Below are 115,343 nucleotides of genomic sequence, written 5' to 3'. Positions count from 1 at the left end.
TGGTTTTAAAATTAAAAAAGGTAAAATTAGAGGAGAAGAAAGTCATGGAATGATTTGTGCCGAAGACGAATTAGGTTTAGGTAAAGGCCATGATGGAATTTTAGTTTTAGATAAAAAATTAAAAGTTGGAACTCCGGCAGCAGAAGTTTTTAAAATAGAAACAGATTATATTTTCGAAATTGGGTTAACACCTAATAGATCTGATGCTATGAGCCATTTTGGTGTAGCAAGAGATTTACGTGCAGGATTAATTCAAAAAGATATTAAATTAGAATTGATATCGCCTTCTGTAAGTAATTTTCATGTAGATGAAAGAACTTTGCGTTTAGATGTAGAAGTAGAAAATAAAGAATTAGTTCCTCGCTATTGCGGTATTACCATTACAGATGTAGAGGTTAAAGATTCGCCAGAATGGATACAAAATAGATTAAAAGCTATTGGTATTACGCCTAAAAATAATATTGTAGATATTACAAATTATGTATTGCACGAACTTGGGCAACCTTTACATGCATTTGATGCTCAGAAAATAAAAGGAAATAAAATTTTGGTAAAAACCTTAGAGCAAGGTACAAAGTTTACCACTTTAGATGAGGTAGAAAGAGAATTATCATCAGAAGATATTATGATTTGTGATGCAGACTCTAACCCACTATGTATAGCAGGTGTTTTTGGTGGTTTAAAATCTGGTGTTACAAATAATACTACCTCAATATTTTTAGAAAGTGCTTACTTTAATCCTGTCAGCGTTCGTAAAACGGCTAAAAGACATGGTTTAAATACAGATGCATCTTTCCGTTTTGAACGTGGTATCGATATTAATACTACAGAGTATGCTTTAAAAAGAGCCGCTTTGTTAATCGAAGAATATGCAGGGGGTAAATTAGCGTCAGATATTTCTGATTTTTATCCTTTAAAAATTCAAGATTTTCAGGTGTTTTTGTCTTATGAACATGTATATAGATTAATAGGGCAGGAGATTCCTAAAGAAACCATAAAAAATATTTTAGCTTCTTTAGAAATTAAAATAAACAGTGAAACTAATGGAGGTTTAGGATTAACAATTCCTTCGTATAGAACAGACGTGCAACGTGAAGCAGATATTATTGAAGAAATCTTAAGAGTTTATGGATACAATAATATTGAGTTTTCTCACAAATTAAATACATCAATTTCTTTTGATTCTAATAAAGAAACGAAGATAGAAAATGTTATTGCAAATCAATTGAGTGCATTAGGTTTTAATGAAACCATGGCCAATTCTTTAACAAAACCAGAATATGTGGAGTTGTCAGAGAATATTAATGAAGAAGCTAATGTAGCGATGTTAAATCCGTTAAGTAATGATTTAAAAGTATTACGTCAGTCTTTATTATTTAGTGGTTTAGAATCGGTAGCTTATAATATCAATAGAAAAAATAATTCTTTACAGTTTTATGAATTTGGTAAAACATATCATAAATACGGAGAAAAATATGAAGAGAACAAGCACTTAACGCTTTTTGTTACCGGAAACAGAACAAAAGAAAGTTGGAGTGTTGCTAACAAAACTTCTGATTTCTTTTATGTAAAAGGAATTATAACATCTGTATTAAGTAGATTAGGTATTGATAAATTAAAGTCTTCACCAACCAAACAAGATATTTTTTCTGAAGGAATTTCTTTAGGATTAGGAAAAATAAAATTGGTAGAATTTGGAGTGGTTAAAGGCGCTGTTTTAAAAGAATTTGGAATTAAACAAGAGGTTTTATTTGCTGATTTTAATTGGGATGCTATTTTAACTTTAGTAGGAAATAAGAAAATTAAAGTAATTGAAAACCCTAAGTTTCCGGCAGTAAAACGTGATTTAGCTTTGTTATTAGATACTAAAGTAGCGTTTAATGAGGTTTATAATTTGGCTTTTCAATCTGAAAGAAAGCTATTAAAAGAGGTAGATTTATTTGATGTTTATGAAGGTGATAAATTACCTGAAGGCAAAAAATCGTATGCAGTGAGTTTCTTACTACAAGATGAAACAAAAACGTTAGCAGACAAACAAATTGATAAAATAATGCAAAAACTACAGCAATCTTTCGAAAAGAATTTAGATGCTGTTTTAAGATAATTATAAGGTATTCTTTAAATATAGTGTAATAAAAAAACCATCTCATTTTGAGATGGTTTTTTTTATTAATTAATTCAAATTTATGCATAAAAACAGTATATCAAGTTGTTTTTAGGGTACCTTTTAAAGTACCCTGCAAAAATAAAACATTAAATACAGATATGATAATTTAAAAGTCTTTTTACGGTTATTTTATAAAAAAAACGACTCTCTATTGAGAATCGTTAAATTTACTGAGTTATAATGCTAATATATTAAACTTTTAGCAAAAGTGTTATTAAGTTATAAGTGTTATACCGCGTGTTTATGTGCTTTATAAGAAGAACGAACTAAGGCTCCACTTTCTACGTACATAAAGCCCATTTCTAAGCCTAAAGTTTCGTATTTTTTAAATTGCTCTGGAGTAATAAATTCTAGAACAGGTAAATGATTTTTAGTAGGTTGTAAATATTGACCAATAGTAAGAATATCGCAGTTTACTGCACGTAAATCTTTCATGGTTTGTATTACTTCTTCTTCTTTTTCTCCTAAACCAAGCATTAAACCTGTTTTAGTACGCATGCCTTTTTCTTTTAAGTATTTTAAAACACCTAAACTTCTATCGTACTTCGCCTGAATTCTAACTTCTCTCGTTAACCTTCTTACAGTTTCCATATTATGAGAAACTACTTCTGGATGCACTTCTATAACTCTATCTATTTGTTTAGTGTTTCCTTGAAAATCTGGAATTAAAGTTTCTAAAGTAGTCTTAGGATTTGCTCTACGAATAGCATCTACGGTTTCTGCCCATATAATAGATCCACCATCTTTTAAATCGTCTCTATCAACAGAAGTTATAACAGCATGTTTAATGCTCATTAATTTTATAGAACGAGCTACTTTTTCTGGTTCATCCCATTCTACGGTTTCTGGTCTTCCGGTTTTTACACCGCAAAAACCACAAGAACGTGTACAGATATTACCTAAAATCATAAATGTAGCAGTTCCTTCTCCCCAACATTCTCCCATGTTTGGGCAGCTTCCACTAGTACAAATGGTATTCAGTTTATATTTATCTACCAAAGACCTTAATTCGGTGTATTTTTTACCCACAGGTAATTTTACACGAAGCCATTTGGGTTTTTTTTGTTTTTCTGGAAGTATTACAGATTCTATTGCCATTTTATTTCTAAATTGAAAAACAAATTTACGAAGAAAAGTTTGAAATACTGCTTAAAAACCAAATACTAAATCCGATTAAGAAGACAATGCCGGCAATACTTAAGATTCTTAAATAAATACCTGGTTGATGTTCTTTAGGAGTGTGTTTACCTGTAATTAATTTGTAGTTTAAAATGGCGTAAAAAGGCGCTGTTAAAAAAGATAAAATAGTGGCTATTTTTATAAGTAGCCCCATATCATCCATAAAATATTTTAAGATTAAAAAAGTGCCTAAAAACAAGGTAATGATCCAAAACCAATATCCAAATTTAAACGTCTTATTAAATAATAGTTTTGTAGTTCTATTCATTGCCCTAGGAGAAGCATCCATGGTTGTAATTGTAGTGCTAAACATTGTTGTAAAAGCAGCAATAGCAATAAGTAGATAAGAAAAATTACCTAAATTTTTTGTGTATAGATAAATTAATTGAGAAGCAAAGACACCTCCTTTATTAGAAAATGTTTCTCCGGATTTATACATTACCAAAGCACCTAAAAGCACAAAGCAAATACCTAAAAATAAAGTGGCTATATAACCAACATTAAAATCAAAAACAGCTGCTGTTCTTTTTGTTTTTATAACGTTTGTTTTGTCTTTTTCTACAGACCAAATAGAATGCCAAATAGAAACATCTAAAGGTGCAGGCATCCATCCTAGAAAAGCAATTAAAAAAGTAAGTTCTACGGCTCCAGATGGAATAATCTGAGTAACATCAAAAGTATCTTTAGTATTAAACAAAGCAATACTTACTGCCAAAATGGTGCTAAGAGTTAAAATAATGATGATAAACTTCATTAAATTATCTAACAATCTATATTTACCAACTACTAAGAATATCAAACTGATAAACATAATGAGTGTAGACCACAAAACTAAATCATTGGTAATGCCAAAAAGTTGTGATGCTAAACCGGCAGTAACGATTGTTACCGCTGCTTGTATGGTAAACATAGTTGCAAAATTAAGAATGTAGTATGTTATTAAAACACCTTTTCCTAATTTTTTGTAGCCTTCTAATAAGGTTTCTCCTGTTGCAGCCGCATAACGTGGACCAAATTGAAAAAAAGGATATTTAAAGATATGCACTAGCAACAATGCCCATAGTAAACCAAAGCCAAATTCTGCCCCAGCTCTGGTAGACTGTACTAAATGAGAAACACCTATAGCAGCGCCTGCAAATAATAATCCTGGTCCTAAAGAGTGTAAGAAGGATTTTTTCATAGCTTAAGATTTTTTAATGATCTCCGCTAATAATTTTTTTGCTCTTAATAATTTTACTTTTACGTTATTCATAGGTTCGTTAATTTGTTCTGAAATTTCTTTGTAAGATAATTCTTGAAAATAACGTAACTGAATTACTTCTTGATATTTAGGTTTTAATTGTTTGATATCTCTTAACAATTTTGCTAAATTTTGTTCGGTAATAATTTTGTCTTCTGGGGTAGGGCTTTCATCAACCACTAAATAAGCTTTTTCTTCTTGCTCTTTAGAAGTATCTGCAGCGATAGAAATATTTTTTTTCCGTAATAAATCGATATGAACATTTTTAGAAATGGCAATAAGCCAAGTTTTAAAAACATATTTTTCGTCAAACGTATTAATTTTATCAAAAGCTTTAGAAAAGGTTTGAATAGTAATATCTTCTGCTTCGTTTTCGCTTTGCGTACGTTTTAATTGATAATTATAAACTGCAGACCAAAAAGTATCTAATAAATACCTAAAAGCAGATTGATTTCCGCTTTTGGCTTTAGATATGTTTATTTCTAGTTTAGAATCGTTTATTTCCAATGATTTGGTTTTGACGACAAATTAGTGATAAATATCGAAAATTGGAAAATTAGTAAGCCTATTTCTAAAAAAGGTAAAAAATAAGTAATGGTTGGTTCGTTCAATTTTTTTGAAGAAAATCCTATCACAATAAATTGAACCAGATAATAGGTTAAAAAGATGGGTAATATAATTTTCCAAGAATACAAGAAAAATAGAATGATTGCTAAAAGATAAAAGAAAACCTTTGTTACAAAAAAGAAACCTAAAAAGAATTTGTGTTTTGTTTTATAATGTTTAGACGTAGAAATGTGTCTTCTTTTTTGTTGAAACCATTCTGCAAAGCTTTTTGGGGCTAGTGATTCTGTAAAACTTTTTTTAGAGATAGAAAACGTGGTGTTTTCTTTAGTGGCAGCATCTTGAATAAATAAATCATCATCTCCAGATTTAATATGTATGTGATTTATAAAACCTTTTACATTAAAAAACTCAGACCTATGATAGGCTAAATTTCTACCAACCCCCATATAAGGAGCACCTAATTTTGCATAACTAAAATACTGAATGGCAGTTAATAGGGTTTCGAATCTTACAAAAAGGTTTACCAAAGATTTTTCCTTTTTATATTTACCATATCCTAAAATAATGGTTTTTTCTTTAGTGAAATTTCTAACCATTTCAGAAATCCAGTATTTAGATACTGGTTTGCAATCTGCATCTGTAAATAGTAAATGATCATTTTTTGCACCTTTAATACCTAGAGTAAGTGCGTATTTTTTATTTCCCCAAAAAGCTTCAATGTTTTCAACACTAATAATTTTAATATTATCGTGTTTCTCTTTAAAAGATGCCATTACTTCAGCAGTTTCATCAGAAGAAGCGTCATCAATTAAAATAACTTCGAAATTGGTATATGCTTGGTTTAAAATTGAAGGTAAAAATTTTTTTAGATTTTCAGCTTCATTTTTTGCGCAAACAATAACGGAAATAGGAATATCAACGTCTTTTTTTTTATCTTTTTTTGTATCAAATAAAAATGAAGAAAAAAGAAAATAATAGACAAGTTGAATTCCTGTAAATACTACAAATAAGTAGAAAAGTACAGATAAAATCATTCAGAAAAAAAGGAATTAATTATGTTGTGGTTCGGCACAAGAATCAAACTGATCAGGAGCTTTTCCGCAAAAGCCACAAGGTTCTCCGGTTTTGTTTAACACTGGGTTTTGACTTGCACAAGTACCTGCAAATTTACCATCTTTTTTTGCCCAAATTTTAATAGCAATTCCAGCAACACCAACTGCTAATAAACCTATAGTAATAAATATTAATTTCATAATAAATAATTGTATTACAAAGATACATATTCTTATTTTTCTTTTTTAAAAATCTACTCTAAATATTTTGTAGAGTGACTTTTTAAAGAAAATAGGGTCATAATTTTGAAACAAATTTCAAAAAAATCAAAAAAAATAAAATGGAAACAACAACAGAAGCTTTAAAAAATTTTTACAATTCAATTTCTTCAGGTTTAGCAGATTGGGGACTTCAATTAATTGGTGCTATCGCAGCCTTAATTATAGGGTTATGGATTATTAGGATGATTATGAAAGGAATCTCTAAAGCGTTTGAAAAAACAAAATTAGACGAAACTTTACAACCTTTTCTATTAACAACTATTGGGTTTATTTTAAAATTATTATTAATTATTTCTATTGCAGGAATTGTAGGTTTACCGATGGCTTCTTTTGCAGCTTTATTAGCAGGTGTTGGTTTAGCAATTGGTGCGGCTTTTAATGGTTCTTTAGGGCATATTGCTTCTGGTATTATGTTACTTATTTTTAAACCATTTAAGGTGGGGGATTTAATTAAAACAAACGGAGCATTTGGTTTTGTAAAAGAAATTTCTGTTTTTGTTACAGTTATAGAAACGTTTCAAAATGAAACAGAAATTATTCCAAACTCTGCAATTACATCAAATAAAATTACCAATTTAACTAAAATAGGTAATTTACGTATAGACATGCCGTTTGCTATTAGATATGGTTCGGATATTGAAAAAGCTAAAAAAATTGTTTTAGATGTACTTAAAAAAGATAAAAATGTTTTACAAGAAGGGGCAAATGCACCAAGAGTTGCTGTAAATAATTTAGGCGTTAATAGTGTAGAATTGTTAGCGTTACCTTATGCAAATTGTGAGAATTATTGGGATGTTTATTGGGATACTAGACAAGAAATTGTACAGGCTCTTGGTAATGCAAATTACGAAGCACCTTTACCACAACGTGTGGTTACCATGACAAAATAAATTTTATAGACATAATATTTAGAAAAGACTGTTTTAAGAAGCAGTCTTTTTTTGTATGTTTACTTTTTGATAAATTACCCCTTTTGAACGAAAAATATTTTATCGCAGAATTACAAGCCGGAAAACAAGCCGCATTTGGTCAACTTTTAGATGATTATCAGCAGAAAGTTTTTGGTACCTGTATTTCCTTTATTCCTAATAAAGAAGATGCAGAAGATGTTGCGCAAGAAGTTTTTTTAGAAGTGTTTAAGTCGATAAATAAATTTAAAGGAGATTCTAAATTATCTACTTGGATTTATAAAATAGCAACCAATAAGTGTTTAGAATTCATCAGAAAAAAGAACACTAAAAAAAGGTTTGCGTTTATGCAAACAATTTTAGGTAATGAAATACCTTTAGATAAAACCAGTTATTTTACAGAAGTTAATCATCCAGGAATTTTATTAGAGAATCAAGAGAAGTCTGCCATTATTTTTAAGGCTATAAATACCTTGCCAGAAGCACAAAGAGTTGTTTTTACCTTGGCAAAGATTGATGATAAAAGCTATCAAGAAATTGTAGAAATTACAGGTAAAAGCTTGTCGTCAGTAGAGTCTTTAATGTTTCGAGCAAAGAAAGGATTACAAGAAAAATTAGAAAATTTTTATAAATCAGATAATTAGTGCAAGTTTTTATAATTTCTAGCATCTAAATAAATAGTATTGTTTTAAGAACACAAAAAAATGAAAACTAAAAAAGACATAAACCAGCAAGTTGATGATACTTTTAAATCATTAGAAGCTATAAAAAAGGTAGAGGTAAATCACTTTTTTAAGCATAAGGTTTTGCAAAAAATACAAGCTGAAAAGGAAGTGAAACAACCTGTTTTTTCTTGGTTTACACCACAATTACAATTGGCAACTTTAAGTGTAGTTTTGTTATTGAATATTGGTACTATTTTTTATGCTTTTAACAACTCGTCACAAAGTACTAGTTCTACCTCAGATATTAAAACATTTGCACAAGAATACTCTTTACAATCAGATAGTAGTTCTATTTTAAATTAAAAATCATGAAATCAAAATTACTTCCAATTCTTCTTATTTTATTATTACTATTAAATGGAGTATTAATTTTTATGGTGGTAAAAAAGCCCCATGAAAATCAAAGAAATAATCCGACAAGAAATTTTTTAACAAAGCAATTGGGTTTTACCGAAACTCAAAAAGCGGCATTTAGAACTTTAGATACAGCGCATAGACAGGTAATGAGAGGTCTAGAAGATCAACTTAAAGATCAAAAAGATTTTTTATTTGATGGCTTTAATAAAGAAAACTTTACAATTGATTCTTTAACCACAAAAATTGGACTTTTACAAGCTAAAAAAGATGCAGAAGTTTTTTCATTTTTTAAACAGGTAAGAGAAATTTGTACAGCAGATCAAGTGCAAAAGTTTGATGAGATAATTAAAGAAGCTATAAGAGGCGGAGATAGAATGCCGCCAAATGATGGTAGGATGCCTCCTCCTCATAATAACGATAGAATGCCACCACCAAGGTAAGATTATAGAAACTTGTACAAGTATTTAATATAAGATTAGAAAAATTAGTTTAAAAAAAAGATCCAAAGCAATAACGTTTTGGATCTTTTTTTATATAAGTACAATGTTCTAATAATTTTCATGAAACTCCTTAAGTAGTTCTTTTACAATTTTAGGGTTCTTAGCAGCAATATTTACTGTTTCATTTGCATCATTTTTATGATCATAAAGTTCTATAAAAAGTGGTTTGTCATTTGGTTTTCTTCTGTCTTTCCAGATGATAATTCTGTAATCATCTGTTCTCATGGCATATCCCATTACAAACTTTTCGTATGTATTTCTATTCCATTTATCTCCCATTTGAGCTTTAATCTTAGCTTCAATTTTCTGAATTAAAGGCTGAAAAAAAGTGGTTCTAAATGGAGGTGTAAACGGTCTTGCAGCCCATTCTCTTAAAGCAGGTGTAGGAAATACACTAAATGCTGGTTTTTGAGATTTAGTACTAGGTTTTTTTAAGATTGGTACTAAACTCTTACCTTCGGCATTACTTGGTGTTGTTAAACCAGCCAAATCACATAATGTAGGGTATAAATCTATCAATTCTACTAATGCATCGGCTTTTTGCCCTTTGGTTTTATCGGTAACACCGGGTGCAGAAATAATAAAAGGTACTCTAGTTGCTATTTCATAGTTGGTTGCTTTACCCCAATAGCCCATTTCTCCAAGATTAAATCCGTGGTCAGACCAAAAAACAATAATGGTGTTTTCATACTCACCAGAATCTTTTAAAGCCTGAATCATTTTACCAACTTGAGCATCAACATAACTAATACAAGCATAATAACCATGACGTAGTTTTTTTTGTAAAGGAATGCTAAAAGCTCCTGTTTTTGGCATATCTGCACTAACACGTACTTCTAATGATTCCGATAATCCCATAGCAGCACCATCTTTTGGAGGGTTTACTTGTGTAGCAATTGGTATATTTGCTTCATCATACAAATCCCAATATTTTTTTGGAGCAATCCAATCTAAGTGTGGTTTTTTAAATCCTAAAGCTAAAAACCAAGGTTTATCATCTTTTTTTACTAAGTCTTTTAGGGTTGCAATTGCAGAAAGTGTGTTATGACCATCATCATAAGTTTCATCGGGAACATCTGCACTTTCTGTAACCGGACCTTTCGCCAACCAATTTTCACGAATTAGTTTTTCTCCATACTTAGCGTCTAAGGCTGCTTTGTTTTTTAAATAGACTAATTGACTTTTTGGAAGCGCATAACCACCAGAGGTTTCTGGTACATTTTTATCTACTTTTACTTTAATAGGTTTTCTACTCCAAGACATTTCATCATCTGTGTATTGACCATGAAACACTTTTCCTAAATATACTGTTTCGTAACCGTTTTCTTTAAAATGTTGTGGTAGCGTAACAATACCAGGTCTGTTGTCTCTAAAGTCTTGAAACAAATCGATTACATTAATGGTTTCTGGACGAGAACCTGTTAACACACTTGCTCTAGAAGGACCACAAATGGCTTGTTGTACATAGGCCTTGTTAAATTGAATACCATTGCTTGCTAGCTTATCTATATTAGGTGATATTACAACGTTAGAACCATAAGTTCCTAATGTTGCTTTTAAGTCGTCAACAGCAATAAATAAGACATTTGGTTTTTTCTTGTTTTGGGTAAATCCCTTATGTGAAACGAAGAATGATAATAAAAAAATACTTAATAAAAGTTTAGTTTTCATGTTGAAAATGTTTGAACAATTCGTTGAATAAATCAGTGTATAAATTTTCAAAAAAAAGGAATGAAATACTTCTTTAAAATTACCTTAATGTATAGGTATTTTACCTTATATATTTTGATAAAAGTAATCTTTAAAGAAGAAAAAGAGATTTAAGTTACTATTTATATCTTAAAAATATTCTTTTTAAATAACTTTTAATGATGTTTTAAGTAGGTAGTGTGTTTGTTTTTAGTGTTTTAGTTGTTTTTCTCTTTACTTGTTATGGATGTGTTATGTTAAAGTAAAGTTAACGTGCACAAGTTTTTAAAAGTGCTTGCATCTAAAGGTATATAAACTTAATACATAGATTTAAAATGAAAAATTCAACAAATAAATTTTTAGCAGTACTTATAGTTTCTTTTGGTTTGTCAGCATCAAGTTTTGCACAAGCAGGTAATTCTGATGAAAAACCAAAAGGTCCGCCAACATTTAAACAACTTTTAAAAGAGTTTGATGCTAATGAAGATGGTAAAATTTCTCAAAAAGAAGTAAAAGGGCCTTTGGCAAAAGATTTTAAAAAAATTGATACCAATGAAGATGGTTTTATCTCAGAAAAAGAACTGAAAGATGCCCCAAAACCAGAAAGAAGAGAAAGACCAAGAAATTAAGAGTAATAAAATAGAATCAAAAAAATCAATCAAACAATTAATTATGAAAAATTATAAAATTCAATTATTCTCATTTGTGATTACACTTTTTATTTTTTCGTGTACAAGTGATGATGTTTCTGATGTTGTATTAGACGACACAGATGATAACGAAGAAGTTGCTGTAGTAATAGATGATACAGATTTTGAAGCAATAGATTGGACCGAAGCTACACATAGTAAAGATGTAGCCCCAAATATTAGCGAAGTTTTTGAAGACAACACAGTAAAAAGGTTAGACTTTGTAATTACTGAAGAGCGTTGGCAAACCATGTTAGATGATATGGAAAACCTTTACGGCACATTTGGAGAAAGTTCTGCCGGTGGACCTGGAGGAGCTGGTGGTCCTGGTGGAGCAGGAGGACCTGGTGTTGTTACAACTGATATAGATGAAGACCCTATTTTTGTACCAGGAGAAGTGTTTTATGAAGGGAAAGAATGGTATCGTGTTGGTTTGCGTTTTAAAGGAAATTCTAGCTTAAAAAGTAGTTGGGAAGCAGGGATTTTAAAATTATCATTTAAATTAGATTTTGATGAGTTTGAAGATGATTATCCTCAAATAAAGAATCAACGTTTTTACGGAATTAAGAAATTAAGCCTTAAAAATAATTATGATGATAGCTCTATGTTAAGAGAAAAGGTAGCCACAGATGTGTTTAGAAATGCTGGTTTAGCAGCATCTCACACCGCATTTTACACCTTATATGTAGATCATGGAGATGGACCACAGTATTTTGGATTGTATACTTTAGTTGAAGAAGTAGATGGAAGTGTTTTAGATACACAATTTTCTGATGATGACGGAAACTTATACAAACCAGATGGAGATGCAGCAAGTTTTGCAAGCGGAACTTTTGATGAAGATGAATATGTGAAAAAGAATAATGAAGATGAGGCAGATTTTTCTGATGTACAAAACCTTTTAACAATTATAAACGATGGTACAAGAACTTCAGATCCTGAAGCTTGGAGAACCAGTTTAGATGCTATTTTTGATACAGACATCTTTTTAAAATATTTAGCAGTAAACACAGTGGTTCAAAACTGGGATACATATGGTAGAATGACACATAACTATTTCTTATACAATGATCCGGCTACGAGTAAATTAACTTGGATTCCTTGGGATAATAATGAAGCTTTACAAACTGGTAAAATGGGAGGTTCTTTACCTTTAAATTTCTCAGGCTTAACAGCGTCTCAATGGCCTTTAATTGGTTACATGTATCAAGATGAAGTGTATAAAGAAAAGTATGATGCGTATGTAGAAGAGGTTATAAATGGTGCGTTTAATGAAAGTACAATTCAGGCTTTATATACAAGTTATGCTGCTTTGGTAGAAGAATATGCAACATCAGAAGTTAGCGGGTATACTTTTTTAAATAGTAGTTCAGATTTTCAATCGGCAGTTAGCCAGTTAAAATCACATGCAACTTCTAGAAAATCGGCGGTATCAGCTTATTTAAATTAAAGAAAATAGTATTTGAATTTGGTTAGTTATTAAAAGCTTCATAAGAAATTGTGAAGCTTTTTTTGTTAAAATAAGTTAAAGAACACAAGTTATATTATTAGAAGACATCTAAAGATTTATAAAACAATTAAAAAGATGAAAAAATATTTCATACCCATATTAGCCAGTATTTTATTTATAGGCTGTAAAAGTCAAGCAACCAAGCATACGCATAATGGAGAAACAGAAAGTCACACACACACATACGTGCAGACTATTTTGACTCTTATAGTTTGATCAGTAAAATTTTTGGAACAAAGACTATTGTTACTGTATTAGACAATGAGCGAAAAATGGTTACAAATGCATTACCAGATCATAAAACAGGGGCTTTTCCAAGAAAAGGAAATCCCAATACAATTTCTGCACAGAATAAAACATACACCTTTCCTGTAAACCCAAAGTATACGGGGAAAGCAACTTGGGTTAGAGAACCAGGAGTTGCGTTAAACGGAGTAAAGTTTGAACCAGGAACCGCAGAAGTTGTTGTTTGTGAAACAGGTGAAAACTATAGAGTAGAAGCTTTTCAGGATGTCATAGATCTCGGGCTCGATTTTAATCATGCGCACGTACAGCCAACAGGAGAGTATCATTATCACGGAACTCCAACTTCTGTAATAGAAGAATTTGATACCGGAAAAGATTTGGTACACGTAGGCTTTGCACACGATGGTTTTCCTATTTATTACTCTAAAAGTAATGCCTATAAACCGAGTTATAAATTATTAGATGGAACGCGTGAGGGAGAAGATTGTGTTTATGAAAATCCGAAAGAAACCATAAAAATAGCTTTAAATGATGATCATGATGGAACGTACGGTTCAGATTTTGAATATGTAGCAAATTCGGGTGATTTAGATGAATGTAACGGAATTACAATAGATGGAAAATATATGTATTTGGTTACAAATGAGTTTCCGTATGTAAGCAGGTGTTTAATGGGAGAGGTTAAAGAAACTGAAAGAAGAGGTCCGCATAGAGAGGGAAATGAAGGAAGAAAAGAAGGTGGACGTAAAGGTTTTGATGAACTATTAAAAATGATGGATTCTAATAAAGATGGAAAGTTATCAGAAAAAGAAGTTAAGGGACCATTAAAAGAACATTTTGCTAAGGTTGATAGTAACAAAGACGGATACATTTCTAAAGAAGAATTAGAGAAAGGTGCAAAACCAAATAGAAAATAAAACGCAAGTTTATTATAGAACTTGCATCTAAATATTAAATAACCCAAAACCACTAAAAAAATGAAAAACCAATTTATCAAAACCACATCACTTATTGTATTTCTTTTTTCTGCCTTTGCAGCTTGTACTTCAGATTCAGAAGGAGATACAGATACAGATATAGATGTTAGCGATACAGATACGGTAATTACAGAATTACATGCAGCTTATGCTGAATTTAATACAGAAGCTACAGATATTTATTTATCTAATAGCGGTACAACTGTTACTATAGAAACTACGGGTTTACCAAACCATGAAACTGTTTATTGGGGAGAAGGAAATGAATTATATAGAGAAGAATCTAGTGTAGCTACTACGCCATCTATTATGTCTAGTAATAACAATGCGGTTACCATTACGGTAGATGCTACTCCAAATTTAACGGGTAGTACCGTTAGTACACAACTAAACACCATAGGTATTGCAGTTAGTGGAGCTTCTATATTTAACGATCAAGAAGGAAACGGAGCTTTAGATCAAGCAGCAGCAAGTTTAGATTGGACAGGAGCACATATTGGTCCTGGAGTTTATCATTATCATTTAGAACCTAAAGCATTTTCTAATGATGATAAGAACTTAGTTGGTATTTTATTAGATGGAGTTTTCTTATATGGTAGAAAATGTAACGCTACCGGTACGTATCCAACAGATTTAGATACTTCTGGAGGTCATACATCAACAACGCAACATTCTGATGGAATAGAGGAATATCATTATCATATTATAAACGAATTATATGCTACTACAGGTTCTTATATTGCTTTTGAAGGTCCTTATCAAGGTTACTAAAATGAAGTTTTTAAAATTATTATTTCCCTTTTTTTTAATTTGTGTTATTGGTTGTAATTCTTCAACCAATAATACAAAAAAGGATGCTGTTGTAAAAAAAGTAGAAATCAACAGTGAGATTGTTATTCATAAAGATAGCTTAGTTTTAAATGGTAATGAAGGGAATTGGTATTATAAAAATGCACTTTTTAACGGATTTGCAGTAAAGTACCACGCCAATGATACTTTAAAAGAAAAAACCGGTTTTTACAATGGTAAAAAAGAAGGTGTTTACAAAGTTTGGTTTAAAAGTGGTGTTTTAAAAATGGCTTCGCATTATCAACAAAACGTACTTGTAGGGAGTTATAAAGCTTGGTGGCAAAACGGAACTTTAGCTTTTGATGCAAACTACAAAAAGGGTAAGCTAGAAGGTGTAGAGCGCCAATGGTATCCAAACGGAACAATGTCTAAAGAAAGGCATTTATTAAAAGGAAATGAAAATGGTTTGCAAAAAGCTTGGTTACAAAATGGTAAGATTTATGTAAACTATGAAGCTAAAAATGGAAGAACCTTTGGTATGAAGCGTGCAAATTTATGTTATCAATTAAAAAATGAAAAAGTTGAAGAAAAGAAAGATATATAGTTTTTTTATAGTAAGTTTATTTCTTTTTTTAAGTTGTAAAAAAACAGATCATAAAGAAATTTCTAGTAAAACTGACGTTTTACCTTATTATAATGAAGCTTCTTTTACACCTAAATGGATAGCTGCTAAAAGTGATCAATTAAAAACTTTTCATACCATTCCAGATTTTAGTTTAACAGATCAGAATGGAAAAAATATTACTCAGAAAACCTTTGAGAATAAAATATATGTGGCCGATTTTTTCTTTACGACGTGTCCTGGTATTTGCCCGAAAATGACTAGTAATATGTCTTTAGTGCAAGATGCTTTTAAAGATGATAACAACGTTTTATTGCTTTCACATTCTGTAACGCCTAGCATAGATTCTGTAGCGAAGTTAAAAAAATATGCTATAGATAAAGAAATTGGTAAGAACTGGCATTTGGTTACAGGTGATAAAAAAGAAATTTACGATTTAGGCAGAAAATGGTATTTTGTAGAAGAAGATTTAGGGAAACCAAAAAGCATTGATGATTTTTTACACACCGAAAACTTTATTCTTATCGATAAAAATAAACGTATTAGAGGTATTTACAACGGTTTAAGTAAGAACTCTGTGAAACAATTAATAGCAGATATTAAAACATTAAAATTAGAAATATAGTATTTGGGGGAATATTATATTTCTAACTCTAACCTCATCCTTAATTTGATGAGGTTTTTTATGCAATAATATTCACTTCAATTTCTAAAGGAATTCCAAATTTTTTAAAGATGGTTTCTTTTATTTTTTCAGCAAGCTGATAAATTTTGTTCCCAGTGGCATTACCATAGTTAACTAAAACCAACGCTTGTTTTTCATGAACGCCATAGTTACCAAAACGTTTTCCTTTGAAACCTGCTTGTTCTATTAACCAACCTGCAGGAACTTTCACTTCAGTATCCGATATTTTATAACTTGGTATGTTGGTATGTTCTTTTTGTAGTTCTAAAAATTGAGAAGTTGCTATTACTGGGTTTTTAAAAAAACTACCACTATTTCCTATTTCTTTAGGGTCTGGAAGTTTCGATTTTCTAATAGCAATTACAGCATCAGAAATATCTTTTAAAGTTGGTTTTTTTATGTTTTTAGAAGTTAATTCTGTTTCTATAGCTCCGTAAGAAAAATTTAGGTTATGGTTGTTTTTTGTCAACTTAAAACTAACAGAAGTAATAATATATTTCCCTTTTTCTTCATTTTTAAAAATAGAATTTCTATAACCAAAATTACAGACTTCATTAGAAAACTGAACTAGTTTACCCGTTTCAATTTCTAATGCTTCTACTTTTGTAATGGTATCTTTTACCTCTACGCCATATGCACCAATATTCTGAATAGGACAGGTACCTACATTACCTGGAATTAATGATAAGTTTTCTATACCACCATAGTTTTCAGAAACACACCATAACACAAATTCGTGCCAATTTTCACCAGCATTTACTGTAATATATGCAGCATTATCATCTTCATTATCAATAGAAATACCTTTAATATCAATATGAACCACTAACTTTTCAATATCCTTTGTAAGTAACATATTACTTCCTCCGGAAATTAAAAAGAGGTCTTTTTCAAATTTTAAAAGTTGTTGTAATTGATAGACAGAATCAACAGTAATAAAACGTTTTGCGTTTACAGAAATACCAAACGTATTGTATTTTTTTAAGGATATGTTTTCTTGAATCTTCATTTATTTTTCAAAATTTTGAGTTGAGGTCTTTTTAGATACCTCCCGTAATTTTCCAATTCCGTTTTATGGTCTAAAAAATTAAATGTAATCTTCCTTAATTTTAGCCAAATACTGTTCACTTATTTTTTTTGTGTTTTTATAAAACATTCTTAAAACAATCAATGAAATAATGATTGAGTAAATTATAAATAATTTTATACTTGCATATAATAACAAAAATAAGAGCGATGGAACGATTCCTATTAATAAAGAAAGGAGAACAAATTTAACAAAATTACTAAACAGTTTTATTGTTATTCCATCATTATTTTCTGTTACGATTAACTTAGAATTAATTAAGATATTTTCTTTATGACGTTGAATTGTAAATGGAACTTTTAAAACAACTTTATTTAAAAGTTAAATAATATCCGATTCAGATGTATGATTATTCGAATGCTGCACAAATATATCTCGTGTAATATTGTCAATTTGTATTTCAGCCATTTTTACTTTCAAAGGATCAGATTTTATAGAGTTAAAGTCAATTAGTTTTTTGGGTGGTTTTCAATTTTATATAATAACAGTTCTTCCTCTTCATCTGGTAATTGGGTTGTTCCAACAAGTTTGAGTCCCAGTTTTTCTAACAATTTTTGAGAAGAAGTATTTTCCTTTGATGTGATGGCACCAATAGATGTAATTTTGAAATCATTAAAAGCGGCATTTTTTAATCTATTTGCTGCTTCAAAAGCAAATCCTTTTTTTTCATATTCCGGAAGGAAAGCAAAACCAATATCAATTCCTTCTAATCCTTCCCTGTCGTATAATCCACAAGATCCTATTTTTTGATGGTCTTGTTTTCTTACCAAAGTGTAATTAGAATAACCAAGTCTTTCTAGTTGCGGAACCATTTTTTCTTTGATATATTCTTTAGCGTCTTCAACCGTTTTTATGTTTCTGTCGCCAATATATGTAAGCCATTTTGGTGTGTTTAAAAGGGCTAAAATAAATTCAGCATCACTGTCAGAAGTTGGCTGTATAATCAGTCTTTCAGTTTCAAAGGATTTATATTTCATTTTTTTAATGGGTTATAATATTGTGGAGGTATGGAGAGTTGGTAAAAGAGTAAATAGCTTTACCTTAAACAACAGTTAATGTTTTTTTAGATATCGTGTTTTCCTCGGTTTTACTTTTTTCGTTTTATCTTCTTCTTATTTTCAAACCTAAATTCATACAATCCTTTTAACTCATTAGAAATTTTTTCTTTCCAGATCATTAATTTTTCTTGATTAAGACCACTCTCTGTTTCTTTAATTAGGTTCATCCTAGCTTCAGAAAATTCGGCCATTATTTCATTACTAATCTTTTTTAGTATGTCAAAACCTTTGGTTATTTTCCATTTCTTTAAAAATAATTGCTGTCTAAATTTTCGTGCGTGAATTTCGGCAAGATCAAATTGAGTTTGTTGAAATTTTATTTGTTGATCAATACTCTTTACTCTTGAGGTATCAATCCAAGAAGCATTTCCTGAAAATAAATTTTCAACGTTTTTATTTAGATTTTTTTTCAAAAAATCAAATCCTTTTGCGGAATATGAAATTACAAATTGACTGTAAATATTTTGATTATTATTGTCACTAGTTTTTATTTTAAAATCGTTTGATGTAAGTTTTTTTTCAGCACTCCATCTTTTTTCTCCATTTTGTAATTCTTGGCTAAAACTATAACTTAAACAAGTTATGCTTACTATAATTATTAAAAATATTTTTTTCATTTCTAATTTTTAACGTGTTGTTACTAATTTTTATAGCTGCTTTTTAGATAATGCAATCAAAACTTTAATTGCTTTTTCTGCGTCTTTTTTATCTACAAAAATATGATCGTGATAATAACCTGCAATTACATTACAGCTAATATCATTTTTTGCTAATTCTGTTGAAAATATTGCAGTTAAACCAACAGCATCAAGAGACGAGTGAATGGTAAGTGTAATCCAAGAAGCAACATAATGGTACTTAAGGTTTAGTTTGTCTGCTTTATTTTTTTCAATTACAATAGAGGTTCCTTCCTCTTCTTTGAATTCGCAAACAGAATCATTTCTGTCAATTAGATGAATATCTTTTATTGTAGAAAACACATACTCTCCGTCATTTAACTTCGGAGTCATTCCTTTTATTAATTCAGTTAAATTTGTTTCTCCAGACATTTAATTCAGTTTTTTTAATTGATTTTTATCAGTAATAAGTTTTATACTTTTTGAACGAATGCTACTCGTATTTAAGAAACATGATATGATTTGGATTTGATTTTGTTTCTGATAGTTTAAAACTATATTCTCCTGCAATTTTAAAGCCTATTTTTGTGTAAAATTTAATAGCGGTTTGGTTTTCTGTCCATACAGCTAACCAGATACCTTTTTGGTTGTTTTTTTTAGACAATTCAATGTTAAAATCTAATAGTTTAGCACCTAATTTTTGTCCGTAAAACTCTTTTAGAAGGTATAAACGATCTAGTTTTGTTACGTTTATTGTGTTAATATTCTTATTAGAACTGCTCAATTCAATTTTAGAATACCCAGCAACTTTATCATTTAAATAAATAAGATGATATTGAACTTTAGTGTTTTCAAACTCTTTAGATATACTTCCTTTATTGTAAGTCTTAGAAATAAAATTATGAATATCTTCAGTAGATGCACTATGTCCGTGAGATTCTAAAAAAGCTTTTTTTCCAATTTCTGCAATTAATTCTGCATACTCAATACCTACTTTTACTATTTTAATCATTCATTTAAAATTTCTCAGTTTTTTTATGTTCAATTTGCTTATTTAGCTTTGTTAACTAATATACAAAAAGCACTCACAGACAGAAAATCCATGAGTGCTTTTTTACTATAATATAGCTAGGTAATTATTGTTATAACTAGTCTTTATAAACTTTTAAAGCTTCACCTAAAATTTCTACAGATCTAATTAAATCGCTTTTGTTTAAAACATAGGCCATTCTAATTTGGTTTTTACCTTCACCTTCCGTAGAATAAAATCCACTAGCAGGGGCTACCATAACAGTTTCGTTATTTAAATTAAAATCTTCTAATAACCACTTTGCAAAATGATCAGCATCATTTACAGGCAATTGGGCAACACAGTAAAAAGCGCCTTTTGGATTTGCCACTTTTACACCATCAATTTTACTTAACTCAGCAATTAGTGTATTTCTTCTTTCTACATACTCTTCTTTTACATCATCAAAATATTGTTGAGGTGTATCTAAAGCAGCTTCACTAGCAATTAAAGCGTACGTTGGTGGACTTAAACGTGCTTGTGCAAATTTAATAGCCGTTTTTATAAAGTCTTTATTTTTAGAAACAATGCAACCAATTCTTGCACCACACATACTGTAACGTTTAGAAACAGAATCTATAATAATAGCATTTTCATCTAAACCCTCTAAAGACAAAACAGAGGTATGTGTTAAACCATCATAAGTAAATTCTCTATACACTTCATCAGCAATTAAATATAAATCGTGTTTTAAAACAATTTCTTTTAATTTCTGAATTTCTTTTTTAGAGTATAAATATCCGGTAGGATTACCAGGGTTACAAATTAAAATTGCTTTTGTTTTCTTTGTAATTAATTTTTCGAATTCTTCAATTTTTGGTAAGGCAAAATTGTTTTCAATTTTAGAAATTACGGGAACAACTGTAACGCCTGAGGCGGTAGAAAAACCGTTGTAATTTGCATAAAAAGGCTCAGGGATAATAATTTCATCACCTGGGTCTGTAATACTACCAATAGAAAAAATTAAGGCTTCAGATCCTCCTGTTGTAATTACAATATTGTCTGCAGTAACATTTACATTGTGTTTTTTATAGTAAGAAACAAGTTTGTTTCTATATTCTTCAGAACCTTCAGAACGCGCATACGCTAATGTTGTAATTGTATTATTTTTTACAGCATCTAAAGCTACTTGTGGTGTTTTTATATCTGGTTGACCTATATTTAAATGAAATACTTTAACACCTCTTTTTTTAGCATCTTCGGCATATGGTACCAATTTTCTAATTGGTGATTCTGGCATTTTTAATCCTTTCTTAGATATTGCAGGCATAGTTATGTTTTAAATATTTGTTTATGCGAATTTCCGAAATATATTTTATTTAAAAGAGTATATTAAAGAAACTTTAACATGTGATGTTTTAGAAATGGTATCGTTTAATATCTTATATTGTATTTGTAAAATAAATAAACTTGATAAAAACCTGCTTTCTTATTATTGTATCATTATTTTTTTCATTTGAGGCGATTTCTCAAACGGGGTTTTATTTTAATGGAGTAAAACATACAGAGCAAATTCGTTTTAAATTGATTAATAATTTAATTGTAATTCCTATAGAGATTAATGGTAAGGAACTGTCTTTTATTTTAGATACAGGTGTTAATAAAACGATTCTATTTAGTTTAACCGATAAAGATAGTATTGGTTTGTTAAATACTTCAAATGTTCAGTTACGTGGTTTAGGTAGTGGTGATGCCGTAGATGCTTTAATTTCTAAAGAAAATACGTTTAAAATTAGGGGGTTAGAAAGTAATAGTGAGACTATTTATGTTGTTTTAAAAGATTTTTTTGATTTATCAAGCAAAATGGGAACAACCATACATGGTATTATTGGATATAATTTATTGAGAAACGTAATTGTAAAAATTAATTATAAAACTAAAAAAATTCATTTTTACAATCCTAAAACATTTAGTTACAAAAAGTGTAAAAAATGTGAAACCATTCCGTTTCAGTTTTATAGAAAGAAACCTTATGTGAATGCTAAAGTTAGCTTAGATACCGTTGGTAATACATATACAGATGTAAAACTATTGGTAGATTCTGGAGGAAGTGATGCGGTATGGCTTTTCGAAAATTCTAAAAAAATGATTAGAACACCTAAATTATTTTTTAAAGATATTTTAGGCGAAGGATTAAGTGGATCTATTTTTGGAAATAGAAGTAGAGCCTCTAAATTTAAATTAGGTAGGTTTGTAATTAAAAATCCAACGGTTTCTTTTTTAGATTCAGTATCTACCCACAATGCTAGAAAATTTAAAGCAAGAAACGGCAGTATTGGAGGCGGTATTTTAAGTAGGTTTAAAGTTTGGATTGATTATCCGAATAAAAAAATTACTTTAAAAAAGAATGGTTCCTTTTCTTCAGATTTTAATTATAATATGAGTGGGCTAGATATTGGTTATAATGGCAAACAATTAGTAAAAGAAGAAACCGTAGAAAAGTTTACAGATATTTTTAATAACGAATTGTCAGATAAAAATACGGTGTCTTTTGGTACTAAATATTCTTTTAAATTTAAACCTGTTTTTATTATTAGGCATGTTGTAAAAAACTCAGCCGCAGAAAAAGCAGGTTTATTAAAAGATGATATTATACTAAATATCAACGGAAAACATGCCCATCAATTAGATATTGAACACATTATTCACAAATTTCGAGAAAAAGATAAAAAGAAAATTAGAATTACAGTTATGCGAAATGGGACAAAAATGAAATTCGAATTTCGTTTAGAAAAAAAAGTTTAATGATCTGTTACTACACTTTTTTCTTTCTCGAAAGAAATTTCTTTATTTACAAAACCTTTAATTTTTATTGGCTTTCTAGGGTTTTTAGCATTAGAAAAAACAGTAATTGTTTTAGAAAAACCACCAACTCTATTGGTATCATAAGAAACCTTAATTTCGCCTTTTTCTCCTGGCATAATTGGGTGTTCTGGTTTTTTAGGAACCGTACAACCACAAGAAGACTGAATGTTTTTTATAATTAATGGTTGGTCTCCAATATTTGTAAAAACAAATACCCTTTCTCCATTAGAATTTTTATCAATTTTACCATAGTTAATTGTTTCTTCTTCAAATTTAAATTCTTGCGCGTTTATAGAAAAAGAAATAAAGAAGATTACTAATAATGTACCAAAGGTTTTCATAATAAATATTTTATACTGTAAAATTAAGACTAATAATTTGTTTTAAAAAATCAACTACTAATTTTCTCTAGAAAATAGATAATTGTACTTTTGCTAACTATATTACAAAAACAATACCAAAGTATGACAATTCCATCTAAATATGATGCAAGCCAAGTAGAAGATAAATGGTACGACTACTGGATGAAAAACAACTATTTTCATTCTACGCCAGATGAAAGAGAGCCTTACACAATTGTAATTCCGCCGCCAAACGTAACAGGAGTATTACACATGGGGCATATGCTAAACAATACCATACAAGATGTATTGATAAGACGTGCACGTTTGTTAGGTAAAAATGCATGTTGGGTTCCCGGTACAGATCATGCATCTATTGCTACAGAAGCAAAAGTGGTTGCCAAATTAAAAGAACAAGGTATAAGCAAAAGCGATTTAACGCGTGAAGAGTTTTTACAACATGCCTTTGATTGGAAAGATGAATACGGAGGAATTATCTTAGAACAATTAAAAAAACTAGGAGCTTCTTGCGATTGGGAAAGAACTGCTTTTACTATGGATCCGGAAATGTCTGAATCTGTAATTAAAGTTTTTGTTGATTTATACAACAAAGGTTTAATTTACAGAGGTTACAGAATGGTAAACTGGGATCCGGAAGCAAAAACGACACTTTCTGATGAAGAAGTAATTCACGAAGAAAGACAAGGAAACTTGTATTATTTAGAATATAAAATTGAAGGATCTGATGATACTTTAACAATTGCTACTACAAGACCAGAAACTATTTTTGGTGATACTGCAATTTGTATCAATCCAAATGATGAGCGTTTTACGCATTTAAAAGGGAAAAAAGCAATTGTACCTTTATCTAATAGAGTAGTGCCTATTATAGAAGATGAATATGTAGATTTAGAGTTTGGTACAGGTTGTTTAAAAGTAACACCTGCACACGATGAAAATGATAAAAATTTAGGTGATAAACACAATTTAGAGGTTATCGATATTTTTAATGACGATGCTACTTTAAATTCTTTCGGATTACATTATCAAGGAAAAGATCGTTTTGTTGTTCGTAAGGAGGTTGCTAAAGAGTTAGAAGAAAAAGGAATTTTAGTAAAAACAGAAGTTCACGTTCATAAAGTGGGGACTTCAGAAAGAACAAAAGCGGTTATAGAACCTAGATTGTCTGATCAATGGTTTTTAAAGATGAAAGATCTTGCGCAACCTGCAATTGATGCAGTTTTGGGAGAAGATGCAGAAATCAATTTATATCCAAAGAAATTTGAAAACACCTACCGTCATTGGATGGAAAATGTGCGCGATTGGAATATTTCTCGCCAACTTTGGTGGGGACAACAAATTCCTGCTTTTTTCTACGGAGACGGAAAAGAAGATTTTGTAGTTGCAGAGAATATTGAAGCTGCTCTTGAGCTTGCGAAAGAGAAAACTAAAAACTCAACACTAACAACTAACGACTTAAAACAAGATGAAGATGCACTAGATACTTGGTTTTCTTCTTGGTTATGGCCAATGTCTGTGTTCGACGGAATTAGAAATCCAGAGAACGAAGAAATTAAATATTATTACCCAACAAACGATTTAGTTACCGGACCAGATATTTTATTCTTTTGGGTAGCAAGAATGATTGTTGCAGGTTATGAATATAAAGACGAAAAACCTTTTAACAATGTGTATTTAACTGGTTTGGTTAGAGATAAACAAAGACGTAAAATGTCTAAATCTTTAGGGAACTCGCCAGATGCTTTAAAGTTAATTAGTGATTATGGAGCAGACGGAGTAAGAGTAGGGCTTTTATTAAGTTCTGCAGCCGGAAACGATTTAATGTTTGATGAAGATTTATGTCAGCAAGGAAAAGGATTTGCTAATAAAATTTGGAATGCTTTCCGTTTGATAAAAGGTTGGGAAGTAGATACAAGTTTATCGCAACCAGAAACCTCTAAAATAGGTTTGCAATGGTATGAGGCAAAGTTTCAAAAAACGTTAGCAGAAATAGAAGATCATTTTTCTAAATATCGTTTAAGTGATGCTTTAATGGCAATTTATAAATTAATTAATGATGATTTTTCATCTTGGTTATTAGAAATTGTAAAGCCTGCATACCAACAACCAATAGATAAAAAGACATTTGATGATATTATAGAAGTTTTAGAAAATAACTTAAAAGTATTGCATCCATTTATGCCATTTTTATCAGAAGATATTTGGCAATACATTGCAGATAGAAAACCAGAAGAAGCCTTAATTATTGCAAAATATCCAGTAATTAAAGATTTTGACGCAAAGATTATTGAAGATTTCGAATTTGCAACCGGAGTTGTATCAGGAATTAGAACCATCAGAAAAGATAAAAACATTTCTTTTAAAGATACGGTAGAATTGTTTGTAATTGATAATGATAAAAGCACTAAAGAATTTGATGCTGTTATTCAGAAATTAACAAATACTGCTGTTATAAACTACGTTTCAGAAAAAGTAGAAGGTGCATCCTTTAGAGTAAAATCTAATGAGTACTTTGTACCTATTTCTATAGAAAATATAGATGTTGAGGCTGAAATTAAAAAACTAGAAGCAGAATTAAAAAGAGCAGAAGGTTTCTTATTCGGAATTACAAAGAAGTTATCTAATGAGCGTTTTGTATCTAATGCTCCAGAAAAAGTATTAGAATTAGAACGTAAAAAAGAGTCTGATACAATTGCAAAAATAGAAACAATAAAAAGTAGTTTAAGTTCACTAAAATAAATAGAATCTATATTTATTGTATAATATATTGAAAGAAAACCCCATAATTGAATGCTATAATGGGGTTTTTAACATTTTTAGTTAAAAAGAACTAAAACTAATATAAATTTATAATAATTAACCTTTTTTAGGGTTTAGAGTATAACTATTAAATAAAACGTAAAAGAATGAGAAAATTAATTATTCCAGTTGTTGCCATCTCTTTATTGGCAACATCATGTGTTTCTAAAAAAAAGTATGTTGCTTTAGAAAATCAGTATGTAGATACTAAAGGAGCGCTTCAAAAAACAACTTTAGAAAAAGAAGCTTTAGAAGGTAAGTTTGCAAAAATAGAAAGTAGAGTTGCTCGTTATAACGAAAAAATTAATTCTTTAAAAAGTGATAACTCAAGCTTACAAGATGCCAATGATGTAAAGTTAGATATGGTTGGTAAAACGGCCGTTATTTCTAATAATACTAGAGAAAGAATGAGAGCTACTTTATCTAAAGTAGATCCTGCGTTACTTTCTAAGGCAGAAACTTTAAAAGATTCTTTAAACTTGGCAATATCTTATAATTTAAAAAATAAGATGAATACTTCAGATTTAAATAATTCTAATGACATTAATATAGATATTGATCAAACAGTGGTTATGATTTCTGTTTCTGATAAATTGTTATTTAATACGGCTAGTTATAAAGTTAAAAGAGGTGCTTATAGTTTAATTGAAAAATTAGCAAACGTTATTAAGTCAGAACCTAGTATGGATGTTATGATTGAAGGTCATACAGATTCTAGAACAATTAACAATGCTACGGTGCAAGACAATTGGGATTTAAGTGTAAAAAGAGCAACGTCTATTGTACGTCTTTTAGAAAGTAAATATAAAATTGAAGGAAGCAGATTAATTGCTGCCGGTAGAGGATCTACTGTGCCTTTAGTAGAAAATACTACAAACGCTAATAGAGCAAAAAATAGAAGAACAAGAATTGTAATTCTACCAAATTTAGATAAATTCTTTGCTTTAATTGCTGATGATCAACTTTCAGATAATTAACATTATCTTTTTAATATTCTAAAAAAGCTCCTTTAAACAGGAGCTTTTTTTATGTCCTTTTTTTTGATTTTTACATTGATAAATAAAGATGGTTTTTAATCTTTAAGGAGCTTTTAAAAAAGAAGATTCGGCTTTGATAATAGTGCAATAATTATGATAAAATTTTGTGGATAAAGGATTTAGTTTTTTCTTTTATTTGTAATAAAAATAATAAAATCGTACTATTGATATAAATAAAAGAAATATGAAAAATTTATTTATCTTGTTAGTTGCTTTAATATCAGTTTCTTGTGTTTCTAAAAAAAAGTATGCAGATTTAGAAACAAAGTATGTAGATGCTAAAGGTAATTTGCAAAAGTTAGAACTGAAATTTGAAAAAATTGATCAAAGAGTGCAAGCGTATAATGATAAAATTAATTCTCTAAAAAGTGATAATGTTACTTTAGAAAAAGAAAATGCGCTAAAGTTTAAAGTGGTTAACGGTGTGCCTGTTATTTCTAAAAAGGGAAGAACGTTAATGAATAAAACTTTAACCAAAATTGATCCTAAGAAGTTAAAAAAAGCAAAGACTTTTAAAGATACTTTAAACCTAGTAGTTGCTTATAATATTTTTAAAAAGACTTTTGTTTCTAACGAACTTCAAAATTCTGATGATATAAATATAGACATTGACCAAACTGTTGTGATGATTTCTGTTTCTGATAAATTGTTATTTAATACAGGAAGCTATAAAGTTAAACAAGGTGCATTAATGCTAATAACAAAACTAGCAGACATTATAGAATCTGAGCCAAGTATAGATGTAATGATAGAAGGGCACACAGATTCACAAACTATTAATAATGTAAGTGTGCAGGATAATTGGGATTTAAGTGTAAAAAGAGCGACTTCTATTGTGAGACTCTTACAAGATAAATTTAAGATAGATGGAAGTAGATTAATTGCAGCTGGTAGAGGAGATACAATGCCTTTGTTTTCTAATACAACTGAAGAAAATAGAGCAAAAAACAGAAGAACAAGAATTATTATTATGCCTAATCTAAATAAGTTTTTTGCTTTATTAGCAGAGGAAGGTGGTTTAGAATAACAATAATTAGTCTCTAAAAAACACCCTTTTATACAATATATAAAAGGGTGTTTTTTTTGTATAGAAAAATAAAATATATTTATTGTAAAATAGTATTAATCTGCACTAATTCCTCTTCTGAAAAAATGGTGTTTTCGGTTGCTTTTACACTATCTAAAATTTGAGAGGTTTTACTAGCTCCAATTAATACGGACGTAATTCTATCATCTTTTAAAATCCAAGAAATTGCCATTTGTGCTAAATTTTGATTTCTACTTTTAGCCATTTCATTTAAAGCTTTTATTTTAGGCAGCATTTCAATTACTTTATCCGTTTTTAAATAACGACCATCTTTTACAGCTCTTGAGTCTTTAGGCAATCCATCAATATATTTGTCGGTTAACATTCCTTGTGCTAAAGGAGAAAAACAAATAGCGCCAACTCCAGAATTCCCTAATAAATCTATCAATCCATCTTCTATCCAACGATCAAACAAAGAATATCTTGGTTGATGAATTAAACACGGAGTACCTAAGTCTTTTAATATTTTAAATGCTTCTTTTGCTCTTTCTGGTCTGTAGTTAGATAGACCAACATACAGAGCCTTTCCTTGTCTTACCATTAAATCTAAAGCCCCCATGGTTTCTTCTAAAGGAGTATCGTTATCTGGTCTGTGGTGGTAAAAAATATCAACATATTCTAAGTCCATTCTTTTTAAACTTTGGTCTAAACTAGAAATTAAATATTTCTTAGAACCAAAATTCCCATAAGGACCTTCCCACATATCATACCCCGCTTTCGATGAAATAATTAATTCATCTCTGTATTTTTTAAAATCCTTTTTTAAAATTTTACCAAATGTTTTTTCAGCAGAACCATAAGGCGGTCCGTAGTTGTTTGCCAAATCAAAATGTGTAATTCCGTTATCGAAGGCACATTTTAATAAATTTCGAGCATTCTCAAAATCATCATTTTTACCAAAATTATGCCATAAACCTAAAGAAAGTTCAGGTAAAAGCAAACCGCTATTCCCTGTTCTTCTGTAGGTCATTTTATTATATCTTTCTGAATCTGCTTTGTATTTTGCCATTATGCTAATGCTTCTTTTAAAATAGTTATTGGGTGTTTTGCAACACGTTTTGTACCATCAAAAATTTGATGTCTACAACTTGTACCTGCCGCAACAATTTGCGTTTCTTGTGGGGTGTTTCTAATTTTTGGAAACAAAGTATCTTCACCAACTTGCATAGAAACTTTATAATGTTCTTTTTCATACCCAAAAGAACCTGCCATTCCGCAACAACCGGAATTGATAATTGTTACCGAATAGTTTTTAGGGATATTTAAAATTTGAAAACTAGCATGCGTGCCAGACAATGCTTTTTGATGACAATGTCCGTGTATTTTTAAAGTCTTAGCGTCATTTGTAAATAGAGATGTATCAATATTCCCTTTTTCTAACTCTTTGGCTAAAAACTCTTCGAACGTAAAACTGTTTTTCGCAATTTTTTCTGCGGATGCTTTATCATCAGCTAAACGAATATATTCGTCTCTAAATCCTAAAATTGCAGAAGGTTCTACACCTAATAACGGAGTTTCGTCTGTTATAATATCTTTAAAAATAGCCACATTGTTATTACAAATTTGTTTCGCTTCTTTTAAAAATCCTTTAGAAATATGACTTCTTCCGCTTTCATCATGTGCAACGGTTTTTACTTCGTAGCCTAATTTTTCTAATAAAATAACGGCATCTTGTCCAATTTCTGCATCGTAAAAATTCGTGAATTCATCATTAAATAAATAAACCGCTTTTTTAGATGTTTTAGGATGATGCTTCTTTAACCAACTAGCCAACGTTTGATTGGCTAATTTAGGCACTGAACGCTCTACTGCTACACCTAAAACTTTTTTAGCAAGTGTAGAATTGGTAAAAAAGTTAGTAATAGCAGGAAAAGCACTTCCTAATTTATTGTATTTAGCATTGTTTGCAAATAATTTATTTCTAAAAGAATATCCGTTTGCTTCTTGATATTGATATAAAAATTCTGCTTTCATCGTAGCAATATCAACATTACTTGGGCATTCTGACGCACATGCTTTACAGCTTAAACAAAGGTCAAAAACTTGTTTTAACTCTTTGTGATTAAATTTATTTGCTTGGTCTGAGTTGGTTAAAAACTCACGCAAGGTATTTGCTCTTGCTCTTGTAGTATCTTTTTCGTCTTTTGTAGCTCTGTAACTTGGGCACATGGTACCGCCAGCTTCTACAGGTTTTCTACAATCTCCAGAACCATTACATTTTTCTGCTAATTTTAAAATTCCTTCACTATCAGAATAATCTTGAATGGTTTTTATTGTAGGTTCATCTCTACCAATTTCATAACGTAGGCTTTCATCCATCGCAAAAGCATCTGTAATTTTACCTTGGTTAAAAACGTTGTTAGGATCAAATGCTTTTTTTAATCGTCTTAATAATTGATAATTTTTATCACCAATCATTAAAGGAATAAACTCTGCACGCACAATTCCGTCTCCATGTTCACCAGAAAAAGAACCTTTATATTTTTTTACTAACTGGGCAGTTTCTGTGGTAATTTTTCTAAATAAAACTACATCTTCCTTTTTCTTTAAATTTAAAATCGGACGTAAATGCAATTCACCAGCACCAGCATGCGCATAATACACCGCATTTTGTTGGTATTTTGTCATAATTTGGGTAAACTCTTTAATATAATTTGGCAAATCTTCTAAAGCAACTGCTGTATCTTCTATACAAGCAACCGCTTTTTTATCGCCAACAATATTAGCCAAAGCACCTAAACCAGCTTTACGTAAATAATGCACCTTAGCAATATCTGCTCCGTATACTTTTGGATGATGATAGCCAAAGTTATTTTTTTCTAAATCTGCAATTAATTTATCTGCTAAAATTTCTGTTTCTTCAATAGTGTTTGCAGAAACTTCTAACATTAAAACAGCTTCTGGATCACCTTGTAAAAAGAAACGATTTTTAGCTAATTCTCTATTGTTTTTAGAACAATCTAAAATGGTTTTATCCATCAACTCACAATTATATAAATTGTGATTCATAGCAATTATAGTAGCATTTAAACTTTCATTTATGGTCTTAAAATGCGTACACACCATAATACTTTGTGTAGGAGGCAGGTTGTCTAATTGCAACGTAATTGATGTTGAAAAAGCCAAAGTACCTTCACTACCCGTTAATAATTTTGCAACATTTACTGTTGGTGATGTTCCGCCAAATAAATCTGAAACTAATAATTCATCAACCGCATAACCGGTACATCTTCTATGAATGGTTGTTTTTGGAAACTCATTTTTTATTTCTTGTTGATTTTCTGTGTTAGAAAGTTCATCAAAAAGATGTTTATAGATTTGCCCTTCTTGGGTGTTTTCTTTTGTTTTTTTGATAAAATCAGCAGAGGTAATCTCTTTAAAAACGGCAGTGCTTCCATCACTTAAAATAGCATTTACTTCTACTACTTTATCACGAGTTGCACCGTATTTTATAGAGGTACTTCCAGAAGAGTTGTTACCAACCATTCCGCCCATCATACATCGGTTAGATGTAGAGGTGTTTGGCCCAAAAAACAAACCAAAAGGTTTTAAATACACGTTTAAAGAATCTCTTACAACACCAGGTTGTAACGTAATTGTTTTTGCTTTTTCATCAAAAGAAATAATTTTGGTAAAATGTTTAGAAACATCCACTACAAGTCCATCACCCACACATTGTCCTGCTAAGGAAGTACCGGCAGTTCTTGGTATTAGTGTAATCTTATTTTTTGTAGCAAAATCAATTAAGGTTTTAATATCTTTTTCATCTTTAGGGTATGCAACCGCTAAAGGAATTTTACGATATACAGAAGCGTCTGTAGCGTATAAAGTTTTGTGTAAATTATCGAAAAGGACATCACCAGAAAGTGAATTATGAAGTTGTTCTAAAACAGCGTTTTGAATCATTTTGTTGTGTAAATAAGTATTCTGTACACAAATATCTGAATAAAAAACTCATTATTTCTATCTGAAAAAACTTCTTTTATTATTTTTATTGATTCCATAAAAAATGATTTGAAATACTGATAATTTGAGAGATTTAAAAAGTATAAGTATTAATCTGTGCTATTTCTGTAATTGGCATGTATACTAGGTTTTAAAAAGTATCTTTGTCAAATATAATTTTGTAGCCAATTAAATATAGATGGTTACTAAATTTTTTTAATTCTATTCTTAAAACACGGTTTTGCAAATACCATTTGTCTGCAATTCTATTTAATACATAATAAAACGGATGAGTGCCAAATTAAAAATAAACAAACCAACACCAATTCGCCCAGGTGAAGAGCTATTAAAATTTGATAGCCATACAGATGTAAGAGAAACCTTGTATGCGATGAGAGATGGTAAATCGGTTTTAATTACTGAATTTTATAGCAACGGAATGTTACTTTTAAAAGAGTTACAGAAACATTTAAAAATTCGATTGCCTAATAAAACCTTAAAAGAACAACATGCTTTTAGAGCAGAGTATCATAGACTTTCTAATTTAATTTTATTAAAAATCACCAATCAAGAAGTAGCGGTAGATAAGGCTCCTAAAATTGGTTGGTTGCATACATTGTATACTGGTAAAAATGATTTTTTATTAACGTTTCCAGAAGTACAAAGACTAAATAGTGCGTGGCAAAAATATAACAAAGGTGTTAAAGTACCTGTTTTAAGAAACAAAGTACATCCTTATTACGGTGTATATTTTCCTACTCGTTTCGATCATTTAACCTTGTTTGATAATTGGTTAAAACGTTACGAAGGACCTAAGAAATCTGCCATAGATGTTGGTATTGGTAGTGGAGTATTGTCTTTTCAGATGGTACAACATGGTTTTCAGAAAGTTTTTGGTACAGATACAAACCCGAATGCTATTTTAGGTTTAAAAGAATTTATGGGAGACACTAAGTTGTCTCGTAAAATTGAATTAAATTACGGAAACCTATTTGCAACCATAGAAAAAGAAACCGAATTAATTGTTTTTAATCCGCCATGGTTGCCAGCAATTTCTAATGAAGAAAATATAGACGAAGCTGTTTATTATAACAAAAACTTGTTTCCTAAATTTTTTGCTGATGCAAGTAATAAATTGGCTGAAGGAGGAAAGTTAGTTGTTTTATTTTCGAATGCAGCAGAAATTAAAAATCTTACAAAAGAGAATCCGATAGAAAAAGAATTGGCAAAAGGAATTCGTTTTAAACTAGAAAAGTGTTTAAAGAAAACGATTAAACCTCCGGTTGATAAATCTAAAAGAAATAAAAAAGTAACCGCTTTAGAGGAAGTGCAACTTTGGGTCCTGACTAAGGTTTAGAATATTATTTGTTATTTCGACTTTAGGAGAAATCACACAAGGATGATCACATTAAATGTGTCAGCTTTGTGTGATTTTTCTTTTTGATTGAAAAGATAAAACTACATGTTGGTTTTTTATTTTTAATACTTTTGAGCAAGACATTTTACGATTACCCTCATTAGAAGTTGTACCACTTTGAGTATTGATAAAAGCCTAAAGTATTACTTGTCATTTCGACGTTAGGAGAAATCTCATAACAGTGATAACAGCAAGTTGATCAGCCTTATGTGATTTATTTCTTTGTTCTAAAAGACAAACCTCATGTAAATATTACAAAACAACTTTTTTTCTCGAAAAAGTAAGTAAACCTAAAATAGGCCCAATTGCTAATAGCAGATAAATAAGGTTAGAATCCGAAGTTTCTGTATAGCTGCTTATCAATTGAATACTAACAATAGTAATTGAAAAACCAATACAGTTTACTATGGTTAGTGCTGTTCCTTTGTTTTTTGCCTCTACATTTTGAGCCACTAGCGTAGAGAATAATGGCGAATCTGCAATAACAACCATTCCCCAAAAAAGTAAAAATCCTACAAATAGATTTTCATTTGTTAGCTGAAACATCAACGGAGCAACAAGACAACAAGCACAAGAGAAAAACAAAGCCAAGTAAGCAATGTTTTTAGGTCCATATTTTTCAGATAAATAACCTGCTATTACACAAGATAAACTGCCTATTGCAATAATAAAAAACGATAATAAAGGAATATTAAAATGCGTATCAGCATGTAAATTGGCATAGACTTTTAAGAGAATAGGTACAAAGGTCCAAAAGGTATATAACTCCCACATGTGACCGAAATAACCAAAAGCAGCTTTTCTAAAATTTATATTTTTAAATATTGAAAAACAAATGGTAATATCTAGTTTTTTTCCAGCAGTTCTATAGGGACCATTAGGTACAAAAAGCAACATTAGTAATCCGCCAAAAGCGGCTAAAGTAGAGATAGAAATTATAATTGTTTTCCAAGAATAGTCGTGCATTAAATCTTTTAATAAATGAGGTAAAGCAGTACCTAAAACCAAGGCAACCACTAAAAATCCTAAAGATTTACCCAATCCTTTTTGATAATAATCTGTGGCAATTTTCATCCCAACGGGGTAAATTCCTGCCAAGAAAAAACCTGTTAAAAAACGCATACCTATTAAAGTAAGAAAAGTTTGATTTTCAAAAATAAGTCTCAAATTGAAAAAAGCTCCTAAAATAGCACAGAAAAAAAACACTTTAGATGGCGAAAAACGGTCTGCGACGGTAAATAAGGCAAATACCAAAGTACCCATAATAAAGCCAAATTGTACTGCAGAAGTTAAATAGCCTAATGCAATATCACTTAAATTAAAACTTGTAACTATATCAGTCATTACTCCGTTGCTTGCAAACCATAAAGAGGTGCAACAAAACTGAGAAATAATGATTATTGGAAGAATGTATTTTGATTTGCTCATAGAAGAAAACGAAAGTACCAAAAAGGAGACAATATTCAATAAAAAATATTTTGCCAGTTCATTAGAATCTCTATCTTTGATTCTGATGAAAAAAGTAAAAATCATAGAATGTCCTCGTGACGCAATGCAAGGAATAAAATCTCATTTTATTTCTACAGAGAAAAAAGCATTGTATATAAACTCCTTATTAAAAGTGGGTTTTGATACTATTGATTTTGGCAGTTTTGTTTCACCAAAAGCAATTCCGCAAATGCGAGATACTGCAGCTGTTTTATCAAAATTAGATTTGTCTAGAACGCAAAGTAAATTGTTAGCCATTATAGCCAATATTAGAGGCGCAAATGATGCTTCTCAGTTTGAAGAAATTGATTATTTAGGATATCCTTTTTCAATATCAGAAAACTTTCAAATGCGTAATACACACAAAACGATACAAGAATCTCTAGAAACATTAGATGCAATTTTAAATATTGCCGATATAACCAATAAAGAAGTAGTTGCGTATTTATCGATGGGGTTTGGAAACCCATATGGAGATCCTTGGAATGTGGAAATAGTAGGTGAGTGGACAGAGAAACTTTCTAAAATGGGCGTAAAAACATTGTCGCTTTCAGATACTGTAGGTAGTTCTACCCCAGAAGTTATAGATTATTTATTTAAAAATTTAATTTCAGCATACCCAACTATAGAATTTGGAGCCCATTTACATACCAATCCAGATAAATGGCATGAAAAAGTAGATGCAGCATACAAAGCTGGTTGTTTGCGTTTTGATGGGGCAATTAAAGGTTACGGAGGTTGCCCAATGGCAAAAGACGAATTAACGGGTAATATGCCAACAGAAAAATTATTGAGTTATTTTACTGCTCAAAAAGCAGATACCAATATAAAACCAATGAGTTTTGAAAGTGCTTACAATAAGGCCTTAGAGACATTTATTTAGAAGTACTAGATTTTATCTTAAAATAACAAAGTTAAAATAAAGTCTCAATGTTTTGTCAAATTGTAAAATGTTACCTTGAGCGCAGTTGAAAGGTTATTTTTACTAAATTATAATTGAATTAAAATGAAATTCACAAAATTAATTCTATACTTTTTATCAATCTTATTTTTAGCATCTTGTTCTAAAGATGATCAGAAAATAGACTTTACATTTTTACAGTTAAATGATGTGTATGAGATTGCACCGATACAAGGAGGAGAGTATGGCGGAATGGCAAGAGTAGAAACCGTACACAAAGAATTACTGCAAGAAAACCCAAATACGATGCTTTTTATGGCGGGAGATTTTTTAAATCCGTCTTTATTAGGAACCATAAAAGTAGCAGGAGAAAGAGTACGAGGAAGACAAATGGTAGAAGTAATGAATGCTATGAATTTCGATTTGGTAGCGTTTGGTAATCATGAGTTTGATGTTTCTCAACAAGACCTTCAGAAAAGATTAAATGAAAGTAATTTTCCTTGGATTTCTGCCAACGTAAAACAAAAAACAAAAGAAGCAGCAATTCCTTTTTACAAAGAAGTAAATGGTCATAAAGAACATGTAGGAGAGACATTTATCAAAGAATTTTCTGATGCTGATGGAACAAAAATAAAAGTAGGTTTTATAAGTGTTTGTATTCCGTCTAACCCAAAAGAGTTTGTAGAATATGGTAATATGTTTGTAAAAGCAAGAAGTTCTTATGCGGCAATAAAAGATGCTGTAGACGTTGTTTTTGGTTTAACCCATGTTAAAATAAATAATGATAAAAGAATAGCAGAGTTAATACCAGATTTGCCGTTAATAATGGGCGGTCATGAGCATACCAATTCTTATGATACTATTGGAAACGTACGTATTGCTAAAGCAGATGCCAATGCAAAAACAGTATATGTACATAGAGTTTCTTATGATAAGAAAACAAAGCAAACGACTGTAAAATCAGAATTAAAAGAAATTAATGCAACGATAAAATCAGATGAAAAAGTAGCTAAGATCGTTAGCAAATGGCAAACTATTTTAACATCAAAAATTAAAGAAGTTATTACAAACCCTGCAGAAGTTATTTTTGAAGCAAAAATACCTTTAGACGGTAGAGATACGCCAATTAGAAGTACACAAACAAATTTAGGGCAACTTATTACCAAGGCAATGTCTTTTGGTTTTAATGATGAGGTAGATTGTGCGTTGGTTAATGGCGGTTCTATAAGAATAGATGATCAATTAAGCGGTCATATTACTGCGGTTGATATTTTTAGAGTGTTACCGTACGGAGGTGCAATTTTAAAAGTGAAAATTAAAGGTCGTTTATTAAAAAGAGTGTTAGATTATGGAGTTCTAGCTGCAGGAACTGGCGCTTATTTACAACGCTATAATGCCGAAAAAGTAGGAGAGAATTGGATGATTAAAAACCAAGAGTTAGACATTAATAAAACCTATACGGTTGCCTTTTCTGACTATTTATTAAAAGGGTTTGATATTCCTTTTTTATCCGAAGAAAACAAAGAAGTGTTATCTATTTATTCACCTAAATCAGAGGAACTAAATTTTGATATTAGAAAAGCTGTTATTTCTTATTTAAAAACCATCTAGTTTCTTATTGATGAGTTAATTGTTGTTTTATTTTAATTAAATCTAAATAATGTTTGTCAATGTAAAAATCAATTTTATATTTGCGGAAAATTATTTGTAATTAATCTAAATAAAATGAAAGTATTTTTAACTTTTGCTATTGCTGTAGCTACCACTTTTAGTTTTTCGGCACAAAACACACAAAAAGATTCAATTAATAATCCTAATAATCAGGTAAATACAGCACAACGTATTTTAAATGGTAATATTAACACAAAAGGTGTTACTGTAGGAGGTTATGGAGAATTGACTTACAATAGAAAAGAGAATAATAATGCAGAATTAGACGTACAACGTTTGGTTTTATTATTTGGTTATAAATTTGATGATAGAACACAATTTATTACAGAGGTAGAGTTCGAACACGTTAATGAAGTGTATGTAGAGCAAGCCTTTTTACAATACTCAGTTAGTGATAATGTAAACCTAAGAGCAGGTTTAATGTTAGTGCCAATGGGAATTATTAATGAATATCATGAACCAACAACTTTTAATGGTGTAGAAAGACCAAGTATAGATGGTGCTATAATACCAACCACTTGGAGAGAATTAGGTTTAGGAGTTTCTGGTAGATATAACGAAGCTTCACTGCGTTACCAAGCCTATATTTTTAATGGCTTTTCTTCTACAACTTCTGATGGAAATGGAAACATTACTGGCGGAAAAATTGGTGGAAGCAATGGTTTAAGAGGAGGAAGACAAAAAGGTGCAAAATCTACCATGAACAATGTTAATTTCTCAGGAAAATTGGATTATTATGGCTTACCTGGTTTACGTTTAGGATTGTCTGGTTATTTTGGTAGAACTCAATCTCCTGCAGATGTAGAAGATATTGATGGAGCAGATGTAGGTCTTGCTATGATTGGTTTAGATGCACGTTATGCATACCAACGTTTTACTGCAAGAGGTCAGTTTATTCATGGAAGTTTATCTGATACAGAAGCATATAATACTGCTACAGGTGCTAATTTAGGAAGTGCATTGCAAGGATATTATTTAGAAGCGGCTTATAATTTATTACCACAAAATAAAAGACAACAATTATTTGGTTTTGTTAGATATGAAGATTTTAATACGCATGCCTCAGTAGCAGGTAATTTGGTAAAAGACCTAAGTTATGATAGACAAGAATGGACGCTAGGGTTAAGCTATAAAATTGCTCCTGGTGCAGTTGTTAAAGGAGACTATCAATTTAAAAATAATGCAGTAGCGGGTAGTGCTTCTGTAAACCAATTAAACTTTGGAATAGGGGTTTGGTTCTAATAAATATTTTTTATTAAATGTAGTTAAGTCAGTTTAAATTTTTAATTTGAATTGGCTTTTCTTTTTATTTAGATTAATTCTAATTATTTTTGCAGCATGATTTTAAAAAGATTTTTTTCGATATCAATAATTAGTGTAAGCTTTCTATTGGTTTCTTTTACTTTACCTAACAACCTTTTAAAAAAAGTGAATAAGGAAGTAAAGAGCGTTTTTGAAATAACTAATTTTGAATTGAAGTTGATAAAAATTGATGATTCGATTAATGCACTATTACCAAAAAAAATAGGAGGTGATCATCTTTTTAAAATAGAAAGCGACTCGCAGTTAGTGGGTTATGCGTTTGTAGATACTGCAGCAAGTAAAACAGACCAATTTGATTATCTTATTTTATTAGACAAAAATCTGATTATTGCCAAAACCAAAGTGTTGGTGTATAGAGAAGATTATGGAGGAGAAATAGGAAGTAAACGTTGGTTAAAACAATTTATAGGGAAAACTTTTTCAGATAAATTACAATACGAAAAAGATATTATTCCAATTTCAGGGGCCACAATTTCTGCACTTTCTATGACCAAAGCAGTAAATTTATTTTTATTAGATTTGGATATTTTACATGATAATAAAATATTATAATGGTTTTAAAAGGACTTATTTACCAATTTCCAAAAGAAATAAAGTTACTTATAGTTGCTTTTATTTGCACTTTAAGTATTGGCTTTTATAGCGGAATTTCGTTTGTAAAGTCTACTACAAATGCCAATCCTACTGGTATTGAGCAACGTTATTTAGGAAACGAAGAGGATGAGAATGCTACTAAAATGTTATTTAAGAAATCGGAAGGTGAAATTATGACAACAGTTCATAGTCATATTTTATCACTGTCTGTAATCTTCTTTATGGTTTCATTCCTTTTAGCTACAACAGATATTCCTCAAAAATTGAAACTATTTTTAATGATAGAACCTTTCTTTTCTCTCGTTCTTACATTTGGTGGAATATACTTATTGTGGAAAGATTTACACTTTATGAAGTATGTAATTATGGTATCTGGTTTTTTTATGACAGCAACTTATACAGCTTCAATCTTTATTATTTTAAAACAAGCTTTAAAGAAAACTAATTAAGTTTTAATGCTACTCAGATAAAATATCATTTTATTTATTTCAACAAATTCTTAGTAAGTCATTTATTATTTGTGATAATTAAAGATAAACTTTAATCATAAATAATAGTCTTTTTATTCATAATACAATTTTATTCTTCTTAAGAGTCCTCTTATTCAGTGATGCTTATTAAAGTTCCACTTTATCTAGGAATATTACTTACTCAAACCAGTTCTGATCTTATAAACTCCATTTCTTTAATTTGATTATTATGATTACTTTTAAAAATTATTTAAAACGTTCATAATGCAAAATACAGAAGAAGAACAAATTATTAATCTAGACAACCCCATTAAGAGAACTCTTGTTGGAATTCAATTTTTATTTGTTGCCTTTGGAGCAACTGTATTAGTACCACTTTTAATAGATATTGACCCTTCTGTTGCCTTATTTACAGCAGGTGTTGGAACACTAATTTTTCATTTAATTACAAAAGGAAAAGTCCCAGTATTTTTAGGAAGTAGTTTTGCTTTTATTGCTCCTATAATAGCTGCTACTAAATTATATGGTTATGCAGGAACTTTAGGAGGTTTAATAGCTGTTGGTTTTGTATACGGAATTGTCTCGGGAATAATCAAACTTTGGGGCCTACGAGTTATTGAAAAAATATTTCCTTCCATTGTTGTTGGACCGGTAATTATGATTATTGGATTATCATTAGCTCCTGTTGGAGTTAATATGGCTAAAACAAACTGGCTTATTGCACTTTCCGTTTTAATTACAGCTATTGTTATTGTTGTCTATTCAAAAGGACTTGTAAAATTAATTCCTATTTTTATTGGAATTGTTGTTGGGTACCTTATTTCTATAATTTCTGGATTGGTCGATTTTACATCCGTTAATGAAGCAGCTTGGTTTGTACTACCAAAATTTACAAGACCCGAATTTAATTGGGCAGCCATTATTTATATGATTCCTGTTGCTGTAGCTCCAATTATTGAACATATTGGAGATATGTATGCTATTGGTGGAGTAGCAAACAAAAAATTTGTAAAAGACCCTGGATTACATAGAACATTATTAGGTGATGGTGTTGCTACCGCTTTTGCAGGTTTTTTAGGAGGACCTCCAAACACCACTTATTCCGAAGTTACTGGAGCTGTTGCTTTAACTAAAATTGTAGATCCTAGGGTGTTACGAATTGCAGCTGTAACAGCAATCATTTTTTCATTAGTAGGAAAGATAAGCGCAATATTAAAAACAATACCACAAGCTGTTTTAGGAGGGATTATGCTACTTTTATTTGGTATGATTGCCAGTATTGGAATTAAAACATTGGTAGATGCCAAAACAGATTTTGGGAAAACTAGAAATCAAGTGATTGTTTCTATTATTTTAACCATTGGTATTGGAGGAGCTGAAATTTCTTATGGTAATTTTTCATTAGCAGGAATTGGATTAGCATCAATTGTTGGCGTATTGTTAAACTTAATTTTACCAAACAAATCAACACCAATAAAAGGAAGTCACGAAGAATAAATACAATTTAATTTATATAAAAAAAGCCTTTTTGAATTTTCAAAAAGGCTTTTTTTATATAAAATGTTTAGAATTACATCATAAACTTAATTATAAATAAAACTGAAATTATATACATTATAGGTTTTATTTCTTTAGCTCTTCCTGTAAATAATTTTAACAGTACAAAAGATAACATACCAAATACAATTCCTTCTGCAATACTATACGTTAAAGGCATCATAATAATAGTGAAAAATGCAGGAATCGCTTCCGTAAAATCGTCCAAATCAATTTTTGTAATTGGAGTTATCATCATTAAACCAACAATTATTAAAGCTGGAGCCGTTGCAGCAGCAGGAATAATCATAAACACCGGAGCAAAAAATAATGAAAGCGCAAACATAATTGCAACCGTTAAAGCTGTCATACCTGTTTTTCCACCTTCAGCAACACCTGCAGCACTTTCAACATACGTTGTTACGGTAGAAGTTCCTAAAATTGCACCTAAAAATGTACCTATAGAATCAGCAAATAACGCTTGCTTTACTCTTGGTACTCTACCTTGTTCATCTAACATTCCAGATTTTGATGATACACCTACTAAGGTTCCAACGGTATCAAACATATCAACAAATAAGAATGTAAATAATACAATTAACATATCTATTGTAAATACTTGAGAAAAATCAAACTTAAAAAAGATAGGTTCTATTGATGGAGGTAAGCTAACGAATGTAAAAGCTTCTGGAATAACAGTAACTCCAACAAATAAACCGATAATTGTAGAAGATAAAATTCCGATTAAAATTGCTCCTTTAACTTTTTTGACTAATAAAACACCAATAATTAGAACACCTGCTAATCCAACCCAAACTGTTGGGTTTTTCATATTACCTAAAGTAACTAATGTTGCAGAATTATCAACAACTACACCAGTTCCTTTTAAACCAATAAAAGCAATAAATAAACCAATCCCTACAGATACTGCGTGTTTTAAATTTAATGGAATGGAATTTACTATAAGTTCACGAATATTAAACGCTGTTAATAATAAGAATACAATTCCTTCTAAGAATACTGCTGTTAAAGCAAATTCCCAAGTATATCCCATTCCCAAAACTACAGTGAATGCAAAAAATGCGTTCAGCCCCATTCCTGGTGCCAATGCAAAAGGCAATTTAGCCACTAAAGCCATTACTAATGTTGCAATTATAGCAGACAATGCAGTTGCGGTAAAAACAGCATCTTTATCCATTCCTGCTGCACTTAAAATACTTGGATTTACAGCTAAAATATACACCATTGTCATAAACGTAGTGATACCCGCAATAATCTCGGTTCTTAAGGTTGATTTATTTTCGGTAATTTTAAAATATTTATCAAACATTCTTTTTATGTTTTGTAATTAAAGATTCCATTTAATGGCTAAAGTAGGTCTACTTTTAAATGCAGTAGCACCTGCAAAATTATTAGATAGTTCAAGTTCACCACCTACAGAAAAAGATTTATTTAAATGATACCATAATTGGGGTTCCGATAAGAATATAGTTTTCTCACTTAATCCATTTTCAGACCATAGATCTGCAAAACCAGAAAAAGTTAATTTGTTAGCAATAATATTCCAATACCAAGTTCCTGTTGCTTGGAAGTTTCCTTTGCTAGTACCTTTAAAAGCTTTGTAGCCAGCGTAGGTTGAAAATCCCCAAACAGCATTTGATTTACCATAATTAGCTCCAAAAATCCAAGCGTTATTTATAGTATATCCTTCTATATTTTTATCCTTATCAAAATCAGCATTAAATAACCCACCATTGTATTCGATGTGTAAACCAACTGGCATTTTTTTAGTTTTTAAAACACGTGCAATTTCAAAATATGCTTGACTAATTCCATTATCGGCATTAAAGTCAAAATCTGTAAAAGTGTAAGTATTTCCGTAGTTATCAGGCTTAAACATTTCAAAAGTTAAAGTAACATATTCGCGATCTAAATCATAATGACTTTGAAAATTTTGAGCACTGAAAGTGACAACCGTAAAAAAAGCAAAAATGAGGATAAATTTTTTCATTATAAGAAGTTAAAATTAAGCCCAAACTTACCCTAAAATGTAGAAAATATCCTGTTATAAGGATTTCAATTATGAACATTATATTTTTTATAAAAAGTTAATATTTATCACTTATAAATTAGGTGTTGAAAAGGCTTGTTACGAACTTAAAAAGTTAAATAAAACAAAATGTTAATAAGTTTTTAATTTTTTTCTTTTAAATAACAATCAAAATAATCCAAAAGTATGTTTTTTTATGAAGATGTTTTTAAATATTAGATTAATTATTAAATATTTGAACTTTAATCTTTTAGGTTGCCTTTATTTAATAAAAGACTTGTTTTATAAGATGATTAAAACTCTTTGTAGTTAATTTTATATGATTATTATTAGAGTGATAAATGCAATTATTATTGATTTTTTCTATTATAGTATAAGTAAATTCGTTTCAATGTTATTGAGGTACAATTGTTGTTAATTTTTATTTTAGATTTGTGATAGTTATCTACGATAAAAACTAATTAAATTTTATGAAGTTTAGTTAGAATAAAAATGTAGTTTTCTGATTTTTAATGAAATGAATATGTTTTTGAATGTAAATAAATTGTTATTAAAACATAACAAGGGATATATATAGTTAATAGTTCATATATTATTTGTAAATTTGCACGCAATTATATCTTAATTGCAACATGACAGCACACGACAACAAAATTTTAGGAGAAGGATTAACATACGACGACGTTCTTTTAGTCCCAGCCTTTTCCGAAGTACTTCCAAGAGAAGTAAGTATTCAAACAAAATTTACTAGAAACATTACAATCAACGTTCCAATTGCATCTGCTGCTATGGATACCGTTACAGAATCTGCTTTGGCAATTGCTATTGCAAGAGAAGGTGGTATTGGTGTTTTACATAAAAATATGACTATTGAGCAACAAGCTAAAGAAGTTAGAAAAGTAAAACGTGCAGAAAGCGGAATGATTTTAGATCCAGTAACTTTGCCTTTAACGGCTGTTGTTTCTGAAGCGAAAGCAAATATGAAAGAACATGGTATTGGCGGAATTCCTATTATAGATAACGATGGTATTTTAAAAGGTATTGTTACCAATAGAGATTTACGTTTTGAGCATAATGGACAAAGACCAATTGTAGAGGTAATGACTAGCGAGAATCTAGTAACTGCTTCTGTAGGAACTTCTTTAGAAGATGCAGAAAAAATTCTTCAGAATTATAAAATAGAAAAACTTTTAATTGTTGATGAAGATTACAAATTAAAAGGATTAATAACGTTTAGAGATATTACCAAAGTAACTCAAAAGCCAATTGCAAACAAAGATTCTTTTGGTAGATTAAGAGTTGCAGCTGCATTAGGTGTTACTGGAGATGCTGTGGATAGAGCAGAAGCGTTAGTAAATGCAGGTGTAGATGCTGTAATTATAGATACTGCTCATGGTCATACAAAAGGTGTGGTAATGGTTTTAAAAGAAGTTAAAGCAAAGTTTCCAAACTTAGATGTAGTTGTTGGTAATATAGCAACTGGTGAAGCTGCTAAATATTTAGTAGAAGCAGGTGCAGATGCTGTAAAAGTTGGTATTGGTCCAGGTTCTATTTGTACAACAAGAATTGTTGCCGGAGTTGGTTTTCCTCAATTTTCTGCAGTTTTAGAAGTTGCCGCAGCTATTAAAGGTAGTGGAGTGCCTGTTATTGCAGACGGTGGAATTCGTTATACAGGAGATATTCCTAAAGCAATTGCTGCTGGAGCAGATTCTGTAATGTTAGGTTCTTTATTGGCCGGAACAAAAGAATCTCCAGGTGAAACAATTATTTACGAAGGAAGAAAATTTAAATCTTATAGAGGTATGGGATCTGTAGAAGCTATGAAACAGGGTTCTAAAGATAGATACTTTCAAGATATAGAAGATGATATTAAAAAATTAGTTCCAGAAGGTATTGTAGGTCGTGTTCCTTATAAAGGAGAATTAGCAGAAAGTATTCACCAATTTATTGGAGGTTTACGTGCAGGTATGGGATATTGTGGTGCTAAAGATGTAGAAACCTTAAAAGAAACAGGACGATTTGTAAGAATTACCGCAAGCGGAATTAACGAAAGTCATCCTCATGATGTTGTAATTACTAAAGAATCACCTAACTATAGTAGAAGGTAATTAGTATTATAATCTATTTAAACATCCGATAGGAATGCAAAATCAAAATTTTATTGAATTTAAGAAAAAAAGGGACTTAGGATCTATCATCTCAGATACTTTTAAATTTTTGAGTACAGAATGGAAATCTTTTTTTGGAACCATTCTTAAAGCAGCAATTATTCCGATATTGATAGCTGTAGGGGCAGTAATTTATTATGTAATGTCTTCTACAGCTGTCTTTGGAGAGATGGCACAAACAACCGATTTTGATAGTGCATTTGATTTAAATTTTGCAGAACTAATCATTCCGATATTTATTTTTATAGGTACTTATTTGGTTGCTTATGCCTTGGTTACGGTAAATGCTTTGTCTTATATAAAATCTTATATAGACAATAAAGGAGTTGTAAATTTAGAGCAAGTAAACACTTTAGCTAAAGATAAATTTGGAGCCTACGTAGGTTTATTTTTTTTAAATGGAATCATTTTATTTGTTGGGGCTTTATTTTGTTTTTTTCCAGCAATATATTTAGGGGTTGTTTTATCGGTATCTATCTGTTTTCTTATTTTTCAGAATAAAAGCGTTACAGAATCTATAACCGACTCTTTTAACTTTATAAAAGGACATTGGTGGGAAACTTTTGGAGTATTAATTGTTGTTCAATTAATAATTGGGCTTATTGGTTTTTTAGCAGACTTGCCAGCCACTTTTTATCAATTGATAAATATGGGGTTTGGTCTTAAAAATGAAGATGCTGTAGAGGTATTAAATATTTTTAAAGATCCTATTTATATTGCGTTAATGGTTTTTTCATACTTCATAAAATTTATTTTGTACACCGTAACAACTGTTGCAACGGTATTTATTTATTATGATATTAAAGAACAAGGAAATCCATCAACAACTATGATTAATCAGATTGGTGTAGAGTAACAGAAATCATTTTTATAATGTTGTTAGTACACTATAAAAATTGAAATATATTTTAATAAAAAAACCGAGTAAATTAATTTTACTCGGTTTTTTTAATTTTATAAATTTTGATAATTGCTATTTTAAGTCAATTTTAGAATTGCTTTCTTCTAATAAATGGATATAATCGTTTATTTCAAAAACGTTGCTGCTAAAGCGAGATGTTCTGTGTCTTCCTTCATTTTGTCTAGTAATACTTCTAGCAAAACGTCTAACTTCGTCTTTGGTTGTTAATACAATTCCGGGTACAGGAGTACTTTTACCCTCGTCATCTTTTGCAACCATTGTAAAATAAGAAGAGTTACAATGTTTTGTTTTTCCGGTTCTAATGTTTTCAGAATCTACACGCAACCCAACAACCATAGAAGTTCTACCTGTAAAATTAATAGAAGCTTTCATGGTTACCAACTCTCCAACTTCTATAGGGTTTAAAAAATCTACTTTATTAACAGAAGCAGTTACACAGTAATTTCCAGAATGTTTAGAAGCACAGGCAAATGCAATTTGATCCATCAAATTTAAAATATAACCTCCATGAATTTTACCACTAAAATTAGAGTTAGAGGGTTTCATTAACTCCATTATTTTTACTTGTGATTCTTCTATAAATTTAAACTTTTTAGTCATATACTTAATTTAATTGGTAAAATAATACTATTAATTTAGATGCGAAATTATAATTTTATTTACGCTATTAAATAAAAAACAGTACTTTTTGCTTATTATTAAAGATTTGATATTAAAAATTGTTTTTTATTAGGTATTATTTATTTTTTTTAGCTTAAAATTATGACTATCAAGTAAAATATAAATGAAGTATTATTAATTATTTTTAAATTGATAAAACCTGAGGCAAATTATTAGAATTGGTTTTTTGTATGCCTATTTTAAAGTAAATTTGTAGTACTTTAAAAAAAGAAAAAATGAATTATATTCTATTTGATGGCGATGTTAGAAACGCGCTATTACCATTTACATACACAAGACCCGTTGCAGATATTAGAATAGGAATTTTAACCATTAGAGAAAAATGGGAAAAACACTTAGGCTTAACTACAACCACTGTTACAGAGGAATATTTAGAAGAAAAATATCCGATGGTAGAAATGGAAGAAAATATTTTGATAAACGCTTCTTTTTGTCCGACGGAGAGTTTGGTTGATAAAATCAAAGATTTATCAAAAAATGAAGCTATTTTTAAAGGAGAAGATGTTATTGCTTTTTACACATCAGATTCTCAAGAAGAAGTAAATTTTGATGAATACACACAAATAGAATTTGAAGAAGATCTTTTACAAGTAAAAAACACTTGGGATATTTTTTCTTTAAACGCAGAAGCGATTCAACAAGATTTCGATTTAATTACAGAAGGAAGAGAATCGGAACCAATACCAGAAGGAACAAGATGTATTAATGCCGAAAATATTTTTATAGAAGAAGGCGCAGAAATTACTTTTGCAACCTTAAATGCTTCTGAAGGACCTATTTACATAGGTAAAGATGCGGTAATTTTAGAAAACAGTGCTGTAAAAGGTCCTTTTGCAATGGGAGAACATGCAGTACTAAAAATGGGAGCAAAAATATATGGAGGAACCACTTTAGGTCCTTATTGTAAAGTAGGAGGAGAAGTAGGTAATTCTGTTTTATTTGGCTATTCTAGTAAAGGACATGATGGATATTTAGGGAATTCTGTTTTAGGAGAATGGTGTAATTTAGGTGCAGATACCAACAATTCTAATTTAAAAAATAATTACGCAGAAGTAAAATTATGGGACTATCAAACTGGTCGTTTTGCTAAAACGGGTTTACAGTTTTGTGGTTTAATGATGGGAGATCATTCTAAATGCGGAATAAACACCATGTTTAATACAGGAACTGTAGTTGGTGTTAGTGCTAATATTTTTGGAAGCGGTTTTCCAAGAAACTTTGTACCTTCTTTTAGTTGGGGAGGCGCATCTGGATTTACAGAATACAAAACTAATAAAGTTTTTGAAGTTGCTGAGGTTGTTATGAAACGTAGAGATATTGTTTTTGATGAAATGGATCAAAAGATACTAGAACACGTTTTTGAAGAAACCAAACAATATAGAAATTATTAAAAAATTATAGTTTTCAGTTTACAGTTGCAGTAGGCAATTAGTTTATATTAAAAACTGCTACCAATTTCGCTGTGATAGTAACTTATAACGGCTAGTATGAGTGTAATGTTCGTGCTGTAGCAAGTGAGTTTTAAAATAAAAATGTATGGTTATCCTCACGAGCGAGACGCTCGCGATAGCGAGGAGAGTGTTACGATCGTACCGTAGCAAGTGGGGTTTAAAATGAAAACAGTATGGGTATGGTTGTCTTCACGATCGAGACGCTCGCGATAGCGAGGAGAGTGTCACGATCGTACCGTAGCAAGTGGGGTTTAAAATAAAAACAGTATGGTATGGTTGTCTTCACGAGCGGGACGCTCTCGATATCTAGTGAAGATACTAAATATTATAACGTTTATTAATAGTTTATTAGAGGTCAGTAGTTAGCTACATATAATTTGTTTGTGGCTAACTTTTTCTTTTTTGACCATTTTAGTTATAAGATTATTGAATATTGTTGCTTTGCTTTGTGAACGGTTAATTCTAAAACAAAATTCATTAAAATATCTATTTATATTAGAATTACTTACCCAAGAATACGTTGTTCTTATCCATGATTTTACTTGATGAATCATAGTGTGAAGAGCTTTAAAATTCATACCATTATTACTTTCAATCTGTGTAATATCATAAACTTTTGCAATTGGTCTGTAACCTCTCCATTTATCGGTTATCACTTTAGCATCTCTGCTAATATGATTCACAAAAATATATTGAAGCGAACTTGCTGAAAAATCTTCGATTCTCATAGCATACATTCTTTTTACTTTTCCATCATCAGTTAACTCAACAGCAGTAATGGCCTTCTTTTTCTTTACGTTATAACTTCTGCCAACTTTCTCTTTTTCGCGTCCGCCAAGTACAAATTCATCAACATGAACAGTACCTGTCATGGGATTATTCCCACTGCTTTCCATAGCTTCTCTAATTTTAAGCATAAATAAACGAGCTGTCTTTTCAGTAACACTAAAACGAACTGAAACATAGCTTGCTGAAAGACTTTTAGTGCTTGTACTCATTTCAAAAACAATAAAAAATGCCTTTCTAATACCAAATTTTACTTTGTGAAAAAGTGTGTTTGATGTTGCTGATTCTTGATGAGAACAAATATTACAAGTACGTGAGAAATCTTTTCTTATCTGAGCTTTTTTATGGCTACATTTTACACATTGAAAACCATCTTTCCATTTAATATCTGCTAGATATTTCTTACAATCTAGGTCAGTCTTAAAACGGTCAGCAAACTCTAGAAGGTTTTGTCCCTTAAAAATATTCATTTAATTACTATATTTATTGACTTCTAAGATATGAATTTAAATACTGACCTCTATAGTTTATAATTGCATAGGAAAGTTCGCTGATAGCTTAGTACTGTTAACTGATACTGAATACTGCCAACTAAAATACTGCCAACTAATTAATACGCATCCACATCTGTTATAAAACGGATGGGTCTAAAATCTTTAACAGCTTCAAAAGTATCTTTTATCTTTTTTAGCTGTTTTTTTGTACTTGCTAAACTCTGTTTTGGCGGAATTTTAATAACAATATTTTTAATATATTGATTTCTAATTCTAGAAACAGCCGGAGCAGTTGGGCCTAAAACATGTTCTCCAAAAGAACTATATAAGGCTTTAAACAACCAATTTACACCAGTATCAACTTTATTATAATCTTTATGTTTTAACGTAATTTTTATCAACCTGTAGTAAGGAGGATATTTAAATTGCCAACGTTCTTGCAATTGTTCTTTATACATTTCTGCATAATTGGTTGTAGAAACTTGTTGCAATATTTGATGAAACGGATTGTAGGTTTGTATGGCTACATTTCCTTGTTTTTTACTTCTACCAGCTCTACCAGAAACTTGTACCATCATATCGTAGGCACGTTCATGCGCTCTAAAATCTGGAAAGTTTAGCATAGAATCTGCATTTAAAATCCCCACTAAAGTAACATTGTCAAAATCTAACCCTTTAGAAAGCATTTGCGTACCCACTAAAACATCTATTTCTCGGGCTTCAAAAGCACCAATTATTTTTTGATACCCATATTTACCACGAGTGGTATCTAAATCCATTCTTCCTATTTTATGATCAGGAAAAAGTTGGGTTAATTCTAATTCAATTTGTTCTGTACCAAAACCTTTATTATCTAAAGTATTACTTCCGCAAGCTCCACAACTATTAGGCATTGCACGTTGGTAATTACAATAATGACAACGTAATTCGTTTCTAAATTTATGATAGGTTAAACTCACATCACAATTTGGGCACTGAGGAGAAACACCACAAGTTTTACACTCTACAACAGGCGAAAATCCACGTCTGTTTTGAAACAAAATTACTTGCTCTTTTAAATCTAAAGCCTCTTGAATCAATTTTAGCAAACGATCAGAAAAATGACCTTTCATTTCTTTTTTTCGTTGCTTCTCTTTAACGTTAATCAATTCAATTTTTGGTAATTGCACATTTCCGTGTCGTCTATTTAAGGCAACAAATCCGTATTTTTTTTGTTGCGCATTAAAGTAGCTTTCTAAAGATGGAGTAGCAGAACCCAATAATATTTTAGCTGCGTGAATTTTAGCTAAAACAATAGCAGCATCTCTAGCATTGTATCTTGGTGATGGTTCAAACTGTTTGTAAGACGTTTCGTGCTCTTCATCAACAACAATTAAACCTAGGTTAGAAAAAGGTAAAAAGATAGATGAACGTGCACCTAAAATAATGCGTGCTTTAGGTTTGTTCTCTAAAACATTGTTCCAAACTTCTACACGTTCATTCATAGAGTATTTAGAATGAAAAACAGAAATTTGTTCTCCAAAATAAAACTGTAAACGCGTTATTATTTGTGTGGTTAATGCAATTTCTGGCAACAAGAATAAAACTTGTTTTCCTTGGTCTAAAATTTCTTGAATTAACTTTGTATAAACCTCTGTTTTACCAGAACTTGTAATTCCGTGTAAAAGCGTTACGTCTTTTTCTGTAAAGGTTTCTTTAATTTCAGAAAGTGCTTTTTCTTGAAATTCATTTAGCTTTTTTAAATCGTTTGTATCTCCTTTAAACTGAATTCTATCTGTTTGAATATGGTAAAACTCAAAGATATTTTTGTCAACTAAAGATTTTATAATACTAGATGATACGTTTGCTTTTTCTTCTAATTCTTTTACTTTTATAGGTTTTTTAGAAGCTGATAATTGAAAAAAGCCTAAAACAGCTTCTCGTTGTTTTTTTGCTCTAGATAATTCTTCTAATAGGTTTCCTAATGAATCATCCGAAGAATAATTAGAATGTAAACGAACATATTTTACCAACTTAGGTTTGTACTGTTCGTAAATTTCTTCTTTAATGGTAATCGCCGTTTTTTTTATCAACGAATTAACAATAGGCATTACTTTTTTCTTTCCTAAAATGGCTGCAACCTGATGAATGGTTAATTGAGATTGATGTTGCAAAGCCTCAAAAATTAAAAATTCATCATCTGCTAAAATATCCTCTTCTGTAAAAGCTTCATTTTTATTGATAATAGTTTCGCTTTCTAATAAAAAAGCAGAAGGTAGCGCAGCCCTATATACATCACCTAAAGAACACATATAATAGTTTGCAATCCATTGCCAATGTTGTAATTGCAATTCATTAACCAACGGAACTTCATCTAAAATCTGATGAATTTCTTTAGCTTCATATAACGTTGGTTTGGTTTGATGAATGTTTAAAACCAATGCAGAATACATCTTCGATTTTCCAAAAGAAACAGCAACACGCATTCCTTTTTGTAAAAAATTAGCCTCGTCTTCAGTAATAGAATACGTAAATGTTTTCTGGATAGGAATGGGCAATATGACGTCTATAAAATGTAGCAAATAACTTATTTTTAGGTGTTTGTCATTTTTTAATTAAAAGAAGTCTATACATTTTAATGTAAGACTTCAATATTTCTTTTTATACTTAAGTAACAATGACTTTAAGAATCAAAATTACATAAAAATTGGTACATTTTTTTGATAAATAGTGAAAGTTCTATTTTATAATTGTTAGACTGATAAATCTTTATTTATGATGAACATCTAGTTTTTTTCTGTGTTTTAAAAAGATAACTTTGTACTTCCTTTTGGCTTTATTTATTTTTTTACTGAGATTTATCATTAAAACGATTTTAATTAAGGTTTAATTTTGATACGAGTTTCAAAAAGAATGAACTAAATTTAATCTCTAATACAGTTACAATTGTAAAAGATTAAGAAGGTTACTAATGAAAAAACATGAAAAATTATCTGTTTTAGCTTCTACTGCCATTTGTGGTAATGATATAAGCTCATCTGTTTTATATGTATCTGCTTTGGCCATCGCTTTTGCGGGGCAATATGCTTGGGTAACATTATTAATTGTATCTCTGGTTCTTTTTCTTTTTAGGAAAATTTATGGAGAAGTGGTTGGAGCCTTGCCTTTAAATGGTGGTGCCTACAATGCCTTATTAAATACAACAAGTAAGTCTATGGCTTCTTTTGCCGCAACATTAACCTTGTTGTCTTATATGGCTACAGCAGTTATTTCTGCCAATGAAGCCATACATTATTTGCACCATTTAATTCCTGGTATTCCAGTAATTATAGCTACTATTTTATTACTAACTTTTTTTGGTGTTTTAACCATAGGTGGTGTTTCTGAATCTGCTAAAGTAGCAATCGGAATTTTTCTTTTTCATTTGGCTTCTTTTGCGTTATTAAGTATTTTTATTATTTACTTTCTGTTGCATAGTGGGATAGGTATATTTATAGAAAATTGGCATCTACCAACTACGGGTGGAAGTATTATAAATGCTATTTTTTTAGGGTTTGCAGCCTCTATGTTGGGTGTTTCTGGTTTTGAAAGTTCAGCCAATTTTGTAGAAGATCAACAAAAAGGTGTTTTTCCAAAGACCTTAAAAAATATGTGGATTGTAGTTAGTGTAATCAATCCTTTAGCAGCCCTTTTTGCTTTGGCGTTATTTGCAATGCCTTTGTTACAAAGTGATGCTTATCAAAATACATTATTAATTGAAATGGCTTCTCATGTTGGTGGCAACTGGTTGGCTATTTTAATAGCTATTGATGCATTTTTAGTATTAAGTGGAGCTGTATTAACAAGTTTTGTGGGGGTATCTGGTTTGCTAGAACGTATGGCATTAGATAGAATTTTACCACAATATTTTTTAAAGAAAAATAAAAAAGGAAGCTCTTATCGTATTACGATTGTTTTTTTACTTTTAACAATATCGGTATTATTAATTACCAACGGAAACGTAAAATTGTTAGCAGGTGTGTACACCATTTCTTTTCTTTCTGTAATGGCACTTTTTGGAATTGGTAATATTTTATTAAAAGTAAAAAGAGCAAGTTTACCGCGTCCAGAAAAAGCAAGTTGGTTTGCCATACTAGTAGCTATTAGTGCTGTTGTTTTTGCCCTTATAGGTAATGTAAGTATGAAACCCAAAGAAGGTTTGCCTAGTAATGTATCTGTTTTTCTAGAGTATTTTATACCTTCTATTATTTTTATCAGCATAATGTTAAATAGAACTTTGTTGCTAAAAGTGCTACTAAAAATAATACATTCTGTATTCGATCCTTTTAGAAAAGCAGTGCTAAATACAGATAAAAAGTTACTTTCAATTATAGATAAAATCAATTCTCAAGAGTTTGTGTTCTTTACGAAAGGAGATAATCTTGCAAACCTAAATCAGGTAATGATGTATATTTCTAAAAATGAGCATACCAAAAAATTAAAATTGGTGTTTGTGTCTAATGCAGATAATAAATTACCAAAAACTCTTAAGAAAGAAGTTGATTTTTTGGATAGAGAATATCCAGAAATTGCTATTGATTTTATTATTGAAGAAGGTCAATTTACTCCGGAATTAATTAAAAATTTATCAGAAAGATGGAATATCCCTATTAATTTTATGTTTATAGGTTCTCCTGGAGATCGTTTTCCTTATAAAATAGAAGAGTTGGGTGGTGTTCGTTTAATCATATAATAAAACAATTTTATATCAACCTATAGAAACGAGCATACTTAAAAAAATAATACACGTTTTTTCTTTTTAAAGAGATAAAAAAACAAAATAAAACAATTTAAAATTGAATAGAATACTAATTATGAAGACTACTTTTGCCTAATGAATGTTGCTTTTAAAAAAATATATAATACTGCATTTTGGGCAAGTGTTTTAGGGATGTTTGCTTTTATATTCCATTTTGGTTTTGAGCAATCTATTTTGGTACAAGAACTTATAGATGGGTTTTACTTTATTGTAATTGCTTTGGGGTTAATCTCTACTTTTATGAGGTATTTTGAAAGGCCACATCTTTTAAAAAGAAATGTAATTGTCTTTGATGTACTTTCTGTAATGTATCTATTAGGTATTTTTTATATGTACCTCTTTGTTGGAGAAGCTTTTCAGACAGATTTGGTTTTAGACAACCCGTTATGGCTTGTTTTTGCTGTTATTTTATCTTTTATTAGAGAGTTTTCTGAACTGAAATTAAACCTAAATAGAATTTATTTTAATCCTGCTCAGTTATTTATTTTAAGTTTTTTAACCATTATTTTTTTAGGCTCATTATTATTGATGATGCCAAAAGCAACGTATAATGGTTTGTCTTTTATTGATGCATTATTTACATCCGCAAGTGCGGTTTGTGTTACAGGGTTAGCGGTAGTAGATACAGGTTCTTATTTTACTGTTTTTGGGCAATCTATCCTTTTAATTCTAATTCAAATTGGTGGTTTGGGAATTTTAACTTTTGCGAGTTATTTTAGTTATTTTTTTAAAGGTGGTAGCACGTATGAAAACCAATTAACGCTAAGTGAAATGACTAATGCACAAAGAATAGGAAGTGTTTTTAATACCTTAAAAAATATTATTGTAATTACCGCAACGGTAGAGTTAAGTGCAGCCATACTTATTTATATTTCCTTAGATGATGCCTTAGTTACTAGCTTTGTAGACAAAGCCTTTTTTTCTGTTTTTCATGCTATTTCTGCTTTTTGTAATGCCGGTTTTTCTACATTAAGCAATAGTATTTACGAGGTTGGTTTTCGTTTTAATTACTCTTTGCAATTGGTTATTATTGCTACCTTCTTTTTAGGAAGTTTAGGTTTTCCTATTGTAGTAAATCTTGTTAAATATTTAAAGCATGTAATTCTTAATTTTTTCCGATTTCAAGCGTACAGAAAAGCATATAAACCTTGGGTTTTAAAAATTAACAGTCGTATTAATTTAGTTACTACTTTATCACTTACAGGTGTTGCTTTTATACTTTTTTTTATAATAGAATATCATAATACTTTAGAAGAGCATTCGTTTTTTGGTAAAATGGTCAATGCTTTATTTATTGCAACAACACCTAGAACAGCCGGTTTTAATTCGGTAGACATGACTGCTTTGGCATCGCCAACATTAATGATTACCTTTTTATTAATGTGGATTGGAGCTTCGCCTGCATCCACCGGAGGTGGTATAAAAACCAGTACTTTTGCCATTGCTATTTTAAATATACTCAGTTTAGCAAAAGGTAAAAACAGAATAGAAGTATACCGAAGAGAAATTGCAGATATTTCTGTAAAAAGAGCATTTGCTACCATAGCACTTTCATTAATTGTAATAGGTTCTGGTATTATGCTAATTACTATTTTTAACCCAGAATTAGGGCTTTTAAACATTGCTTTCGAAAGTTTTTCTGCCTATAGTACTGTTGGGTTAAGTTTAGGTATAACCGCAAATCTTGGTACGGCTAGTAAATTAGTGGTAATTGCTATTATGTTTATAGGGAGGGTAAGTATGCTTTCTATAATGGTAGCCGTTTTTAGAAAAATTAAACATAAAAATTATCGCTACCCAAGCGAAGAAATAACCATAAACTAATATTATGAAATATATTATTGTAGGACTCGGAAATTTTGGAGCTCCATTGGCAGAAAAACTAACTACACAAGGAAATGAAGTGATTGGGATAGATAGCAATATGGCAAAAGTAGAATTGTATAAAGAAAGAATTTCTCATACTATTTGTATGGATGCTACGGATGAATCTACTGTTTCCGGATTGCCATTAAGCGATACCGATGTGGTTATTATCGCCTTTGGGCAAGACCAAGGAGCTAATGTTATGACAACGGCATTGTTTAAAAATTTTCAAGTAAAACGATTAATTAGTAGAGCTATTAATCCGTTGCACGAAAAAGTTTTAAATGCCATTGGTATCGAAGAAATTGTACATCCAGAAGAAGAATCTGCAGAGCGTTGGGCTAAAAAATTATGTTTAACAAATGTGGTAGATTCTTTTGAGTTGAGTGCAGATTTTAGCATTATTGAGGTAAATATTCCCGAAAGATATATTGGCAGTACAATTAAAGAAATTCAGCTTCGTAGAAAATACAATATCTTAGCATTAACTACCATTAAAAAAAGAAAAGTAAAATCTATTGTTGGTAGGTCTAGAAACGAAGAAGAAGTACAAGGTGTGATATCGCCAGATACTGTTTTAAACGAAAATGATATTTTAGTAATTTATGGGGCTAATAGAGATTTAAGAAACTTTACCAACCATTAATTCCCCCTTAAATAAGTAGCAATTATTTTTTAAATTTAAAAAAATGAACACCACTATTATCTATATAAAAAATATGGTTTGTCCGCGTTGTATAGATGTGGTAAAAGAAATTTGTGCAGATTTACAGATTGGTATTCACAACCTTCAGTTGGGGAAGTTAGAAAGTAATACTGTAATAGATGATGCTTTAAAATTAGCCTTGGGAGCGCGTTTAAAAGAAAGAGGTTTTGAGTTGTTAGAGGATAAAAATCAAAAAATAATAACGCAGATTAAAGCGTTAATAATTGCACAAGTACATCACTCAAAAGAACCTTTACATATCAATTTTTCAGATTATATTTCTGATGAATTACAGCATGATTATGCTTCTCTTAGTAGGCTTTTTTCTTCTGTAGAAGGGATTACTATAGAACGTTTTATTTTAAAACAGAAAATAGAGCATGTAAAAGAACTTCTTTTTTACAAAGAATATTCGCTTTCAGAAATTGCTATTCAGATGAATTATAGTAGCGTAGCACACCTTTCTGCTCAATTTAAAAAAGAAACGGGTATGTCTCCTTCTCAGTTTAAAAAGATGAAAAATCCCAAGCATCAATCGTTAGATTCACTTTAAGTAAAAAATCATTAAATCAGAATTATACAAATGATACTCATAATTCTATAACAAATTTGGTGTACAGTAGCTGTACTTTTGTAGTACAATAAAAGTGATAGCATGAAAGAACAATATAAAGTAGCAGGTATGACGTGTGCCTCGTGTGCCATTAGCATAGAGACGTATTTAAAGCCGCAAAAAGGAATTCTTGAGGTTGCTGTAAATTACCCAAATCAATCGGTGACCATCTCATATGACGAGAATATTATTCCGTTGGAAACTATTGGGAATAAAGTTAAAGAAATAGGTTTTAAATTGATTTTAGGCACAAAAGAAGATACTAAAAAAGAGTTTGAAGCTTTAGAAGAAAAAAGATTAGCAACCCTTAAAAAGAAGTTGATTTTCGCTGCAATCTTTTCGGTGCCTATTTTTATCATGTCTATGTTTTTAATGGGTAAAATACCGTATGAAAATTGGATTATGATGGTGCTTGCATTGCCTGTTTTATTTTATAGTGGAGCAGAGTTTTACACCATTGCGTGGAAAAGGTTAAAGAGTTTTTCTACAAATATGGATACATTGGTGGCATTAAGTACCGGAATTGCCTTTTTATTTAGTGTGTTTAATACCGTAAATCCGCAGTATTTTTTAAGCAAAGGTTTGGTGCCTCATGTGTATTTCGAATCGGCAGTAATTATTATTACTTTAATTTTATTAGGACGTTTTTTTGAAGAAAAAGCAAAAAGTAAAACCTCTTCTGCCATTAAGAAATTAATGGGTTTAAAACCTAAAAAAGTAACCGCTATTAGAAATGGCGAAGAAAAAGTAATCTCTTATGATGAAATTTTAAAAGGAGAAATGATCATTTTAAAACCTGGAGATAAAATTCCTGTAGACGGAAAAGTAAAAAAAGGAACTTCTTTTATAGATGAAAGCATGATTTCTGGAGAACCGATTCCGGTAGAAAAAATGAAGGGAAGCAAAGTTTTTGCAGGTACTATCAATCAGAAAGGATCTTTAAGAATTATTGCTACTAAAATTGGCGATGAAACTTTACTATCTCAAATTATTAAATTGGTAGAAGAAGCACAATCTAGCAAGCCTGCTATTCAGAAATTGGCAGATAAAATTGCAGGTATATTTGTGCCTATAGTAATTGGTTTAGCAATAGTAACTTCCGTTTTATGGTATTTCTTAGGGCCAGATCCTTCCATAACGTATGCATTATTAACACCAATTACCGTTTTAATTATTGCTTGTCCGTGTGCCTTAGGTTTGGCAACTCCCACCGCTTTAATGGTGGGGATTGGTAAAGGAGCACAACAAGGAATTTTAATAAAAGACGCGCAAGCATTAGAAACTGCTTATAAAATTGATACTTTAATCTTAGATAAAACAGGAACCATCACCGAAGGAAAACCAAAAGTAACCGATTTAATTTGGGATAAAAACACAGTTTCTACCGAGTTAGAGAAAGTAGTGTTTGCTATAGAATCAGAATCAGAACATCCTATAGCAGAGGCAATTGTAGCACATTTAAAATCGATAGATACAGAAAGTGTTTCCATCGATTCTTTTACAAGTATTACTGGTTTAGGAGCAGAAGCAACCTTTAAAAATGAACTATATAGAATAGGGAATGAAAGTTTAATGGTTCAAAAGGAAATTACAATTCCTGCCGAATTGAGTGTAAAAGCAAATGGCTTAAAAACAGAAGCAAAAACAGTGGTGTATGTAGCGCATAAAAACACCGTAGTTGCTATAATTGCAGTGGCCGATAAAGTAAAAGAAACAACGCTTGCTGCCATTGAGAAACTACAACAAATGGGCATAGAAATACACATGTTAACTGGAGATAATGAGCAAACTGCAAAAGCAATTGCCAACAAAGTTGGGATAAAAAACTATCAAGCAAATGTAATGCCTGCAGATAAAGGTGCTTTTGTGAAAGAACTACAAGCACAAGGCAAAGTGGTTGCGATGGCAGGAGATGGCATCAATGACTCGCATGCTTTGGCACAAGCAGATGTTGGTATTGCTATGGGAAGCGGAACAGATATTGCGATGGAAAGTGCAGGAATCACGTTAATGCATTCCGATTTAAAACAGATTTCTAAAGCCATTCAATTGTCTAAAGCAACGATGAAAACCATCAAACAGAATTTATTCTGGGCATTTATTTACAACCTTATTGCCATTCCTATTGCGGCAGGAGCATTGTATCCCATCAACGGCTTTTTATTAAACCCAATGATTGCTGGGGCAGCAATGTCTATGAGTTCTATATCTGTACTCTCTAACAGTTTAAGATTAAAAAATAAAAACATTAATTAAAAATAAAAAAAGATGACAACCGTAAAATACAAAACAAATATCCATTGTGGAAGTTGCATTAAATCTGTAACGCCTGTATTAAATAATTTAGACAATATAGATTTATGGAAAGTAGATTTAGAGCACGATGATAAAATTTTAGAAGTAACCTTAGATGATGAAGATAAAAACAGCGTAGTAGAAGCTGTAAAAAGTGCAGGTTTCGAAATTGAAGAAATTCAATAACAAAACCAATGGCGCATTTGTATTTTTTGTAAATCTAAAATCTAAGTTCGAGTGATTTTGAGGTACGAAAAATTATATCGAGAACAATTTTATAACTTAAAATAGGTATTCTCGATACAAATTTTACGCATTGCAATTGTAAAATTCACTCGAATTGACAGCCTTTTGTCAAAATAAACAACACTCTAGATGTTAAAGAAGAATACGAATAAGTGCTATTTTATGCAAATACATTGTAAAGGCTCAAAACACAATTACCTTGTTTTTGAGCTTTTATTTTTATAAGGAAATTTGATACTGAATCCTTTAATAAAATTTACCTTTATACTTTAAATGACCATAAATGAACAAAAAAATAGGATTAAAAGAAGCAATATCTATTGGAGTAGGCGGAATGGTAGGTGGTGGAATTTTTGCAGTTCTTGGTCTTGCGGTATCACTCGCAAAAGGCGGAACACCTATTGCTTTTTTATTGGCAGGAATTTTGGCTTTAATAACTTCTTACAGTTACGTAAAACTCTCAATATCCTACCCAAATAGGGGAGGAACGGTAAAGTTTATCAACCAAGGGTTTGGTAAAATGGTGTTTAGTGGTGCAATTAGTAACCTTTTATGGGTAAGTTATATTATAATGCTTTCTCTTTATGCTTCTGCATTTGGTTCTTATGCACCTAATTTATTAGAAATTACACATCATAAAACCATCGATTTTCATATTTATGCGAGTGGCATCATTGTTTTGGCAACCGTAATTAATTATTATAGTGTTGCTGTGGTGGGTAAAATAGAAGCTTATGCTGTTGTTATTAAACTGATCATTTTAATTGCCTTTATTTTTATTGGAGGTTACGGGTTAATAGGGAATCCAGAACTGACGCAATTGGCAGTGACTAATTGGGAAGCTCCTATTAAATTATTTGCAGGCGGAATGGTTATTTTTGTGGCTTATGAAGGCTTTGAGTTAATAGCAAATGCAGCGCCTGATATTATCAATCCAGAAAAAAATATTTCTAGAGCTTATTACATCTCGGTTATTTTTGTCATTATTTTGTACATTATTATTGCCATTGTTACGGTGGGGTCACTTCCTTTTTCAAAAATTGCTACGGCAGAAGATTATGTTTTGGCAGAAGCCGCAAAACCGATGTTAGGACAAATTGGTTTTTCTATAATTACGGTGGCTGCTTTAATCTCAACCTTTTCAGCAATCAATGCTTCTTTATTAGGTGCTGGTCGTGTAAATTATGAAATTGCAGAAGATGATGAACTCGATCATCATTTTTTAGCAAAATTATGGAACCAACCTATTGGGTTATTGGTAACCGCCATTGCGACTTTAATTCTTGTAAATATTCTCGATTTAGAAAGCATCTCTACAGCAGGTAGTGTTGGGTTTTTACTTATTTTTGGTATTGTAAATTTTGTTGGTTATAAATTGTCTAAAAACACAGGAAGCAATAAAGTAATTCCGTTAATGGGTTTTATTTTATGCATGGTTGCTACCGTTATTTTAATACACCAACAGTACGAAACAAACCTATTGGGAGTACTCATTTCTATTTCAATTATTGGGTTTTGCTTTATCGCAGAATGGATTTATAAAAACACAGAAAAAAAATAAATGGATAATCTTTTAACCTATTCAATTACCGTATTTACTGGTTTTTTAGCCATTATGAATCCGGTTTCTAATTTACCAATTTTTTTAACTTTATTAGACGGAGCAAGTAAAGAAACTAAGCAAAGAATAAATAAACGAGCAGTTATAATTGCTTTTATTATTGTTACTGTTTTTGTTATTTTAGGAAAATTTATTTTCGAGCTATTTGGTATAACAATTCCTGCTTTTAAAATAACAGGTGGTATTTTAATTTTCTTTGTTGGGTTTGATATGTTACAATCTAAAAAGTCGAATATAAAGCATTTAAAAAGTGTAGATATTGACGAAAACATCGCGGTTTCGCCATTAGCAATTCCTATTTTAGCAGGACCAGGAACCATTGTAACTGCCATGAACTTTGTGTCTGATGCTAGTTATATTCACATTAGTTTGGTGATACTAATTTTTGGGATAATGTGCTTGTTAACCTATATTACTTTTGGTTTAAGCGATTATATTGTTCGGAAAATAGGGAATAATGTTATTTCTGTAATTGGTAAAATAATGGGATTAATCATTGCTATTATTGGTACAAGTATGATTATTGAAGGAATAAAAATTTCTTTTAATTTGGTTTAGAATAAGGGTGAAATAAAAAACACTTCTTCGTAAAAACGATATAAAAACCTTCAATCTCTGTAATAGTTGCAGTTAAATTGGAGGTTTTTTTTGTGTTTGTTGTTTTTGTAAAACGATAGATTTACTTTAATAAAGTGTTATTTAAATGTTGATAAACAGTTGTTTAATAATTGATTTTTTATGGTTAAAAAACTAACAGTTAATTAACTGTTGATGTAGTTTCTTTAAATGGAGGATATGTAATTGATAAAGGTGTGTCTCATTAAAAAAGTGAACTTTCAATCAACTTAATGATGTTTTTGGCTTATATTTGTAATAGGTTTACATATAAAGATTAAAAAATGTTAATAAATTTTTCAGTTGAAAATTTTCGTTCAATAAAAAATAAGGTCACTTTATCATTTGAGGCTTCAAATTCAAATGATTTGGAGGATTACTTTGTTATAAATGCAGGGAAAGATTTAAGATTATTAAAATTAGGTCTTATATATGGAGCAAATGCTTCTGGAAAGACAACTTTATTAAATAGTTTAGATTTTTTACAAGAATTAATACTTGAACCTGCTGATAAAAAAAATGAAATTATTGAATTCAGTCCTTTCTTATTTGATAAAGAATCAAAGAATAAAAATACTATTTTTAATATTGAATTTTTTCAAAACAATGTAAAATATATATATAATCTTGAGTTAAATAAGAAATCTGTTATAGCTGAAGAACTTTACTTTCATAAGCCAAATAAAGCATTGGTTTTTCGTAGAACTACGGAAGTATCTAAACAGTTATCGAAAATTGAATTTGGGAGTAAGATTAAAATTAATAAATCTCATAAGTCTACACTAGAGGCTAATACTTTATGGAATAATACTGTTTTAGGTGGTTATATTAAAACAAATTTTGAATCTAAGGAGCTTCAAGAAACTATTGATTGGTTTGATAATAAACTAAAACCATTAATTTCTTCGAAAACAAGTTTATTAAATTTTATTTCAAGTAGAATTGAAAGTGATAAGATTAATAAAAATGACATTGTTGAGTTTCTTAAAAAAGCAGATTTTAATATATCAGATTTAATAATCAAAAGTGAAGAAACAGAAATAGATGCAGATATTTTGGAGTTTCTTAATAAAAAAACTTTGATGCCTGATGATAAATTGAATAAAATAAAAGAAACCGGAAAGATTGAGAAAAAAGAAATATTTTTTCAACATTCACTAAATAATGACAATTTTTTGTTACCTTATAATGATGAATCTGAAGGTACTCAGAGATACTATCAATTTAGTGGGTTATTAAGTTTAATGATGAAGAATGAGCTTATAGTGCCTATTGATGAAATAGAATCTTCATTACATCCCGATCTATTAAAACATTTTCTTTTGTCATTTTTAGTAAATTCTAAAACATCTCAATTAATAGCAACAACTCATCACCGAGAACTTTTAATTGAAAAAGATATACTCCGTAGTGATGCTATTTGGTTTGCAGAGAAAAATGATAACGGATGTACTGAATTATATTCTTTAGATGATTTTGATTCATCAGTTGTTAGAAAAGATACTGGCTCTATATTTAATGCCTATAAAACAGGTAAATTAGGAGCAGTACCAAGTTTAAGTGATTATTATATTGAATTAGAAAATGGCTAGAACTAAAAACTTACGAAATCATCACAGAAAAGGTAAAAAAACGTATTCTATAATAGTAGACGGTAAAACCGAAGTTTGGTATTTGCAAATGCTAAAGAAGAATGAAGACATCCCTAGAATTGATATAAAACCAGAATTGCCTAAAAAGAAAAAATTTTCTGAACAGTTTGCAAGCGTAATTGAAAACTCAAAGATATATGATGAAGTAATTTGGCTTATTGATTTTGATACAATTTTAAAAGAATCAAAAGAAGCTAAAAAAGGTTCGAAAACAGCTTTACAAGAGTTTAATGAATACAAAATTAAAATAAACAAAAGCTTCCATAATGTACAGTTATTTATAAATGCACCTTGTTTAGAATTGTGGTTGTTATTACATTTTGAATCAATCGGTAAGTTTTTTTCAAATTGTAATGATGCTGAAAAAAGACTAAAACAATTACATATTAAAGACTACGAAAAGAGCGAAAAATTCTACAAAAAGAGAAATAATGATATTTACAAATTATTATTTGACAAGAAAAAAAATGCTATTTCAAATGCGAAAAAACTTGGGGATTTTAATATAGATAATCCTAATAAAAGTATTTCTGAAATGTATAAGCTCTTCGAAAAATTTGGGATATAAAACATTGTTATTCAGTTGTTTTTTTTTAAATGACCTAAATATATCTTCTCAACACCCCCAACAAACAAGTCTAGCCCTGATTGAAGTAAATGTTTGAGCTCTTTTTATTCTTTTTCAGAATAAAAAAGCGAGTGCGGAAAGCAGGAAATAGCTTCTAATAAAAATTAATAAAGAGCGTAGGTAACCTCTTCTTCAGTAGCTACTACTGGAAATAGTTTTTCCGCTTCGGCCAAATCTAAAATAGTATCTACTTCGTACCAAGGTTTTTCATCGAAAGAAACAGCTTCGAATGCTAGTGTTTTTTCGGCTACTAAGCTTGTAAAAACGGTTTCGTAATAGGCGTTTACGTTTCCGGATTCAATATATTGATTCAGTTTTTTTGTAACTTCTTGCCAAGATTCTAAAGAGAAACTATAAATATTTACGGTTTTATAGCGCGTTTCTGTATACGGTTCTGTGGTGCCTGGTTGAAACTGCATTACCTCGTTTTGGTCATTTAAAGTTACGGTAGTTCCGTTTAACCAAGGTTGCATTTTTGCTACGGCAATTCTATTTGGATACTTCATGTGGGTTAATAGATCGGTGTCTAAAACCAAGTCGCTCTCTAGAAGTACAAAAGGTTCTTTAATGCTGTTACGAGCCATCCAAAGTGAGTAAATATTGTTGGTGGTTTTGTATAGCGGACTGTGTATGTACTCGATACTTAAACCGTCTGTTTGGTTGCCTAAAAAGTCTACAATACATTCTTGTTTATAACCAGTTACAATAACAAGATGCGTAAAACCCTGGTCTTTTAAATTGGTTACAAGACGCGCTAACATAGATTCTTCGCTAACTAAGGTTAGGCATTTTGGAGCATCTTTTGTGATTGGAAAAAGACGACTTCCGGTTCCGGCAGCTAACAATAATGCTGTTGTAATACGTGGGGTATTTGTATTGTTTTTAGAGGTAAGAGTCATGTACTATTTAGTATCAAAAAAAAACATAAAAGCACTTTGTAGCGCTTTTATGTGAGTTATGTTTAGTGTTTTGTGTTTTTGTTTGTGTATAATGTAGTAAATAGGTGTAAATTTTACGAATATAATTTTTTAGAGGCCTAAATAATTATTAAAATTGTTTTTTTTGCAAATTTACTATGCTAAAACGGAACTAGCTATTTATATGTAATGTTTTACTACAGAAAGTAAAAACGTTGGTAAAAGGGCATAAAAAGGCCTCTAATTACCAATTAAAAATCAGCATATTAGAGGCTTTTTAAGTTTAGTTTAATTTTTTAGCATTCTTTACTTTTTGCTTTGTAAGTGCTATTTCTATAACTTCTTTCATTTCTGTAACATAATGGAACGTCATGCCTTTTAAGTAGCTTTCTTTGATTTCTAAAATGTCTTTTTCGTTTTCTTTACACAGAATAATTTCTTTAATATTTGCTCTTTTAGCCGCTAATATTTTTTCTTTAATTCCGCCAACAGGTAACACTTTTCCACGTAAGGTAATTTCACCAGTCATGGCTAATTTGTTTTTAATTTTACGTTGCGTAAAAGAAGAAACTAAAGAAGTTAACATGGTAATACCTGCACTTGGTCCGTCTTTTGGCGTTGCGCCTTCTGGTACGTGAATGTGTACATTGTATTTTTCTAAAACCTCTTGTTTAATTCCAAATTCTTCTGCATTTGATTTGATGTATTGTAGGGCAATGGTTGCAGATTCTTTCATTACCGTACCTAAATTACCTGTAATAGAAAGCGTTCCTTTTCCTTTAGATAAAATAGATTCTATAAATAAAATGTCTCCACCAACGCTGGTCCAAGCTAAACCGGTAACAACACCAGCAACATCATTGTTTTCGAATTTATCTCTAAATCTTGGTGTTCCTAAAATATCTTCTATTTTTTCTGATGAAAGAGCTACGTCATATTCTTCTTCTAAAGCAATAGATTTAGCTGCAAAACGTACCACTTTGGCAATTTTCTTTTCTAAACCACGTACACCAGATTCTCTTGTATAACCTTCTACAATTTGCTCTAATTGTTTTTTACCTAACTTTAAATCTTTGGTAGTTAAACCGTGTTCTTTTAATTGTTTTGGTAATAAATGTCTTTTGGCAATTTCTATTTTTTCTTCTATCGTATAACCGGTAACATTTATAATTTCCATTCTATCGCGCAATGCCCAAGGAATTTGACCTAAGTTATTGGCGGTTGCAATAAAAAGTACTTTAGATAAATCGTACCCAACTTCTAAGTAGTTGTCGTAAAAAGCTTCGTTTTGCTCCGGATCTAAAACTTCTAACATGGCAGAAGAAGGATCTCCTTGATGGCTATTGCTTAGCTTGTCTATTTCATCTAAAACAAAAACTGGGTTAGAGGTTCCTGCCTTTTTTAAATTCTGAATTAAACGCCCTGGCATGGCACCAATATAAGTTTTTCTATGTCCTCTAATTTCTGCTTCATCACGCAAACCACCTAAAGACATACGTACGTATTTACGTCCTAATGCTTCTGCAACAGATTTCCCTAAAGAAGTTTTACCAACTCCTGGAGGTCCGTATAAACAGATAATTGGCGATTTCATATCTCCTCTTAACTTTAAAACCGCTAAGTGTTCTATAATTCTTTCTTTTACTTTTTCTAAACCAAAGTGATCTCTATCTAAAACCTTTGTAGCTAGTTTTAAATCGAATTTATCTTCAGAGTAAATTCCCCAAGGTAACTCTAGCAACAATTCTAAGTAGCTTCTCTGAACACCATATTCAGCCGCTTGCGGATTCATTCTTTTTAATCGATTGATCTCTTTCTCGAAAGTAGCAGCAACTTCTTTATTCCATTTCTTAGTTTTTGCTTGCTTGCGCATTTCTTCTAACTCCTCGTCATTAGAAACGCCACCAAGTTCATCTTGTATGGTTTTTAATTGCTGATGTAAATAATATTCACGTTGTTGTTGGTCTAAATCTTCGCGAGTTTTAGACTGAATATCGTTACGTAATTTTAATTTCTGAAGCTCTTTGTTTAAGTTTTTTAAGGCTAACAAAGCACGTTCTTTTAGATTGTCTTTTTCTAAAATAACTTGTTTTTGCGCTACAGATAAATCCATGTTCGATGAAATAAAATTCACCAAAAACGAATCTGATTTTATGTTTTTAATCGCAAAAGAAGCTTCGCTAGGTAACATTGGGTTTTCCTTTATTACTTCTAAAGCTTGTTCTTTAATAGATTCTATAATGGCTTCAAATTCTTTTTCATCATCTACACTTCTGTCTTCAATAGCTTCTTTTACAGTGGCTTTTAAATACGGTTTGTCCTGAACGATGGTATCAATTTCGAAACGTTTTTTACCTTGTATAATAACGGTTGTGTTACCATCAGGCATTTTTAAAACACGTAAAATCTGTGCTACAACACCCGTTGTATGAATGTCTGCTAAACCTGGTTCTTCTACTTCTTCGTTTTTTTGAGCAACAACTCCAATTACTTTATCGCCTTTGTTGGCATCTTTTATCAACTGTATAGAAGCGTCTCTACCTGCTGTAATAGGTATTACAACTCCTGGAAACAATACAGTGTTTCTTAAAGGTAAAATAGCTAAAACTTCCGGAACGCTTTCTTTGTTAATAATCTCCTCGTCTTCTGGAGTCATTAACGGAATTAATTCTGAATCTTCATTTAACATGCTATGTAGCGACAAATTGTCTAAATGCATTATTTTTGGTTTGCTCATCTGTTATATCTCTGTCATACTGACATTGATTTTTAAAAACTGTAAAATCAATGTCAATTCGTTATTTTTAGTTTATTGATAATCAGTAAATTAATTATCTATTTTCTGAATCTCTAATATATAAAAACAATTGTTGTGCCAAGGTTTAAATTTAGTTTGATTCAGTTTTATTCATTGTATATATTTAAATATTCCCGTTTCGGGAACTTTTTGTATATTTGCTTAAAGAAAAAACATGTGAGAGTTATTGCAAAACGAACTTTAAGGTATTTTTGGTTAAAACATTCCGATTCGGAACAGCAACTAACAGCTTGGTACCGAGAAATGGAAAGAGCTAACTGGGAATCTTTCAATGAATTAAAAAAGGAATATCCAAGTGCTAGTATTTTAACGGATAACCGAGTAGTGTTTAATATAAAAGGAAATAATTATAGGTTAATTGTGAAGTTTAATTTAGAATACCAAATATGTTGGATTCGATTTCTAGGTACACACGCAGCATATGATAAAGTTAACGCAAACGAAATTTAAGATGAATATTAAACCAATAAAAAATGAAGTAGATTACCAAAATTCTTTAGATAGGTTAGAGGTGATTTTTGATGCTAAAAAAGACACAAAAACTGGTGATGAATTAGAGATTCTATCAATTTTAATTGATAAATATGAAAATGAGGTGTTCCCTATTGGCTTTCCAGATCCTATTGAGGCTATTAAATTTAGAATGGAGCAAATGGGGTTAAAGCAAAAAGATTTGGCTGAAGTTATTGGGTTTAAAAGTCGTGTAAGTGAAATTTTAAACAAAAAAAGAAAACTGACTTTAGAAATGATTAGAAACTTAAATCTAAAATTACATATTCCTACAGAGGTTTTGGTGCAAGATTATTAATTTAAAGCAAACTATAGAGCGTAGTTATAATAATCCCTTTATTATCCTTTAAAACATAAGATAATAATTGTTTCTCATCTTTCACTTTTAAATTAAAAGGTGCTGCTAATAAGTCTATTCCGCTTTGCTTTTTAATTCGAATTCCTTGTCCGGACATTATATCTTTATTGGGTGTAAAGTTTCCTGAAGGCAAATGCTCTGTGAGGATAATGTATTTATAATTGTCTAATTTATTTACAATACTTTGTACTTCTTTATTAGATAAATGTTGCAATACTTGTCTTAAAATAACACAATCTGCAGCGGGTAAATTATCTACAGCAATATCTAAACAACGGAATTCTAAATTTGCTGCTTTAAAGGTTTTCGTATTGTGCTCTATTAAATTTGAAACAATATCTACAGCAATATAATTTTTGGTAAAAGGAACCAATTGCTTGCCAATGTTAAAATCTCCACAACCTAAATCGCAAACCGTAATTGGTGTTTTAAATGTTTTTAAAAAGGCACGAACAACATCAATATAAGGTGTTATTATTTCTGGTTGATGAGAGCCCGAACCAGAATAAAATTCGGTGTTATTGCTTCCCCAAAGATTTAGTTCATACACCTGTTCCATGGCTTTTTTTGTAGGCCAAGGCTTCTTTATTTTTTTATCCATAGAAATTAAAAAGCAGATTTGTTCAGTTTCAAAAGTACTATTAAAACAAATAATTATCTATTGTTAGTATCAATATAAGTACTTCCCCTTTTTTTTTCATCATTTTTGCAATAGAAAATAACACAGATGTCTGCCATACAAATTAAAAATATCCTTTATAAAGGATGGAAAGAAACAATAGCCATTTCAAATGCTGAAATTAAAGTTTTAGTGGTGCCAGAAACTGGACGTATTATGCATTATGGTTTTATTGATGGAGAAAATGTTCTGTATGAGAATAAAGCGCTAGAAGGTGTTGCATTTACTAAAGATGCATATTTTAAAAATGGGTCTAAGGTTGAAGCACCAAATGTTGGTGGAAACAGAGTTTTACCATGTTCTGAAGATTATTTTCATTTAATAACAGGTTCTAGGCATGTGCCAGATCCTTATATAAATGCAAGTGCTTATTCAGTTACTTTTTTAGGGAATGGTATTGTTTTAGAAAGTCCGATTAGTACCTTATTAGGCATTCAGATAAAAAGAACCATCACAATTTCTAAACAAGGAACACGAGTTAACATTCAACAAGAATTGATTAAAAAAGTAGCTGCAAAAAGTAAAGAATTAGAAAACATTCCGTTGACTATTTGGAGTTTATCAAAAATTAAAACACCCAATGTTAGTTTTGCAGGCATTAATAAAAATAGTGTTTTTAAAGATGGTTTTACAATTTCTAAATGGCCAGATGCAAAAAATTACGCAGAAGAAAATGTAGTACTAAATAATGATATTATCACCTTAAAATCGTCTGAAGAATTTCCTCAAAAAATAGGTTTAGATGCTAAAAAATGGGTTGCAGGGTATTTAGAAAAAACTTTATTTGTAGAGCAATTTAATTTTGAAGAAAAAGCTACGTATCCAGATAACGGAACATCTGTTACTATTTTTGGCAATCATTTGTTTACAGAACTAGAATGTTTAAGTCCAGAAAAGAAATTGGTTCTTGGAGAAAGTATCCAATACGATTTACATTGGAGTTTGTGTAGGGTAAAGGATGCGCGTGAAGTACATCGTTTTTTAGAAAATCTATAAAATATAATTAAATGGAAGTAAAACTGGCTGATAATACTCAAGATTTATATCAAATATTAGATATTCAAAAAGAAAATCATTTTAGTAATTTATCTAATAATACAATAAATGATAAAGGTTTTGTTACCGTAAAACATAGTTTTGATGATTTAGAAAAAATGAATTCTAAGGCGCCTCAGGTTATTGTAAAAGACAAGGATGTTGTTGTGGGCTATGCTTTGGTAATGCTTATAGAATTTAAAGATTTAATACCTGTACTTGTACCAATGTTTTCTGTTTTAGATACAATTAACGTTAACGGAAAAAAACTTTCTGAATATCGTTATTATCTAATGGGGCAAATTTGTATAAAAGATAATTATAAAAGAAAAGGACTTTTTAAAAAATTATATCTAAAGCATAAAGAAGTGTTTTCTAGTTTGTATCAATTTTGTATTACAGAAGTTTCATCTAGTAATATTCCTTCTATGTTAGCGCACCGTAAAATGGGGTTTAAAATCATTCATACTTTTAAAGACGCCTCAGATGAGTGGCATATTCTCTTGTGGGATTGGACAGAAAATAATATTTCTTCTTAAGGTTACCGTTTACTTTTTAGGAAGTATCCGTTAAAACCTGCCTCAATTTAAACACTCAATAAAAAAAGAGTAATTTTATTTATAGAAACTGTCACAAATTAAAAACATATTTGTCTATAGAATACAAACGTTTTATTGGAAACTAATCAACCACATATAACCAACCTTATAAAACGCTGCAAAAAGTCGGATAAAAACGCGCAGTTAGATTTGTACAAAGCCTATTACCAAGCAATGTACAATACTGCATATCGTATTTTAAAAGATAATTTTGAAGCGGAAGATATTATGCAAGAAGCGTTTTTAACGGTTTTTACAAAGATGGATAGTTATAAAGGTGAAGTAACTTTTGGAGCTTGGTTAAAAAGAATTGTGATCAATAAAAGTTTAACGCAATTAAAAAAGAATAACCGATATCAAGAAGTAAAAATGGAAGTGATTCCTGATGATGATGTAGAAGAAGAAACTATTGATTATACAGGGTTACAAGCAAAAAGTGTATTGCGTTGTTTGCAAAGTTTAAAAGAAAATTACAGATTGGTGTTAACCTTACATTTAATAGAAGGATATGATTATGAAGAAATTGCTCAGATTTTAAACTATACCAATGAAAATGTGAGAACCACTGTTTCTAGAGCAAAAAAGAAATTAAAGCAAGTATTGCTTGCAGAGTATAATAAGGTACAAGAATATGGAAGATAAATTAAATCAATTTTTTTCTGAAAATGAATTCGACTTTCTAGAGCCGCATACAGGGCATTTAGAACGCTTTGAACGCAAATTAAATAAACAAAAGAAAACTGTTAAAACCTCTTGGAAATGGTTGTCGGTTGCAGCTTCAGTAGTTTTAATATTTGGCTTTTGGTTGGGGAGTAATCATCAAAAAAGACAAATGGACTTGGCAGATGTTTCTCCTAAAATGGAAGAAGTACAAAGCTACTTTGTTTCTACAATTCATCAAGAATTAAAAACCTTAGAAAAAAATAGAAATTTAGATACAGAAAAAATTATAGAAAGTGCTTTAGAAGAGTTAGAAGAGTTAGAAGATGCTTACAAAGTTTTTGTAAAAGATTTGACTAAAAATGGAGAGCAAAGAAAAATAATTAGTGCAATGATTAAAAATTATCAGCAGCGATTAGATGTTTTAGAATACACTTTAAAACAAATAGAAGAAGTTAAAAATCTTAATTTAGTACAAGATGAAACCTATATATAAAATTACCCTCTTATTTCTTTTAATCCCTTTGTTGGCTAATGCTAGCATTGATAAAAAGAAACACGAAAAAAACAAGGTTGTAAAAAAAGTTTTCGCAGTAAATGCGGATGCTAAAGTGGCGCTTAATAATAAATACGGTAACTTAAATATTACTACTTGGGATAAAAATAGTGTAGAAATTGAAGTTACAATTACCATACAAGGAGATGATTTAGAGGATGTAGAAGATACATTTTCTACTATAAATATTGCTTTTAACTCTAGTGCATCTTTGGTAGAAGCAAAAACAATTATCAGTAATAAAAAAAGTAGTTGGTCTTGGTTTGGTAAGAGTAAAAGTATCAACTATAAAATTAATTATGTAGTAAAAATGCCAAGATCTAATTCTGTAGATTTAAACAATGATTATGGTAATATTTACTTAGATAATTTAGAGGGTAGGGCAGTTATTAATTGCGATTATGGTAAAGTAGCTATTGGTAATTTGTTTGCCAGAGATAATGATATTAACTTAGATTATTCTCCGAGTTCTACTATTCACTTCATAAAAAGTGGTAACGTAAATATTGATTATTCTAAATTAAATATAGAAGCTTCAGAACAAATAAAAATCAATTCAGATTACTCAAGTACAAAATTAGAAAAGGCAGGAAGTGTTCATTTTAATTGTGATTATGGTTCTATTTCTATTGAAGAGGCGGATAATATCAACGGAAATTCGGACTATGTAAGTATGCGTTTTGGAACGGTAAAGAAAAACTTAACAATTGAAACAGATTATGGTTCTTTAACAGTAAAAAACTTAGCAAAAGGTTTCGAAAATGTTGATATCAATGGAGAATATGCAGGTATCAGAATTAATGTAGATCCAGATGCCGTTTTCGATTTTATAATCGATTTAGAGTATGCTGGTTTTAGTAGAGATGATGATAAGATAGAACTTTTTAAAAGTATTTCTAAATCGACAAAAAAATATTACGAAGGTAAATTCGGTAAAGGAAATACCAATTCTAAATTGAAGATTACTTCTCAGTATGGAGGCGTAAGTATTAAATAAGATTAAAAACAATCAACCTAAACAATAACAATCATGAATAAAAAAACGATTCTAACCAGTTTAATTTTAACCATCTCTTTTGCTGTAAATGCACAAAATTGGTTTGGAAATAGTACAAAAATAAAAGGAAACGGAAATGTAGTTACAGAAACAAGAACAACTGCAGATTATGAAGGCGTTTCTGTGGGTGGTTCTTTTGATGTAATTCTAGTAAAAGGAAAAGAAGGTAAAATTACCATTAAAGGAGAAGAAAACATTATTCCTTATTTAGAAACAGAAATTTCTAAGGGTGTTTTAAAAATTCAGTATAAGAAAAACACCAATATAAATACAACAAAAAAAGTAACTATAACGGTGCCTTATCACCATATAGAAAGTGTTGCTTTAGGTGGTTCTGGAAATGTTTCTGCAACATCGTTAATTAAAGCAGACGATTTTAAAGTGAATTTAGGAGGTTCTGGAAACATTGATTTAAAAGTAACTGCAGACACTATTAAAGCTTCTATTGGTGGTTCTGGAAATATTAATCTAGAAGGAAATGCTAACGAGTTAACTTGTTCTATTGCAGGTTCTGGTAGTGTTAGTGCTTATGGTTTAGAAACGGATGAGGTTTATGCAAATGTTGCTGGTTCTGGAAGTATTAAAGTAACTGTAAAATCTAAAATTAAAGCAAATTTAGTAGGCTCTGGTAATGTTTATTACAAAGGGACCCCAAAAAAGGTAGATGCTAAAACGGTTGGTTCTGGTGATATTATTGATAAAAATTAAACTATAAACCAGAGCATTACCACCAAGTTAAAAATATTTTTACAAGTTCGCCATTTTGCTTTTTCATCCAGCAAAGTGGCGAACTTTTTCTTTGAAAATAGACCTCGGAAGCTTGGTTAAAATCATCCATCGTTAACCAGTTAACGTTTTTATGCGGAACTACAATCCAATCTTTTTTATTGGGGATAAAGAACTTACAATCTTTAAATTGCGTTAATTTGTTTTTGTTGATGTAAAACCCAACGATACAATCTTGATTTAAAACAGATAATTGAATGTTTTTATCTAAATAAGGAACAAATAACTGTCCTTTAAAATAAACCTGTTGTTTAATATCTGTAGTGTTTAAGTTGATGGTTTTTAAATAAGAAACACATTCGTTAGAGTAGAGCAAAGGCAATTGTTTGTCTTTTAATTTATTCAGTTTTTCTACTAAAGAGTCTTTTCTATTCGGACCAATAAAATGCTCTATTTCAGAAGTTCCAACAGAAATATCATACAAATAAAACTTGTAAATTACTTCTAAGTGAATTGGTTTGTCTTCTTTTAATAAGATGCAATCTAGCTCGCCTAAAGTAATTTTTTCTCTTTGAATTTGAATATTTTCACAAACAATAGAAATCTCTTTTTCTTGTGCTAGTTGATACGAAACAAAACGTTCTATATATTTACCCAAACGGATTTTTTCATCGATTTCAATATCAATTTTTGTAGATTTCGAATTAATTTTAAGTTGATTTAAGTCATACACAGAATTACCGTTCCACAAGCAAGGTGTTTGCAGAAAACCATCGTATCTTTTCTGAATATCTTTTGTTTTTTGATGTGTCATTATTTCTTCAAATTTACAATTTTATAATTTTCATTTATAGAATAATTTGTACATTGAAAATCTAAAAATAAACAGTAGCAAAATGCAGTTTCAAAAAGACAGTTTAGAGTTTTTAAAAGATTTACAAAAAAATAACAATAGAGATTGGTTTACAGAACACAAACCAACCTTTGTAACCTTACAGAAACAGGTAAAAGAAATCTTTTTAGAAATGCAAACAGATTTAGAAAAGCATGATGAAATTGATAAAATGAAAATCTATAGAATTTATAGAGATGTTCGTTTTTCTAAAGATAAAACACCTTACAACCCAAGATTTGCAGTTTCTTTTTCTAGATTAGGAAAACAATTACGTGGTGGTTATTTTTTGCAAATTAAACCCGGAGAATCTATGTTGGGAGGTGGATTTTGGCAACCAGAAAAAGAGGATTTATATAGGTTAAGAAAAGAGATTGAACAAGATGCAGTAGAATTTAGAGAGATTTTAGAAGACAAAGATTTTAAAAAATACTTTGGAGGTAAATTCGAAGGAGACGAATTAAAATCGGCTCCAAGAGGGTTTGATAAAGAACATAAAGACATCGATTTATTACGTAAAAAAGGATTTATAGCTATCAGAAATTTTACAGATACTGAAGTTTTATCGCCTAATTTTTTAGAAGAATTAGATAAAAGTTTTAAAGCTTTACGTCCGTTTTTTAATTTGTTTAGTGATGTTTTAACCACTAATTTAAATGGGGAGAGTATTGTTTAGAGTTGGGGTGTTTCGTTGAGATTCATGGAGAAAGCACAGAGGTTCGCGGAGTTTTTAATTTGTTTCAAGTTTCAGGTTTAAAGTGCAATTGTTATTTCGAAATGAGCCTTTTTAGGCAATTGAGAAATCTTAAAAAAATATAAGTTTCTAAATTCTTTTTGCTATTTCAAATTTCTATCCACTTCACATTTTAAAACCAATACGGTAATAATTGTAGATAAAACATCAGCAATAGGAAAAGACCACCAAATACCATTAATACCATAATATTTAGGTAAAAAATAAGCTAACGGAATTAAGAAGAATCCTTGTTTTAAAAGCGTTAAAAATAAAGCAGGTAAAGCTTTACCGGCAGCCTGAAAGTAAGCAGAACCAATTAATTGCATAGTAATAACCGGTGTTGCTAAAAATACAATAAGCATGGCGTTGGGTGTTTTATCTAGCAAGGTGGCGTCATTGGTAAAAATCCAAATAACTTCTTCTTTAAAAAACAAAATTGCTACAAAAATAATTGTACCTAAAACAGAACCATATAAAATAGATTTTTTAATGGTTTCTTTAACTCTATCATTTTCATTAGCGCCAATATTATATCCCGCAACAGGTAAAAAACCTTGAGAAACTCCCATAACAGGAGAAAGAGCAAACATCATTACACGGTTAATGATTCCGAATACAGCAATCGATATTTCTCCTCCATATTTAAACAATGAATAGTTTAAAACAATCATTAATACGCTTATTGTACCTTGTCTAGCCACAGAAACACCACCTAACTCTACAATTTCACGAACAATTTTAAAATCTAATTTAAAGTTTTTAGGAATAATTTTTAATTCACTTTTAGAAGATAAAAAGAAGTACAAAATATACGATCCAGAGCTTAAAAAAGAAATAGTAGTTGCTAAACCAGCACCCCACATTCCCCAGTTAAAATATTTGATAAAAATAATATCTAAAACCACATTTAAAACCGCAGGTACCATCATTGCATACATGGCAAATTTTGGTTTTCCTTCTGCTCTAATTGTTGGGTTTCCCATCATTGCAAAAGCCAAAAAAGGAACTCCGTATATAATAACACTAAAATATTCTGATGCAATTGGTAAAATATCTCCTTTTGCTCCAAATAAATTTAGAATAGGTACACTAAAAAAGTTACCAATAGTTACAAAAAGAATTGCTAAAATTACGGTTAAAGAAACCTGATTACCAAATGTTAAAAATGCTTTTTCAGAATTACCTGCACCTAAAGCTCTCGATATTATAGAGCTACCACCAATACCAATACCCATTCCTATAGAAGAAATTAAAAAAGCAATTGGTAAAACTACGGTAATGGCAGCAATTGCTAAAACCCCAATCCATTGTCCCACAAAAATAGTGTCGACAATCATATTTAAAGACATTACAAGAATTCCTATAGTAGCAGGAAGTGCTTGTTTTACTATTAATTTACTTATTTTTTTTGTGCCTAGGTCGTTTGCTAATTCTGTCATAATATTTTACAAATATCGCCATAAACGGCAAGTTATTTGTAAATCTATCATCAATAATTGTTATAGATATCTTAAAATTTTTATGTTTGCTAAAATTGATAAAGTTTGAAAAACGTTTTTACACTTACCATTACCGTTTCATCAAAAGATATAGACAATTTACAACACGTAAATAATTTGGTCTATGTAACATGGATGGATAAAATAGCAACTACACATTGGGCTCATTTAACAAAAGATAATCCCTTACCGCAATATGTTTGGGTGGTAATGAGGCATGAAATAGATTATTTAAAACAAGCTAATTTAGGAGACGAAATCACTGTAAAAACGTGGGTAGGTGAGACCAAAGGGATTACTTCTATTCGTTTTATGGAGTTTTATAAGGAAGATCTTTTGTTGGTAAAAGCCAAAACAGTTTGGGCAATGTTAGACTCTAAAACATTTAAGCCAGCAAGAATTAGAGAAAATGTTTTAAAAGTATTACAACCTCCTAAATAAAAGTATCTTTGCATAAAATTTAAATACAAAATGTCAACTTTTTCTTCCTTAGGAATCACCAAAGAATATATTCAAGCAATTAAAGAATTAGGAATCTCTGAACCTTCAGAAATTCAAGAGAAAGCAATACCAATTTTATTGAATTCGCCAACAGATTTTATTGGTTTAGCACAAACGGGTACGGGTAAAACCGCCGCTTTTGGGTTGCCTATTTTACATCATGTAGATGCAAGTTCAGATCATATACAAGCGTTAATTTTATCGCCAACAAGAGAGTTGGTACAGCAAATAAAAAAACAATTATTTAAATTTACTAAGTTTAGTGAAAAACAAATTTTTGTAGAAGCTGTTTTTGGTGGAGAAAAGATTGACAGACAAATGAACAATCTTAAAAGAACTACGCATATTGTAGTAGCAACTCCTGGTAGATTAATAGATTTAATTGAAAGAGGAAGCATTGATATTAGCCATGTAAAAACAGTAATTTTAGATGAAGCTGATGAAATGTTAAGTATGGGGTTTAAACAAGATTTAAATAGAATCTTAAAGTTTACTACAGAAGGAGATAGAAAAACTTGGTTATTTTCTGCAACTATGCCAGAAGAGATTAAAAGAATTGTTAAAACGTATATGGACGCCAATGCTCCTAGAATAGAAATTAATAGAAGCGCTTTGGTAAACGCTAATATTCGTCATCATTACGCTAAAACTACTTTAAAAGAAAAAACGGCTGATATTGTTTCTTTTCTAGAAAAAAGACAAGATCAAAGAGGAATTATTTTTTGTAGAACAAAAGCTGGGGCACAAAACTTAGCAGCTCAGTTAATTGAAGAAGGTTTTTCTGCTGGGGCTTTAGAAGGAGACATGCAACAAAAAGAACGCGATAAAGTAATGCGTGCTTTTAAGAAAGAAAATTTACAATACTTAGTGTCTACAGATGTTTCTGCACGTGGAATAGACGTTAGTGGTTTAGAATTTGTAATTCACCATCAATTACCAGAACAATTAGAATACTACACACACAGAAGTGGTAGAACTGCAAGAGCAGGAAAAACAGGGGTTTCAATTGCTTTTATTTTACCATCAGAAGTGGTTAAAATTCATGAACTTCAGAAAGAATTAAACATAAAATTTTCTGAAGTAACGATATAACAAAATTCTTAATCCGAAGTTTTTTTAAGAAAGACTTCGGGTTTTATTTTTACATTTTATAATTAAATTGATATAGATGGAGCTTATTTATGTTTTAGATATATTAGGTACTTTTGCTTTTGCTATTAGTGGAGCTTTAGTGGCTTTTGATAAAAAGTTCGATTTATTTGGAGTGTTAATTATTGCCTTTGTAACAGCAGTAGGTGGTGGTATGTTGCGAGATGTATTGATAGATGCACACCCTATAAACTGGATTGGAGATTTAAACTACCTATACACAATTTTTGCTGCCGTTATTTTTACCATTCTCTTTAAAAGTAAAATTTTTTATTTAAGCAAAACCATGTTTTTGTTTGATACCATTGGTATTAGTGTTTTTACTTTATTAGGTTTAGAAAAAGGTTTGTCTTTTAATTTACATCCTATTATTGCCTTAATAATGGGTATGGTTTCTGCCGTTTTTGGAGGGGTTTTACGAGATGTGTTAACTAATAAAATTCCATTGATTTTTGAAAAAGAAATTTATGCCTCTGCTTGTTTAGCGGGTGGAATTGTATATTTAATTTTAAACGAATGTAACGTTGCAGATAATATCATATTTGTAATTTCTGCGGTGGTTGTAATTGCTATTCGTGTTATTGCTGTAAAATTTCATTTGCAATTGCCTAAAATTAAAGACGATTTATTTACTAAAAACTAAGAGATGAAACCATTAGAGTTTGCAAATTTCGAAGATTTTATAAAGATAAAAGGGCAACAGTTGCCTGTTGGAAATTGGTATACAATTACGCAGCAAATGATTAACGATTTTGCCAATGCTACATTAGACAAGCAATGGATTCATGTAGATGAAAAACGAGCAGCCAAAGAGAGTCCTTTTAAAACGACCATTGCACATGGTTTTATGTCTGTAGCCATGATATCTAAATTATTAGAAGGCTCTTTTTCTATTAAAAGTTTAAAAATGGGCTTAAATTACGGGTTGAATAAAGTCCGTTTTCCAAATCCTGTTTTAGTAAATAGCCAATTAAGAATGATTGCTGTTGTAAAAGAAATTGAAGAGATGACAAACAACGGAATTAAAGTAACCTTTTCTTGTACTATAGAAATTAAAGGAGAAGAAAAACCTGCTTGCGCTGCAGAATTTATTGCTGTTTTTTATGAATAGAAGAATGCTCTCTAGGGTTTTTTAGGTGTATAAATTACCTTATCAACTAGGTTAAAATTCCATCATCTGCACATTTTTTAGAAAACCAAAATAAGAAGAGAGAAAATAACGGAATTAAAATTAGCATTGTATATTCTAAATATCCATAATATGCTTTACCCGGATTTATAAATACATTGTAAGTAGTCTGAATTACAACTGCTATGAGTCCGATTAAAAATAAGTATTTGGCTAATTTTTTCTTGAAAAACAATAAAATACAAGCTAAAACAGATGAAAAAACAGCAATAGCAAAAGCAGCCATTACCCAAGAAGGTGTATTAAAAATAAGATCTAATTGCGCTTCTGTATACATTAATTTAAAACGCTCTGTTTGATATGCTTGGTTTAAATAACCATCTACTCCCATAGCGTTCCAGATAAATCCAACAACAGCTATGATCCAAAAAGTTTTACTCGGTTTGTTTGGGTTATTAGACATATAGTTGTTTTTATAGTGATTCAATTGATTAAAAGTACAAAAAAACTTGTAAAGTGTTTCTATAAAGTTTTATTCATTAATAGAAATAACAATTGCTTTAAATAAACTAGCTTTGGTTTTAAAGAAAGCATTTTCTAAATCTATAGCCTTTAGTTTGGCTTCTATTAATTTAACTTCTCTGTAGTTTACCAAAAATAAAGAGCTTTCTCCTAAAAAAAACTTTCTATCTTCTGCTTTTAATAAGGTACCGTAATCTTTAACAATATCGGTTGTTAAACTATTTTGTAAAACATAAGAAGCTAATTCCTGTTCAATGGCTGTTACTTTATTTTTAATGGCAACTTTGGCAATTTCATTCTCTAGTTTTTTGTCTTGTAACTTTATTTTAGAGAGTTTCAAATCTCCTCTTTCTTTTCTTAAAAACAAAGGAACTTTAAAATTAATACCTGCTTTATAGTTTTGAGTATTTAAAGAATTTATTTGATGACCATTTTCTGTAAGAAAGTTGTACTGAACATCTAATTTAGGTAGTAAATTGTTCAATTTTAAATTTTTATCAATGGTTAAACTCTTTATTTTATATGCTAAAGATTTTATTTTAGGGTGGTTATTGATGTCAAAATTAGCATTATTAAATAAGGCAATATTAAAAGTAGTATCTACATTATCTATGGTATTTGTATCAGGAATAATATGATCCTGTAGCTCTACTGGCGTATTATCACTCAGCCATAAAAAGTTAGACAATTCTAAAGAAGATTTTATCAATTTAATTCTAGATTTCTCTAGATTTAGTTTTCTTGTTTTTAAAGTAATTGCTGCTTCTGTAGTATCTATAGCAGGTTTTTCTCCCTCTAAAAAAGCTCTTTTAGTGGCTTTAAAACGAGTTTTGGCATTGGTTAAAAACTCTTTATAAACACTATTTTGATGATATGTTTTTAGCCAATTAAAATAAGACAAGGCAGCGTTATATAATATCTCATTCACTAAAATCTGTTGCTCTTCCTTTGCTTGATTTAAAAAGAATTTAGCTTGTTTTAAAGAAGCCATTCTTTTGTTAATGAGCAATCCGTTTAATAAAGAAACAGAAACACCTGCACTATACAAACCATCTTCCGGAACCGTGTTTTCTGGGTTTAAGTAATAGCCATCATTATTTTCGAAATTTGCTTTAAATTCAATTCCGTAATAAGTGGGAATTTTAAAAGCTGCATTTAGTTTATTATAATATTCTTTTTCTTTAAACTGTTTTTTATTAAAATCTACTTCAATATTAGGATCAAAAGCACCTCTTGCTTTTAGTAATTTAGCTTCACTTTCATTAATTATTAGGTTTGCTTGTTTAACAATAGGATGGTAATTTTTAACATAGCTTAAGTACTCAGATAATGTCATTACAGAGGCTACCTTTTCTTGAGCAAAATATCCTGATGTAAAAGTTAGAAGGAATATTAAAAGATATTTTTTCATATTTCTGTTTCAATAATAAAATTGATATTATTTTTTCTTTGTATCACTTTTTGTTCCTTCTGGCTGATAGTAGTTAGGAGGGAAGCTGTTAAGTTGTCTCCACATTTCAAAATAAATAGGTACATCTTCTAAAAGTGCAATAGTTTTTGCGCCAGAACCAACTCTAATCCCTTCGGGCCAATTATAATCTGTAGTATCTGGAGCAATTAAAACTCTGTATTTACCATTGGGGCTTATAAAGTTTTCGATAGCAATTACTTTTGCGCCATACGTTCCGTAAGAAGCATTAGGCCAACCACTAAAAACAATTGCAGGCCAACCATCAAACTGAACACGCATTTTATCGCCAATATGTAATAAAGGTAAATCTATAGGTCGTACAAAAGTTTCTACTGCTAAATCATATTTTTCTGGCATAATACCAACCAAATCATCTCCAGCTTTAAAAGTGCCTCCAATTCCGCCTTTAATAGCTTTGTTTATAAAACCATTTTGTGGAGCTGTGATGTATAATAGGCTATTTCTAACACTATAATTGCTTCTGCTGTTTTCTAATTTAGACACTTGTGCTTCTGCATCAAAACCACTAGATTGTGCTGTGTACATATCACTTTGTGATTTAGAAATTTTATCGGTGTACGTGGCGTTTATTCGAGATAGTTCTAATTGTGCATTTAAAATATTATTTCTACTTGCTAAAAGTTTATTTTCTTGAGAAATTAGTTTTGCTTGTGTAGCTTGTAATTTTAATCTTTTGTCTTCTACATCTTTTACCGCTTTTAAGCCTTCGCTTTGTAAGGTTTGCGTACGATTGTACTGTTTTTCGGCAATTAAAGTATTTGTTTTAGCAGCTTCAAAATCAATGCTATCACTTTTTACTTTTAATTTAGATTGTAGTAATTTATTTTTTGTTTGTTCTATTTTTAAGCGTTGTTCTTGTTTTAAGGCATTTACTTGTCTTTTTAAAGCAGCTACTTTTCCTTGATACGCGTTTACAGAAGACGATTTTGCATTAATTTGATCGCTTGTTCTTTCAATTAAACGTTGGTCAAAATAATCACTTTTTACTTCAGAAATTCTTAAAATAGTATCTCCTTTTTTTACAAAATCACCTTCGGTTACAAACCATTCTTCAATTCTTCCAGGAATTTGAGATTGTATGGTTTGTGGTCTTTGGTTAGGCGTTAGGGTAGTTACCAATCCCTTACCAGATATATTTTGTGTCCAAGGTAAAAAGAGGGCAATAAGGCCGATACAAGCAAAAACCAAAAGAAATTTGTTAAAAGCTTTGTAGTACTCTTTTGTAAAAATAATTTTGCCCGATTTAAAATCTTTTAAATCAACAGTTTTGTGTAATTGGTTGTTAGATATGTTTAACATTGCTCCTTAATTTATTGATTTAATTTCTCCTTTTTCTAAAGTAATTGTTTCGTTACATTGAGTTCTCCAACTTTTTTTACTACTTACTACAATTAAAGCCCAAGGTCTTTTAACGTCTGTTAAATAATTAATGATTCGAACAGTTTCTTCTAAATTAAATTGATCTAATGGGTCTTCTAAAATCATTATTTTTGGTTGCTTAATAATGGCTCTAGCTAAAATTAATTTTTTTGCAATGGTGTAAGACATTTGTCTTCCTTCTGGATATAAAACAGTTTCTAAACCTTTGGGTTGTTCTTTTAAAAATTGAGTTAAACCAACAATTTCTAAAACTTCATAAATAAGTTCATCCTTAATGTTTTTATTATTAAAAACTAAATTCTTTTTAATACTACCTTCAAAAGGGGTTTCGTCAGACAATGATAAACCAAGTTGAGAACGGTAGTGATTTAAATTTAAACTACTTAAAGATAGGTTGTTAACATATATGTTACCCGAAACAGGTTCTATAACTCCAGATATTAAACGTAATAAGGTAGATTTTCCTGCACCACTTTCTCCCATAACTAAAATTCTACTTTTAGGATTTAAAGTAACAGATACATTTTTAATAATGTGTTTTTCTCTATTTTCTACCCCATAAGAAACACCATCTAACTCTACAGTTAAACCGTTTTTAAATAAAGGTTTTTCTCCTTCTTGCGACTCTAGTTCTTTATCTACAACCTGACCTATTTTTTCTATAGATGTAAGTACATCATAAAAAGACTCTAAACCTATAATTAGTTTTTCTACAGATTGTATAACCAAAAGAATAATAATTTCTGCAGCCACAAATTGCCCAATATTCATTTCTTGATTTAATACCAAAGCCCCACCAATTAATAGCAAACTAGCAGTAACAATTACTTTAAAACCAATCATTTGAATAAATTGCAGCATCAATATTTTAAAATGATTTTCTCTAGCTTCTAAATATTTATTGACTAAGTCATCATTTTTTTCTAATGCTAAACTGGTATTTCCAGACAATTTAAAGCTCACAACAGTTCTTGCCACTTCCTGTATCCAATGTGCAACTTTATATTTCTTTTTAGATTCTATTAAACTGGTTTCTAGTCCTTTTTGAGCGGTAAATTTGAATACGATATAAATTAAAAGTAACAAAAGAATACCAAAAACAATAAAAAAGGCGTGGTAAAATGAGAGTAAAATCAGCGCAAAAATAATTTGTAACAAAGCGGTTGGTACATCAATTAATATTTTTGATAATCCTTTTTGTATGGTTAAAGTATCAAAAAAACGATTGGCCAATTCAGGAGGGTAGTTATTACGCAACTCATTCATTTTTATTTTAGGAAAACGAAAACTTAATTCAAAAGAAGCTCTGGTAAAAATTCTTTGTTGTATAGTTTCTATAATTCTTAACTGCATTAATTGCAATGCACCAGAAAAAACAACACCAATAGTAACAAGGATAACTAAAACGATCCAAGAAGTAGAAACCTGTGCTCCCTGTATTAAATTAATAATTGCCTGAATACCTAAGGGAAGAGAAAGTGCTACAAGACCACCAAAAATGGCATAGTAAAATATTTGAAAGATATCTTTTCTTTCTAATTTTAATACACCAACAAATCTTTGCCAAGGAGTTAATTGTTTGTTTTCCATATTTATTTGATTGTACTTTTAACTAAATGAATAAAAAAATTAGTAGGTGTTTCTTTAGGTTTGCTATCTGTTATTAAAGGAAAATGGTCTTTAAGATAATGTTGGTGCAAACTACTTTCTACAATAGTACTTGCTAAACTTAAAGCATAAGGGTAGTTTTTATTTACAGCCAATATCATGGTGCTAATTCGTGTAATTACCCGCTTGTAAACTTCAAAATAACCTTCTTTATTATCTGCGTCTACTTCTTTCCTTAAAAAAGATTTAGAGCTTTCATTAATAATAATTTTATGTAGAAAGGGTTTGTTTATATGTAAAAAGTTAGCCTCTTCTTTTACTGTTCTTGTAACCACTTGTATTGCTTTTTCTAATTTTTCGTTGTCTTCAGAAATACTAAAAGTTTCTATAACCAATTGGTATTCTAACCATGCCCAATACCAAGAGGAAAGGTACAAAAGTAATTTGTGTTTACTCTCAAAATATCTGTAAATAGAGCTTTCGTTAGATCCAATTTTAGTGCCTAGTTTTTTAAAAGTAAAGGCTTCAAAACCAATTTCATTAATTAGTAGGATACTATGTTCTATAATTTTTTTTCCTAAAACAGATGTTTCAGGATCTTTGATAAATATTTTATCGGGAACAGAAATTTTTAAAACAGATAATAAGTTTTTCATAGTAGCATAATTATTTAATTGCAAATATAATAGTATTACTATTAACTATGTAAGTGTTACTATATTATTTTACTATGTTAAGATTATTTTAACTTATCATTTATTACTGTATCGTTCTTGTAAATAAATATTTCTTAAATGTCTAACTATTTTGAAAACTTTTAAATTTGTCGTATCTTTGCGCCACTAAGAAAAAATACACTCCTCTAAATACACTAGTTAGCGTTAGTTTGATTTCGAATTTCCAGTTAGGTATTTTATCTTTTCAGAAATATTAATTTAAAAAACTCTTATATTTTTAATGGCAAAATCGCAGCAAACCTTTAGTAAAAGTGAAAAAGAAAAAAAACGTTTAAAAAAACGTCAAGACAAGCAAAAGAAAATGGACGCTAGAAAAGCGAACAAAGAAGAAAATGGATCAACAGGAATCCAATTTGCTTATGTAGATCATAATGGAAATTTAACAGATACTCCACCAGATCCAGATTTAAAAGTAGAATATGAATTGGAAGATATTCAGATTTCAGTAACCAAAAAAGAAGATTTACCAGAAGAAGATCCTGTTAGAAAAGGAAAAGTTTCTTTCTTTGATTCATCTAAAGGTTTTGGGTTTATTATAGACTTAGAAAATAACGAAAAATATTTTACACACGTAAGTGGTTTAATAGATGAAATTGCAGAAAACGATAAAGTTTCTTTCGAATTAGAAAGAGGTATGCGTGGTATGAATGCAGTTAAAGTTAAAAAAGTTTAGTACTTTATTTTACACTATAAAAAAAATCCTTCTGTTCAGAAGGATTTTTTTTATATCATTGTTTTACAACTTACTTTAAAAGATGTTGATGAAGAGCAAAATTGATACCTACAATAAAATAGCAGAATATAGCGACATTAAAATTGAAGAATTTGATGTTACAAAACGGTATACAAAGCCACATAAGCATAATAAGTACCTAGAAATTGTGTACTTTATAAAAGGTACAGGGTATCATCATGTAGATTTAAAGAGTTATAAAATAAAACCATCAACGGTTTTTGTAATTAAAAAAGATGAAGTGCATCATTGGGAAATTACAACCCAACCAAAAGGATATGTAATCATTATAAAAGAAGTTTTTTTAGAAAAAACCTTAGATAAGTTTATAAATCATCAGCTATTAAAACTACAACATACATCAAAAATAAAAACAACAAAAAAAGATGTTTCTTTAAAAGCTCTTTTTAAATCATTGGCATGGGAAAAGCAACAAGAAATTGTAAATAGAGAGGCGGTAGAAGGCGGATTAAAAGCATTGTTTTCTAAGTTAGTAGCGTATGCACATTTAAAAAAGGTAGAGAGTACAGATGTGGTTTTGCTTTTTACAGATCTTTTGTCTCGCTCTCTAAAAAATAATGTAAATTATTATGCAGAGCATTTAAATACAACTCCTCAGAATTTAAATGCAATTTGTAGAAAAGAATATGGTAAATCTGCATCAGATATAATTGCAGACCATATTATAAAAGAAGTTAAAAGACGTTTGTTGTATACCAATGAGACTATTAGCGATGTTGCGTATAGTTTAGGTTTTAAAGACTCCTCTCATTTTACAAAATACTTTAAGCGCTACACTGGTGAAACTCCCAAACAGTTTAAGAAGCCTAAGAAAATTATTTAGACCATAAAATTTTCAAATAGACCATTTTAAGACAATACACTAAAGTACTTTTGCTAGAAAGTGCGAAAGATGTTATTTTGCATACTTTTTACTATGGATAAAAATGAACCCCATTAAACTTTATATGTTTATTTAGTCTAACCACTTCATAATATAATTAAACCAAATTATAACTTAGATAAAAACCAATTTCAATGAAATTTAAAAAATGTGTATTTTTAGTACTCGCGCTTATTGCAAGTCAGATTGCTACTGCTCAATTAACTGGTAAAATAACAGATTCAGAAGACAATTCTCCTTTAGAGTATGCAACATTAGCTTTGTATAACTCCAGTAATAAAACACTGGTAACAGGTGTTGTAACTAATTTAGAGGGTTTATTTTCTATAGAAAATGTTAAGCCAGGAAACTATTATTTAGAGGCTTCTTTTATTGGGTATCAAATTAAAACAATTAAGCCGGTTGTAATCAATAAAAAAGGTGAGAGAAAAAATGTAGGAACTATAGCGCTAATTTTAGGAACTGGAAACCAATTGAATGAAGTTGTTGTAAAATCCGAAAGAAGTGCCGTGGTACATAAAATAGACCGACAAGTTTTTGATACTAAAAAATACCAAAGCACAGTAGGAGGAAATGCGGTAGACGTGGTTAAAAACTTACCTTCTATTACTGTAGATGGTTTAGGTGATATAAGTGTAAGAGGTAGTAAAGGTTTTACGGTTTTAATCAACGGAAAACCAACGCAAGGTGATGCAAGTACTATTTTAGCACAATTGCCTGCAAATGCTTTAGAAAGTGTAGAGTTAATTACAGCGCCTTCTGCAAAGTACGATCCAGAAGGAAAAGGAGGTATCTTAAATATCATCACTAAAAAAGGGGCTATCAACGGAACATATGCACAAGTAAATGTTCGTGGTGGATTTCCTTCGATAGAAGAGTATGATACAAAGGTAGCGGCAAAGAGATACGGAATTGATGCTACTGTAAATAAAAGAACAGACAATTGGAATATTTCTGTGGGTGCTAGTTACCAAAGAAATGATAAAACGGGTAGAAGAGAAGGAGATATGTACATTGTAAATGCTCCAGAAAATAAAACAACTTTTTTACCTTCGGATGGTGAGCGTAGTTTTGATGAAGTTACTTATAACGGACGTTTTAATGTAGATTATACTCCAAATAAATCGGATAGTTATTCGATTGGTCTTTTTGCAGGGAAACGTACCAAAGATCGTTTGGCAGATATTATTTATACAGATAATCATGCTATTTCTCCGATTGGAAGTGACAATCGTTTGTATACTTTTTCTTATTACAACCATAACTTAAGAACAAGAAAAGGTGATTTTGCTTTGGGTAGTTTTGATTATGCACACAAGTTTGATAATGCATCTAAGCTTTCTGCATCAATTTTATATGAATATACTTTTTTAGGAGGTCCAACAGAAAATGATAATTTAGGGAATCCTGATAATAATATCGTTTATCAGAGAGAATATAATACCAATGATAATCCTTTATACGGAACACGTTTTAACCTAGACTACCAATGGAAACCTTTTTCTTTTGGGACTTTAGAAACAGGATATCAATATAGAGATTTAGATCATACAGGTACCTTTGTCTATGAGAGAGATGGAGTTCAAGTTAATGAGTTTTCTAGTGATGTTAGTTTAAAAAGAACCATTCATTCTGGGTATGCGCAAGTAACAGGTTCTAAAAGTAAATGGGATTATGCTGCAGGAGTTCGTTTAGAATCTATGGATAGAGTGTATAAAGAGGCTTTAAGAAGCGAAGCAAATGAGAATGTATATAATTACGATTTTGTAAAGTTATTTCCTTCTGCGTCCTTACAGTATAAAATTAACGAGAATACCAATATAAAAACGGCTTATAGTAAAAGGGTAGAAAGAACTACTACATTTAAGATGAATAGTTTTGCAGAACGTGAGCATTCTGAAGTTTTTGAACAAGGAGACAATGAGTTGTTACCAGAGTTTATAGATTTGGTAGAATTAGGGGTTACTAAAAAATTAAAAGGAGGGAACTCAGTGTATGCAACGGCTTATTTTAGACATGTAGATAACGTTATTAACCGAGTAAACACGTTGGCTTATGAGAAAAGTGGCGCAATTATAGATAGTGTAATTAATAGAGTATATTCTAATGTTGGTAGAAGTAATGCTATTGGTTTAGAAATTGGCGCAACCATTAAACCAACTCAAAACTGGACAAACTCTTTAGGGGTAAATGTATATAATTATGCCATTGATGGTGTGTTAAACTTTAACCACAGAGACGGAATTGACAGAAGTTATAATATAGATTCTAAGTCTACCATTTATTCTTTTAACTTAAACTCTACGTATAATTTTTGGGAGAATGCATCTTTACAATTTACTTTTAACTACTTGTCTGATAGAAATACAGCAATGGGTGAAGATTCTCGTTTTTACTCGCCAAACTTAACGTTTAGAAAAAAGTTTATGGACGATAGATTAACAGCTACTTTACAATGGCAAAATATGGATATGGGCTTGTTAAACACCAATGAGCAACGTATTACAACATCGTCGAGTAATTTTTATACCACTACAAATTATAGATATGAAGTAGATATGGTTTCTTTAAATCTATCATATACGTTTAATGCAGCTAAAAACAAATCTAAATTTATTGATAGTGAATTTGGTAAGAAAGAGTTTTAAGCAATCACTCTTATAGCATAAAAATCCCCTTACAGTTTGTATGGGGATTTTTTTATAATCTATATTTTAGTTTTAGTTTCTAATTGATAAAAAGAATTACAAATTATAAAACTCCATACTCTCAATAATTAATTCTTCGGGTACTTTACAGTCTATTTTATAATCTTCATAATCGTTTAGTAAAACAAAGTTTACTTGTCCGTTTACGTTTTTCTTATCATGTTTTAACATTTCCATGATGGCAGAAAAATCTTCTTTTAAAAGATTCGTTTTATTATAAATTGATAAAACCACCTCTTTTACTTCACTTACTTTTTCGCTAGGGAAACCTAATAATTTAGAAGACATAAAACACTCACAAACCATTCCAATGGCAATTGCTTCTCCGTGTGTTAGGTTTTCTTTGTCTTCAGATTCTAGATAAAAAGACTCAATAGCGTGCCCTAAGGTATGTCCGAAATTTAAAATTTTTCGTAAGCCTTGTTCTTTCGGATCTTGTAAAACCACTTCATTTTTTATGGATACAGAACGGTGTATTAACTTATTTATATCCAGTTCTTTACTGTTTTTTATCTCTTTAAATAGTTTAAGGTCGTAAGTGATTCCGTATTTAAGTATTTCTGCGGTACCAGATTTAATTTCTCTTTCAGAAACAGTGGTTAAATAATCCGTATCAACAATCACCATTTCCGGATTTGCAAACAATCCTATCTGATTTTTTAACACGCCTAAATCAACTCCTGTTTTTCCTCCAATAGAAGCATCTACCATAGATAATAATGTGGTTGGTATGTTTACAAAGTCAATTCCGCGTTTAAAACAAGAAGCAACAAAACCACCTAAATCTGTAATTACGCCACCACCTAAAGTAATCATTAAACTTTTTCTATCGCCACCTAATTCGGTAATTGCATTCCAAACGCCAACACAAGTTTCTAAATTTTTATTAATTTCTCCAGACTCAATTTCTATAAGTTCAATACGTTTATCGGTCTCTAAATTGGGGATAAATTTCGGATAACAATGCTCTAATGTATTCTCATCTACCAAAATAAAAATTGTAGAATAGTTGTTATTTGCAATTAGATTAGAAAGTTCTTGGTATGCTTTGTTCTGAAAATGAACAGGATATGTTACTGCTTGAATAGTTTTCATTGCTAAATTATTAAGTGTGCAAATTAAAAATAAAATATTCAATTATTACCATTCTATAGTTATATTTGTTTCTACTAAAACGATATAGTATGAAACTTTTTGACAATACAGAAGTAGCTTTTGCTTTAAAATCAGATTCTCAATTAGAACGCGCTTATTTTTTGTTTAAAATGATACAAAACGAACCCATGGTAAGAATTGGTAGCGCGGTAACTAATTTTGCGTTAAAAGTTCATTTACCGGTAGAAGGGCTTATACGATCTACGGTTTTCGATCATTTTTGTGGAGGTGTAACAGAAGACGATTGTATGCCTATTATAGATAACATGTATGCAAACGGAAACGTACATAGTGTTTTAGATTATTCTGTAGAAGGGCAAGATAAAGAAGTAAGTTTTGATGGCGCTTTAGAAAAAATTTTAAAAATTCTTAACTTCTGTGAAGAAAAACAATCCATTCCTTATGCGGTATTTAAACCCTCTGGTTTTGGTCGTTTTGGGTTGTTTCAAAAAATATCCGAAGCAAAAGAGTTAACTACAGAAGAACAAGAAGAGTGGAATAGAGTAGTAGCACGTTTTCATAAAGTATGTGAATTGGCTGTAAAAAAAGACGTTCCTTTATTAATTGATGCAGAAGAAAGTTGGATGCAAAAAGCTGCAGATGAGTTAATAGAAGAATTAATGGAAATCTACAACAAAGAAAAAGCCATTGTTTTTAATACCTTACAAATGTATAAGCATGACAGAATGGACTATCTTAAAGCATTGCGTGAAAAGGCAAAACAGAAAGGATTTTATATCGGCATGAAAGTCGTTAGAGGTGCTTATATGGAAAAAGAACGAGAAAGAGCTGAAGAAAAAGGCTATCCTTCACCAATTTGTAAAGACAAACAAGCTACAGATCTTAATTATGATACCTGTATAAAATACATGATGGAGCATCCTAAAATGGCCTTATTTGCAGGGACTCATAATGAGGAGAGCTCTTATTTGTTGATGGATTTAGCCAAAAAGTATGGAATTAAAGAAAATGATAATCGCCTTTGGTTCGGACAATTATTTGGTATGAGCGATCATATTAGTTACAATTTAGCCAACCAAGGCTATAACGTGGCAAAGTATCTTCCTTTTGGACCTGTAAGAGATGTAATGCCTTATTTAATTAGAAGAGCAGAAGAAAATACATCGGTTGCCGGACAAACAAGTAGAGAGTTAAACCTGTTAAAAACAGAAAGAAAGAGGAGGAAATTATAATGACAAGTTTAGAAGAAATAAAACTATTGCTTATTAGAAATAAGCAAAGACTTGCGTTAGAACTAAGGCAAAGTAAAGAGGCTGTTTTTTTAATAAAGAAAGCAACACATTCTAATTTATCTGAAGAAGAAAAAGAGAAAATTAAAGTTCAGTTATTAGATATTTGTAAAGCAGTTCCTTCTTTAGCGGTGTTTTTATTACCTGGTGGGGCTTTGTTATTACCGCTTTTAATAAAATTAATTCCAGATATTTTACCTTCTGCATTTCAAGACGATTTGCCAAATGATAAAAAACAGGCTTAATTATAGTGGGTTTAAAAAATCTTTTAGAATTAAAGCTTAAAACTTCTTTTATATTTAAATAATACAATACATTTGTAAAGTAAACTTTAGGAGTAGCTATTAAATTAGTTTGAGAAAAATCCTTAGAACCTGATTTGGTTAATACCAACGTAGGAAAAAGTTGCTTAGATTTAGTTATACAAAACTACCTCTCTACGGTTTACAGTAAATATTTTAAAAATATGATTACTATAAAAGTAAACCAAGAAAATCATCAATTTTCAGAAACTTTAGCATTAGCAGAATTAATTCGTTTTTTAGAAATAAAAACGAACGGAATTGCTGTTGCTATAAATGGCAGTGTAGTTAAAAAAAGCGATTGGTCTTTACGGTTACTTCAAAATAGTGATGAAGTTTTAATTATTAAATCCACACAAGGTGGTTAATAGTTAAACATTAAAAAAGCAAACTATTTAATCGATCTAACTATAATTATGAAAAGTAAAGACACCGCACCAAAGCAAAACGGAATTACAAGACATCCGTTTCCTAATTCTACAAAAATTTATGTCTCAGGTAAAATCCATCCACAGATTAAGGTGGCTATGCGAGAAATTGCATTAAGCGATACTACAGATTCTATGACGAAAAAGAAAACGCCAAATGAACCTGTAACTGTATATGATACTTCTGGGCCTTACACAGATCCTAACAAAGAAATTAATGTTCATAAAGGAATCGAAAGAATTCGTGAACAGTGGATTTTAGACCGAAACAACGTAGAGCAACTAGAAGAGTTTTCTTCGGAATATTGCAACCAACGTTTAAACGATAAAAGCTTAGACCACATGCGTTTTTCTTTATTAAAAAAGCCTTTACGTGCTAAAAAAGGAGAAAACGTTACCCAATTACACTATGCTAAAAAAGGGATTATTACGCCAGAAATGGAATACATCGCTATTCGAGAGAATCAACGAATAGATGAAATGACAGAGATTAGAAAGCAGCACAAAGGCGAGCACTTTGGCGCTTCTATTCCAGATAAAATTACGGCCGAATTTGTACGTTCAGAAGTAGCGAGAGGTCGTGCTGTAATTCCTTCAAATATCAATCATCCAGAAGCAGAACCTATGATTTTAGGTAGAAACTTCTTGGTTAAGATTAATGCAAACATTGGTAACTCTGCCGTAACTTCATCTATCGAAGAAGAAGTAGAAAAAGCAGTTTGGGCTTGTCGTTGGGGCGCAGATAATATCATGGATTTATCAACCGGAGAAAATATTCACGAAACGCGCGAGTGGATTGTTCGTAATTCTCCAGTGCCAATTGGTACGGTGCCAATTTATCAGGCATTAGAAAAAGTAAACGGCGTTGCAGAAGATTTAACGTGGGAGATTTTCCGTGATACGTTAATTGAGCAAGCAGAACAAGGAGTCGATTATTTTACCATTCACGCAGGTGTTTTATTGCGTTACGTACCCATGACTGCAAAACGTGTTACCGGTATTGTTTCTCGTGGTGGTTCTATCATGGCAAAATGGTGTTTGGCGCATCATAAAGAAAGCTTTTTATACACACATTTCGAAGATATTTGTGAGATTTTAAAACAATACGATGTGGCTTTTTCTTTAGGCGATGGATTACGTCCAGGGTCTGTAGCAGATGCAAATGACGAAGCGCAGTTTGCCGAATTAGAGACTTTAGGCGAGTTAACTCAGATTGCTCGTAAGCACGAAGTTCAGTGTTTTATAGAAGGTCCAGGGCATGTGCCAATGCACATGATTAAAGAAAATATGGAGAAGCAAATTGAGGTTTGTGACGAAGCGCCTTTTTACACTTTAGGCCCTTTAACAACAGATATTGCACCAGGTTACGATCATATTACATCCGGAATTGGAGCCGCTATGATTGGTTGGTTTGGTTGCGCCATGTTGTGTTACGTAACGCCAAAAGAACATTTAGGTTTGCCTAATAAAGAAGACGTTCGTGTGGGGGTGGTTACTTATAAATTAGCGGCACATGCCGCAGATTTAGCAAAAGGGCATCCAGGTGCTCAACACAGAGATAACGCCTTAAGTATGGCGCGTTTTGAGTTCCGTTGGCACGATCAATTCAATTTAGGACTCGATCCAGAGCGTGCTTTAGAATACCATGATGAAACCTTGCCTGCAGATGGCGCAAAAGTGGCACATTTTTGTTCTATGTGTGGACCGAAATTCTGTTCTATGAAAATTTCTCAAGAAGTAAGAGACTTTGCTGCCGAAAACGACATTGTAGATAATGAAGTAATTGCAAAAGGTTTCGAGGAAAAATCGAAAGAATTTAAAGAAAAAGGATCAGAAGTATATTTATAATATAATTAGGAAGTTCCCACGCTTAGAAAAAAAGCGTGGTCGGGCTTTCCGTTATATCTTTTGCTTGTTCTCGATACAAATTTATTCCGTTGCACTGCATAAATTCACTCGAACTGACAGCAAAAGGATGCCACTGCAATCCCTAACTCAACCAACGGATACGTCATTACTAGTAGTTAAAAAATATTGTCATTACGAGGAGGAACGACGAAGTAATCTGTTAATTCAATTATAAAAAATATGATAGTTCTTATTGCACCAGAAAAAGATATTCCTAATGAAATTGACATACTAAACCAGTTATTCGAACATGGTTTGCGTTTTTATCATTTTAGAAAACCCGAGAAAAACTACGAAGAGCACGTTGCGTATTTAAATCGAATAGATAAAGAATACCACAACAGAATTGTAGTGCATTATCATCATGAATTAATAAATGATTTCAATTTAAAAGGAATTCATTTTCAAGAGCAAAAACGCATAGATCATATCGATAATCCGAGTGAGTATTTTAAAAACTTAAACATGTATGGTAAAACAATTAGTTCTTCTTTTCATGAACCAAAAGTTTTAAAGGATTGTTATTTCGAGTTCGATTACCATTTATTAAGTCCGGTTTTTTCATCCATTTCTAAAGAAGGATACGAAGGCAAAGGTTTTGATGTAAACCATATTAATAAAACCATTGTTGGCATGGGCGGAATTAATTCAGAAACCATACAAGAAACGTTACAACTAGGTTTTAAGGGAATTGGAGTTTTAGGTGGCGTTTGGAATGCAGAAAACCCAGTAGAGAGTTTTAAAAGTATAAAAGATAAGTATTACTCGTTAGTTTAATGATGTGTCATTCCGATTGAGGAACGAAAGAAGGAATCTGTTTGTTGTGTATTTGAATAATTGTCTGTCAGTTCGAGTGTTTTTATAAAGTGAGAGCGAAATAAAAATGTATCGAGAACAAGAATCCAATTGTCAGTTCGAGCGCAGTCGAGAACTAAAAAAATTAAAAGTCATTTAGATTGAAGAATTTGGAAGATGTGTTAAATATAGATTGCCACGTCCTTCGTCCTCGCAATGACAGTTCATTGGAATTGAATGTTTGTCAGTTCGAGTGTTTTTATGAAGTGGTAACGGAATAAAAATGTATCGAGAACAAGAATCCAATTGTCAGTTCGAGCGCAGTCGAGAGTTAAAAAAATTAAAAGTCATTTAGATTGAAGAATTTGGAAGATGTATTAAATATAGATTGCCACGTCCTTCGTCCTCGCAATGACAGTTCATTGGAATTGAATGTTTGTCAGTTCGAGTGTTTTTATGAAGTGGTAACGGAATAAAAATGTATCGAGAACAAGAATCCAATTGTTAGTTCGAGTGTTTTTATGCAGTGATAACGGAATAAAAAAGTATCAAGAACTCATTTCTGAGATTAAATGATTATCAGAATAAAAATACAATTGTCAGTTCGAGCGCAGTCGAGAGTTAAATAAATTAAAAGTCATTTAGATTGAAGAATTTGGAAGATGTATTAAATATAGATTGCCACGTCCTTTGTCCTCGCAATGACAGTTCATTGGAATTTAATGTCTGTCAGTTCGAGTGTTTTTATGAAATGAGAACTAAAAAAATTAAAAGTCATTTAGATTGAAGAATTTGGAAGATGTATTAAATATAGATTGCCACGTCCTTTGTCCTCGCAATGACAGTTCATTGGAATTGAACGTTTGTTAGTTCGAGTGTTTGTATGAAGTGATAACGAAATAAAAATGTATCGAGAACATATTTAGAAACACTAAGTCATTTTAAAAAATACTTATTGTTTTGCGTTAAGGATTGAACGGTTTGTTTGAGCTCTTTTTTAGGTGTCAGTTCGAGTGAATTTGTGAAGAATGAACAAATTTGTATCGAGAACAAACCTAAAAAAAGCGAGTAGTGAAAGCCTGACCTAAAAGGGAACGCCATTATTTAAAGAAGTAAAAAATAAAATAAGAAGTTTGAAAACTAAAAACTACATACTCACCATTGCAGGTTTAGACCCATCAAGCGGAGCAGGAATCACGTCGGATATCAAAACATTTGAGGCGCATGATCTATATGGATTATCAGTTTGTACTGCTGTTACGGTTCAGAATGATGTGGAATTTACAGACTGTGTATGGATACAAAAAAAAGTAATATTAAGTCAGATACAACAACTTTTTAAACGCTTTTCAATTCCTGTTGTAAAAATAGGAATCATTCAATCTTGGAAAGTTTTATTAGAAGTCATTCTGACTCTAAAAAAGTTAAATCCGGATATAAAAATAGTCTTAGATCCTATTTTAAAAGCAAGTGCAGGTTTTACTTTTCATACGATTCAAGATTTAGAGACTTTTGAAAAAGTATTACAAAACTGTTCTTTTATAACGCCAAATTACGATGAAATAAAAGCATTGTTTCCAGATAAAAGCATTGAAGAAACCATCGAATTTATATCAGAAAAAACAAATATCTATCTAAAAGGAGGACACAGAATCGATAAAAAAGGTTGGGACGAGGTGTATTACAATAAAATTGTAAAACTCAATATTCCGCCAATAACAACAAAACCCATTTTTGAAAAACATGGCAGTGGTTGTGTTTTATCAGCAACATTAGCGGCAAATTTATCAAAAGAGATTCCTTTAGAAGACACTTGTAGAAACACAAAATTGTACACAGAACAGTTTTTAAGTTCTAACGAATCTTTATTAGGAACGCATAATTATCAAAACAAATGATTCATAAATTACACTATATATCACAAGGCGAAACGCCCAAAGAACATATAGAAAACATACAAAAAGCGTGTGTTGCTGGTGCAGATTGGGTGCAATTACGTTTAAAAAACAGCGATGCTAAAACTATTTTAGAAACGGCAAAAGAAGCAAGAGGAATAACAATCCGCTTTAAAGCCAAATTAATTATAAACGATCATTACAAAGTAGCCAAAGAAATAAAAGCAGACGGCGTTCATTTAGGAAGAACAGATGAATGCCCTCTAAAAGTTCGTGCTTTTTTAGGAACATCTTACATTATTGGAGGAACAGCAAATACATTAGAAGATTGCAGAAGGTTATTAGATAAAAAAGTAGATTATATAGGTTTAGGCCCTTATCAGTTTACTGAAACAAAAAAGAATTTAAGTCCGGTTTTGGGTGTTGAAGGATATCAAAATCTATTAGAAGAATTACAAACTGAAACTCCAATAATAGCCATTGGCGGAATTGTTTTAGAGGACGTTGCAAAAATTACAAATACAGGTATTTATGGAATTGCAATTTCTGGGGCCATCACAAAGGATGTAACGAGTATTGCTAAATTTCAAGAAATTTTAAATTAAAAATTGATATGTCTCATCGAGCATTACTGAAATTAAAATATATTTTAATTGAAAGTAGAAAACGTACTTTTTGAGCGGTTCTTAGTTTAACGGAATTATTAAGAGTTCTCAACTTCGCTCGAACGGACATCAATTCAAAACAATAAAAAAATGAGTCAAAAATTAAAAATAGCAGACAAAGAATTTACGTCACGTTTATTTACCGGAACAGGAAAGTTTAGTTCATCAAAATTAATGAAAGAAGCATTATTGGCTTCTGAAAGTGAGTTGATAACAGTTGCTTTAAAAAGGGTAGATGTTGCTAATGAGGAAGATGATATTTTATCACATTTAAACCATCAGCATATCAACTTATTACCCAATACCTCTGGAGTTAGAACCGCAAAGGAAGCCGTTTTTGCAGCAGAATTGTCTAGAGAAGCTTTAGAAACCAATTGGGTAAAATTAGAAATTCATCCAGATCCAAGATATTTATTGCCAGATCCAATAGAAACGCTTAAAGCTGCAGAAGAATTGGTGAAACTCGGTTTTGTAGTGATGCCGTACATTCATGCAGATCCTGTTTTGTGTAAGCGTTTAGAAGATGTTGGTGTGCAATGTGTAATGCCTTTGGGAGCACCAATTGGTAGTAATAAAGGATTAAAAACAGTCGATTTTTTAGATATTATTATAGAACAATCTAACGTGCCTGTAATTGTAGACGCCGGTATTGGTGCGCCATCTCATGCTGCGTATGCGATGGAATTAGGCGCAGATGCTGTTTTGGTAAACACGGCAATTGCGGTTTCTCAAAACCCAATAGCCATGGCAAAAGCCTTTAAAATGGTGGTTGAAGCAGGAAGAATGGCGTTTGAAGCAAAATTGGCTCCGAGAAGTGAAATGGCAATTGCAAGTAGTCCGTTAACGAGTTTTTTAAGCTAAACTATGAGTCATTTTAAAGAACTTTTCGATACCTATAATTGGGATTTCAGTCTAAAAAGTATTTTTGATAAAACAGCTGTTGAGGTAAAACACGCTTTATTAAAAGACAAACTCGATTTAGAAGATTTTAAAGCCTTAATTTCTCCTGCTGCAAAACCATTTTTAGAAGAAATGGCGCATAAAAGTCAGTTGTTAACTAAGAAGCGTTTTGGTAATACTATGCAAATGTATGTGCCAATGTATTTGAGTAACGAATGCCAGAATATTTGTACGTATTGCGGTTTTAGTATGACCAACAAAATACCAAGACGCACATTAACAGATGCAGAAATTTTAAAGGAAGTCGCTTTTTTAAAAGCGAAAGGATATGATCATATTTTATTGGTTACAGGAGAAGCAAATAAAACGGTAGGAGTTGAATATATTAAAAATGCTATTCAAATCATTCGTTCTCAATTTTCTAATATTTCTATTGAAGTTCAGCCTTTAGACCAAGACGAATATGAGTTGTTGGTAGAAAACGGATTGTATGCTGTTTTAGTGTATCAAGAAACCTATCACAGAGACGAGTATAAAAAACACCATCCGAAGGGAAAAAAATCTAATTTCGATTATCGTTTAGATACGCCAGATCGTTTAGGGAAAGCAGGAATTCATAAAATTGGTTTGGGTGCTTTATTCGGATTAGAAGATTGGCGAGCGGATAGTTTTTTTACCGCTTTGCATTTAAAATATTTACAAAAAACGTATTGGAAAACCAAGTATTCGATTTCTTTTCCAAGATTACGTCCGCATTCTGGCGGATTAGAACCAAAAGTGGAAATGACAGATAGTGATTTGGTACAACTTATTTGTGCGTTTCGTTTGTTTGATGAGGACATAGAATTATCGATGTCTACCAGAGAAAGTGAAGTGTTTAGAAATCATATTGTTAATTTAGGAATTACTTCTATAAGTGCAGAATCTAAAACCAATCCTGGAGGTTATACGGTAGAACCGCAATCTTTAGAACAATTCGAAATTTCTGATGAAAGAAGTACTGAGGACGTTGTGCAAATGTTAAAAAACCAAGATTTAGAAGTGGTTTGGAAAGATTGGGAACATTTTAAGTAATCAGTTATCATTTATCAGTCATCAGTCATCAGTTATCATTTATCAATTAGGAATTACGAATTTCAAATTATGAAGTTCACGTTTAACGTATAATTATTATGCTTACATCAGAAGAAAAAAAGCAATACAATCGACATTTAATTTTAAATGAAATAGGAGTGGAAGGACAATTGAAACTTAAAAAAGCCAAGGTTTTAGTCATTGGAGCTGGCGGATTAGGTTGCCCTGTTTTACAATATTTAACTGCTGCAGGTGTTGGCACTATTGGTATAATTGATGATGATGTGGTAGATCAAAGTAATTTACAACGTCAGATTTTATATACGGTTGATGATATTGGATTGCCAAAAGCTAAAACTGCTGCAAAGCGATTGTCGAGATTAAATCCGTTTGTGCATTTTAAGGTGTATCCAGAGAAATTAACCAAAGAAAATGCCATTTTAATATTCAGTAATTACGATATTATTGTAGACGGAAGTGATAATTTTTCTACGCGTTATTTAGCAAACGATGCGGCTGTTATCACCAATAAACCTTTAGTGTACGGAGCTATTTTTAAATTTGAAGGTCAGGTAAGTGTGTTTAATTATAAAGGAAGTGGTACGTATAGATGTTTGTATCCAACGCCACCAAAACCAAACGAATCTCCTAATTGTTCAGAAATAGGAGTTTTAGGCGTGTTACCCGGAATTATAGGAAGTTTACAAGCAAATGAAGCTATAAAAATAATATGCGGAATAGGAGCCATTTTAGCAAATAAATTATTGGTTTATGATGCTTTACAAATGAATCAAATGATACTGAAATATGAAAAAGAAAGTAAAACCAACGTTACTGCTTTAGAAACAGATTATGATTTTTTCTGCGGAATTTTATTCAAAGAAGAAATTTCTTTAGAAGAACTTCAAAAAAATAAAGAAAAATATAATTTATTAGATGTGCGAGAAATTTGGGAAAGAGAAAAATATCATATTGGAGGGCAACATATTCCTTTGGGCGAATTATTACAACGTTTAGATGAGGTGCCTCTAAATAAAGATTTAGTGGTGTATTGTCAATCAGGTGTGAGAAGTGCTAAAGCAATTGAGGTTTTATCTAATCATCATTTTAAGACAAAAATCGTAAATTTAAAAGGAGGTTGCTTTTAATAAATTAGAATAAAAATGAATTATCATATACCTTTTTAACGCTGAGATAGTTAAAGTTTTTTAGATTGAATGAAATCTTTAAACTAAAAACACTACTTTTGCACGAAATTTAAGAATACATAAATGCAACCAATTAGAAATATCGCTATTATAGCCCATGTCGATCACGGAAAGACAACGTTAGTAGATAAAATTATAGATCAAGCTAAAATCTTAGACGATCGTAAAGAACGTACAGATTTATTGTTAGATAATAACGACTTAGAACGTGAAAGAGGAATTACAATTCTTTCTAAAAACGTTTCTGTGCACTACAAAGAAACAAAAATTAACGTAATTGATACTCCTGGTCACGCCGATTTTGGTGGAGAAGTAGAGCGTGTATTAAAAATGGCTGATGGTGTTTTATTATTAGTGGATGCATTTGAAGGGCCAATGCCACAAACTCGTTTTGTATTAGGTAAAGCCTTAGAATTAGGGTTAACTCCTATTGTAGTTGTAAACAAAGTAGATAAAGAAAACTGTACGCCTGATATTGTTCATGAAAAGGTTTTTGATTTAATGTTTGCTTTAGAAGCTACAGAAGAGCAATTAGACTTTACTACAGTGTATGGTTCTGCAAAGAACAACTGGATGAGTACTGATTGGAGAAATGAAACTGATAACATCATTCCTTTATTAGATGCTGTTTTAGAATCTATTCCCGCAACAAAATACAACGAAGGTACAGCACAAATGCAAATTACTTCTTTAGATTTTTCTAAATTTACAGGAAGAATTGCTATTGGACGTGTATTTAGAGGAGATTTAGAAGTTGGTAAAGAATACATGTTATGTAAAGCTGATGGTTCTACTAAAAAAGTAAGAATTAAAGAATTACACGTATTCGAAGGAATGGGTAAATTACAAGTAGATAAAGTACCTTGTGGAGATATTTGTGCTATTACTGGTTTAGAAGGATTTGAAATTGGTGATACAATTGCAGATTTAGAAAACCCTGAAGCATTACCAAGAACAGAAATTGATCAACCTACTATGAGTATGTTGTTTACAATTAACAATTCTCCTTTCTTTGGTAAAGAAGGTAAATATGTAACATCTCGTCACTTAAGAGATCGTTTATTTAAAGAATTAGAAAAAAACCTTGCATTAAAAGTAGAAACTACGGATAGTGAAGATAAATTTAACGTTTTTGGACGTGGAGTTTTACACTTATCTGTATTGATTGAAACAATGCGTAGAGAAGGATATGAATTACAAGTGGGAAGACCACAAGTAATTATTAAAGAAATTGATGGTAAGAAACATGAGCCAATGGAAACATTGTCTATTGATGTACCAGAAGAAATGGCTTCTAAAGCAATTAACTTAGTATCTCTTAGAAAAGGTGATATGTTAGTAATGGAACCAAAAGGAGATTTACAACATTTAGAGTTTTCTATTCCTTCTAGAGGTTTAATAGGTTTAAGAAATAAAATTTTAACAGCTACTGGTGGTACTGCTATTATTAACCACAGATTTAGTGAATATGGACCTTATAAAGGAGACTTTACTGAAGAAGTAAAAGGAGCAATTGTTTCTTCTGCAGCAGGTAAAGCAACAGCATATGCATTAAACCGTTTACAAGATAGAGGTGTTTTCTTTATTGATATTAATCAAGAAATTTATGTAGGTCAGGTGATTGGAGAAAACTCTAAGTCAGATGATATGGCAGTAAATTTAATTAAAGGAAAGCAATTGACAAACATGCGTAAATCTGGTACAGATGATGCTATGAAAATTGCTCCGAAAATTGATTTCTCTTTAGAAGAAAACATGGAATATATTAAAGCAGATGAGTACTTAGAAGTTACTCCAGAAAGCTTACGTATGCGTAAAATTGTTTTTAAAGGATAATAACATTTTAAGTTGAGGTCTTTTTTCTTTTAAGAAAGTAAAAAGTCTAAAACCAAAATATATACTACAGAAAACGCCACTTTATAGTGGCGTTTTTTATATTTGCAATATGAACGATTTTAATGATTTTTTTGAAAGATTACAACAAAGCCTTCTCAATGATGAGTTTGTAAAACTAACATTGAGCAAGCCTATTAGAAAAAGTGAAGGGTTGTTAAATGTATATGTGCGTTTATTTAAGGTTGATGGTAAAGATGTTTTTGAATTAAAATACCGTCATGAAGAAGACAATACGTTTAAACAATTTTCTTTAGAAGCATTAAAATCAGAATTAGAAAGTTTACTATTAAATAAATTTAGAACAGGTTGTTTGTTTACTTTAAGTGAAGATTTAATTGTTCTTGTATCTAAAAAGAAACTGGTTTCTTACAGAGACAATGCTCCGAGTTTTAAAAATAAATTACCAGAAATTCCACTACAATCGTAACTTAGACTATTATGATAGAAATTTTGTAATGCATTCCTTTTTTTTATAGAAAAAGTAAATATGTAGGCGAAATTTTTAAAGTAAGATTGCAAAGTTTCATTTTAAATTCACCTTATTTTTAAAAACAACAGGTAGAAATTTATTTTCCTCTTTTAATTTGTGTGTAGTTTTATCTGTTTTTTTTCTTTAAATAGAGAAATTATGGCTTTTTACAATATATTTTATAAAAAAGTAAGTAATAAAGTGAAATAGCTAACCTATTTAATACTACATAAATAGCCTTGTAAATCAGCTAATTATTGTAGTTAAAATAGTTATATTGATTGTACTATAGTCTACCTTTGTAGTAAAATTGTTTTACAAAAAAGTTTAACTCAATTAAGGAAAATACCACATAGAATTATGAATACAATATTCACAGACGCTAGTTTTCAGAACATGATGAACGTAGCCAATAAATACGGCATAAGCGCGAATGCTGTTACAGATTTAACACAAAGACTTATGAGTAGCAATGGCTCTATGGCACAATTTAATATACCTGAGTTAGGTGGAGGCGGACAGTGGATGCAAGGAGGTATGACCATGGTGGGGGATATGTTTAATAATAATCTTAAATATTTGGTAGATGGTCTTTGTGTAGATTTATCTAATCTAATACACCAAGGTGCTATACAATACAAACCTTTACCTAAATTAGAAAATCAACAAGGAGGATTTTCTGGCAATTGGTGGGGAGATTTAGGTTTTCCTAATTCTACAGGTAGTCAAAACGGAACGAGCTATGCCATTTTTAATGACATTCACCGTTTGGCAATTAAAGAGAATGGAAAAGTTACTGTATTTGATACTTTAGATAATAATATTGGTGGTGTAGGTCAACAACAAGGTGGTAACTATTCTGTAACCTTTACAAGTCAATATGGTAATGTAAATTTAGGTTCCTTACCAATTGTTTCGGGTGGAGATACCATTCAGAAATCACAACCAATTCTGAATAACGAAGCGCAAAACAATGTTGTAGAAAATACGGTTGCACCAGTTATTGATGCTCCAATACAAGAAATTAATAATACAAACAACAGTGCTTTTGAAGAAGATATTTTTGTGAAAATTGAAAAATTAGCAGGTTTAAAAGACAAAGGAATTCTTTCTGTTGAAGAATTTGAAAATAAAAAATCTGATTTATTAAACAGGTTATAAAAATTTGATTTCTTTTTTCTGAAGTAGAAATCTCATTTTATAAACAAAAAGCTCAAGTATTAAACTTGAGCTTTTTTTCGTTGATATAAAATTCAATTAATAACCTACATCTATACCAACAGAAACGGCCATTTGGCCTCTATCAGTTCTAATAGAAAAACCGATTGTTTTATAACCAGTAGTTATTGGGAAAACAATTACTTTAAATGTTAGTTTTTTAGAAGTAATAAGTTTGTTTTTTGTTAATCCTTCTATTCCTATATTTTTTATGTCTCCAGAAATTTCATAATCAAAAATGGTATAATTAGCATTACAATCATTTAAAATTTCAAATTCTATTTCATTTGCTTCATTTACTTTTAATTTTTTAGCAGGAAATGTTTTATCTACTACATTAGTAGAAACACAAGAAGGTGTAGTATCTTCTTTTTCACAAGAAATAAAAGTAAAAGAGGAAAGGATGATCATGAGGAAAATATATTTTTTTTTCATAGTTTTTTTATTTGTGATACAATTAATTTAAAATAATTTCTACAATATAGCAACCACACTAACTCCGTTATTCTTTTTTGTTATTTGAATCTGAGTAGGTATGCGTTCTTTTAAGTTTTCTACGTGAGAGATAATTCCTATTATTTTACCTTGCGATTGTAACGTTTCTAGGGTAGAAATTACGGTTTCTAGCGTATTACTATCTAAAGTACCAAAACCTTCATCAATAAAAAGAGAATCTATTTTTACATTTTTACTTGCTAAATCAGATAAACCTAAAGCCAAAGCCAAACTAATGATAAACTTTTCTCCACCACTAGAAGTATCTACCAATCTTGCTTGATCTGTTTGATAATGATCTATTAAATTAAAATTAAGCTCTTCTTTGGGTTTGTAATTATCTTCCATTTTTAAAGAATATCGCTTGTTTAATTTGTACAAATGTACATTGGCAAGGTCTAATAAATGTTTTAAAGTTAACCGTTGTACATATACATTAAACGCATCTTTAGAGTTACCGATAATAACAAATAGTTCTTTCCAAACTTTACAAATTTCTGCTTGTGCCTCAATCTTTTTATAGACCTCTTGATTTCTATCTCTAATTTCTTTGTCTTTTCTAAAAGCTTCTACTATTTTACCTTTTTCAGTTAATACGTTACTGTTTTTAGTTTTTAAAGCAGTTAATGTTAATTTACTTTCTGCTTCGGTAGTTTCAAACTTTTTAGATGTAATTAAGGCTGATTTTTCTTTTAAATTAGCCTCTTGTAATGTTTTTAAACGAAGTTGTTTATCTTCAATTAATTTTTTATTTTTAATATATTCTGCTTGTTGTTCTTCTGTTAATAATGCTTTTTCAACATCTTCTTTTAAAGAGAAATCACTGTTTTTTAACTGAGAATTAAAAGTTGTTTCTATCGTTTTTAATTTTTCTTTTAAAATCTCTTGTGCTTTACTATTTTCTAATTTTAAAGCTTCTTGCTTATTTTTTAAATCTAAAAGTTCTTGCTGTTGTTTTTTTGATGCTTCAACTTTTTTAGATAAACCATTTCTAACGCTTTGTAATTGCGTTCGTTTGTTTTCTACAGAAATTGCTATCGGTAAAATTGCTACACGTTCTTTTTTTAGTAAATCAATTTTAGTGTTAGAATTTTTAATTGATGTGAAGTGCTCTTTTTGAGTTTTAAGTAGTGTTTCTTGTTGTTTTTTAGTGTTTTCTAACTTAGAGTTGGTTAGTTTTATATTTGCTCTTAATTGCTCTAAATTTTTCTCTTTTTTATTGAATTTAAGAATAGAACCTTTTAAGTTTTCTATAAATGAATGGCTGTTTTCTATAGAAGGTAATTCCAAATTAAACTTTGTCAGTTTTGTTTTTAAACTAGTTTCTAGTTGAATAACAGTTGCCTTTAATTGCTCAATTAGTTTATTCTTTTCTTCAATTTCTGCAGTTGCATTTTTATTCTTTTCAGTAAGTGTGGCAACACCGGTTTGAATTTGATTTAAATATTGACTTTGTTTTTTTAGATTTTCTTCTAATTTGTTTTTAACTTCCTGTAATTCTTGCGCTATTTTTATACGTTTATCTAAAGCTAAAATTTGTTCGGTTATGTTTTTAAACTCCGTTTCAATTTTTGTAGAATTGGTTAAATCACAATTAAGCTCTAATTGATTGGCATTTAATTGGAGTACTTTTAATTCTTCATTTATAATAGCATCTCTCTTAATTAAAGTGTTTATCTCAGTCTTTAAGGCAACTTCATTTTTTTCTAATTCGGTTTTAGAGAGATTAAATAAATGAAGCTTTTCCTTTCTTTGTTGCAATTCTAGTTCAGATTTAGAAACACCAATAGAAACCAAATGTTCTGTAAAAGGATGTGCTGTAGAACCACATAAGCCGCAAGGTTCTCCCTCAATTAAATTTTTACGATCACTTTCATATTTAGAAATACTTTTTTCTAAATTTAAAATTTTATCGGCATCAGAAACTGCTTTTTCTTGTGTTTCAATTTCTTTATTTATAGCAGTAATTTGCTTCTTATTTTCTTCCGTTTTAATAGAAAATGTTTTTTTATTTTCTACTAAGTTGGTTTGTTCTTTTTTTAATTTAATTATTTGCTCAGAAAATTGTTTAAACTGTTTCCAATTAGTTTCTTTAGCAGCTAATTTTGTTTTTTCGGCTAATAAATTAGATAAATTATTTTTAGTTAATTCTAAAGTAACCTCTGTAAGCTCTTTTTCTGTTTTTTTGAATTCAATATTTTTAGCTTCAAGAATTTTATTGCCTTCGTTTAATCTGTTTTTAGTTTTTTCAATTTCTTCCTTTTTAAGAATTACAAAAGCAGCAGCGTCTTTTAAGGTTTCTTTTTTATTCTTTAAAGAAGCAATTTCACTTGTCCAATTTGATATTTCTAAATCTACTTCTTTTAAAAATTTATTTTCTAAAACATAAGCTTCATCAACTTTAATTGCAGATGTTGTTGTAGCTAAAACCTTATTTAAATGAGTTTCTTCTGTATTTAAAAGCTCAATTTCTTTGGTTTGTTTTTCTAAATCTAGTTCAATCTTTTGTTTGTTATCAACTTCATTTTTAATCTTACTATCTAGGTTTGTAATTTTATCAAACTTAGGCAACCAATTAGCAAAATCTTTGTCGGCAGTATCTAACGCTTCGGTTTCTTTAGCAGTAAGTAGCGTTAATTTTTCAATTTCTGGTTTTAATGTTTTTAATTGATTTTCTAAATCTTCTAATTGTTTCGATTTTTCTGAAGCTTCTAAGGTTGTTCTCTTTAAATTCTGAAGAACTTCTTTAAAAGGTGCAGCTTTTTCGTTTAAATCTAATAAGCTTAATTCTGCTTTATGCTTATCAATTAATAAGTTGATGTCTTTAGATTCTAATTCTAGTTGTGCAGTTTCTGTAAGGATTTTCTGATATTTAACATACCATTCTACAATTTCTTGAGTCGTTTTTATTTCGTCATCAATCTTAATAATATCAATATCTAAATCTTTGTCTTTTTGTAATAACTCTGCTTTAGCCTCTTCCGTCAATACATCATCTGCATTAATTTTAGATTGAATTTCTACTAATTTTTTTTCTTCTTTCGATTTTCGATCTAAAATACCTTGCCCAATTTTTTTATAAATCTGCTCGCCCGTAATCTGTTCTAATAAACGTCCTTTTTCAGGTCCTTTGGCAGTTAAAAAAGAAGCAAATTCACCTTGTGCCAACATTACAGACCGTAAAAACTGATTGTAATCTAATTGTGTAACCTGAATGATGTTTGCAATTAAGTCTCTTTTTTGAGTTGCTAAAATAGTATCTGTAGTTAAGTTTTTTAAACTAACTTCTTCTTTAGTATTTTTGTATTTTTTTCCTTTTTTATCGGCAATTCGTATTCCCCAAAAGGCTTCGTAAACAGTTAGGTCATTTTGAAACGTAATTCTACTAAATGCATCATTGGCACCATGGCTTACAACATCTAATAAAGTTCCTTTTGTACCATTAAAACGTGGCACATTATGATACAAAGCAATAGTTATGGCATCTAAAATAGTTGTTTTTCCTGCACCAGTAGAGCCTGTAATTGCATACAAACCAACATCTTTAAATTGTTCACTTTCAAAATCAATAACAGTGGGAGCGTCTGATTTTAATGAATTTATATTTTGTAATTCTATCTTTAAAATTTTCATAGGAAGCTGCCTTATTGGTTTTTAACGGATTGTAAAATTTCATTAAAAGCATCTTTAACTTCTGGGTTATTTTTTAAATCATATCCCATTTCTTCACACTTTAATTCAAAAACTTCCATTGGTAAGAGTTCTTTTATCGATTTTGTTTCTGCTAACAATTCTTCAATACCTTTGGTGTTTCGTTGTTTTTTTAAAGCAATTTTTAAAATTTCAAAAGGATATTGTTCTGCAGCATTTTTTAAATCGTCTGTATTTACAGTATGTGCTTCTTTAAGTGCAATTTCTACCCAAGGTGTTAAATTGTATTCGTTATCTGTTATTGTTGTAAATTGAGCAATACATGCATCAATGGTTCCTTCTAGTTTATAAAAGTTTCTAAAATGCGGAATTATAGCATCTTCAATCGAACTAATTTTATTGTTTTCTATTGTTAAAACAATTATTTTTTTATCATATTTTAACTCACTAAAACTTAAAATATTGGGCGATCCTGAATACCGTATCTTATCATTATTACCAATTATTTGAGGCCTGTGTAAATGACCTAAAGCCACATAATCAAAATACGTAGGGAAATCTTGGGCACCAATATGACCTAAGGTTCCAACATAAATATTTTGTTCGCTATCACTAATAGAACCACCTGTTGCAAATAAATGGCCCATAGCAATTACAGGAGCATTACTTGTATTTATGGTTTCACATTGTTTTGCTGCGGAATTGTAATGGTTAATTAATGCTGTTTTGTATTTATCGGTTAATTCATCAAAAGTTTCGCCAGCAACTGCACGTCTAATATCTCCATCTCGTAAATAAGGTACAGCTGCAATAATTACTGTTTCGTTGTTGATTTTAATTTCAAAAACTTCATCTTTAATGTCTTCCGTAGCTTTACCAACTACCTTAATAGAAAGTGCATTTAAAATATGTTTTGGGGCATTTAAGGTTCCCGGAGAATCATGGTTTCCTCCGGTAATAATTATCGATTTACATGTGGTACCGTTAAGTTTTACTAAAAAACTGTAATACATTTCTAAACTTTGGTTCGAAGGAGAACCGGTGTCAAAAACATCGCCAGAAATTAAAAGTACATCAATTTTTTGCTCTATAATGTAAGTTTCAATCCAATTTAAAAATAAAGATTGTTCTTCAAATTGAGATTGTTCGTGCAGTCGATGTCCTAAATGCCAATCGGCAGTGTGCAGTATTTTCATTTTCTTTTCAATTTTTAGCTTTTCTAGTCTATAGCATCCGTGTAAATTCCAGTTTTTAGATGGAATTTATAAGTGGATATCACAAGTAAAATACATAGAGCTAAAATACCTTTTTTGAGTGAAAAAAGCAGCAATCAAAAAGACCTTTTTATTCTGATTTATAAGTAGATTTTATAAAATAGGAGAGAAGTTGGGATAAAAAAATAAAGCTCAAATAGTATATTTGAGCTTTATTTTTGAAAATTGGGGGACATTAAATTTTGTGTTTAGCTTATTAGAGTTATTTTATTTACTCTTTATAGCTTCTATTATTTCTAAAGGAGCTTTATGTGGTCTTCCCGTAGCTTTTTCAAAATCAGAAGGTATGTTATTAGCTCCGTTACGAATACCTTCATAAATACCAGCAATAACGGTTCCTAAGAAATCGCCTAATTCTTTTTTTCTTTCGGTTGCATATTCATCAACAGAAACTCCGTTGTAAATAAGTTTTGTACCATACATTTGGTTTATGTAATCTGCTAATTGTGTTTGGGTAATCGGTGTGCCTACTAAATTGTAAATCTGTCCGTTGTGTTTAGATTCTAAAAGCATTTTTGTGTAAGCATATCCTAATTCTCCTCTACTAGTATAGGTACATTTTCCATCTCCAGCACAATTTCTTATTTCTCCTTCTTTAACGTAGGTGTCTATGTATTCTAAATCTGGTTCTATGTAAATTCCGTTTCTACCAATTACCCAATCTAATCCAGCGTTTTGCACATCTAGTTCTGTTTGTCTATTGCTTTGTACAATTGGGCTGAATGCGTTTTTTTCTGCATCGCCAACAATACTTGTATACACTATTTTTTTTACACCATTTGCTTTTGCTGCTTCAATAACATTTTTGTGTTGTTCAATTCTTTTTTGGGGTTCGTCCATTCCAGAAACTAAAAGTAAGGTAGTTACACCTTGCAATGCAGCATCAAAATGGTTACGATTATTGTAATCTCCTTTTCTAATTTCAATGCCTAAATGGGCTACTTTTTCAGGAGTACGTGCTATTCCAATTACATTTTCTTTTCCTATTTCTTTAATGAGGTGTTTTGCGATAGACATTCCTAATTGTCCACTAACGGATGTAACTGCTATTTTCATACGATTAAATTTTAAATAGAATTAATGTACTGCAAAGGTGAGATTTCTAAAAATGAATTGGTAGGTAAATCTCTGATTAAAAATGGTAAAAGTGAGCAAGCTTATAAAACCGTTTTTACAGCTTCTTTAATTTGAATTTGTGCCATATCCAACAGTAACGCATTTTTTTCTTTTGGTTTTAGAATAGATAATTCGGTACATGCCAAAACAACAGGGTAATTAGTGGTATACTTTTCTATTATAAGATGATATTTTTTAATCAATTCATCGGTTTCTGTTTCTGAATACACCTTTTTACGAACTTCATCTATAAACAATCGATCTTCTTTTAAAGGGAGTATTATTTGAATGTTATTAGCTTTAAAAATAGAACGGATATAGGATGACTCCATAGTGTGTAAAGAGCCAAATAAAACAATTTTTGTATATGGGGTTTGTTTAATTTTTAAGACCGTTACATGAACCGGATGGATAATTTTCGTGCTTATATTTAACCGATCAATAGTTTCGTGCAGTGTAATATTGGGTATTAAAAGATGCTCAATGTCTAATTTTTCTATTTCTAATATATAGTTATTGATGATGGTATCTAATTGTTGAGATGTATTTGGTAAAAGTGGATTAATTGTATTAAAATTGGCGTTTAATAATTTAAAAGGACACGTGCTATAACCTCCTTTTTTTTCATTGTAAAGTTTATTTAATTGACTGATGTAGAAAGAAGTACTTCGGCTTCCAAGTCCCAGTAAAGCAAGTGTTGTTGTATCCATTTTTTATGTTCTTTCTAAAATATAATCAGCAAAATAAGCTTTGTGATCCATTATTTTATTTGAAATACTGAAATCTGTTTTTAAAATAATTTTCTCAATCAATGCATCATTATATTTTCTAGAAATTTCTGTGTGAATTTTTTCTCCAGCTACAAATTCAAAAGTTTTTTTGATGGCCGAAATAGTAACTTTTTGATCTTTGGTACTTACGATATAACTTTTTGCAATACCTTCTTTTTCGTCATATTCTGGTTGATGTTTAAAATGATGTAAGTTAAAATCCCCATCCAATTCGTTATTGATTCTTTCTAAAAGATTAAGGTTAAATTTTGCCGTAATTCCTTTACTATCATTATAAGCAGGCAGTACTATATTGTTAGATTTAATTAAATCTACACCTAATAATAATTTATCCTTTGGTTGAAGGTTGTTACCTAAACTATATATAAATTCTGCTGCCATTTCATCATCCATGTTACCAATATTAGAACCAAGAAACAATATAACGATAGGGAGTTTTTTCTTTTTTAGTGAAGCTAAAATTTCAAAATAATCACCTTGTTGCGGTTTTACAGATACGTTTGGCAACTCTTTGTTTAAATCTTGTTTTAAAAGTGCTAAAGCATTGCCAGAAATATCAATAGGAAAATAATCAAACTTAAACTTTTGAGCATCCAATAATCGTAATAATTCTTTGGTTTTTAACCCATCACCAGCACCTAGTTCTATTAATTCAAAATAAGTGTTTGGGTTTAGATTAAGAGAATCTATAAGTTCTTGGGTTTTATTTTGAAAGATATCTAATTCACTACGAGTTAGATAATATTCTGGTAAATTCATAATTTCTACAAAAAGGGCATCTCCTTTTTTATCATAGAAATATTTTGAAGGAAGTATTTTTGGGCTTGCATTTAAACCTTGAGCAACTTCATTTTTAAAAGTTTCAATCATGTTATTTAGCTAATCTGATTCCTGTATATTGCCAACGCTCTAAAGGGTTAAAAAAATTGCGATAGGTTGCTCTAGAGTGATTTTTAGAAGTAGCAACAGAAGCGCCTCTTAATACCATTTTATTACTCATAAACTTCCCATTATATTCGCCTACGGCACCATTTTCTTTTTTAAACTTAGGGTAAGGTAAGTAAGCGCTATTTGTCCATTCCCATCGTTTTCCCCAATCTAATTGTTGTGCAGCAATTTCCCATTCAAACTCGGTTGGTAATCTCATACCTTTCCATTCTGCAAAAGCATTGGCTTCGTAATAATTAATATGACTTAAAATAGCTTCTGTATCTACTTTCTGTAATCCAGAAAGTGTGTAATAATGCCATTCATCTTCTATTTTATGCCAGTACATTGGCGCATTAATTTGGTTGTTATTTACCCAAGACCAACCTTCGTCTAACCACAAATTAAAATCAGCATAACCACCAGCTTCCATAAACTGAATGTAATCTCCATTGGTTACTAAATAATTATTTATTTCAAAATCATCAATATATACCTTGTGGGCACCTAATTCATTATCGTAACAAAATTCGTTTCCTTGATAACCAATTTCATAAATGCCTCCACTTATGTTGCTGCTTTCTAAGTTAGTGTTTTTATCGTTTACTAGGTTAAAATCTTCATGTAAAACAGGAAAAATAGGATTATGGCCAAACATATATTTCACATCCGTAATTAATAATTCTTGATGTTGTTGCTCATGGTTTAACCCAAGAATTACCAAGTCTATTATTTTTTTATCTGTTAAATCCCTTAAGAATTCTTGCATTTTTTCATCAACATAATCTCTATATGCAAAAATTTCATTTGTAGTAGGTCTAGACATATTGCCTCGGTTGGCTTGTAATACTCTATCGCCAACATTGTTGTAATAACTATTAAATAGAAAGTTGAAGTTAGAATTGAAATACGCGTAATTTTTTACATTAGGAATTAAAATAAACGTTTCAAAAAACCAAGTAGTATGCGCCAAATGCCATTTAGGAGGGCTCGCAAATTT

Annotated in this window: 103 protein-coding genes and 1 riboswitch (2 of these 104 only partly in view); of the genes, 64 read left to right on the top strand and 39 right to left on the bottom strand. The window is 30.5% G+C overall.

What is annotated here, in order from left to right; all coding sequences use genetic code 11:
- Window positions 1-2,104: the 3' portion of a phenylalanine--tRNA ligase subunit beta gene (gene pheT / locus WHD07_RS03315; protein WP_343330048.1), read on the top strand. The gene continues 323 nt to the left of window position 1, outside the view; 2,104 of the gene's 2,427 nt are visible here — the last part of the coding sequence; its start codon lies off the left edge, out of view; its stop codon occupies window positions 2,102-2,104.
- A 291-nt stretch (window positions 2,105-2,395) separates the two neighbouring features.
- Here the strand turns inward: pheT and lipA are convergent, their stop codons facing one another.
- The 5 genes from lipA to WHD07_RS03290 are packed head-to-tail and all read right to left on the bottom strand — an operon-like array spanning window position 2,396 to window position 6,406.
- Window positions 2,396-3,265, bottom strand: a complete 870-nt coding sequence (gene lipA / locus WHD07_RS03310; RefSeq protein WP_105048908.1) for a lipoyl synthase — start codon at window positions 3,263-3,265, stop codon at window positions 2,396-2,398.
- Window positions 3,266-3,290: 25 nt separating this feature from the next.
- A complete protein-coding gene (locus WHD07_RS03305) occupies window positions 3,291-4,526 on the bottom strand; it encodes an Nramp family divalent metal transporter (RefSeq protein WP_105048907.1) in 1,236 nt (411 codons plus the stop codon).
- Window positions 4,527-4,529: 3 nt separating this feature from the next.
- Window positions 4,530-5,093: an RNA polymerase sigma factor gene (locus WHD07_RS03300; protein ID WP_105048906.1), complete on the bottom strand. Its 564-nt coding sequence runs from the start codon at window positions 5,091-5,093 to the stop codon at window positions 4,530-4,532.
- The gene (locus WHD07_RS03295) at window positions 5,084-6,187 is read right to left on the bottom strand and encodes a glycosyltransferase (RefSeq protein WP_343330047.1); all 1,104 of its coding nucleotides are present in this window, start codon (window positions 6,185-6,187) and stop codon (window positions 5,084-5,086) included. Before WHD07_RS03295 ends, WHD07_RS03300 begins: the two co-directional genes overlap by 10 nt.
- 15 nt (window positions 6,188-6,202) lie before the next feature.
- Window positions 6,203-6,406 (bottom strand): membrane or secreted protein, encoded by a 204-nt coding sequence (locus WHD07_RS03290; protein WP_105048905.1) that lies wholly within the window; start codon window positions 6,404-6,406, stop codon window positions 6,203-6,205.
- 140 nt (window positions 6,407-6,546) lie between these two features.
- On the opposite strand from WHD07_RS03290, the gene WHD07_RS03285 reads away from it, so the two are divergent.
- From WHD07_RS03285 to WHD07_RS03270, 4 genes are all read left to right on the top strand, one after another.
- Window positions 6,547-7,377: a mechanosensitive ion channel family protein gene (locus WHD07_RS03285; protein ID WP_343330046.1), complete on the top strand. Its 831-nt coding sequence runs from the start codon at window positions 6,547-6,549 to the stop codon at window positions 7,375-7,377.
- 83 nt (window positions 7,378-7,460) lie between these two features.
- Window positions 7,461-8,039, top strand: a complete 579-nt coding sequence (locus WHD07_RS03280; RefSeq protein WP_343330045.1) for an RNA polymerase sigma factor — start codon at window positions 7,461-7,463, stop codon at window positions 8,037-8,039.
- Between the two features lie 60 nt (window positions 8,040-8,099).
- Entirely contained in the window at window positions 8,100-8,423 is a 324-nt protein-coding gene (locus WHD07_RS03275; protein ID WP_343330044.1) for a hypothetical protein, read from the top strand.
- A gap of 5 nt (window positions 8,424-8,428) precedes the next feature.
- The gene (locus WHD07_RS03270) at window positions 8,429-8,917 is read left to right on the top strand and encodes a hypothetical protein (RefSeq protein WP_343330043.1); all 489 of its coding nucleotides are present in this window, start codon (window positions 8,429-8,431) and stop codon (window positions 8,915-8,917) included.
- Window positions 8,918-9,025: 108 nt separating this feature from the next.
- Here WHD07_RS03270 and WHD07_RS03265 read toward each other — a convergent pair whose 3' ends face one another.
- Window positions 9,026-10,648, bottom strand: coding sequence for a sulfatase (locus WHD07_RS03265; protein ID WP_343330042.1), 1,623 nt, complete (start codon window positions 10,646-10,648; stop codon window positions 9,026-9,028).
- A gap of 353 nt (window positions 10,649-11,001) precedes the next feature.
- Here WHD07_RS03265 and WHD07_RS03260 point away from each other — a divergent pair, with 353 nt between their 5' ends.
- The 6 genes from WHD07_RS03260 to WHD07_RS03235 all read left to right on the top strand — a co-directional run bounded on the left by WHD07_RS03260 (window position 11,002) and on the right by WHD07_RS03235 (window position 16,124).
- Entirely contained in the window at window positions 11,002-11,295 is a 294-nt protein-coding gene (locus WHD07_RS03260) for an EF-hand domain-containing protein (protein WP_343330041.1), read from the top strand.
- Window positions 11,296-11,338: 43 nt separating this feature from the next.
- Window positions 11,339-12,805 (top strand): CotH kinase family protein, encoded by a 1,467-nt coding sequence (locus WHD07_RS03255; RefSeq protein WP_343330040.1) that lies wholly within the window; start codon window positions 11,339-11,341, stop codon window positions 12,803-12,805.
- A 272-nt stretch (window positions 12,806-13,077) separates the two neighbouring features.
- Window positions 13,078-14,028, top strand: coding sequence for a YHYH protein (locus WHD07_RS03250; protein WP_343330039.1), 951 nt, complete (start codon window positions 13,078-13,080; stop codon window positions 14,026-14,028).
- Window positions 14,029-14,088: 60 nt separating this feature from the next.
- A complete protein-coding gene (locus WHD07_RS03245) occupies window positions 14,089-14,859 on the top strand; it encodes a YHYH protein (protein ID WP_343330038.1) in 771 nt (256 codons plus the stop codon).
- 1 nt (window position 14,860) lies between these two features.
- Complete coding sequence (locus WHD07_RS03240; RefSeq protein WP_343330037.1) at window positions 14,861-15,481, top strand: hypothetical protein; 621 nt, start codon at window positions 14,861-14,863, stop codon at window positions 15,479-15,481.
- Window positions 15,450-16,124 carry an SCO family protein gene (locus WHD07_RS03235; RefSeq protein WP_343330036.1) on the top strand — a complete coding sequence of 225 codons (675 nt, stop codon included), beginning with the start codon at window positions 15,450-15,452 and terminating at the stop codon, window positions 16,122-16,124. The genes WHD07_RS03240 and WHD07_RS03235 overlap by 32 nt, the downstream gene beginning before the upstream one ends.
- A 58-nt stretch (window positions 16,125-16,182) precedes the next feature.
- Here the strand turns inward: WHD07_RS03235 and murB are convergent, their stop codons facing one another.
- The 6 genes from murB to WHD07_RS03205 form a co-directional block, all read right to left on the bottom strand.
- Window positions 16,183-17,193: a UDP-N-acetylmuramate dehydrogenase gene (gene murB / locus WHD07_RS03230; RefSeq protein ID WP_343330035.1), complete on the bottom strand. Its 1,011-nt coding sequence runs from the start codon at window positions 17,191-17,193 to the stop codon at window positions 16,183-16,185.
- 527 nt (window positions 17,194-17,720) lie between these two features.
- A complete protein-coding gene (locus tag WHD07_RS03225; RefSeq protein WP_343330034.1) occupies window positions 17,721-18,248 on the bottom strand; it encodes a GNAT family N-acetyltransferase in 528 nt (175 codons plus the stop codon).
- 110 nt (window positions 18,249-18,358) lie between these two features.
- A complete protein-coding gene (locus WHD07_RS03220) occupies window positions 18,359-18,946 on the bottom strand; it encodes a hypothetical protein (protein WP_343330033.1) in 588 nt (195 codons plus the stop codon).
- Window positions 18,947-18,976: 30 nt separating this feature from the next.
- A complete protein-coding gene (locus WHD07_RS03215) occupies window positions 18,977-19,378 on the bottom strand; it encodes an ACT domain-containing protein (protein ID WP_343330032.1) in 402 nt (133 codons plus the stop codon).
- Window positions 19,379-19,439: 61 nt separating this feature from the next.
- The gene (locus tag WHD07_RS03210) at window positions 19,440-19,958 is read right to left on the bottom strand and encodes a GNAT family N-acetyltransferase (protein WP_343330031.1); all 519 of its coding nucleotides are present in this window, start codon (window positions 19,956-19,958) and stop codon (window positions 19,440-19,442) included.
- A 136-nt stretch (window positions 19,959-20,094) separates the two neighbouring features.
- Window positions 20,095-21,285, bottom strand: a complete 1,191-nt coding sequence (locus WHD07_RS03205) for a pyridoxal phosphate-dependent aminotransferase (protein ID WP_343330030.1) — start codon at window positions 21,283-21,285, stop codon at window positions 20,095-20,097.
- Between the two features lie 254 nt (window positions 21,286-21,539).
- Here WHD07_RS03205 and WHD07_RS03200 point away from each other — a divergent pair, with 254 nt between their 5' ends.
- Window positions 21,540-22,760: an aspartyl protease family protein gene (locus WHD07_RS03200; protein ID WP_343330029.1), complete on the top strand. Its 1,221-nt coding sequence runs from the start codon at window positions 21,540-21,542 to the stop codon at window positions 22,758-22,760.
- Here WHD07_RS03200 and WHD07_RS03195 read toward each other — a convergent pair.
- Entirely contained in the window at window positions 22,757-23,161 is a 405-nt protein-coding gene (locus WHD07_RS03195) for a DUF1573 domain-containing protein (protein ID WP_343330028.1), read from the bottom strand. The genes WHD07_RS03200 and WHD07_RS03195 overlap by 4 nt on opposite strands.
- Window positions 23,162-23,284: 123 nt before the next feature.
- Between WHD07_RS03195 and WHD07_RS03190 the strand changes: the two genes are divergently transcribed.
- The 3 genes from WHD07_RS03190 to WHD07_RS03180 all read left to right on the top strand — a co-directional run bounded on the left by WHD07_RS03190 (window position 23,285) and on the right by WHD07_RS03180 (window position 28,045).
- Entirely contained in the window at window positions 23,285-25,921 is a 2,637-nt protein-coding gene (locus WHD07_RS03190) for a valine--tRNA ligase (RefSeq protein ID WP_343330027.1), read from the top strand.
- A 167-nt stretch (window positions 25,922-26,088) separates the two neighbouring features.
- Complete coding sequence (locus WHD07_RS03185) at window positions 26,089-26,958, top strand: OmpA/MotB family protein (protein WP_343330026.1); 870 nt, start codon at window positions 26,089-26,091, stop codon at window positions 26,956-26,958.
- Window positions 26,959-27,202: 244 nt separating this feature from the next.
- Window positions 27,203-28,045 carry an OmpA family protein gene (locus tag WHD07_RS03180; protein ID WP_343330025.1) on the top strand — a complete coding sequence of 281 codons (843 nt, stop codon included), beginning with the start codon at window positions 27,203-27,205 and terminating at the stop codon, window positions 28,043-28,045.
- A gap of 79 nt (window positions 28,046-28,124) precedes the next feature.
- Here WHD07_RS03180 and mgrA read toward each other — a convergent pair whose 3' ends face one another.
- The gene (mgrA, locus tag WHD07_RS03175; protein WP_343330024.1) at window positions 28,125-29,114 is read right to left on the bottom strand and encodes an L-glyceraldehyde 3-phosphate reductase; all 990 of its coding nucleotides are present in this window, start codon (window positions 29,112-29,114) and stop codon (window positions 28,125-28,127) included.
- Window positions 29,114-32,011 (bottom strand): FAD-binding and (Fe-S)-binding domain-containing protein, encoded by a 2,898-nt coding sequence (locus WHD07_RS03170; RefSeq protein ID WP_343330023.1) that lies wholly within the window; start codon window positions 32,009-32,011, stop codon window positions 29,114-29,116. The genes mgrA and WHD07_RS03170 overlap by 1 nt, the downstream gene beginning before the upstream one ends.
- A 328-nt stretch (window positions 32,012-32,339) precedes the next feature.
- On the opposite strand from WHD07_RS03170, the gene WHD07_RS03165 reads away from it, so the two are divergent.
- A complete protein-coding gene (locus WHD07_RS03165; protein ID WP_343330022.1) occupies window positions 32,340-33,407 on the top strand; it encodes a methyltransferase in 1,068 nt (355 codons plus the stop codon).
- A gap of 312 nt (window positions 33,408-33,719) precedes the next feature.
- Here the strand turns inward: WHD07_RS03165 and WHD07_RS03160 are convergent, their stop codons facing one another.
- A complete protein-coding gene (locus WHD07_RS03160) occupies window positions 33,720-34,895 on the bottom strand; it encodes an MFS transporter (protein ID WP_343330021.1) in 1,176 nt (391 codons plus the stop codon).
- An 85-nt stretch (window positions 34,896-34,980) separates the two neighbouring features.
- Here WHD07_RS03160 and WHD07_RS03155 point away from each other — a divergent pair, with 85 nt between their 5' ends.
- The 6 genes from WHD07_RS03155 (at window position 34,981) to WHD07_RS03130 (ending at window position 41,411) form a co-directional block, all read left to right on the top strand.
- The gene (locus WHD07_RS03155) at window positions 34,981-35,838 is read left to right on the top strand and encodes a hydroxymethylglutaryl-CoA lyase (protein WP_343330020.1); all 858 of its coding nucleotides are present in this window, start codon (window positions 34,981-34,983) and stop codon (window positions 35,836-35,838) included.
- 123 nt (window positions 35,839-35,961) lie between these two features.
- Window positions 35,962-37,467, top strand: coding sequence for a bifunctional metallophosphatase/5'-nucleotidase (locus WHD07_RS03150; RefSeq protein ID WP_343330019.1), 1,506 nt, complete (start codon window positions 35,962-35,964; stop codon window positions 37,465-37,467).
- A gap of 114 nt (window positions 37,468-37,581) precedes the next feature.
- Window positions 37,582-38,769, top strand: coding sequence for a porin (locus WHD07_RS03145; protein ID WP_105048882.1), 1,188 nt, complete (start codon window positions 37,582-37,584; stop codon window positions 38,767-38,769).
- A gap of 186 nt (window positions 38,770-38,955) precedes the next feature.
- Entirely contained in the window at window positions 38,956-39,402 is a 447-nt protein-coding gene (locus WHD07_RS03140) for an FMN-binding protein (RefSeq protein WP_343330018.1), read from the top strand.
- Window positions 39,402-39,893 carry a hypothetical protein gene (locus tag WHD07_RS03135; RefSeq protein WP_343330017.1) on the top strand — a complete coding sequence of 164 codons (492 nt, stop codon included), beginning with the start codon at window positions 39,402-39,404 and terminating at the stop codon, window positions 39,891-39,893. The genes WHD07_RS03140 and WHD07_RS03135 overlap by 1 nt, the downstream gene beginning before the upstream one ends.
- 285 nt (window positions 39,894-40,178) lie before the next feature.
- Window positions 40,179-41,411, top strand: a complete 1,233-nt coding sequence (locus tag WHD07_RS03130) for a uracil-xanthine permease family protein (protein ID WP_343330016.1) — start codon at window positions 40,179-40,181, stop codon at window positions 41,409-41,411.
- Window positions 41,412-41,484: 73 nt separating this feature from the next.
- Here WHD07_RS03130 and WHD07_RS03125 read toward each other — a convergent pair whose 3' ends face one another.
- Window positions 41,485-42,780: an NCS2 family permease gene (locus tag WHD07_RS03125; protein ID WP_343330015.1), complete on the bottom strand. Its 1,296-nt coding sequence runs from the start codon at window positions 42,778-42,780 to the stop codon at window positions 41,485-41,487.
- A gap of 18 nt (window positions 42,781-42,798) precedes the next feature.
- Window positions 42,799-43,461, bottom strand: coding sequence for a DUF5020 family protein (locus WHD07_RS03120; protein ID WP_343330014.1), 663 nt, complete (start codon window positions 43,459-43,461; stop codon window positions 42,799-42,801).
- 671 nt (window positions 43,462-44,132) lie between these two features.
- Between WHD07_RS03120 and guaB the strand changes: the two genes are divergently transcribed.
- Together guaB and WHD07_RS03110 are read left to right on the top strand one after the other, a co-directional pair.
- Window positions 44,133-45,608 (top strand): IMP dehydrogenase, encoded by a 1,476-nt coding sequence (gene guaB / locus WHD07_RS03115; protein ID WP_343330013.1) that lies wholly within the window; start codon window positions 44,133-44,135, stop codon window positions 45,606-45,608.
- Between the two features lie 34 nt (window positions 45,609-45,642).
- The gene (locus WHD07_RS03110) at window positions 45,643-46,524 is read left to right on the top strand and encodes a hypothetical protein (protein WP_343330012.1); all 882 of its coding nucleotides are present in this window, start codon (window positions 45,643-45,645) and stop codon (window positions 46,522-46,524) included.
- A 117-nt stretch (window positions 46,525-46,641) separates the two neighbouring features.
- Here the strand turns inward: WHD07_RS03110 and WHD07_RS03105 are convergent, their stop codons facing one another.
- Window positions 46,642-47,190, bottom strand: a complete 549-nt coding sequence (locus tag WHD07_RS03105; RefSeq protein ID WP_105048877.1) for an acyl-CoA thioesterase — start codon at window positions 47,188-47,190, stop codon at window positions 46,642-46,644.
- A 296-nt stretch (window positions 47,191-47,486) separates the two neighbouring features.
- Here WHD07_RS03105 and WHD07_RS03100 point away from each other — a divergent pair, with 296 nt between their 5' ends.
- Window positions 47,487-48,662, top strand: a complete 1,176-nt coding sequence (locus tag WHD07_RS03100) for a GlmU family protein (protein WP_343330011.1) — start codon at window positions 47,487-47,489, stop codon at window positions 48,660-48,662.
- Between the two features lie 422 nt (window positions 48,663-49,084).
- Here the strand turns inward: WHD07_RS03100 and WHD07_RS03095 are convergent, their stop codons facing one another.
- Together WHD07_RS03095 and priA are read right to left on the bottom strand one after the other, a co-directional pair.
- Window positions 49,085-49,978, bottom strand: a complete 894-nt coding sequence (locus tag WHD07_RS03095) for an IS1595 family transposase (RefSeq protein WP_343328482.1) — start codon at window positions 49,976-49,978, stop codon at window positions 49,085-49,087.
- A 140-nt stretch (window positions 49,979-50,118) separates the two neighbouring features.
- Window positions 50,119-52,563: a replication restart helicase PriA gene (gene priA, locus WHD07_RS03090; protein ID WP_343330010.1), complete on the bottom strand. Its 2,445-nt coding sequence runs from the start codon at window positions 52,561-52,563 to the stop codon at window positions 50,119-50,121.
- 389 nt (window positions 52,564-52,952) lie between these two features.
- Between priA and WHD07_RS03085 the strand changes: the two genes are divergently transcribed.
- The 10 genes from WHD07_RS03085 to WHD07_RS03040 all read left to right on the top strand — a co-directional run bounded on the left by WHD07_RS03085 (window position 52,953) and on the right by WHD07_RS03040 (window position 64,961).
- On the top strand, window positions 52,953-54,713 hold the full coding sequence (locus WHD07_RS03085; RefSeq protein ID WP_343330009.1) for an APC family permease: 1,761 nt from the start codon (window positions 52,953-52,955) through the stop codon (window positions 54,711-54,713).
- Between the two features lie 141 nt (window positions 54,714-54,854).
- Complete coding sequence (locus WHD07_RS03080) at window positions 54,855-56,603, top strand: TrkH family potassium uptake protein (RefSeq protein WP_343330008.1); 1,749 nt, start codon at window positions 54,855-54,857, stop codon at window positions 56,601-56,603.
- A gap of 4 nt (window positions 56,604-56,607) precedes the next feature.
- Window positions 56,608-57,291 (top strand): potassium channel family protein, encoded by a 684-nt coding sequence (locus WHD07_RS03075; RefSeq protein ID WP_105048872.1) that lies wholly within the window; start codon window positions 56,608-56,610, stop codon window positions 57,289-57,291.
- A 43-nt stretch (window positions 57,292-57,334) separates the two neighbouring features.
- A complete protein-coding gene (locus WHD07_RS03070; protein ID WP_343330007.1) occupies window positions 57,335-57,904 on the top strand; it encodes an AraC family transcriptional regulator in 570 nt (189 codons plus the stop codon).
- A 102-nt stretch (window positions 57,905-58,006) separates the two neighbouring features.
- Window positions 58,007-60,220 carry a heavy metal translocating P-type ATPase gene (locus WHD07_RS03065; protein ID WP_343330006.1) on the top strand — a complete coding sequence of 738 codons (2,214 nt, stop codon included), beginning with the start codon at window positions 58,007-58,009 and terminating at the stop codon, window positions 60,218-60,220.
- A 12-nt stretch (window positions 60,221-60,232) separates the two neighbouring features.
- Window positions 60,233-60,445, top strand: coding sequence for a heavy-metal-associated domain-containing protein (locus tag WHD07_RS03060; protein ID WP_343330005.1), 213 nt, complete (start codon window positions 60,233-60,235; stop codon window positions 60,443-60,445).
- A gap of 343 nt (window positions 60,446-60,788) precedes the next feature.
- Window positions 60,789-62,066, top strand: coding sequence for an APC family permease (locus WHD07_RS03055; RefSeq protein ID WP_343330004.1), 1,278 nt, complete (start codon window positions 60,789-60,791; stop codon window positions 62,064-62,066).
- Window positions 62,067-62,684 carry a MarC family protein gene (locus tag WHD07_RS03050; RefSeq protein ID WP_343330003.1) on the top strand — a complete coding sequence of 206 codons (618 nt, stop codon included), beginning with the start codon at window positions 62,067-62,069 and terminating at the stop codon, window positions 62,682-62,684. It begins immediately after the preceding gene.
- A 341-nt stretch (window positions 62,685-63,025) separates the two neighbouring features.
- The gene (locus WHD07_RS03045; RefSeq protein WP_343330002.1) at window positions 63,026-64,333 is read left to right on the top strand and encodes an ATP-binding protein; all 1,308 of its coding nucleotides are present in this window, start codon (window positions 63,026-63,028) and stop codon (window positions 64,331-64,333) included.
- Window positions 64,326-64,961, top strand: a complete 636-nt coding sequence (locus WHD07_RS03040) for an RloB family protein (protein WP_343330001.1) — start codon at window positions 64,326-64,328, stop codon at window positions 64,959-64,961. Before WHD07_RS03045 ends, WHD07_RS03040 begins: the two co-directional genes overlap by 8 nt.
- Window positions 64,962-65,125: 164 nt before the next feature.
- On the opposite strand, the gene WHD07_RS03035 is transcribed toward WHD07_RS03040, so the two are convergent.
- Together WHD07_RS03035 and lon are read right to left on the bottom strand one after the other, a co-directional pair.
- Window positions 65,126-65,920, bottom strand: coding sequence for a phosphocholine cytidylyltransferase family protein (locus WHD07_RS03035; protein ID WP_343330000.1), 795 nt, complete (start codon window positions 65,918-65,920; stop codon window positions 65,126-65,128).
- A 301-nt stretch (window positions 65,921-66,221) separates the two neighbouring features.
- The gene (lon, locus tag WHD07_RS03030; protein WP_343329999.1) at window positions 66,222-68,675 is read right to left on the bottom strand and encodes an endopeptidase La; all 2,454 of its coding nucleotides are present in this window, start codon (window positions 68,673-68,675) and stop codon (window positions 66,222-66,224) included.
- 237 nt (window positions 68,676-68,912) lie between these two features.
- Between lon and WHD07_RS03025 the strand changes: the two genes are divergently transcribed.
- Together WHD07_RS03025 and WHD07_RS03020 are read left to right on the top strand one after the other, a co-directional pair.
- Window positions 68,913-69,206 (top strand): type II toxin-antitoxin system HigB family toxin, encoded by a 294-nt coding sequence (locus WHD07_RS03025; protein WP_343329998.1) that lies wholly within the window; start codon window positions 68,913-68,915, stop codon window positions 69,204-69,206.
- A gap of 1 nt (window position 69,207) precedes the next feature.
- Window positions 69,208-69,564: a helix-turn-helix domain-containing protein gene (locus tag WHD07_RS03020; protein WP_343329997.1), complete on the top strand. Its 357-nt coding sequence runs from the start codon at window positions 69,208-69,210 to the stop codon at window positions 69,562-69,564.
- A 1-nt stretch (window position 69,565) separates the two neighbouring features.
- Here the strand turns inward: WHD07_RS03020 and WHD07_RS03015 are convergent, their stop codons facing one another.
- A complete protein-coding gene (locus WHD07_RS03015) occupies window positions 69,566-70,225 on the bottom strand; it encodes a class I SAM-dependent methyltransferase (protein ID WP_343329996.1) in 660 nt (219 codons plus the stop codon).
- 126 nt (window positions 70,226-70,351) lie between these two features.
- Here WHD07_RS03015 and WHD07_RS03010 point away from each other — a divergent pair, with 126 nt between their 5' ends.
- The 6 genes from WHD07_RS03010 to WHD07_RS02985 all read left to right on the top strand — a co-directional run bounded on the left by WHD07_RS03010 (window position 70,352) and on the right by WHD07_RS02985 (window position 74,918).
- On the top strand, window positions 70,352-71,299 hold the full coding sequence (locus tag WHD07_RS03010; protein ID WP_343329995.1) for a hypothetical protein: 948 nt from the start codon (window positions 70,352-70,354) through the stop codon (window positions 71,297-71,299).
- An 11-nt stretch (window positions 71,300-71,310) separates the two neighbouring features.
- Complete coding sequence (locus tag WHD07_RS03005; protein ID WP_343329994.1) at window positions 71,311-71,877, top strand: GNAT family N-acetyltransferase; 567 nt, start codon at window positions 71,311-71,313, stop codon at window positions 71,875-71,877.
- Between the two features lie 135 nt (window positions 71,878-72,012).
- Complete coding sequence (locus WHD07_RS03000) at window positions 72,013-72,579, top strand: RNA polymerase sigma factor (protein ID WP_343329993.1); 567 nt, start codon at window positions 72,013-72,015, stop codon at window positions 72,577-72,579.
- A complete protein-coding gene (locus WHD07_RS02995) occupies window positions 72,569-73,093 on the top strand; it encodes a hypothetical protein (protein ID WP_343329992.1) in 525 nt (174 codons plus the stop codon). Before WHD07_RS03000 ends, WHD07_RS02995 begins: the two co-directional genes overlap by 11 nt.
- A complete protein-coding gene (locus WHD07_RS02990) occupies window positions 73,077-74,150 on the top strand; it encodes a hypothetical protein (RefSeq protein ID WP_343329991.1) in 1,074 nt (357 codons plus the stop codon). The genes WHD07_RS02995 and WHD07_RS02990 overlap by 17 nt, the downstream gene beginning before the upstream one ends.
- A 33-nt stretch (window positions 74,151-74,183) precedes the next feature.
- Window positions 74,184-74,918, top strand: coding sequence for a head GIN domain-containing protein (locus WHD07_RS02985; RefSeq protein ID WP_343329990.1), 735 nt, complete (start codon window positions 74,184-74,186; stop codon window positions 74,916-74,918).
- A gap of 16 nt (window positions 74,919-74,934) precedes the next feature.
- Here the strand turns inward: WHD07_RS02985 and WHD07_RS02980 are convergent, their stop codons facing one another.
- Window positions 74,935-75,750, bottom strand: coding sequence for a DUF1853 family protein (locus WHD07_RS02980; protein WP_343329989.1), 816 nt, complete (start codon window positions 75,748-75,750; stop codon window positions 74,935-74,937).
- 82 nt (window positions 75,751-75,832) lie between these two features.
- Between WHD07_RS02980 and WHD07_RS02975 the strand changes: the two genes are divergently transcribed.
- On the top strand, window positions 75,833-76,504 hold the full coding sequence (locus tag WHD07_RS02975) for a DUF2461 domain-containing protein (protein WP_343329988.1): 672 nt from the start codon (window positions 75,833-75,835) through the stop codon (window positions 76,502-76,504).
- A gap of 161 nt (window positions 76,505-76,665) precedes the next feature.
- Here the strand turns inward: WHD07_RS02975 and WHD07_RS02970 are convergent, their stop codons facing one another.
- Window positions 76,666-78,003 carry an MATE family efflux transporter gene (locus WHD07_RS02970; protein WP_343329987.1) on the bottom strand — a complete coding sequence of 446 codons (1,338 nt, stop codon included), beginning with the start codon at window positions 78,001-78,003 and terminating at the stop codon, window positions 76,666-76,668.
- A gap of 105 nt (window positions 78,004-78,108) precedes the next feature.
- On the opposite strand from WHD07_RS02970, the gene WHD07_RS02965 reads away from it, so the two are divergent.
- The 4 genes from WHD07_RS02965 (at window position 78,109) to WHD07_RS02950 (ending at window position 80,824) form a co-directional block, all read left to right on the top strand.
- Complete coding sequence (locus tag WHD07_RS02965; RefSeq protein WP_105048852.1) at window positions 78,109-78,504, top strand: acyl-CoA thioesterase; 396 nt, start codon at window positions 78,109-78,111, stop codon at window positions 78,502-78,504.
- Window positions 78,505-78,534: 30 nt separating this feature from the next.
- Complete coding sequence (locus tag WHD07_RS02960) at window positions 78,535-79,656, top strand: DEAD/DEAH box helicase (RefSeq protein WP_343329986.1); 1,122 nt, start codon at window positions 78,535-78,537, stop codon at window positions 79,654-79,656.
- 76 nt (window positions 79,657-79,732) lie between these two features.
- Window positions 79,733-80,356, top strand: coding sequence for a trimeric intracellular cation channel family protein (locus WHD07_RS02955; RefSeq protein WP_105048850.1), 624 nt, complete (start codon window positions 79,733-79,735; stop codon window positions 80,354-80,356).
- A 3-nt stretch (window positions 80,357-80,359) separates the two neighbouring features.
- A complete protein-coding gene (locus tag WHD07_RS02950) occupies window positions 80,360-80,824 on the top strand; it encodes a MaoC family dehydratase (protein WP_343329985.1) in 465 nt (154 codons plus the stop codon).
- 46 nt (window positions 80,825-80,870) lie between these two features.
- On the opposite strand, the gene WHD07_RS02945 is transcribed toward WHD07_RS02950, so the two are convergent.
- The 5 genes from WHD07_RS02945 to WHD07_RS02925 all read right to left on the bottom strand — a co-directional run bounded on the left by WHD07_RS02945 (window position 80,871) and on the right by WHD07_RS02925 (window position 86,500).
- Window positions 80,871-81,305 carry a hypothetical protein gene (locus WHD07_RS02945; protein WP_105048848.1) on the bottom strand — a complete coding sequence of 145 codons (435 nt, stop codon included), beginning with the start codon at window positions 81,303-81,305 and terminating at the stop codon, window positions 80,871-80,873.
- A gap of 69 nt (window positions 81,306-81,374) precedes the next feature.
- Window positions 81,375-82,775, bottom strand: coding sequence for a TolC family protein (locus tag WHD07_RS02940; protein ID WP_343329984.1), 1,401 nt, complete (start codon window positions 82,773-82,775; stop codon window positions 81,375-81,377).
- A 27-nt stretch (window positions 82,776-82,802) separates the two neighbouring features.
- On the bottom strand, window positions 82,803-84,155 hold the full coding sequence (locus WHD07_RS02935; protein ID WP_105048846.1) for an HlyD family secretion protein: 1,353 nt from the start codon (window positions 84,153-84,155) through the stop codon (window positions 82,803-82,805).
- A 6-nt stretch (window positions 84,156-84,161) separates the two neighbouring features.
- Complete coding sequence (locus WHD07_RS02930) at window positions 84,162-85,826, bottom strand: peptidase domain-containing ABC transporter (protein WP_343329983.1); 1,665 nt, start codon at window positions 85,824-85,826, stop codon at window positions 84,162-84,164.
- 2 nt (window positions 85,827-85,828) lie between these two features.
- Window positions 85,829-86,500: a TetR/AcrR family transcriptional regulator gene (locus WHD07_RS02925; RefSeq protein ID WP_343329982.1), complete on the bottom strand. Its 672-nt coding sequence runs from the start codon at window positions 86,498-86,500 to the stop codon at window positions 85,829-85,831.
- A 301-nt stretch (window positions 86,501-86,801) separates the two neighbouring features.
- Between WHD07_RS02925 and WHD07_RS02920 the strand changes: the two genes are divergently transcribed.
- The 3 genes from WHD07_RS02920 (at window position 86,802) to WHD07_RS02910 (ending at window position 90,866) form a co-directional block, all read left to right on the top strand.
- Window positions 86,802-87,254 (top strand): cold-shock protein, encoded by a 453-nt coding sequence (locus tag WHD07_RS02920; RefSeq protein WP_105048843.1) that lies wholly within the window; start codon window positions 86,802-86,804, stop codon window positions 87,252-87,254.
- 88 nt (window positions 87,255-87,342) lie between these two features.
- The gene (locus tag WHD07_RS02915; protein WP_343329981.1) at window positions 87,343-88,158 is read left to right on the top strand and encodes a helix-turn-helix transcriptional regulator; all 816 of its coding nucleotides are present in this window, start codon (window positions 87,343-87,345) and stop codon (window positions 88,156-88,158) included.
- 194 nt (window positions 88,159-88,352) lie between these two features.
- On the top strand, window positions 88,353-90,866 hold the full coding sequence (locus tag WHD07_RS02910) for an outer membrane beta-barrel protein (protein WP_343329980.1): 2,514 nt from the start codon (window positions 88,353-88,355) through the stop codon (window positions 90,864-90,866).
- Window positions 90,867-90,962: 96 nt separating this feature from the next.
- Here WHD07_RS02910 and aroB read toward each other — a convergent pair whose 3' ends face one another.
- A complete protein-coding gene (gene aroB / locus WHD07_RS02905) occupies window positions 90,963-92,021 on the bottom strand; it encodes a 3-dehydroquinate synthase (protein WP_343329979.1) in 1,059 nt (352 codons plus the stop codon).
- A gap of 89 nt (window positions 92,022-92,110) precedes the next feature.
- Between aroB and WHD07_RS02900 the strand changes: the two genes are divergently transcribed.
- From WHD07_RS02900 to WHD07_RS02840, 13 genes are all read left to right on the top strand, one after another.
- Window positions 92,111-93,274 (top strand): proline dehydrogenase family protein, encoded by a 1,164-nt coding sequence (locus WHD07_RS02900; RefSeq protein WP_343329978.1) that lies wholly within the window; start codon window positions 92,111-92,113, stop codon window positions 93,272-93,274.
- A complete protein-coding gene (locus WHD07_RS02895; protein ID WP_105048837.1) occupies window positions 93,274-93,576 on the top strand; it encodes an LETM1 domain-containing protein in 303 nt (100 codons plus the stop codon). Before WHD07_RS02900 ends, WHD07_RS02895 begins: the two co-directional genes overlap by 1 nt.
- A 78-nt stretch (window positions 93,577-93,654) precedes the next feature.
- Window positions 93,655-93,749: riboswitch (TPP riboswitch) on the top strand.
- Window positions 93,711-94,001, top strand: a complete 291-nt coding sequence (thiS, locus tag WHD07_RS02890) for a sulfur carrier protein ThiS (protein WP_302849599.1) — start codon at window positions 93,711-93,713, stop codon at window positions 93,999-94,001. (Overlaps the previous riboswitch by 39 nt.)
- A 48-nt stretch (window positions 94,002-94,049) precedes the next feature.
- Entirely contained in the window at window positions 94,050-95,909 is a 1,860-nt protein-coding gene (gene thiC, locus WHD07_RS02885; RefSeq protein ID WP_343329977.1) for a phosphomethylpyrimidine synthase ThiC, read from the top strand.
- Between the two features lie 240 nt (window positions 95,910-96,149).
- Complete coding sequence (locus tag WHD07_RS02880; protein WP_343329976.1) at window positions 96,150-96,746, top strand: thiamine phosphate synthase; 597 nt, start codon at window positions 96,150-96,152, stop codon at window positions 96,744-96,746.
- 1,151 nt (window positions 96,747-97,897) lie between these two features.
- The gene (locus WHD07_RS02875) at window positions 97,898-98,662 is read left to right on the top strand and encodes a hydroxymethylpyrimidine/phosphomethylpyrimidine kinase (RefSeq protein ID WP_343329975.1); all 765 of its coding nucleotides are present in this window, start codon (window positions 97,898-97,900) and stop codon (window positions 98,660-98,662) included.
- Window positions 98,659-99,264: a thiamine phosphate synthase gene (gene thiE / locus WHD07_RS02870; protein WP_343329974.1), complete on the top strand. Its 606-nt coding sequence runs from the start codon at window positions 98,659-98,661 to the stop codon at window positions 99,262-99,264. Before WHD07_RS02875 ends, thiE begins: the two co-directional genes overlap by 4 nt.
- 150 nt (window positions 99,265-99,414) lie before the next feature.
- Window positions 99,415-100,185: a thiazole synthase gene (locus tag WHD07_RS02865; RefSeq protein WP_343329973.1), complete on the top strand. Its 771-nt coding sequence runs from the start codon at window positions 99,415-99,417 to the stop codon at window positions 100,183-100,185.
- Between the two features lie 3 nt (window positions 100,186-100,188).
- Window positions 100,189-101,298: a 2-iminoacetate synthase ThiH gene (gene thiH / locus WHD07_RS02860; RefSeq protein WP_343329972.1), complete on the top strand. Its 1,110-nt coding sequence runs from the start codon at window positions 100,189-100,191 to the stop codon at window positions 101,296-101,298.
- A gap of 95 nt (window positions 101,299-101,393) precedes the next feature.
- Entirely contained in the window at window positions 101,394-102,446 is a 1,053-nt protein-coding gene (moeB, locus tag WHD07_RS02855; protein WP_343330976.1) for a molybdopterin-synthase adenylyltransferase MoeB, read from the top strand.
- A gap of 123 nt (window positions 102,447-102,569) precedes the next feature.
- Window positions 102,570-104,342, top strand: coding sequence for a translational GTPase TypA (typA, locus tag WHD07_RS02850; RefSeq protein WP_105048829.1), 1,773 nt, complete (start codon window positions 102,570-102,572; stop codon window positions 104,340-104,342).
- A 109-nt stretch (window positions 104,343-104,451) separates the two neighbouring features.
- A complete protein-coding gene (locus WHD07_RS02845; protein ID WP_343329971.1) occupies window positions 104,452-104,829 on the top strand; it encodes a hypothetical protein in 378 nt (125 codons plus the stop codon).
- 402 nt (window positions 104,830-105,231) lie between these two features.
- A complete protein-coding gene (locus tag WHD07_RS02840) occupies window positions 105,232-106,032 on the top strand; it encodes an SHOCT domain-containing protein (protein WP_343329970.1) in 801 nt (266 codons plus the stop codon).
- Window positions 106,033-106,128: 96 nt separating this feature from the next.
- Here the strand turns inward: WHD07_RS02840 and WHD07_RS02835 are convergent, their stop codons facing one another.
- The 7 genes from WHD07_RS02835 to egtB form a co-directional block, all read right to left on the bottom strand.
- On the bottom strand, window positions 106,129-106,524 hold the full coding sequence (locus WHD07_RS02835; protein WP_343329969.1) for a hypothetical protein: 396 nt from the start codon (window positions 106,522-106,524) through the stop codon (window positions 106,129-106,131).
- Window positions 106,525-106,563: 39 nt separating this feature from the next.
- Window positions 106,564-110,217 (bottom strand): SbcC/MukB-like Walker B domain-containing protein, encoded by a 3,654-nt coding sequence (locus WHD07_RS02830; RefSeq protein WP_343329968.1) that lies wholly within the window; start codon window positions 110,215-110,217, stop codon window positions 106,564-106,566.
- Between the two features lie 11 nt (window positions 110,218-110,228).
- Window positions 110,229-111,431, bottom strand: coding sequence for an exonuclease subunit SbcD (gene sbcD, locus WHD07_RS02825; protein WP_343329967.1), 1,203 nt, complete (start codon window positions 111,429-111,431; stop codon window positions 110,229-110,231).
- A 285-nt stretch (window positions 111,432-111,716) separates the two neighbouring features.
- Entirely contained in the window at window positions 111,717-112,565 is an 849-nt protein-coding gene (locus tag WHD07_RS02820) for an SDR family oxidoreductase (RefSeq protein ID WP_343329966.1), read from the bottom strand.
- Window positions 112,566-112,666: 101 nt separating this feature from the next.
- Window positions 112,667-113,335: a hypothetical protein gene (locus tag WHD07_RS02815; protein WP_343329965.1), complete on the bottom strand. Its 669-nt coding sequence runs from the start codon at window positions 113,333-113,335 to the stop codon at window positions 112,667-112,669.
- Between the two features lie 3 nt (window positions 113,336-113,338).
- The gene (locus WHD07_RS02810) at window positions 113,339-114,286 is read right to left on the bottom strand and encodes an L-histidine N(alpha)-methyltransferase (protein WP_343329964.1); all 948 of its coding nucleotides are present in this window, start codon (window positions 114,284-114,286) and stop codon (window positions 113,339-113,341) included.
- Between the two features lies 1 nt (window position 114,287).
- A protein-coding gene (gene egtB / locus WHD07_RS02805; protein WP_343329963.1) for an ergothioneine biosynthesis protein EgtB crosses the window boundary here: on the bottom strand, window positions 114,288-115,343 show its 3' portion. The gene runs 93 nt beyond the window's last position; the window shows 1,056 of its 1,149 coding nt (coding positions 94-1,149); its start codon lies off the right edge, out of view; it ends in the stop codon at window positions 114,288-114,290.

It is taken from the genome of Polaribacter staleyi (genome assembly GCF_038024045.1).
GTDB lineage: Bacteria > Bacteroidota > Bacteroidia > Flavobacteriales > Flavobacteriaceae > Polaribacter > Polaribacter butkevichii.
The sequence above is the reverse complement of the archived record's forward strand: the minus strand, read 5'-3'. Positions and strand labels throughout refer to the sequence as shown.

Bases quoted from the DNA above. Each gene is read 5' to 3' on its own strand.
- lipA (WP_105048908.1), bottom strand. From the start codon at position 3,265: ATGGCAATAGAATCTGTAATACTTCCAGAAAAACAAAAAAAACCCAAA.
- WHD07_RS03305 (WP_105048907.1), bottom strand. From the start codon at position 4,526: ATGAAAAAATCCTTCTTACACTCTTTAGGACCAGGATTATTATTTGCA.
- WHD07_RS03295 (WP_343330047.1), bottom strand. From the start codon at position 6,187: ATGATTTTATCTGTACTTTTCTACTTATTTGTAGTATTTACAGGAATT.
- WHD07_RS03290 (WP_105048905.1), bottom strand. From the start codon at position 6,406: ATGAAATTAATATTTATTACTATAGGTTTATTAGCAGTTGGTGTTGCT.
- WHD07_RS03285 (WP_343330046.1), top strand. From the start codon at position 6,547: ATGGAAACAACAACAGAAGCTTTAAAAAATTTTTACAATTCAATTTCT.
- WHD07_RS03275 (WP_343330044.1), top strand. From the start codon at position 8,100: ATGAAAACTAAAAAAGACATAAACCAGCAAGTTGATGATACTTTTAAA.
- WHD07_RS03270 (WP_343330043.1), top strand. From the start codon at position 8,429: ATGAAATCAAAATTACTTCCAATTCTTCTTATTTTATTATTACTATTA.
- WHD07_RS03265 (WP_343330042.1), bottom strand. From the start codon at position 10,648: ATGAAAACTAAACTTTTATTAAGTATTTTTTTATTATCATTCTTCGTT.
- WHD07_RS03260 (WP_343330041.1), top strand. From the start codon at position 11,002: ATGAAAAATTCAACAAATAAATTTTTAGCAGTACTTATAGTTTCTTTT.
- WHD07_RS03255 (WP_343330040.1), top strand. From the start codon at position 11,339: ATGAAAAATTATAAAATTCAATTATTCTCATTTGTGATTACACTTTTT.
- WHD07_RS03245 (WP_343330038.1), top strand. From the start codon at position 14,089: ATGAAAAACCAATTTATCAAAACCACATCACTTATTGTATTTCTTTTT.
- WHD07_RS03240 (WP_343330037.1), top strand. From the start codon at position 14,861: ATGAAGTTTTTAAAATTATTATTTCCCTTTTTTTTAATTTGTGTTATT.
- WHD07_RS03235 (WP_343330036.1), top strand. From the start codon at position 15,450: ATGAAAAAGTTGAAGAAAAGAAAGATATATAGTTTTTTTATAGTAAGT.
- murB (WP_343330035.1), bottom strand. From the start codon at position 17,193: ATGAAGATTCAAGAAAACATATCCTTAAAAAAATACAATACGTTTGGT.
- WHD07_RS03225 (WP_343330034.1), bottom strand. From the start codon at position 18,248: ATGAAATATAAATCCTTTGAAACTGAAAGACTGATTATACAGCCAACT.
- WHD07_RS03220 (WP_343330033.1), bottom strand. From the start codon at position 18,946: ATGAAAAAAATATTTTTAATAATTATAGTAAGCATAACTTGTTTAAGT.
- WHD07_RS03215 (WP_343330032.1), bottom strand. From the start codon at position 19,378: ATGTCTGGAGAAACAAATTTAACTGAATTAATAAAAGGAATGACTCCG.
- WHD07_RS03210 (WP_343330031.1), bottom strand. From the start codon at position 19,958: ATGATTAAAATAGTAAAAGTAGGTATTGAGTATGCAGAATTAATTGCA.
- WHD07_RS03205 (WP_343330030.1), bottom strand. From the start codon at position 21,285: ATGCCTGCAATATCTAAGAAAGGATTAAAAATGCCAGAATCACCAATT.
- WHD07_RS03195 (WP_343330028.1), bottom strand. From the start codon at position 23,161: ATGAAAACCTTTGGTACATTATTAGTAATCTTCTTTATTTCTTTTTCT.
- WHD07_RS03190 (WP_343330027.1), top strand. From the start codon at position 23,285: ATGACAATTCCATCTAAATATGATGCAAGCCAAGTAGAAGATAAATGG.
- WHD07_RS03185 (WP_343330026.1), top strand. From the start codon at position 26,089: ATGAGAAAATTAATTATTCCAGTTGTTGCCATCTCTTTATTGGCAACA.
- WHD07_RS03180 (WP_343330025.1), top strand. From the start codon at position 27,203: ATGAAAAATTTATTTATCTTGTTAGTTGCTTTAATATCAGTTTCTTGT.
- mgrA (WP_343330024.1), bottom strand. From the start codon at position 29,114: ATGGCAAAATACAAAGCAGATTCAGAAAGATATAATAAAATGACCTAC.
- WHD07_RS03170 (WP_343330023.1), bottom strand. From the start codon at position 32,011: ATGATTCAAAACGCTGTTTTAGAACAACTTCATAATTCACTTTCTGGT.
- WHD07_RS03165 (WP_343330022.1), top strand. From the start codon at position 32,340: ATGAGTGCCAAATTAAAAATAAACAAACCAACACCAATTCGCCCAGGT.
- WHD07_RS03160 (WP_343330021.1), bottom strand. From the start codon at position 34,895: ATGAGCAAATCAAAATACATTCTTCCAATAATCATTATTTCTCAGTTT.
- WHD07_RS03155 (WP_343330020.1), top strand. From the start codon at position 34,981: ATGAAAAAAGTAAAAATCATAGAATGTCCTCGTGACGCAATGCAAGGA.
- WHD07_RS03150 (WP_343330019.1), top strand. From the start codon at position 35,962: ATGAAATTCACAAAATTAATTCTATACTTTTTATCAATCTTATTTTTA.
- WHD07_RS03145 (WP_105048882.1), top strand. From the start codon at position 37,582: ATGAAAGTATTTTTAACTTTTGCTATTGCTGTAGCTACCACTTTTAGT.
- WHD07_RS03135 (WP_343330017.1), top strand. From the start codon at position 39,402: ATGGTTTTAAAAGGACTTATTTACCAATTTCCAAAAGAAATAAAGTTA.
- WHD07_RS03130 (WP_343330016.1), top strand. From the start codon at position 40,179: ATGCAAAATACAGAAGAAGAACAAATTATTAATCTAGACAACCCCATT.
- WHD07_RS03125 (WP_343330015.1), bottom strand. From the start codon at position 42,780: ATGTTTGATAAATATTTTAAAATTACCGAAAATAAATCAACCTTAAGA.
- WHD07_RS03120 (WP_343330014.1), bottom strand. From the start codon at position 43,461: ATGAAAAAATTTATCCTCATTTTTGCTTTTTTTACGGTTGTCACTTTC.
- guaB (WP_343330013.1), top strand. From the start codon at position 44,133: ATGACAGCACACGACAACAAAATTTTAGGAGAAGGATTAACATACGAC.
- WHD07_RS03110 (WP_343330012.1), top strand. From the start codon at position 45,643: ATGCAAAATCAAAATTTTATTGAATTTAAGAAAAAAAGGGACTTAGGA.
- WHD07_RS03105 (WP_105048877.1), bottom strand. From the start codon at position 47,190: ATGACTAAAAAGTTTAAATTTATAGAAGAATCACAAGTAAAAATAATG.
- WHD07_RS03100 (WP_343330011.1), top strand. From the start codon at position 47,487: ATGAATTATATTCTATTTGATGGCGATGTTAGAAACGCGCTATTACCA.
- WHD07_RS03095 (WP_343328482.1), bottom strand. From the start codon at position 49,978: ATGAATATTTTTAAGGGACAAAACCTTCTAGAGTTTGCTGACCGTTTT.
- WHD07_RS03085 (WP_343330009.1), top strand. From the start codon at position 52,953: ATGAAAAAACATGAAAAATTATCTGTTTTAGCTTCTACTGCCATTTGT.
- WHD07_RS03080 (WP_343330008.1), top strand. From the start codon at position 54,855: ATGAATGTTGCTTTTAAAAAAATATATAATACTGCATTTTGGGCAAGT.
- WHD07_RS03075 (WP_105048872.1), top strand. From the start codon at position 56,608: ATGAAATATATTATTGTAGGACTCGGAAATTTTGGAGCTCCATTGGCA.
- WHD07_RS03070 (WP_343330007.1), top strand. From the start codon at position 57,335: ATGAACACCACTATTATCTATATAAAAAATATGGTTTGTCCGCGTTGT.
- WHD07_RS03065 (WP_343330006.1), top strand. From the start codon at position 58,007: ATGAAAGAACAATATAAAGTAGCAGGTATGACGTGTGCCTCGTGTGCC.
- WHD07_RS03060 (WP_343330005.1), top strand. From the start codon at position 60,233: ATGACAACCGTAAAATACAAAACAAATATCCATTGTGGAAGTTGCATT.
- WHD07_RS03055 (WP_343330004.1), top strand. From the start codon at position 60,789: ATGAACAAAAAAATAGGATTAAAAGAAGCAATATCTATTGGAGTAGGC.
- WHD07_RS03050 (WP_343330003.1), top strand. From the start codon at position 62,067: ATGGATAATCTTTTAACCTATTCAATTACCGTATTTACTGGTTTTTTA.
- WHD07_RS03045 (WP_343330002.1), top strand. From the start codon at position 63,026: ATGTTAATAAATTTTTCAGTTGAAAATTTTCGTTCAATAAAAAATAAG.
- WHD07_RS03040 (WP_343330001.1), top strand. From the start codon at position 64,326: ATGGCTAGAACTAAAAACTTACGAAATCATCACAGAAAAGGTAAAAAA.
- WHD07_RS03035 (WP_343330000.1), bottom strand. From the start codon at position 65,920: ATGACTCTTACCTCTAAAAACAATACAAATACCCCACGTATTACAACA.
- lon (WP_343329999.1), bottom strand. From the start codon at position 68,675: ATGAGCAAACCAAAAATAATGCATTTAGACAATTTGTCGCTACATAGC.
- WHD07_RS03020 (WP_343329997.1), top strand. From the start codon at position 69,208: ATGAATATTAAACCAATAAAAAATGAAGTAGATTACCAAAATTCTTTA.
- WHD07_RS03015 (WP_343329996.1), bottom strand. From the start codon at position 70,225: ATGGATAAAAAAATAAAGAAGCCTTGGCCTACAAAAAAAGCCATGGAA.
- WHD07_RS03010 (WP_343329995.1), top strand. From the start codon at position 70,352: ATGTCTGCCATACAAATTAAAAATATCCTTTATAAAGGATGGAAAGAA.
- WHD07_RS03005 (WP_343329994.1), top strand. From the start codon at position 71,311: ATGGAAGTAAAACTGGCTGATAATACTCAAGATTTATATCAAATATTA.
- WHD07_RS02995 (WP_343329992.1), top strand. From the start codon at position 72,569: ATGGAAGATAAATTAAATCAATTTTTTTCTGAAAATGAATTCGACTTT.
- WHD07_RS02990 (WP_343329991.1), top strand. From the start codon at position 73,077: ATGAAACCTATATATAAAATTACCCTCTTATTTCTTTTAATCCCTTTG.
- WHD07_RS02985 (WP_343329990.1), top strand. From the start codon at position 74,184: ATGAATAAAAAAACGATTCTAACCAGTTTAATTTTAACCATCTCTTTT.
- WHD07_RS02980 (WP_343329989.1), bottom strand. From the start codon at position 75,750: ATGACACATCAAAAAACAAAAGATATTCAGAAAAGATACGATGGTTTT.
- WHD07_RS02975 (WP_343329988.1), top strand. From the start codon at position 75,833: ATGCAGTTTCAAAAAGACAGTTTAGAGTTTTTAAAAGATTTACAAAAA.
- WHD07_RS02970 (WP_343329987.1), bottom strand. From the start codon at position 78,003: ATGACAGAATTAGCAAACGACCTAGGCACAAAAAAAATAAGTAAATTA.
- WHD07_RS02960 (WP_343329986.1), top strand. From the start codon at position 78,535: ATGTCAACTTTTTCTTCCTTAGGAATCACCAAAGAATATATTCAAGCA.
- WHD07_RS02955 (WP_105048850.1), top strand. From the start codon at position 79,733: ATGGAGCTTATTTATGTTTTAGATATATTAGGTACTTTTGCTTTTGCT.
- WHD07_RS02950 (WP_343329985.1), top strand. From the start codon at position 80,360: ATGAAACCATTAGAGTTTGCAAATTTCGAAGATTTTATAAAGATAAAA.
- WHD07_RS02945 (WP_105048848.1), bottom strand. From the start codon at position 81,305: ATGTCTAATAACCCAAACAAACCGAGTAAAACTTTTTGGATCATAGCT.
- WHD07_RS02940 (WP_343329984.1), bottom strand. From the start codon at position 82,775: ATGAAAAAATATCTTTTAATATTCCTTCTAACTTTTACATCAGGATAT.
- WHD07_RS02935 (WP_105048846.1), bottom strand. From the start codon at position 84,155: ATGTTAAACATATCTAACAACCAATTACACAAAACTGTTGATTTAAAA.
- WHD07_RS02930 (WP_343329983.1), bottom strand. From the start codon at position 85,826: ATGGAAAACAAACAATTAACTCCTTGGCAAAGATTTGTTGGTGTATTA.
- WHD07_RS02925 (WP_343329982.1), bottom strand. From the start codon at position 86,500: ATGAAAAACTTATTATCTGTTTTAAAAATTTCTGTTCCCGATAAAATA.
- WHD07_RS02920 (WP_105048843.1), top strand. From the start codon at position 86,802: ATGGCAAAATCGCAGCAAACCTTTAGTAAAAGTGAAAAAGAAAAAAAA.
- WHD07_RS02915 (WP_343329981.1), top strand. From the start codon at position 87,343: ATGAAGAGCAAAATTGATACCTACAATAAAATAGCAGAATATAGCGAC.
- WHD07_RS02910 (WP_343329980.1), top strand. From the start codon at position 88,353: ATGAAATTTAAAAAATGTGTATTTTTAGTACTCGCGCTTATTGCAAGT.
- aroB (WP_343329979.1), bottom strand. From the start codon at position 92,021: ATGAAAACTATTCAAGCAGTAACATATCCTGTTCATTTTCAGAACAAA.
- WHD07_RS02900 (WP_343329978.1), top strand. From the start codon at position 92,111: ATGAAACTTTTTGACAATACAGAAGTAGCTTTTGCTTTAAAATCAGAT.
- WHD07_RS02895 (WP_105048837.1), top strand. From the start codon at position 93,274: ATGACAAGTTTAGAAGAAATAAAACTATTGCTTATTAGAAATAAGCAA.
- thiC (WP_343329977.1), top strand. From the start codon at position 94,050: ATGAAAAGTAAAGACACCGCACCAAAGCAAAACGGAATTACAAGACAT.
- WHD07_RS02880 (WP_343329976.1), top strand. From the start codon at position 96,150: ATGATAGTTCTTATTGCACCAGAAAAAGATATTCCTAATGAAATTGAC.
- thiE (WP_343329974.1), top strand. From the start codon at position 98,659: ATGATTCATAAATTACACTATATATCACAAGGCGAAACGCCCAAAGAA.
- WHD07_RS02865 (WP_343329973.1), top strand. From the start codon at position 99,415: ATGAGTCAAAAATTAAAAATAGCAGACAAAGAATTTACGTCACGTTTA.
- thiH (WP_343329972.1), top strand. From the start codon at position 100,189: ATGAGTCATTTTAAAGAACTTTTCGATACCTATAATTGGGATTTCAGT.
- typA (WP_105048829.1), top strand. From the start codon at position 102,570: ATGCAACCAATTAGAAATATCGCTATTATAGCCCATGTCGATCACGGA.
- WHD07_RS02845 (WP_343329971.1), top strand. From the start codon at position 104,452: ATGAACGATTTTAATGATTTTTTTGAAAGATTACAACAAAGCCTTCTC.
- WHD07_RS02840 (WP_343329970.1), top strand. From the start codon at position 105,232: ATGAATACAATATTCACAGACGCTAGTTTTCAGAACATGATGAACGTA.
- WHD07_RS02835 (WP_343329969.1), bottom strand. From the start codon at position 106,524: ATGAAAAAAAAATATATTTTCCTCATGATCATCCTTTCCTCTTTTACT.
- WHD07_RS02830 (WP_343329968.1), bottom strand. From the start codon at position 110,217: ATGAAAATTTTAAAGATAGAATTACAAAATATAAATTCATTAAAATCA.
- sbcD (WP_343329967.1), bottom strand. From the start codon at position 111,431: ATGAAAATACTGCACACTGCCGATTGGCATTTAGGACATCGACTGCAC.
- WHD07_RS02820 (WP_343329966.1), bottom strand. From the start codon at position 112,565: ATGAAAATAGCAGTTACATCCGTTAGTGGACAATTAGGAATGTCTATC.
- WHD07_RS02815 (WP_343329965.1), bottom strand. From the start codon at position 113,335: ATGGATACAACAACACTTGCTTTACTGGGACTTGGAAGCCGAAGTACT.
- WHD07_RS02810 (WP_343329964.1), bottom strand. From the start codon at position 114,286: ATGATTGAAACTTTTAAAAATGAAGTTGCTCAAGGTTTAAATGCAAGC.